Below are 101,415 nucleotides of genomic sequence, written 5' to 3'. Positions count from 1 at the left end.
GTGCACATGTCGCGTTCACGTGGCGCGCTCACGCGTCACGTGAGCGGAGCAGCCGGCCGCCCGCCGTGAGGGCGGCGACCGCCCAGAGGGCCAGGACGCCCAGCCCCTGCCAGGGGCCGATGGGCGGTCGCCCGATGCCGACGGTCGTCTGGACGGCCAGGCCGGCCGTCATCGGCGCGAACTGCTGCAGATGGCGCTGCCAGTCGGGGTCGGCCACGACCTGGGCGAGGATCGGGAAGACGAACAGCAGCGCCAGTACGATGCCGATCGCGGTGGCCGAGTTCCGTACGGCGAGCGCCAGGCCCAGGCTCAGCAGGCCGATCAGGGCCAGGTAGAGCACGGAGCCGGCCGCGGCCCGCAGGGTGGGCCCGTCGGTCAACGACAGGGCCTGGTAGCCGTGTTCCCGGGTGAAGCCCCGGCCCGGCTCGACCAGCCGCCCGACCAGCAGCGAGCCGAGCACCGAGACCGTCGCAGCCGCCAGCGTCACGGCCGTCAGGACGGCGGCCTTGGCGGACAGGACCGTCAGCCGTCGCGGGACCGCCGTCAGGGTCGTGCGCATCATGCCGGTGCCGTACTCGTTGCCGACCGTCAGGACGGCCAGGACCGCGATCGCGACCTGCCCGGCCATGACCCCGGTCAGGCTCAGCCGCGCGGGGTCACCGCCGCAGCCCGGAGCGTCGCACCGGGAGGTCATCGCCACCCCGGTGCTGACCGCCACGGTCAGCGCCACCAGGCTCAGCACCAGCCAGGCGTTGGCGGTGTCGGTGCGCAGCTTCGTCCACTCCGCGTGCCCGGCGCGCCTCATGCGTCCCTCCGGCGCAGCAGCACGACGGCCGACCCGAACGAGACGGCCGCGTAGCCGCACAGCACCGCGAACCCTGCCCAGGGCGAGAGCGGGAAGTACCCGGACGACGGCGCGTAGACGGTGACCACCTGGTCGTACCGCACGACGCTCTGCTGGACGGCGAACCCGGCGGCCGGGGTGACCCGCAGCAGCCACTCGGCCGCCCCGTCGGGCAGCACCGACGCGGTCGCGAGCAGGTAGGGCAGGACCATGCCGACGACCACCGCGGTGACGGCGACGGCGCTGCGCCGCAGGATGGTGCCGACGCCGAGGGCGAGGACGGCGGCGGCTGCCAGCAGCAGGCCGGTGCCGACGACGACCCGTGCCTCGGTGCCGGCCGGCACGGTGAGCACCGGGAAGCCGCCGGCCCGGGAACGCGCCGCGCCGAGCGGGACCATCACGGCGGCGGCGACCGTCCCGGCGAGGAAGGCGACTCCGCCCGCCACGAGCGCCTTGGCCGCGAGGACCCGGCCGCGGCGCGGACTTGCGGCGAGGGTGAGGCCGATCAGGCCCCGCCGGTACTCGACGGTGATGTAGCCGGCGGCGACCACCACGACCACGACGAGTCCCGCGAACGCGCCGACGAGGAAGTTCTCGATGGTCCGCACCCCGCTGGTGGCCGGGCCGCCCACGACCGGCGCGATGTCCCCGGCCCCGGTCACGGTGTAACCGGAACCGGAACCAGAGCCGGAACCAGAGCCGGAGCCGGACCGCACGGCCGTTCCCTTGGTGTCCGAGGTGTAGCTGCCCGAGACCCCGGCATCCTCGCCCACCTGCCGGTACCGCCAACCGCCCGGCGTCCAGCCCCCGTCCAGGGCGATCCGGTCGAAGCCGCCGGTGGCCACCGCGGGCACGAAACCGGAACCGGTCCCGGTGGACTGCTCGGCCGACGGCGAGGTCACGAACAGCCCGGCCTGGACGGTGTCCGGGAGCCCCGCGAGCCGGGCGGTGCCGACCTCGCTCCAGGTGCGGCCGTCGGCCGACTGGTAGCCGGTGAGGACGTCGCCCGCGCGCCGCAGTCGGAGCCAGCGCGGCGACGAGGCGGAGACCGCGCCCGCCGCTCCGGCGACGTCGTGCGTGTAGTCGTACTGCATCCGCACTCCGTGGCCGCCCGTGACCATGACCGCCGCGTACGACGAGCCCTGCGCCAGGCCGTCCTTGACGATGATCCCGGCCTTCGCCCAGGGCGCGAGGCCGGATCCGGTGTGGCCGGGGTCGGTGGCGATCACGCCGGTGAGCGAGGTCACGGCGACGGTGAGCGTGCCGTCGCCGGTCAGCGGCCGGTGTACGAAGGAGAAGTCGTCGTTGACCGCCTCGCCGCCCGGGCCGACGGGGAGGGTCGAACCGCCCGCGGACGCACCCGCGTTGCCGGTCGCGGTGGCGAGCAGCCCGACCAGGCAGACGACGAGGGCGGCGCAGACGCTGCTCACCCACCAGCCGCGCACGGTACGGAACTTGGTCCACTCCGCGTGCAGCAGCGGCCCGAACCCGCCGAGGGTGGCCGTGGTCATCGACCGGCCTCCTCGGGCAGGGTCCCGCGGAACTGGACGGCGTCGCGGGTCAGTTCCATGTACGCCTCTTCGAGGGAGGCGCGATAGGCGGCGACCTCCGCAAACGGCACACCGTGCCCGCCGAGCAGCGAGACGACCCGCTCGGCGGGCAGCCCGGTGACGGTGACCGAGCCGGGGCCCGTGGAACTGACGGTGGCGCCGGCGCGGGCGAGCACGGTCATGGCGTCGCCGCGCGCGGAAGTACGCAGGGTGACCTGTCCGCGGGAGACGGACTCCAGCAGCTCACGCACGCTCATGTCGGCGACGACCCGGCCCCGGCCGACGACGATCACGTGGTCGGCGGTGTCCTGGAGTTCGCCCATGAGGTGACTGGAGACCAGGACCGCCCGGCCCTCTCCGGCGAGGGACGCGAGGAAGCCGCGCATCCACCGGAAGCCCTCCGGGTCCAGCCCGTTGAACGGTTCGTCCAGCATCACCGCGGGCGGGTCGCCGAGCAGGGCGGCCGCGATGCCGAGCCGCTGCCGCATGCCGAGCGAGAAGCCGCCCGCCTTCCGGTGGGCCGCGTCCCGCAGGCCGACCTGCCCGAGCACCTCCTCGACCCGTGCGGCGCGCAGGCCCTGGGAGTGCGCCAGCCACAGCAGATGGTGGCGGGCGGTGCGGGCGGGCTGGACGGCCGCGGCGTCCAGCAGCGCCCCGATGTGGGTGAAGGGGGTGCGCAGTCGGTGGTACGGGCGGCCACCGACGAGGGCGCTGCCCCGGTCGGGCCGGTCCAGGCCGAGGATCACCCGCATCGTGGTGGACTTGCCGGCGCCGTTCGGGCCCACGAAGCCGGTGACCCGGCCGGGCCGGACGGTGAACTCCATCCCGTCCAGCGCCTGCACGCTCCCGAAGCGCTTGCGTAAGCCCCTGACCTCGATCGTCGTTTCCATGACCGCCAGGCTAGGAAGTGCGGCGGCCGGATGCGTCACCCCTCGGAGCCAGCTTTGGCATCCCTCGCACGGGGGACGACCAGTCCTGACTCGTAGGCGGCGACGACGGCCTGGGTGCGGTCGCGCAGGCCGAGCTTGGCGAGGATCCGGCTGACGTGGGTCTTGACCGTCTCCTCGCCGACGACGAGTCGGGCAGCGATCTCCGGGTTCGACAGGCCCTCGGCGACGAGCAGCAGCACCTCGGTCTCCCGTGCGGTGAGCGTGCCCAGCCGGGGCGGCGGGGTGTTCGCGGCGGCCCGGTCGGGCAGCCGGGCGAACTCGCCGATCAGCCGGCGGGTGATGGCGGGGGCGAGCAGGGCGTCCCCGGCGGCGACGACCCGGACGGCGTCGAAGAGCCGCTCGGCGGTGACCTCCTTGAGCAGGAAGCCGCTGGCCCCGGCGCGCAGGGCGTCGTAGACGTACTCGTCCAGGTCGAAGGTGGTGAGGATGAGGACCCGCGGTCCGCCCGTCCGCTCCGGTGCCGTGCCGAGGAGCCGGCGGGTGGCCTCGATGCCGTCCAGACCCGGCATGCGGATGTCCATCAGGACGACGTCCGGGCGGGTCTCGCGGCACACGCCGAGCGCCTCGGTACCGTCGGCGGCGGTGCCGACGACGGTGAGGTCGGGCTGGGAGTCCAGCAGTGCGGCGAAGCCGGTCCGGACCACCAGGTGGTCGTCGGCGATCACTACCCGGATCGGCGGGGTGGGCACGCTCATGCGGTCTCTTCCGTCCTGGCCTCGGGGTCGTCGCGCGGCGGCGCGGGGAAGCGGGCGGCCACCAGGAAACCGCCGACGTCCGCAGAGCCGGTACGGACGTCCCCGGCCACCGCGACGGCCCGCTCGCGCATGCCCAACAGGCCATGTCCGTCGGGTGGTTGCTCAGTGGCCGGGCCTGGCCCGTTGTCGCGGACGCGCAGGTGCAGGCGGTCGTCGGCGTAGTGCAGCTCGACGTCCACGGCGGCGCCCGGCGCGTGCTTGCGGGCGTTGGTGAGGGACTCCTGGACGATCCGGTAGACGGCGAGTTCGACCCCGGGGTCGAGGGCGCGGGGAAAGCCGCTGAGGACCAGCCGGACGGAGCCGCCGGCGGCCGAACGGGCCTCGTCGAGGAGGTCGTTGAGGTGGCGCAGGTCCGGCTGGGGGCTGCGCTCGCCGCCGGTCTCGGATCCGGTGTCCGTGCGCAGCACACCGAGCAGCCGGCGCATCTCGGTGAGCGCGGCGCGTGCGGTGTCCCCGATGCCGAGGAGGCGTTCGGCACCCTGGGCGGGCATGCCGGGGGTGGCCACCCGCGCGGTCTCGGCCTGTACGGCGATCATGGACAGGTGGTGGCCGACGACGTCGTGGAGTTCGCGGACGATCCGGGCGCGCTCGCCCCGCGCCGCGTTCTCCCACTCGGTCACGGCCATCACCCGGCGTACGGCGGAGTGCGCGCGCCGGTGCTCGGCGGCCCGCGCCGCGAGCCCGGCACAGGCGGCGGCGGGCGCGAGCGCGGCGAGCAGCACCGTGCGCGCGACCGTGTCCGTGGTGGTGTCCGTGGCCGTGGCCATGTCGGTGACCCTGGCCAGGGCCAGGGCGAGGAAGGGCGCGCCGAGCAGGAGCGCGAGCGGTGTGGAACCGGTGCGGGCCAGCCGGTACTGGACGGCGAGTTGGGCCGCGAGTCCCGCGACCGTGAGGGTGTGGAGGATCGTGAGCGAGCCGAGGCTCGCGGCGGTGACCGTGATTCCGGCCGCCAACGGACGCAGGAACAGGGGCGGTAGTGCCGTAGCCAGGCAGAACAGCCCTATGACCAGGGTGAGTTGTACGCGACTGGTGCCGGAGGTGGCGTCCGCGAACATCCGCGGAACCGAACCGTGGCCGGCGACGAACTCCGCGAGGGACTCGGCGATCGCGAGGCACCCGAGCAACACCGCGCAGACGTACGGCCGTTGGGCGATCCGGCGGCGCAGCCGGCGCCAGGTGTCCCGCCATGCCCCCGCACGCATCACGCCGGTCAGTATGACAGCGGGCCCATCCGATCATCCAAACGTCATCGTGACGAGGGTCACACTCCCGCGGTCGAACTTTGCCGCCCGTCCTGCATCTAGTCCGCGTCGGTTCTCGAACGGCTGCGGAGCAACCCCCCTCCAGGGCCGTCCAATTGATTCTGCGATTCAGCAAGGAACATTCAATGGGTTTCATGGCTTATCTGCGCGGCTTCGTCCCCTGGATCGTCGCCGGGGTCGTGTCGGGCTTCGTCGACTGGCGCTGGGGCGCTGTCGCCGGTGTCCTCTCGGGGCTGGTGCTGCTGCTCCAGGACCGCCGTCGGGGGGTCGACCTCGACGCGCTGATCCTGGAGGCCAGCACCATCCTGTACTTCCTCGTGATCGGCGGCGTCTCCATCAGCAACCCGGACTCGGGGCTGAAGGACCACACGGACGTCCTCTCGTTCGCCTGGCTGGCCGCCACCGCGTGGGGATCCATGGCGATCCGCCACCCCTTCACGCTGGGCATCGCCAAGCGCCAGACGCCGCGCGAGTACTGGGACATGCCCGAGTTCCTCCAGGTCAACAACTACATCACCGGCTCCTGGGGCGCCGGCTTCACCTTCATCGCCGTCGTCCTGGCCGTCGGCAACGCGGTGGACGCCCCGGCCTGGGTGGGCATCACCGCCCATGTCATCGGCCTGGCGGCCCCGATCGTCTTCACCAAGGTCTACCCCGAGCGGGTGCAGCGGCGCCTGCTGGAGTCCCAGGGGCTGTCGTCCGCACCCCGGTGACGCGTCGCCTCGGCTCCGCCCGGCGTCCGGGATCCCGAACGCCGGGCGGCGGGCCGAGCTTCCGCCCGGCCACCGCCCGACCGCCCCGGACCTGATCCAGCACGGGGCCGGCACCGCCCTGCCGGCCCGGACAAGGAAAGCACCATGACCGAAGAGACCACCGTCCCCCTCTACCTCAAGGGCCGCTTCGCCCCGGTCGCCGAGGAGCACAGCGCCTTCAACCTCACCGTGCGCGGCACGCTCCCGCCCGAACTGGACGGCCGCTACCTGCGCAACGGCCCCAACCCGCTGCCCGACGAGGACAACGGCCACTGGTTCACCGGCCCCGGCATGCTCCACGGCCTCCGGCTGCGCGACGGCCACGCCGAGTGGTACCGCAACCGGTGGATCCGCACCCGGGAGCGGGAGGGCCACCCCTTCGTCCGCGAGGACGGCACCTTCGACCTCACCGCGACACCCGGCAACACCCATGTCATCCGGCACGCGGACACGGTGCTGGCGCTGTGCGAGGTCGGCTTCCCCTACTGGGTCACCCCGGCGCTGGAGACCGTCGGGCCGTACGACTTCGGGGGCAGGCTGACCACCGCGATGACCGCACATCCCAAGGAGGATCCGGTCACCGGCGAACTCCACCTGTTCGGTACCGGGTTCGCCCCGCCGTACCTCACCTACCACCGGGTCACCGCGGAGGGGGAGCTGCTCGACAGCCGCCCGATCGAGGTGCCGGGCCCGACGATGATGCACGACTTCGCCATCACCGAGCACCACATCGTCTGGATGGACCTGCCCGTCGTCTTCCGGCCCGAACTCGCCGGCCACGGCGGTATGCCCTACCAGTGGGACGAGAGCTACGGCGCCCGGCTCGGCATCATGTCCCGCACCCCCGGCAGCACCGAGGTGCGCTGGTTCGACGTCGACCCCTGCTACGTCTTCCACGTCGGCAACGCCTACGAGGACGCGCAGGGGCGGATCGTCCTCGACGCGGTGCGCTACGACCACGACAGGTTCGAGCACGCCTGGGGCGACATCGGCGGGCCCACCGGCGTGGCCGTCGTACCGGAGCCTGGCCTCGTCCAGGCGCCCGCGGTGCTGTACCGCTGGACGCTGGACCCGGCCACCGGCCGGGTCGCCGAGCGCCAACTGGACGACCGGGACGCCGAGTTCCCCACCCACAACGAGGCCCTCACCGGACGCGAGAACCGCTACCTGTACACGGTCTCCGGCGACGGCATAGCCAAGCACGACCTCACGCGCGAGACCACCCGGGTCCACCCGACGCCCGGCGCCCGCTACGCGGGTGAGGCGGTGTTCGTCCCGGCCGCGAACGGCCGGAGCGAGGACGAGGGCTGGCTGCTGTCGCTCGTCTCCGACGACGACGGCAAGGCCGGGGAGCTGCTCGTCCTCGACGCCACTGACCTGTCCGAGCAGGCGGTGGTGGAACTCCCCTACGCTGTCCCCGCGGGTTTCCACGGCAGCTGGCTGCCGGAACTCGGCGACGAGGACTAGCCGGAGCCCGCGAGAACAGAGAGGCCGAGAAGATGCGGTTGCTCCGGTCCGGGCGCCCGAAGGACGGACCTGATGCCGGTTCGGCACCCGGTCCCGCAGCCGCATCCGCCGCCGCCCTCTCCCTCGCGGGTGCGGCCTCATGAGCCGGGAGACGGCCGAGGCCGCGCGCATCGAGGACGCGGTGCTCACCCGGGCCGCGCAGGCGGGCGAGGTCGCCGCCCTGGGGCTGCTGCTCGAACGCCACCGCGCGGGTATGCGCGCGGTGGCGCTGAGCCTGCTGGGTCCGGGCCCGGACACCGAGGACGTCCTGCAGGACGCGGCCCTGACCGCACTGCGACGGATCGGCGACGTCCGCGATCCGGGTGCGGTGGGCGCGTGGCTGCGGATGATCGTGCGCAACGCCGCGCGCTCCCTGCTGCGGGACGCGGTCCCCGTCCGGCCGGTGGACGAGGGTCTGCACCTGCCGTCCACTCAGGCGGGTCCGGAGCAGTGGCTGGAACAGAGCGCGCTGCGGGACTGGATCTGGGCGGCGCTGGAGGAACTCTCCCCGACGCTGCGGCTGCCGCTGGTGCTGCGCCACTTCACCACGGGCGTCACCTCGTACGAGGGGATAGCCGGCGTCTGCGGGATCCCCGTCGGCACGGTCCGCAGCCGGCTCAGCCAGGGCCGGGCCAAGCTCGCGGCGGCCCTGGCCGGCACGGCGGACGCGGCGCACGGCGACACCGCGCGGCGCACCCGGGACAGCCGTACCCAGGCCCGGGAGACCCTCGACGCCGCCGAGAGCGGGCACTTCGGCACACTGCTCACGGAACGCTGGTCCCCGGAGATCGCCCTGCTCAGGGGCAGCGACCGGGTCGGGGGCCGGGACCTGCTGGTGCGTGCCATGGACGGCGACATCGCCGCCGGGGTGCGGCAGCGCCTCGCGCATGCCGTCGCCGGACGGTCGCTGGCCGTCTGGGAGATGGACATCGTCAACCCGTCCGACGACCCCGGGCACTGCCCGCCCAGCGTGGCCTGGCTGATGACGCTGGACGAGGCCGGCCGGGTGCACCGGCTGCGCCTGTTCCATCCGCGGCCGCTCCGGGCGATGGAGCTGCTACCGGTCCTGTGACCTGTCAGGCGCCGGGAGGGGCCTCGGCCGACTCGGCCTCGGCGGCGAGGACCCTGGCGCGCAGGTCCGCCGGGAAGACGCCCTCGAAGGTGGCCTGCGGGGCGCGGCCGTGGCCCTCCGCCGGAAGCAGCGCGTCATGGACGACGACGGCTCCCCAGCCGTTGTGCAGTTCCTCCTCGGTGAAGCACGGGTACCACGGCATGATCGGCCCGTGCCACTGCTCCTGACGCAGCGTCGGGTGCACCCGGGTGGCCAGCGCCCACAGCAGGTCCGAGTCGTTCGCCGGGTCCACGTCGTCGTCGAGGACGTGGACGACCGGGGAGAGCCGGCCGACCCGGGTGCCGCTCAGCACCTCGCCGATGCGGTGCACGAACCGTGCGGTGTCCATGCCGGGCAGCAGGTCGCGCCAGTTCGACGGGACCGTGATCACCGTCCAGAAGCAGGCGGCGCGCAGCGGCAGCCAGGCGGTGGTGACGGGCAGCCCGGCCTTGCGCAGCTCCGCGACGACCTCGCCGGAGATTCCGGCGGCGGGCGCGACGTGCGAGTCGTCGACGGGCCGTCCGGCGGGGGCGAGCGGCCAGATCGGGTCGTCCCGGTAGGTGATCGCGTCGATGCCGAACAGCGGCTGAGGCGAGGTCTCGGGCAGCGCCCAGCCGTGGAACTCGGCGAACGGGCCTTCGACGGCGTCGCGGGTCGCGGACAGGCGGCCCTCGATGACGACCTCGGCGGAGGCCGGCACCTCCAGGTCGTTGGTCTCGCACTTCACCACGTCGACCGGCCTGCCGAGCAGCGCTCCGAGATACGCGCCCTCGTCGACCTCGGTCGGGACGGTCATGCCGCCGACGACGGCGGCGCCCGGGTCACCGCCCTGGAAGAGCGCGTACGGCATGGGTTCGCCGATGGCCTCCCACTCGCGCCAGATCATGCCGAGGTGCTGGCCCGGCAGCACCAGTCCGGTCATGTGGCGGTCGTCGATCTGCATGATCCGGGAGATGGCCCAGTTGGTCCACCTGCCGTCCGGCGTCCGGGCGACGACGACGCCCCAGGTGTTGACGTAGGGACCGCCGTCGGCCTGATGGACGAACGGGATCGGGAACCGGTCGAGCCGGGCGTCCTCGCCGGTCAGGACGTGCTGCTTGCAGGGCGCGCCGGCGGACGCCACCCGCCGCGGCGGGAGCAGTTCTCCGGTGCCCGCTCGCGCGAGCCTCTCGACCAGTTCGGCGGCGGTGGTGGTGTGGGGCAGGCCGAGCGAGAGTGAGATCCGGGCCAGCGGATGCCCGGGGATGCTGGACAGGGCGCCGGGGGCGCCGACCATGCGGAAGCCCTCGGCGACGCCCTTGAGGTGCTCGAAGAACGGAGCGGGGCGGTCGTTCTCGGTGGAGCGCCGGGTGACGGCGGACGCCTCCAGGTCGGGATCGATCACCCGGGAGATGCGCTGGAGGTCGCCCAGTTCTTCGAGCGCGGCGAGGTAGGACCGGAAGTCATCGGTGGCGGACATCAGTTGGTTGCGCCTTTCGGTTCGGACCGGCGGGGCATTCCGTCCCAGCGCCGGGCCGACGGCACCTGGATGCCGATCTGGTCCAGCACTCGGACGGCGATGTGCCCGACGAGGTCGTCGATGGTCTGCGGGCGGTTGTAGAAGGCCGGCATCGGCGGCACGATCCGCGCCCCCATGCGGGAGAGCGCGAGCATGTTCTCCAGATGGATCTCGCTGAGCGGGGTCTCCCGCGGCACCAGCACCAGGGGCCGCCGTTCCTTCAGCGTGACGTCGGCGGCGCGCGGGACGAGGCCGTCGGCGTAGCCGGTGCGGATCCCGGCGAGGGTCTTCATGCTGCACGGCGCGATGATCATGGCGTCGGCCGGGAACGATCCGGACGAGATCGCCGCGCCCTGGTCGTTCCAGGCGTACGTCACGTCCGCCAGGTCGGTGACATCGCGCACCGAGTGGTCGGTCTCCAGATGAATGGTCGCCCTGGCCCACCGGGACAGCACGAGATGGGTCTCCACGTCCGGCTGCTCCCGCAGCCTGCGCAGCAGTTCGACACCGATGACGGCGCCGGTCGCCCCCGTCATCGCCAGGATCACTCGTCGCGGCATGGGAAACACCTTCCGTACGCGGTAAGTCCGTACACGGATCAATCTAGGGCACTCACCTTGCAATGGCAAATGCTCCGTGTGCGGAATGACAGTGCACGGAGGTAATCTGGCCCCATGACGAGTGGTGCGCGATACGACGGAACGCTGGAAGACGGCATGGCCCACCAGCTGCGCCGGGCCTCGCAGGCGGTGAACGCCTCGTGGCAGCTGCGCAGCGGCGACCTGACGCCGCCGCAGTTCGCCGTGCTCCAGATCCTGGACGAACGCGGAAGCCTGGACCAGAAGACGCTCGGCGCCCTCGCCGCGGTCGACCGCTCGACCCTCACTCCCCTGCTCGACCGGCTCGTGGCGCGCGGCCTGGTCACCAAGAACACGGATCCGGGCAACCGCCGCCGCCAGCTGATCGCCCTGACTCCCGCCGGGCGGGAACGCACGGCGCTGGGCCGCGAGCAGGCCCAGGAGACCAGCCGCTGGATAGAGGAACTGCTCGGCCCCGACCGGCTGGCGACCCTGACCCTGCTGCTCAGGGAACTCGGGGACGCGGGCCGCGAGCAGTAGACGCCGCTCTCGCAGTCGCCTTAACGCTCAAGTCGTCCGGTGCGCTCAGCGCACCGGCGAGTCGATCCGCCCGAGGACGCGTTCGGCGTCCTGGCCGAGCCGGCGAAGGCGCTCGGGAGAGAGGTTGTCCACGACGAGGTGACGGACGTTGGCCACATGGGCGGGTGCGGCCGACTCCAGCTTCCGCATGCCGTCGGGCAGCAGGATGGCGTTGGTGAACCGCCCGTCGGCCGGGTCCGGTTCCCGCCGGACGTAACCACGCTTCTCCAACCGCTTCACCAGGTGCGACAGGCGGGACAGCGACGAGTTGGTCTCCTCGGCCAGCACACTCATCCGCAGGGTCAGGTCGGGCGCCTCGGCCAGCATCGCCATGGCCATGTACTCGACCATGCTCAGGTCCGCGTCCCGCTGCAGCTGGGCGTCCAGGGCCCAGGGCAGCCGGTTGATCAGGCGGACCACCGACATCCACGAGGCCAGTTCGGCGGGCGTGAGCCACAGGCCGGCGCGCTCGTCGTCCGGTCGGGGCTGGTCGGGGGCGGTCACGTCGGGAGCGTATCAGCTCACTTGAGCCTTCACGTCATACCCGAGGGGCACACCGCGCCCGCGACCGGGTCAGGACACGGCGGGTCCGGTCAGGTACCGCCCTTTCTCGTCGTACGGCCAGACGTTGGGCAGGCACCCGTGCATGCCCTTGATCTGCTGCATCATCACGGGAGCCGGCCGCCCCGCGCCCGGGCAGCCGACATGGCCGTGGCCGAGGAAGTGGCCGACCTCGTGGTTGATGATCAGGGCCCGGTAGTCCTTGACGTGCCGGGCGTAGACGGGGGTCGCAAGGAGCCAGCGCCTGAGGTTCACCATGACCTGGTCGGCCACATTGCAGTTGACCTCGCCGCCGGTGTCCAGCCCGTACTCCCCGCAGACCCTGTCCACCGTCCCGGGCGTCGCGACCCGGACGACGAAGTCGGTCGGACCGCTCGACACCCGTTCGAACGCCGAGCGGCCGTCGGCGGTCCAGCCGCGCCGGTCGGCCAGGATCCGCTCGACCTGCCGGGCGACGTCCGAAGCGGACAGGTCGATGCCCTTCTCGACGTCGACCCGGTAGCGCAGGACCGTCCCGGATCCGACCCTGGTGCTGCCGCCGGCCGCGGTGACGAACGTGCCCGGTCCCGTCGCCGGGATCTCCGGGGTGGGCGAGGCGCCGGGGCGGGGCGAGGCGGAGGTGGTGGCCGGACCGGGCGACGGGGACCGGGAGCCGTGTGCCGGGCCGGTGGCGCCGAGACGCCCGGAGCGCGCCCGTTCGGTCGGCCCGGTCCGGCCTCCGGCGTGGGCCGCACCGGTACCGGACGAGCCCCCGTCGACGGCCGCGAACCCGGCGGCACCCAGGACCGCCAGCGCGGCCACGGCTCCCCAGACCGGCCCCTTCCGTTTCCCCCTGCGGGGCGAGGCATGCGTGCGACCGCTCCGGCGACGGCCACGGGACGAAGTTGCTGTGCGCGTGGTCATGACCGTCAGGCTGTGATCGGAATGTGATCGGACCTGGCGCAAATGATAACGAAGAGATAACGGGCACGGCGTTGCGACCTCATATGATCATCCCGTAACAAACGCACAGCCGTGCGGATGCGATGCGGATACTGAGCGCATGCCACGCGTTCTGCTGATCGAAGACGACCGTGCCGTGCGGGAGGGGGTGTCCCTCGCCCTGCGCCGCCAGGGCCACGAGGTCGCCGCCGTGGCGACCGGGGAGGACGGGCTGGAGCGGGTGCGGTCCTTCCGGCCGGACGTCGTGGTGCTGGACCTCATGCTGCCCGGGATGCCCGGACTCGACGTGTGCCGCCGGATCCGCGCCCTCGACCAGACCCTGCCGATCGTCATGGCGACCGCGCGCGGCGACGACGAGGACATCGTGGTGGGCCTGGAGGCGGGCGCCGACGACTACGTGGTCAAACCCGTGCAGGCGCGGGTCCTTGAGGCCCGCCTCCGCGCGGTGCTGCGCCGGGCGGGCGGCGCGCCCGCCGAGGGCGGCATACCGAAGATCGACACCTACGGGGACCTGTCCGTCGACCGGGCCGGGCTCTCGGTCGCCCGCGGCGGTGTGCCGATCCCGCTCGCCCCCTCCGAACTCCGGCTGCTGCTCACCCTGTCCGCGTCGCCCGGCCAGGTGTTCAGCCGGCAGCAGCTCCTGGAGGCGGTCTGGGAGCACAGCTACCACGGGGACGCACGGCTGGTGGACGCCTGCGTGCGGCGGCTGCGCGCCAAGATGGGCGAACCGCCGCGCGAGCCCCGCCACATCCAGACCGTGCGCGGCTTCGGCTACCGGTTCGCGGCCCGGTGAGGCGCCCCCGTCTCCCGCAGCTGCGCGGCCTGCGGACCCGCCTGGTGCTCGCCTTCACGCTGGTCGCCGCCGTCACCGCGGGCACCACCGGCGCCCTGACCTTCCGCGAGGCCCGTACCGGCGTGCTCCAGCAGAGCCAGGACGCCGTGATCCAGCAGCTGCGCACCCAGGTCGGCCGCCTCGCCCCGGACCTCGCCTTCCCGCCGGACCGGACCGCACTGGCACGGTTCGCGTCGGACGTGGCCCGCTCGGAGCCCTCCGGGACCTGGCGGGTGCTGGCCACCTACGGCAGCCTGAGCGCCACCTCCGCCGCGGGCGACCGCTTCGAGGAGCTGACGCCCGCCGTGCGCGAGGCCGTCGGCTCCAGCATGGCCACGGTCTTCCAGCGGGTGGCCGACGGCGACCGCACCGCACTCGTCGTCGGCATGTCGGTCACCTTCGACCAGGCACCCGCCAAGGGCGTGTACACCTCCGGTGTCCATGTCTTCCTGACGGTGCCCCAGACCACCGAACGCGCCTACGTAGACGCGCTGGTCACCGCCGCCGAACGCGCCGCGGTGCCCGCGCTGACGCTCGCCGTGCTGCTGGCGCTGCTCGCCGCCCGCGGGGTGCTGCGCCCGGTCCGGGCCCTGCGCCACGCCACCCGCAGCATCGCCGAGGGACGCCTGGACACCCGGCTCGCCGTCGACGGGTCCGACGAACTCGCCGATCTCTCCCACACGTTCAACGAGACGGCCGCCGCGCTGGAGAAGTCGGTGGCCGAGCTGCGCGGCATGGAGGCCCGGGCCCGACGGTTCGCCGCGGACGTGTCGCACGAACTGCGCACCCCGCTCGCCGCCATGTCCGCCGTCACCGACGTCCTCGACGAGGACGCCGCCCGCCTGGACCCGGACACCGCCACCGCCGTCCGTCTGATCAGCGAGGAGACCGTGAAGCTGGCCCGGCTGGTGGACGACCTGATGGAGATCTCCCGTTTCGACGCGGGCGCCGCGGTGCTGCACCTGGACGAGATCGACCTCGCCGAGTCCCTGCGGCGCACCCTGGACGCCCGCGCCTGGACCGGCCTGGTGGACTGCGACCTGCCGCCGCCCGGCACCCTGCGCGGCCGCGTCGACCCGCGCCGCCTCGACGTCGTCGTGGCCAACCTGGTCGGCAACGCGCTGCGACACGGCGCCCGGCCCGTCGCCCTGCGCCTGTACGACGGCGGTGAGCACGGCGGACAGCCCGGCGGGGCGCGGCTCGCGGTGATCGAGGTGCTGGACAGCGGACCCGGGATCCCGGACGAGGCGCTGCCGCAGGTCTTCGAGCGGTTCTACAAGTCGGACGCCGCCCGCACCCGCACCGAGGGCAGCGGCCTGGGCCTCGCGATCACCGCGGAGAACGTCCGGGTGCACGGCGGCACGGTCCGCGCCGCGAACCGGCCCGGGGGCGGCGCCGTCTTCACCGTGCGACTCCCCCTGCCGGCCGGCGAACCGGCCCGGGAGGACCGGTGACGAGCCTCGGGCGGCGGGCCCGCCTCGCGTTCCTGGTCCCCGCGGCGGTGTGCGTGCTGGCCTCCTGCGGCATCCCCACGACCGGTGTGGTGCAGGCGGGCGGTCCGGCCGGTGGCGTCGTGCCGACGACGCGGCTGTACTTCGTGCGGGACGGCACCCTGGTCGCCGTCCGGCGCGAGACCGACGCGCCGGGCGACGTCGAGTCGGCGCTGCGGGAACTGCTCCTGGGGCCGACCGGCGCGGAGCGCGGCAAGGGACTGACGACGCGGCTGCCCCTGCCCACGGGCCTGCCGTCGGCGGTCCCCGCCGTCCCGGCGCCGAGCGGGGGTGCCACCGCCGTACCGGAGGCGTCCGACGGGGCGCGCTTCGTGCGGGTGACCGCTCGGGAGGACCGGATCTCCGTCGAACTGTCCGCCTTCGCCGGCGAGTTGAGCGATCCCGGCCTCGCGGCCGCACAGCTCGCCTGCACGGCGGACGCGGCGCAGCGCATAGCCGACCCCGGTGCCGAACCCGAGCCGGTGACGGTCACGCTCCCGGGCGGCCGGCACGTCGAGGGAGCCGCCACCGGGTGCCCCGGCGCCTGACACCCGGCTCATCGCCCGGCCGGCGGCACGATCTCCTTCTTGAGGATCTTCCCGGTGGGCCCCTTGGGCAGGGTGTCCGCGATCCACACCTTCCGCGGGTACTTGTAGGCGGCGACCTGGCCCTTGACGTACGCACGCAGTTCCTCGGCCGTCGTCCGCGCCCCCGGCCGGAGCACGACCGCCGCACCGACCTCCTCGCCGAGGTCGGGGTCGGGAAGGCCGATGACCGCGGCGTCGGCGACGGCCGGGTGCTCGTAGAGCACGTCCTCGACCTCGCGGGGGTACACGTTGTACCCGCCCCGGATGATCACGTCCTTCTTCCGGCCGACGATCCACAGGTACCCGTCCTCGTCCACCCGGCCGAGGTCACCGGTGTACAGCCAGCCGTCCCGGATCGTGGCGGCGGTCTCCTCGGGACGCTGCCAGTACCGCTTCATCACGTTGTGCCCGCGCACCGCGATCTCGCCCGTGTCCCCCTGCGGTACCTCCCTGCCGTTGTCGACCACCCGCACCCGGACGCCCGGGATCGGGGTGCCGACCGAGCCGGGCCTGGGTCCGGCCCGCAGGGTGTTGACCGAGACGACGGGCGAGGTCTCCGACAGTCCGTAGCCTTCGAGCACGACGCAGTCGAACGCGGCCTGGAAGTCGTACAGCACCTGGACGGGCAGTTCGGCGCCGCCGGCGAGGCACACGCGCAGCCGGGAGACGTCGTGGCTCTCCCTGCCGGGCTGCCGTACGAGCCTGCTGTACACCGTGGGCACCCCGGCGAAGACGGTCACCCGGTGTGCGTCGAGGATGCCGAGGGCCTGTGCGGCGTCGAAGCGCGGCAGCAGGGTGAGGCACGCGCCGAAGGCCACGGCGGCGTTGAGGGTGCAGGTCTGCCCGAAGGCGTGGAACAGCGGCAGACCGCCGAAGATCACGTCGTCGGCGGTGAGCTGGAACAGTTCGCCTGCCGCGATCTCGCAGTTGCGGGCCAGGTTGGCGTGGGTCAGTTCGGCGCCCTTCGGCTGACCGGTGGTCCCCGAGGTGTAGAGGATGACCGCGGTGTCGTCGTCATGACGCTCCGTCAGGTCATCGAGGGGCGAGGCCGGTTCCAGCAGTTCGTCGAGGGCGCCGGGCCGGACGACGAGCACCTCCGCGTCCGCCTCCCGCGCACCGGTGTGCGCCTCGTCGGCGAAGTCGTGCCAGGCGAACAGCAGCCTGGCCCCCGAGTCGCCGAGGTAGTAGGCGACCTCACGCGATTTGAGCAGGGGGTTCATCGGGACGACGGTGCCGCCCGCCCGGAGTACGCCGTAGTAGACGACGGCGAACTCGGGAACGTTGGGCAGCATCAGCGCGACCCGGTCGCCGGGCTGCACACCACGGTCCCGGAGCAGTCCGGCCATGCGGGCGGTGCTCCCGTCGAGCGCGCGATAGGAGACCGCGGTGTCCTCGATACGGAGCGCGGGGCGGTCCGGGTACGTCCGGGCGCTGTCGGGCACGTGGTGGGCGAGGTTCATGACGCGTCCTTCTCAAGCACTTCGCAAGGGCTCGAACGAGCAGAGACTAGGACCGGAACGCAGGGAAATCACTGGGCTCGCGATACGACCCCGGGGACCGAATTGGTGCCGTCGGACCATTCTGCGGTTAGCTTTGAGGCATGGCTGCGGAGCATCCAGAGGCCGTGAAACAACTGTCCGTGGTCGCGGAGAACGTAGGGTCACATCTTCCGGAGGTCGGCCGCGACATCGGGGACTATGTTCTTGCCGAGATACCGGAGCTCAGGGGCGACGCGACCATCGAGAAAATCCTCCGGGCGAGTATCTCGGAAAACGCCGGCACCCTGCTGCACGTCTTCGAGAACGACATTCCACTGGAAAAGGTCGAGGGGCCCGCGGCCGCCCTCGAATACGCGCGGAGGCTGGCACAGCGGGGAATTCCCCTGAGTGCGTTGATCAGGGCCTACCGGATCGGGCACTGGCGATTTCTGCAGTGGTGTCTGGACGAACTCAACCGGCAGAACGCCGCCGAGGATCTGGCCGTCGCGACCAACCGGCGCATGCTGCACACGAGCTTCGGCTACATCGACCGGGTCACCGAGCACGTCATCGCGGAGTACCAGCACGAACGCGACAACTGGCTGCTCAGCCAGACCGCGGCGCGCGCCGCCCGGGTGCGCGACGTCCTCGCCGGGAGCGACGTCGACCTCAACCGGATCGAACCGGCTCTCGGTTACCGGCTCCGGCAGCATCACCTCGGGCTGGTGGCGTGGCTGCCTTCGCCGAAGGACGGGGGCGAGGGGCTCTCCCGGCTGCACCGGATCACCGACGAGATCGCCCAGCGGCTCGGCTGCCCCGCGCGGCCGCTGTTCGTCCCCCGGGACGCGATCGTGTCCTGGGCCTGGCTGCCGCTGGGCCCGAACAGCGACGTCCCCTGGCACGAGGTGGCGGGCGTCCTGGAGCGCAGCGATCCCTCCGTCCACATGTGCGCCGGGGGTGTCGGATACGACGTCGAGGGGTTCCGCGCCACCCACCGGCAGGCGCTGCGCGTCCAGGAACTCGCGGCCGTGGCCGATCCGGTCCCCCGGTTCACACAGTTCTCCACCGTGGCTCCCATCGCCCTGATGGCTTCGCACATCGACGACATACGCGCCTGGGTGTGGGACGTCCTCGGCCCGTTGGCCCTCGACGACGAGAACAGCGCGCGCCTACGCGAGACCGCGCAGATATTCCTGGACAACGGCTGCAGCTACACGGCCACCGCGAGCGCCCAGATCCTGCACAAGAACACCGTGCAGTACCGCATCCGCAAGGCCGAGGAGATCATGGGGCACCCGGTCCAGAAGGAGCACACCGATCTGGAGATCGCGCTGCGCGCCGTCCAGTACCTCGGCTCCACGCTGCTGCGCACGAACGCCGAATGAAACACGGAAAACGCGCGAGACATGTCGGCGCTCGGGTCGGAGTCCCGGGTCAGCGGCCTTCCCAGTGCGGCTGACGCCGCTCCGCGAAGGCGTGGGCGCCCTCCTGGGCGTCCTGGGAGGCCAGCACCGGGTCGGCGATGAGGTCCTGGTCGGCGAAGGCGTCCTCGTCGCTGAAGGCCCGCCGCTCGTTGACGACCCGTTTCACGGCCTCCACGGCCAGGGGCGCGTTGAGCACGATGCTGCGGGCCAGCTTCAGGGCCCGCTGGAGTGCCTGACCCGGTTCCGTCAGCTCGTTGACCAGGCCGAAGCGCTCCGCGCGCTCGGCCGGCAGGGTCCCGCCGGTGAGCAGCAGTTCGAGCGCGATGTTGTGCGGGATGCGCTCGGGCAGGCGCACCATGCCGCCCTCGGGCGGCACGATGCCGTAGCGGACCTCGGTCTGGCCGAAGGTGGCGTCCCGCGCGGCCACGATCATGTCGCAGGCGAGCGCCATCTCGGTGCCGCCGCCCAGCGCATAGCCCTCGACGGCGGCGATGAGCGGGGTCCTGATCCGGGCGCGGGTGATCCCCGCGAAGCCCCGTCCGCCGACGATGGGCCTGTCGCCGGCCGCGAAGGCCTTGAGGTCCATGCCCGCGCTGAAGACGCCGCCGGCCCCGGTGAGGATGCCGACCCTGAGGTCGTCGCGGGACTCCAGCTGGTCGAGAGCGGCGGCGAGGGCCCGTGCGGTGGCCCCGTCGATGGCGTTGCGGGCCCGGGGCCGGTCGATGGTGATCACGAAGATTCCGTCGATCTCCTCGGTCCGTACGGTCGGTGCGTTCGTGGCCGTGGTCATGACGTGGTTCCCTTTCTCTCCCTGGCGCCGGTCCCCCGCGCCCTTGCCTCGTGCCGCGGGCCATGGCCTCAGGCGACGGCCTCGGCCTTGTGCAGTTCCTCGATCCCGGTGGCGTCGAAGCCGATGTCACGGAGCACGGAGTCGGTGTGTTCGCCCAGGTCGGGGGCCGGACGCGGACGGACCTTGGGTTCCTGGTCCAGCCGTACGGGGCTGTCGACGGTCAGATGCCGGTCGCTGCCGCCGTCGTCGATCGGTACGAGGATCCCGTTGGCCACGAGCTGCGGGTCGTGGGCGAACTCCTCGATCGTCTGCGCGACTCCGTAGGTGAGGCCCGCGGCGTCGAGCACCTGACGCCACTCGGCCAGCGGACGGGCCGCGAACGTCTTGTCCAGCAGGCCGGCGATCTCACCGGCATGGGCACGGCGGCTCTGCGAGTCGGCGTAGCGCGGGTTCTCGGCGGCCTCGGGGTGACCGATCGCCTGGAGGAAGAGGGGGACCTGCTTGTCCTCGTTGGCGAAGGCCAGCAGCAGCCAGCGGTCGTCCGCGGTGCGGTACGCGTTGGCGAGCGCGTTCGGCGGGTCGGTCCTGTCGACCGGGCGGGGGGCCTTCCCGCCGACCAGGACGGCCTGCAGCCACATGCCGGCCGCCCAGGCGCCCTCGGCGATCAGCGAAGCGGTGACGCGGGCGCCCTCGCCGGTCCTCTCCCGCCGGTACAGCGCGGTCATGATCCCGGCGAACAGGGTGATCGCCGTCGGGTGGTCGCCCGACCCGAACGCGTTCATCGCCGGCGGTGCGTCGTGCTGGCGGGTGACGTCCATGAGGCCGCTGCGGGCCCAGAACGCGGTCACGTCGAACCCGGGCAGGTGCGCGTCCGGACCCTCCTCGCCGAAGCCGGTGACATCGGCGTAGATCAGCCGGGGGTTCAGCGGGATCAGGTCGTCGTAGTCAAGGCCCAGCTTGGCGCGGGTGTGCGGCGGGAAGTTGGTCACCAGCACGTCCGCCCAGGCCACCAGCCGTTCGACCACGGCCCGGGCACCGGGTGCCTTCAGGTTGAGCGCGATGCTGCGCTTGTTGCGGTTGTCCAGCTGCCAGGGGTAGTTGACCCCCTCGACACGGGGGTTCGGTGGCATGCGGCTGAGCGAACGGTACGCGTCGCCCACGCCCGGGGGTTCCACCTTGACCACGTCGGCGCCGAAGTCGCCGAGGATGGTGGCCGCGGCGGGCCCTGCGATGAAGCTCGCGAGATCGACGACGTGCAGTCCCTGCAGGAGGGGCGTGCTGCTCATGACGACTCCTTGTCCTCGCCGGGGCGCCGGGTCAGTGGTGGCTGGGCGCCGCGGGCACGAAGGCGCTGTAGCCGGTGATGTCACGGCCGACGATCAGCGCCTGCACGGTGTCGGTCCCCTCGTAGGTGTCGATCGCCTCGATGTCGCACAGATGCCGGGCCACGTGGTAGTCGAGCAGGATCCCGTTGCCGCCGAGCATGTCGCGGGCGTCGGCGAGGATGGCCCGGGCCCGTTCGGTGTAGTGCATCTTGGCCAGCGCGACCCTGGGCATCGAGTACTCGCCCTCGTCCAGGAGCTGGCTCAGCCGGTGCTGCATGCACAGCATGTCGGTGATGTCCGCGAGCATCCGGGACAGCCGGTACTGGATGAGCTGGAAGGAGGCCAGCGGCATCCCGAACTGCCGGCGCTGCTTGGCGTAGGCGAGGGCCGTCTCGTAGCCCGCGACCGCGGCCCCGATCGACTCCCAGGCGACGCAGAAGCGCGAGGCCAGCAGGACCTTCTCGGTGTCCCGGAAGGTGTTGACGTTCGCCAGCCGGTTCGCGGCCGGCACCCGGACGTCGGTGAGGGAGATCTGCGCGTTCTGGACACAGCGCAGTGCCGTCTTGCCCTTGATGACCTGGGCGTCGAACCCGGGCGTGCCCTTCTCGACCACATAGCCGCCGACATGCCCGTCGTCGCCCCGGGCCCAGATGATCGAGTAGTCGGCGAAGGTCGCGTTGCCGATCCACCTCTTGTGTCCGTTGATGACGTAGGAGTCGCCGTCGCGGTGCGCGGTCGTCTCCAGCTTGACCACGTCCGAGCCGTGCGTGGGCTCGGTGAGGCCGAATGCGCCGAGCTTCTCCATCCGGGCCATCGCCGGCAGGAAGCGCTGCTTCTGCTCCTCGGAGCCCAGCAGCGCGATCGACATCATGGCCAGGGCCGAGTGGACCCCCATCATGGTCGACATGTTCAGATCACCCCGGGCCAGTTCGAGGATCACCAGGCCCGCGGTCACGTTGCTCATCCCCGGGCAGCCGTACCCGGAGATCTGGAAGCCCGCGATGTCCAGCCGCGCCAGCTTGGGCACCAGCTCGAAGGGGAACTCCGCCCGCTCCCAGTACGGGTTGATGACCGGGATGACCTCCTGGTCCATGAACTCGCGGACCTTCTTCTTGAGGGCCCGCTGCTCGTCGGTGAGCAGGTTGTCCAGAAGGAAGTAGTCGGAGAACTCCGGTCCGCCCAGTACGGGCGGCTCCACCCCGGACGAGTTCCCGTTGGGGCTCGCGAGAGCGTGTCCCTGATCGGCTGCCGCGCCGTGTGTCGCCTTCATCTGCCGTTCCTTCCGATCGGGAATCCGATGGGGAATCCAGTGGGGAATCCGATGGGGTCAGTACGAACGACGCTAGGAGGCGGCGGAGTCACAGCCACTGGGCGCGGAACACCACGTTTCCGCTCGATTTGGTGCTCCTGCACCAAATCGGGGTGAGCCGACCGCGCGGCGGATCCGGCGTCGGCACTTGCTGCCGGCCCTCAAGTACCGGAGGCAGCACAGCCGTTGCCCGGCGCGGGAGCCCCGGGCGCCGCGGCGGGCCGCCGGCCGCGTGCCCTGTACCGCGGTACCAAGAACCCGCCCGAATCCTGGGCGCGCAGCCCGATGCGCCGGCGCTCCCCCGGGCCGAGGGTTGTCCCGTGGCCGCCGCGCGGTCGCCACGCACCCTGCGTGGCCAACGATCAGGAGCAGTGATCAGCCATGACATCGCACAGGTCCGTCCACCGCGTGGCGATCGTCGGGACCGGCACCATCGGTGCCAGCTGGGCGACGCACTACCTCGTCCGTGGCTTCGACGTCACGGCGACCGACCCCGCGCCCGGCGCGGAAACGGCCCTGCGGTCGTACGTGGCAGGCGCGTGGGACGCGGCCGCCGCGATCGGGCTCGCGCCCGGCGCCTCGCCCGACCGCCTTGGATTCACCCCGGACATGCGGCAGGCCGTCGCGGACGCCGACTTCGTCCAGGAGAACGCTCCCGAGCGCCCTGAGCTCAAGGTGAAGCTGTTCGCCGACCTCGACGACGCCACACCGCCGGACTCGATCATCGCGTCGAGTTCGTCGGGCATCACGATGAGTGACATCCAGGTCGACTGCCGGCATCCGGAGCGGACCGTCATCGGCCACCCGTTCAACCCGCCGCACGTCGTCCCCCTGGTCGAGGTCGTCGGCGGCACGAGGACCGCCCCGGAGACGGTCCGGGACGCCATGGCGTTCTACGCCGCGATCGGCAAGAAGCCGATCCACCTGAAGAAGGAGCTTCCCGGGCACGTCGCCAACCGCATCCAGGCCGCGCTGTACCGCGAGGTCGTGTACCTGGTCCAGGAGGGCGTGCTCGACGTGGCCGACTCCGACGACGCGGTGTCCTGGGGGCCGGGGCTGCGCTGGGGTGTCATGGGCCCGCACCTGCTGTGGCACCTCGGCGGCGGCGAGGGCGGCATCCAGCACTTCATGGACACCCTCATGCCGCGCATGGTCGAGTCCTGGGGGCAGCTGGGCACCCCCGAGTTCACGCCCGAGCTCAGGGACACGATCGTGAGCGGGGTCCTCAAGGAGGCGGACGGCCACTCGGTCGACGAGCTGTCCGCCGGCCGTGACGCCATGCTCGCGGCCCTGCTGGCCGTGCGCGCGCAGCACGACCCGTCCGGACCGCCGGCCGGGACCCGGACCGGACCGGGCGCGAAGGAGGCAACGTGATGGACGACCGGGACACACTGTTCGTGCTGGAGGCCAGCGGCGGCGGCCGCCTGTTCTCCGTGCTCCCCGACGGCTCCGACAAGACGGTCCTCGTCACCGGGTGCCGGATCCCCGACGGCGTCGCCGTGGACGCCGGTGCCGGGTACGTCTACTGGACGAACATGGGCGTCCCGGCGGAGAACGACGGCTCCGTCGAGCGCGTGGACCTGGACGGCGGCAACCGGACGACGATCGTCCCCGACGGTGCCACGCACACCCCGAAGCAGCTCCACCTCGAAGCCACCGACCGGAAGCTGTACTGGAGTGACCGCGAAGGCATGCGCGTGATGCGCTGCGACCTGGACGGTTCCGACGTCGAGACCCTCGTCCGGACCGGCGAGGGCGAGGACGACCGCCGGGACGAGACCAAGTGGTGCGTGGGTGTGGCCGTCGACCCCGTGGGCGGACACCTCTACTGGTCCCAGAAGGGTCCGAGCGACGCGGGACTCGGCAGGATCCTGCGGGCCGGCACCGTCCTGCCCGCCGGGCAGACACCGGACCGGCGCGACGACGTGGAGGTGCTGTTCGAGGGCCTGCCGGAACCGATCGACCTGGAACTCGACCCCAGGGCACGGGCGTTGTACTGGACGGACCGCGGGGACCCGCCGAGGGGCAACACCGTCAACCGGGCCTCGCTGGACCCGCCGGACGGCCGGTGGACGTCCGAGATCCTCGTGACGCACCTCATGGAGGGCATCGGCATCGCCCTCGACCCGGACGGTGACCGCATGTACGTGACCGACCTGGCCGGGACCGTCTACGCGGCCGGTCTCGACGGATCGGACCGGCGGGAGATCCTCGTCGCGCAGGGCAACCTCACGGGCATCGCCCACGCCGTCCTGCACAAGGGGTGAGAACCGCGCCGGAAGACTTCGGGACATCGACGCCAAGGCCGTGAGGAGCCTCGCGGGCCCGTCCGGTGTCACGCTCTGTGCGGTCCCCGTGCCGTCGTCCGCAGCTGCGGGCCCTTGATGGACAGCCGGCCACCGAACTGGGCGATCTGGGAGGCGGTCGCCCCGGCGAGGGTGATGGTGCGGGTACGGGCGAGCGGGTGCGAGAGCCAGTGGGGTACGGCGTCGGGAGTGACCGTGACGGTGCGGTCCGCCGGGAGCGGGCCGCCGCCGAGGCCCGTGACCCGGCCGGTCAGTCTGCGGACGTAGAGGGTCGCCACCCCGCCGGCCCCCTGCCCCTTGAACGTGGAGGTGGTCGCCGGCCTCGCCCGCAGACGCATCGCCGCACGGCCCCGGCCCGCCGTCAGATCGAGGTTGACGGCGTCCAGCGACCGTACGGTGAACTTCAGGGCCCGGACGGTCCCGGCCCCGGTGCGCACCGAGACCACCCCGCGGAACCTCGCGCCACGCAGTACGAGCCGGTCGGCACGGAGCACGCAGGGGCCCTTCGCGGGACGAACCGGGGGCGCCGAACCGAGTCGCGAGCCGGAAGCGCTGCCTGCCGCCCCCGGTACGTCGAGGTGCAGGAGCACGGCCACGCCGACCACGGCCAGCGCACCCGCGAGGGGCCGGGCCGCGCGGCGGAGCCAGAGACCGGCCGTACGCGGGCGGTGCGGGTGACGGTGTCCGTCATGGCGCCCGGGGCGGCGCTCGCGGGAGTGCGCGGTACTGCCGGTGCGCGGGTCAGGAGCCACTGCGCCCCTCTCCCGCCGCAGCCGTCGCAGCCGCCGTTTCCGCCGTGCCCGCCGCAGCCGCCGCAGCCGCCGCAGCCGCCGTGTCCGTCGTAGCCGACGCGGCCATCTGGTCGGCGGGCGCGGTCGACGGATCGTCGGGCGCGGTCGACGGATCGTCGGCCGGGGGCGGCAGCCAGGCGCAGGCCAGGGAACCGCCGATCAGACCGGAGGCAACGCCGAGGAACAGGCCGCCGAAGTTCGCGACGGGGAAGGAGACAAGGGCGAGCAGGAGGGTGGCGATCCCGGCGAACACACGGAGATGGGGGCGGCAGCAGAGCGCGACGCCCAGGACCAGGAGCAGGGTTCCGATCACCAGCGACCCGGCGCCGGACGTGGTCGACAGGGCGAGCGGAATCCCGCCCAGGTTCAGGTTCGCGTAGGGCCAGTAGAGGATGGGCAGACCGGCGGCGAAGGTGAACAGCCCGGCCCAGAAGGGACGTTCGCCACGCCAGTTACGGAACCTGCGCCAGAACTCCGGTGCCCTGGCGAGCAGTTCACGTCCGCTGCCGAAAGGGTTGGTGATCACGCGTCCTGTCCTGATGAGTGGGGTTGCGGTCCCGCGAGGAGGTGGCGGACCCGGGCGTGCGGCCCCCGTGCACAGTGGCCACCGGGGTCAGAAGCATGAGTGGTTGCCCTGTTCGACCCGCAGTCGCAGGCCCGGAATGTTGAAGGTGCCGGCGGAGACCGCGACCGCGGTCACCCGGACGTCGTTCAGGGTGGTCGACAGCGACTGCTGGGCGACGCCGTCGGGGTCGAAGAAGCGCGAGTTCCGGTCCCCGGACCTGATCGGGCCCTTGGTGACGGCTCCCTGCGCGACGCCGATGTCGAGGCCGCCGAAATTCGCCTCACCGACCGACTCGCTCGTCGCGTCGATGAACAGGTTCGAGGCCTCGGCCGGCCGGCCGGTACCGCCGGTGAGCCGCAGAGTCTGTGTGCCCAGCACCGGGACGTCGACGACGACGGACTGGCACAGCCCGTCGACGGTGGCGTGCCGGAAACCGGAGACCACGACGGGTACGAGCTGGTGTTCCCTCGTCACGTCGACCATGCCGTAGAGGCTGAACCCGCGGGCGGTCAGTTTGTCGGCGGCGACCTGGAACTTCTGCCCGGAGATGAAGAACGAGGCGGCGAGCACGCCCTGCGCCATGGCGATGCCGACGGTCGCGCAGGCGGCGACGCCGGGCACCAGAACGACCGCGAAGCGTCTCCAACGGGTTCTTCCGGCGCGGTGCGACATCCCGTCTCCTTCGGTCGTGAGGTGGACCCGCCCATGCCGACGAAGCAGCAGATGCCCCGTTTGCCCGGTGATGGATCCTAGGCTCCCGGCCGCACGAACCGACCGCACGCCAGGCCCGCCGGACGAGTGACGCAACTTCTGCTGCTCTCTTCGGGCGACGAGGTCCCGGCTACAGCCGACGGAGCACGGAACTCAGCGTCTCGGCCTCCTCCGCGGAGAGCCGGTCCGTGAAGTGGCGGCGCACCGCCGCTTCGAGAGCGGGGTGCACGGCGGCGATGATCCGGCGCCCGGCGTCGGTGAGGGTGACGGTGACGCCGTCGCCGCGTTCGCGGGCGACGAGTCCGCGCTTGCCCATGCGGGTGAGCTGATGGGAGATACGGGTGCGGTCCCAGCCCAGCGAAGCGGCGAGCTCGCTCTGACGCAGGGCGCCGCCCGCCTTGTCGAGGTTGACGAGGATCGTCAGGTCGGGTTCGGACAGGCCCGCCGCCTCGGCGGTGTCCGCGACCACCCGGGTCCGGACGAGTTCATGGGCGCGCTTGAAGGCGGACCAGAGCTCGACGGGCTCTGGCACGACGCCGTCGACCGGCTCGTCCGGCCCGGCAGCCCCGGCCCTGGGCGTTGACATATCAACAGACCTCTTCCTAGTGTTGAGATATCAACGCTAACAGGCGGCGGTGGCCGCCAGGCCCGCGGCACCCGTGTGTGCCGCGCCCACCTCGCACGCCCGCAGAAGGAGTTATGCGAACCCGACCCCTTGGAACCGGCGGCCCGCAGCTCGCCCCGCTCGCGCTGGGCTGCGCCGGCATGTCCGACGACACCACCCCCGCCGACGAGACGGACGCCGTCGCCACGATCCGTACGGCCCTCGACGCCGGCGTCACCCTCCTCGACACCGCCGACTTCTACGGCATGGGCCACAACGAGGACCTCATCCGCCGCGCCCTGCGCCCCGGCGACCGTGAGAAGGCGGTCCTGAGCGTCAAGTTCGGCGGACTGCGCGGCCCCGCCGGAGCCTTCGTCGGCATCGAGGGCCGCCCCGCCCACGTCAAGAACGCGCTCGCCTACTCACTGCGCCGCCTCGGTACCGACCACGTCGACGTCCACCGCCCCGCCCGCCTCGACCCCGGCACCCCGATCGAGGACACGGTCGGCGCCGTCGCCGAGCTGATCCGGGCCGGGTACGTGCGCCACATCGGCCTCTCCGAGGCGGGGCCGGGGACCATCCGCCGTGCCCATGCCGTCCATCCGATCCACGATGTGCAGATCGAGTACTCCCTGTTCAGCCGCGGGCCCGAGACCAACGGCATCCTGGACACCTGCCGCGAGCTGGGCATCGGCGTCACTGCCTACGGGGTCCTCGCGCACGGCCTGCTCACCGGCGCCTACCGGCAGCCCGCCGGCGGCGACCCGCGCGCCCACTGGCTGCCCCGCCTCCACCCCGGCCACCTCGCCGCGAACCTCGCCCTGGTCGACCGGCTGCGGCCGCTCGCGGACGCGCGCGGCATCACCGTCGCGCAACTGGCCGTCGCCTGGGTCCTCGCCCAGGACCGCGGGCACGACGGCGTCGTGGCGGTCGTGGGCGCCCGCCGGCCGCACCGGGTCGAGGAGGCCCTGGCCGCGGCCGGCCTCCGCCTGACCGACGCGGAGCTCCGCACGATCGACGCGGCCGTCCCGGCCGACGCGGTGGCCGGAACCCGCTACGCCGCGCCCCTCATGGCCCTGCTGGACAGCGAGCGCGGCCCGCGGCCGCAAGGAGAGGTCTCCGCATCATGAACGCATCCGCATCACTCCTCGCCGAGCGGGCCCGGTCCGGGAAGCCGATCGGCGTCGGGATCATCGGACTCGGCGCAGCCGGCAGCTGGGCCGCGCGCTCGCACCTGCCGGCTCTGCGCGCCGTCCCGGGATACGAGCTGAGGGCGCTGAGCACGAGTTCGAAGGAATCGGCGAAGCGCTCCGGACAGGTGCACGGGGTGCCCCGCGCCTTCGGGTCGGCCGCCGAGCTGGCCGCCTGCGACGAAGTGGACCTCGTGGTCGTGGCGGTGAAGGTGCCGCACCACCGGGAACTGACGCGGACGGCGCTGGACAGCGGCAAGAGCGTGCTGTGCGAGTGGCCGCTGGGCAACGGGCTCGCGGAGGCGGAGGACATGGCCGGGCAGGCGCGGAGCCGGGCCGTGCCGACGGTGGTCGGCCTCCAGGCGCGCTCGCACCCGGCCGTCGTCCACGCGCGCCGTCTGGTGGCCGACGGCTACGTCGGGGAGGTGCTGTCCACGACGGTCGTGGGCTCCGGCGGGGCCTGGGGCGCGACCGTGGGTCCCCGTGATCACTATGTCCTCGACGCCGCGAACGGCGCGACGATGCTGACCATCCCCTTCGGCCACCTGCTCGACGGACTCGCGTCGGTCCTGGGCGAGCCCGAGGAACTGCGGATCCGGACGGCCTCGCGCCGTACGTGGTCCGTGGACCGGGAGAGCGGACAGCGTGTGCCCATGACGGCCGCGGACCAGGTGGTGGCCTCGGGACGGCTGCCGGGCGGCGCGGTGGCCACCGTCCACTACCGCGGCGGCATGTCCCGGGGCACCGGCTTCCGCTGGGAGATCAACGGCACCGCGGGCGACCTCGTCCTCACCGCTCCCCTCGGCCACCTCCAGCTCGGCCCGGTCGCCCTCGAAGGCGGCCGCTCCACGTCCACCGGCCTCGCTCCGCTGCCGGTGCCCGAATCCCTCGTCCGCGTCCCCGGCCTGGACGCCCGGGCCGATGCGCCGGCCTACGCGGTCGCCCACGCCTACCGGCAGTTCCTGGACGACCTGCGCACCGGCGGCACACCGGTCGTGCCCGACTTCGTGCACGGCGCCGCCCGGCACCGCAGTATCGAATCCGGCCTCACCGCGGCCTGACGGGGCGGCCGCCGCCGAGCCGCAACCCTCAGGACGCGAACGGCACCTGTGCCGACGGCACTTCGCCCTTCCCGGCGGGGTGCCGCCACACGCCCTCCGCGGCCAGCCGGGGCAGCACCCCTTCCCCGAACCAGTACGCCTCCTCCAGATGCGGGTACCCGGAAAGGACGAACTCCTCGATTCCCAGTCCGGCGTACTCCTTGATCCGCTCGGCGACCTCGTCGTGGGAGCCGACCAGGGCGGTCCCGGCGCCACCGCGTACCAGCCCGATGCCCGCCCACAGGTTGGGGTGGATCTCCAGCGCGTCCCGCCGGCCGCCGTGCAGGGCCAGCATCCGCTGCTGCCCCTCGGACTCGCTGCGGGCGAGCCCCGACTGCACCGACCGCACGGTCTCCGGGTCGAACCCGTCCAGCAGCCGGCCTGCCTCGGCCCACGCCTGCTCGGAGGTGTCCCGGGTGATGACATGCAGCCGGATCCCGAACCGCAGGGTGCGCCCCTGCTCCGCCGCGAGCCCCCGGATCCAGGCGATCTTCTCGGCGACCTGGGCCGGCGGCTCCCCCCAGGTCAGGTACACGTCCACGTAGCGGGCCGCGACCTCGCCCGCGACCGGCGAGGATCCCCCGAAGTACACCTCGGGCACCGGCTCCGGAACCCGGGCCAGCCTGGCGTCCTCGACCCGGAGGTGCTCCCCGTCCAGATCGACCGTCCGGCCCGCCCACAGCCCCCGAACGACCTCCAGGAACTCACCGGTACGGCGATACCGCGCGTCCTTGTCGAGAAAGTCCCCGTAGGCCCGCTGTTCGTGGCTCTCGCCGCCGGTCACCACGTTGAGCAGCAGCCGTCCGCCGGTCTGCCGCTGGAAGGTGGAGGCCATCTGCGCGGCGAGCGTCGGCGAGACGAACCCCGGCCGGAAGGCGACCAGGAACTTCAACCGCTCGGTGTGCTGGCTGACCATCGCCGTGGTCAGCCACGCGTCCTCGCACCAGGCACCGGTCGGGGTGAGCGCCCCCACGAAGCCGAGGTCCTCCGCGGCCCTGGCGATCTGGCTCAGATAGGCGACCGTCGGCGGCCGGTCCCGTCCGGAGGCCGTCGCCGGGGTGCCGTGGCCGCCGCCGACGACATGCCGGCTGTCCCCGTTGGTGGGCAGGAACCAGTGGAAGGTGAGGGACACGAGGCGTTCTCCGATCACGAGAGTCCGTGTGGGGGGGGCGAGGCGCGTGGCGGGGCGGCTAGAGCAGGCCGTGGCGGGGCGGCAGGGTGCCGTTGAGGACGTACCGGCCGATGTGCTGGATCTTCCAGCGGGTCGGATCGTGCAGGGTGTGGGTCCGGGCGTCCCGCCAATGCCGGTGCAGATTGAGGGAGTTGAGGGCCGAGCGGGTGCCGGACAACTCGAAGAGCGCCCCGGCGACGGCCACGGCCGTCTCGGCCGCCTGCACCTTCGCGGCGGCCACGGCGATCGACGCCTCGGCGGCCGACGCGTCGGTGAGCCGGGCACCGGCCGCGTCGACCGCACGGGCGGCCTCCCGCAGCAGGGCCTCGGACGCCCGTACCTGGACGTCGAGTTCACCGAACCGCTGGATCAGCAACGGGTCCTCGGCGGCGGACTCCACCCCGCTCTCGAACCAGGGGCGGCTCCTGGTCCGTACGAACTCCACGGCCTCGGCCAGCGCTCCCCGGGCGATCCCCACGTCGATCGCCGCGTGCAGCAACTGGGCCACCGCGCCGTGGAGTTGGGGCCCCTGGAAGGTCAGGTGGTGCGGCAGCACGCGGTCGGCGGGCACGGGGACGCCGTCCAGCCGGACGGTTCCGCTGGCGGTCGTACGCTGCCCCATGCCGTCCCAGTCGTCGACGACGGTGAGGCCGGGTGCGTCCCGGGGGACGTACGCCACGTGCAGGTTGTCGCCCTCGGCGCGGGCCAGGACCGGGATCCAGTCGGCGAAGAGGGCACCGGTGGAGTAGTGCTTGACTCCCGTCAGCAGAAAGGTGCCGTCGCCCTGGCGTTCCAGGCGGGTCCTGATGTCCTGGACGTGTTTCGTCCCCGCCTCGGACTGGGCGTTGCCGAAGCGGCTGCCGGCGAGCAGTTCGGCGAAGAAGAACTTCCGCTGGGCCTCGGTGCCCTGACGGCGGATCACGTTGACGTACACGAAGTGGCTCTGCGGGATCTGGGCGAGGCTGCCGTCGGCCGAGCCGAGGAGCCGGAAGATCTCCGCGAGGGTAAGGGCGCTGACGTCGGCACCGCCGTGCTCGGCGGGCACGGTGACGCCCAGCAGGCCCGAGGCCGACAGCTGGTCCGACTCGGCGTGGGGCAGCCTGCGTTCGGCGTCCCGTTCGGCGGCCCCGGCCCGGAACGCGTCGGCCAGGTCCCTCGCCACGGCTAGGGCCTCGGTGTCGTCGGCGATGACGTGGGCGGTCATCGGATCAGCTCGCCGCGGCGAGGACGGGCGTGCGGCCGAGGAGCGCGGCCGAGAACTGGTCGACGACCGGGACGAGGGCCTCGGCGGCGGCCGGCGCGAGGACCAGGGTGCCGTCCTCCTCCACGGTGATGTCCTTGTCGAGGGTGAACCAGCCCTGGACGACATGGGCGGCACCCATGGAGTTGAGGACCGGGCGCAGCGCGTAGTCGATGGCGAGGACGTGCGCGACGGAGCCGCCGGTGGCCAGCGGCAGCACGGTCTTGCCGGTGAGCGCGTACTGCGGGAGCAGGTCGAGGAGGGCCTTGAGGACGCCGGAGTACGACGCCTTGTAGACCGGGGTGCCGACCACGACCCCGTCGGCACGTGCGAACAGCTCGGTCGCCTCGACTATCGCCGGGTGCCGGAAGTCCGCACCGAGCAGGGCCTCGGCCGGGATGGTGCGGACGTCGAGCGGGACGACCTCGTGGCCCTGCGCGGTCAGCCGCTGGTCCAGGTGGCGCAGCAGGCTGCCGGTGCGGGAGGAGGCGGAGGGGCTGCCGGAGACGGACAGGACGGTGGCCATGGAGCTGCCTCTTTCGTGGCTTCGCAGTGGAGGGAGGGTCAGGCGTGGGCCGGGGCGGGCTCGGGCTCGCTGTCCGGGAGCCGGGCCTCCAGTTCACGGATCAGGGGCAGCACCCGCCGGCCGAAGTACTCGACCTCCTCGTGGTAGTGCAGGAAGCCGAGCAGGAAGAGGTCGACACCGAGCTTCTTGTAGGCGACTACACGTTCGGCGATCTGCTCCGGGGTGCCGATCAGGCCGGTGCGGAAGCCGTCGTTGTACTGGACGAGGTCCTCGAAGGCGGAGTCCTGCCACATGCCCTTGCCGTCGGCGGCGGACTGGCCGGCCTGCTTGACGGCGGCGCCGAAGCCCTCGACGGCCTCGCTGTCGGCCTTGGCGATGATCTCGCGGAGGGTGTCGCGGGCCTCGGCCTCGGTGTCGCGGGCGATGAGAAAGCCGTTGAGGCCGAACTTCGGTGCCGTACGGCCCGCTTCGGCGGCGGACCTGCGGACGTCGTGGAGCTGCTCGACTACGCCGTCGAAGTCCTTGCCGTTGGAGAAGTACCAGTCGGAGACGCGGCCCGCCATGGCGCGGGCGGCGGTGGAGTTGCCGCCCTGGAAGATCTCCGGGTGCGGCCGCTCGGGGGTGTTGAGCGGCTTGGGCTTGAGGGAGAAGTCCCGCAACCGGTAGAAGTCACCGGCGAGTTCGGTGTGGTCCTCGGTCCAGATCTGGCGCAGCGCCCGGATGAACTCCTCGGCGCGGCGGTAGCGCTCATCGTGCTCCAGCCAGGGCTCGCCGAGCGCGGTGAACTCCCCCTTGAACCAGCCGGAGACGACGTTCACGGCGAACCGGCCGTCCGAGAGGTGGTCGGCGGTGGCGCCCAGCTTGGCGAGGACCCCGGGGTGCCAGAGACCGGGGTGGACGGCGGCGATGACCTTCAGGCGCTCGGTGGCCAGCAGCAGGGCGAGGCTGAAGCTGGTCGACTCGTGCTGGTACTCGGCGCCGTAGCTGGCCATGTAGCGGACCTGGCTGAGCGCGTACTCGAAGCCGTTGTTCTCGGCGAGGACGGCGAGTTCGCGGTTGTAGTCGTACCCCCAGTCGGTGCGTTGCTCGATCCTGCTGGTGACGAGTCCTCCGCTGACGTTGGGGACCCAGTAGGCGAATTTCACGGGCGCGGCGGGCATGCGGAACTCCTGTTGCGAGTTTCGGGCACGCCGGAATTCAGGGGTGCCAGGCGCGGTGCACGCGGGGGCACGGTGAATTCGGGCGGGAAAAGGGAGAAGGAGAAGAGGAGGGCGCGGCGGATCTCGGTGGGGTGATCAGGCCGCGGCGCAACAGGAGGCGCTGGAGACGCGCGCGAGGTCGACGTGGCGTCGCCGCGTGAGGTCCAGTCGCATCTTCATGCCGTCGATGGTCGCAGTCGGCGCCGACGGGCGTCAAGGAAAACCCGACCGTTCTCGCATCGCGGACCATTGAGTTTCACGAACGTGTGACAGGGAAACCCTTGAACAGGCCCCGAATGGCGGCGCATTCTGCCGGGGTGCGGACCGAACAGCTGGAATACATCGCGGCCGTGACGCGGCTCGGCTCGCTGCGCCGGGCGGCCGACGAACTGCGTCTGTCGCAGCCCGCGTTGAGCGAGACCGTGCGGAACCTGGAGCGGGAGCTGGGCATCGACCTGCTGGAGCGCAAGCGCACCGGCGCGACGATGAGTGCGGCGGGGCAGGAGCTGCTGCCGCACATCGTCCAGGTGCTGGAGGCGGTGGACCGGCTGCGGGTCGCGGCGGGCGAGCAGCACCGGATCAGCCGGATGGTGCGCGTCGGCACGGTCAACGCGGCGACCGTGCCGCTGCTCATCCCGGTACTGCGGGACTTCCGGGCCACACATCCGGTCACCCAGGTCGAGGTGGTGGGCGCCCAGCAGACGGAGATCCACCGGGCCCTCGCCGAGGGCGGTTTCGACCTGGGGCTGGTGAACCATCTCGACGGCGACGACGTGCCCGCCGGTTTCGAGGCCGTCGAACTGCTGCGCGGGCGGCCGGTGGTGTGCGTCCGGCCGGACAGTCCGCTCGCCGGCCGGGCCGAGGTGTCGGCCGAGGATCTGCTCACCGTGCCGCTGATCGCCATGCGCAGCGGCTATGTGATGCACCGCTATGTGCACCGGCTGCTGGCGGACCGCACCCCCGTCTTCTCGTACTCGACGGACGGTGCCGAGATGGGCAAGCTGATGGTCGCGGAGGGGCTGGGCGCGACGGTGCTGCCGGACTTCAGCGTGGTCGGGGACCCGCTGGAGCGCGGCGGGACGATCGTGTGCCGGCCGCTGGCCGGGGACGCCACCGAGGTGGTGCTGATGCTCCAGCGCCGGCGGGCCGAGTCGGTACCACAGGCCGCGCAGGACCTGTACGAGACGTTCGTGCGCCGGGCGGCCGAACTCTGAGCGGCTGCAGCGCCCCAAAGGGGCGCGGGGCTGTATCAGTATGCGGCTCCGCCGCGTGGGCGCGACCAGCCACGACGGCGCGTCGGACGAATGACGGCGCATCGCGGCAATTCCAGCGGAGCGCCTGGCGGGCCTCAGGTGTCGAGCGCGGTCAAGTGGTTCCGCAGCGCCGTGGTGATCTGCTGCGCCGCGGCGAGCTGGTCCGGGGTGAGGGCTGCCACGAACAGCTCCCGTACGGCACGCAGATGAGGCAGGGACGCGTTCCGGAACGACTCCGCGCCCTCGGCGGTGAGTACCACCTCGGCGCCCCGGCTGTCGGTGACGCACTCCTCGCGCCGGATCAGCCCGCGCCGTTCCATCCGGCCGATCTGGTGCGAGAGTCGGCTGCGCTCCCAGCCGACGCGGGCCGCCAGTTCGGAGGAGCGCAGCCGCCGCCCGTCCGCCTCGCGCAGGGCCAGGAGCACGGCGTAGTCGCCCGGCGACAGGGCACTCTCGCGCTGCAGACGTGCCGCGAGCTCGGCGCGGAGCGCTTCCGTCGTCTCGATGAAGTCCCGCCAGATCCGCAGTTCCTCAGCGGAGGGGAATTCCTTCCGTCGCGCCGTCATCGTGCCGCCACTCCCTCTTGTTGACACGTCAATCATATGCGAGCGATGATTGACACGTCAACTACTTGAAGGAGCCCCGTCATGTCCGCCCCCGTGTCCGATCCCGCACCCGACCCCGTACCCGATCTCGTCTTCGGCCTCGACACCTTCGGCGATGTGCCGCAGGACGACTCGGGAGCCCTGGTGTCCGGCGCGCGGGCCATCCGGCAGGTCGTCGACGAGGCCGTGCTCGCGGAGGAGACGGGTGTCGACGTCATCGCCCTCGGTGAGCACCACCGCCCGGAGTACGCGATCTCGACCCCGGAGACCGTCCTCGCCGGTATCGCCACGCGTACCCACCGCATCCGGCTGGCCTCCGGCGTGACCGTGCTGAGCTCCGACGACCCGGTCCGCGTCTTCCAGCGCTTCGCCACCGTGGACGCGCTCTCGAACGGCCGGGCCGAGGTCATCCTCGGGCGCGGCTCCTTCACCGAGTCGTTCCCGCTCTTCGGGTACGACCTGAGCGACTACGACGTGCTGTTCGAAGAGAAGATCGAGCTGTTCGCCAAGCTGCTGGAGGAGAAGCCCGTCACCTGGAGCGGCACCAAACGGGCACCGCTCGACGCCGCCGACGTCTTCCCCAAGACCGAGTCGGGCCGGCTCAGCACCTGGGTCGGGGTCGGGGGCACCCCCCAGTCGGTCATCCGCACCGCCCGCTACGGCTTCCCGCTCATGATCGCCATCATCGGCGGCAACCCGGAGCGTTTCGCGCCGTACATCGACCTCTACCGGCGCGCCGCCGACCAGTTCGGCACGACCGCGCACCCGGTCGGGATGCACTCGCCGGGCTTCGTCGCCGACACCGACGAGGCGGCCCGCGAGCAGCACTGGCCGCACTACCGGGTCATCCGTGACCGCATCGGTGCGCTGCGGGGCTGGCCGCCGGTCCGCAAGGAGGAGTACGAGGCCGAGATCGAGCACGGCTCCCTCTACATCGGCTCCCCGGAGACGGTCGCACGCAAGATCGCCCGTGCCGTCAAGGCGCTCGGCGTCGGCCGCTTCGACCTCATCTACACCGGTGGGGCGCAGTCTGTCAGCGCCCGCCTGCGCGCCGTCGAACTGTACGGCAGCAAGGTGATCCCGATGGTCCGCGACCTCCTCGCCGGCTGACGCCGTGAACGGATCGGAGAAGGCGGAGAAGGAGGCCACCGGCGTGCGTACGGTCGGGATCCTGGGGGCCGGGAAGGTCGGCACCGTGCTGGCGCGGCTGGCCGTGGCGGCCGGCTTCCGCGTGCTGATCGCCGGATCCGGCGACCCCGCCGCGATCGCCCTCACCGTCGAGGTCCTCACCCCCGGTGCCGTCGCGGTCGGCGCCGCGCAGGCCGCGGCGGAGGCGGACGTGGTCGTCCTGGCCCTGCCCCTCGGCAAGTACCGCGGCATTCCCGCCGAAGCGCTGCGCGGCAAGCTCGTCGTCGACGCGATGAACTACTGGTGGGAGGTGGACGGCGACCGCGAGGACCTCACCGACCCGCTGACCTCCTCCAGCCAGACCGTGCAGGCGTACCTGCCCGGAGCGCGGGTGATCAAGGCGTTCAACCACATGGGGTACCACGACCTGGAGGAGGGGGCGCGGCCCGCGGGCACGCCTGGGCGCAGGGCGATCGCGATCGCCGGCGACGATCCGGACGGCCTCGCCACCGTCGCACACCTCGTCGACGCGCTCGGCTTCGACCCCGTCGTGGCGGGCCCGCTCGCCGAAGGGATACGGCTGGAGCCGGGCACCGAGCCGTTCGGCGCGTACGTCGGCGCCGAGGAACTGCGGGCCATGCTGGACCGTTTCCCGGGATCCGACCGCGGACGCGTCGTGACCGCCGCCCGGGCGGCCGCCACGGCATCGGCCGAACCCGCCGTCTGAACACGTGAGCTCAACACATGCGATCAACACATGCGCTCAACACACGTGCTGAGCTCACATACTGAGCTCACGTGCTGAGCTCACGTGCCGCGAGAACGGCTTGCGCTCACGAGCACATCGTCCCGATCGTGCGGTGCGGGCATGGTTCGTCCGCTTCGCCCCCGGTGTTTCGGTACGGTGAGAGCCGCTCCGCGGGCGGGGCCCCGGTCCGGTTCCCGGAGCGCTGACACGGCATTCCGGCCCGGGCAAGGAGACAGCATGCTCTCGGACTCGATCGTCTTCGGCGCCGGGGGCTTCATCGGCCGCTCCCTCGTGGCGGAACTCCTGCGCGGGGGCCACCGGGTGGCGGCCGCCGTGCGCGGTTCCGGCGACGGGCTGACGGCGTGGCTCGACGGACAGGGGGTCGACCGTACCGCCCTGACGGTGGTCAGGGCCGACATCACCGCCCCCGGTCTCGGGCTTCCCGAGGACGGGCTGCCCGGGATCCGCGATGTCTACAACACCGCCGCGCGCTTCGCGTTCGGCATCACGGCGACGGAGGCACGGGCGGTCAACGTGACGGGCGCCGTACACGTGGTCGAGTGGGCGGCGAGCCTCCCGGAGCTGCGGAGGGTGGTCCACATCAGCGGCTACCGCATGGCCGCCGCCGCGGACGGGCGGCCGCCGGACTACCGGCGGCAGGGTGCGTACGAGGCGTCGAAGCAGGAGGGCGACACCGCGGTGCGGGAGCGCGCCCGCGAGCTCGGGGTACCGCTGAGCATCGCCAATCCCAGTACGGTGATCGGGCCGGGACAGTACCTCGGCCTGGCCGAGGTGGTCTCCGGTCTGTGGCAGGGCCGGCTGCGGGCCCTGCCCGGCGGTCCCGGCATCTTCCTGCCGGTCGTGACGCTGGACCACTTCGTCCGGTTCCTGGCCGCTCTTCCGCAGGACCCCGGAAGCGCGGGCCGCACCTACTGGGTGCTGGACGACTCGACCCCCGAACTGCCGGCGCTGGTCGACCTGCTCGCGGAGCACATGGGGGTGCGCCCTCCTCGCCGCTCGATCCCGGTGGGCCTGCTGCGCAGGCTGCCCCGCGCGATCACCAGGGCGGATCCCGAAACCTTGTCGTTCCTGTCGGCCGACCGCTACGACACGGCCTCCGCCCGTGCCCTGTCCGCGGCGCACGGACTGTCCATGGCGCCGGTGCAGGCGGCGCTGCGCCAGTGGGCCGACGACCTGGTCGCCACCCGCTTCGGCCGCTCCGCCCGGTCCCGCAGGCCCTACGGCTTCCACAGCGTGGCGGGTACCCGTACCTGGGTGACGGGAGAGCGGCGGCGCCCCGGATACGTGCTGCTGCACGGACTCCTGCTGAGTGCCGACGCCTGGGCGGGGACGGCGGACCACCTGGAGGCGCCCGCCCTCGCTCCCGACCTGCCGGGCTTCGGCAGGTCGGGAGCGGGCGAGGGAACTCTCGACGACTGGCTCGGCGACCTGCTGCGCCCGGTGGAGACCCGGCCGGTGCTCGTGGCGCACTCGCTCGCGTGCGGCCCCGCACTGCGCTGCGCCGCGGCCCGGCCCGACCGGTTCGCGGCCCTCGTGCTGGTCGCGCCGGCCTTCCTCCAGCGGCCGTCCGCCGCGTCGCTGCGCTCGCCCCTGGGCGTACCGCTGCTGCGCGCGGCTCCCGCCGCCCGCCTGGCCCGTTCGCTCGGCCTGCCCGAAGGGCCCGGCCTGGACGCCCTCGCGCTGGACCTGCGGCGTGCGGGGACGTCACGCCGGGTGGTCGCCGCCGTGCGCGACGCCCACCGGCAGCGTGCCGAACTGCGCCGTGTCCTGCGGGAGTTGCGGATGCCCGTGGACATCGTCGTCGGGTCCGCGGATCCGCTGGCCGAGCCCGTGGACACGCCGGTCACGGTGATCGAGGCCGCGGGGCACTGCCCCCAGCTCACCCATCCGGCCGCCGTCGCACGCCTTCTGGCGTCCTGCCGGGACCGGGCCGCCGCCCGATAGCCGCGGCCCGCCCGGGCGGGGCGTCCACGGCGGGCTCCCCCGTGCGCTACCTCGTGAAGGCGAGGACCACGTTGTGTCCCCCGAATCCGAACGAGGTGGACAGGGCCGCCCGGACGGGTGCCCGGCGCGGTCCGCCGGACACCAGGTCCAGCTCGATCCCGTCCGACGGCTTCTCCAGGTTGCGGACCGGCGGGACCATACCGTGCACCAGGGTGAGGACGGTGAACACGGCCTCGACCGCGCCGGAGGCGCCCAGGAGATGGCCGGTGGCCGACTTGCAGGCGGTGACCGCCGGATGCGGGCCCACGGCCTCCCGTACGGCCCTGGCCTCGGTGACGTCGCCCACGGGCGTGCCGGTGGCATGCGCGTTCACATGGTCGATGTCGGCCCCGGTGAGACCGGCGTCCCGCAGCGCCGCCCCGATGGCCCGCGTCTGGCCCTCCACGGCGGGGAGCGTCACGTCGTACGCGTCGGACGTGACACCCGCGCCCGACAGGGTCGCGTGCACGTGCGCGCCGCGGCTCCGCGCGAAGTCGGCGCGCTCCAGTACGACCATGCCGGCCCCCTCGGACATGACGAACCCGTCGCGTTCCCGGTCGAACGGCCGGGACGCCAGGTCCGGGGCGTCGTTGCGCAGGGAGAGGGCGCGCATCCGGGCGAACGCGCCGAGTGCCAGCGGGTGCAGGCAGGCGTCCGTTCCGCCCGCGACGACCACGTCGGCTCGGCCGGAGCGGATCAGCAGCGTGCCGACCGCCAGTGCCTCCGCGCCGGACGCGCAGGCGCTGGTCGGGGCGTGCGTGCCCGCCCGGGCTCCCAGCAGCAGTCCGACCGCCGCGGCACTGCCGTTGGGCATCAGCATGGGCACGGTGTACGGGGAGATGGCGCGTGGGCCCCGTTTCTCGAGCCGGTCGTCCTGTTCGAGGAGGGTGAGCCCGCCGCCGATGCCGGTCCCCACGACCACCGCGAGCCGTTCGGCCTCGACCTGCGGCTCGCCGGCGTCGGTCCACGCCTCCCGGGCCGCCACCACCGCGGCCGCCTGACTGCGGTCCAGCCGCCGCCGCTGGATCCGGTCCAGCCGGGCGGCGGGGTCCTCGCACATGCCTCCGGCGATACGGACGGGCAGCTGTTCGGCCCAGGGGGTGTCCAGCCGGGACACGCCGGACCGGCCGGACAGCAGCGCCGCCCAACTGGACGGAACGTCACCGCCGAGCGGGGTGGTCACTCCGAGACCCGTCACCAGCACATCGGTACTCGGGGGTGAGCGCCGGCCGGCCTGGGGCCGGTTCACTTCAGTGGTCGCGGGCAGCATGACGGGTTCCTTCCGCGCGGTGTTCCTGTCTCTTGCCTTGTGTCGCCGGCGGGAGGTCCCCCGGCGTCTCCCGGGACGCCCGGGGAAGTCCGGCCGTCACCAGCGCCATGATGGCGATAAGCAATTCCCCGGCAGTGAGAATATCTTCGGCGTTTTCCATGCCTTTCCCGGCACCTTCGAATATCGACCGCATTCTTGAACGCATCCGCCCGGAGAAATCTACTCGCCCGAAAGGGTCCGGCGCTTCACTCTTTTTCACGAGATCGGGGCAGGTCAAGGGGCCCCACAAAGGACCATTAGGATGATTAACAGCCCGCCACCTGTCTTATTTTATGCAGATAGCCAGGCGGCGCCCACTCTAATGCAGTTGTTGCAGCGATGCTTGGACCCACTGCATAGTGAGGTAGTAATGCCGCAGGGGGAGCGAAGCCAACAGGGCCCGCATTATTCCATCCATCCGAAAGGGGAAGTCAATTCGTGCCTCAATACAGTGAGGGGCAGTTATTCTCAGCCACCCAGGACGTACGTGTCCTGCGCTGGCCGGTCGAGGTGCAGGAACTGGAGCAGTTGCGGCGCCGGGGAACCCTCCGGCTCCTCGTGGTGGAGAACGGCGCGACCCCGCCGGTACCGAGCGACTCGCGGGAGGACTGGATCCGGGCGCCGGTCAGCCGCGCCGACTTCGCCGCCCGGGTCGCGGCACTCCGGGCCAGAGCCGGCACACACCGGATCCCGGTCCTCGACCAGGACGGGCTGCTCCGGTACGGCAGCCGGATGGTACCCGTGTCGGCGACCCAGATGAACCTGCTGCAGCCGCTGGTCGAGCGGTTCGGCACCCTCGTGGCCCGGCACGAGCTGATCGCCCTGCTCCACGCGCGGCGCGGCACGGCCAGCCAGAACGCCCTGGACCTGCACATCATGAGAATCCGCCGCAAGGTGGTCTCCCTCGGGCTGCGCGTCAGGACCGCCAACGGACGCGGATATCTCCTCGAATCGAGCGACTGATCTTCACAACAGCCAACGAAACGAGCCCTGTTGAGCGCCATGCGCTCAACAGGGCTCGCGCGGAGCACCGCAGGCTCACTGGAGCGCCCCCGGAGCGTGGTCGCCGGTCCGCTGCCGTACGGGCTCCGGGCCGGGCGGCGCCATGAGGCCCGTCCGATAGGCGTGGATGACCGCGTGCACGCGGTTGCGCAGGCCGAGTTTTTCCAGCAGCCGTTGCACATGGGATTTCACGGTGTTTTCGCTCAGCACCAGCTCCGCGGAGATCTCCGTATTGCTCAGCCCCTGGGCCAGCAGCCCGAACACCTCCCTCTCCCGCCGGGTCAGCGACCCGATTCCCGCCGCCCCCGCCGCCGGGACGCCAGGGAATTCCGCGGCCTCGGGAAACCGGCCGCCGCAGCCCGCCGCAGGGCCCTCCTCGTCGAAGAAGATCCGGTACCCGGCCGCCACGACGTGAATGGCGGAGAGCAACTGTTCCGGGGTGACTCGGTGGAGTACGACTCCGTGCACTCCGGCCCGCAGGGCGCGCCGCGCACCCGGGCTTCCCTCGTGGGCCATGAGCAGGACGCCGGGCCCGCTGCCGCCGCAGCACTCGGACAGTTCGTCGACCAGTTCCACAGCGTCGGCCGGGCCCGCAAGGGCGCCGGCAAGCAGCAGATGCGGTCGGAGTTCGCGGGCCTTCCCCACCGCGCTCGCACGGTCGGACACCTCGCCGACCACCTCGATACCGCCGTCCTCGTCGAGGACGGACCGGATTCCGGTGCGGGCGATGGACCGGTCGTCCACCAGCAGGACCCGGATCGGTGAGTTCATCGCTGTCCCCTCCCCTCCCGTGCCCTCCAGCCGGACATGCCGGTGGCGGGCCTGTCGTCACACCAGGTCTCCCACGCACCCCGGCACGGCCGGTTCGGGGCCGGCGGAGCGGCCGTCGCGGGGGTGCCGTGGTACCAGCAGGACCGCCAGTGCCCCGCAGGCGATCAGGGCCACGCCGGTCCACACCGCCGGAACCATGCCGTCCGTGAACCGGTCCGCCGTCGTCAGGTCGCCGTGCGCGGAGAACACCGAGGCGAGCACCGCGATGCCGAGCACACCGCCGAGTTCGCGCAGCGCGCTGATCGCCCCGGAGGCCATGCCCCGCTCCCCCGCGTCGACCGCGCTCATCACCATGTTCGCGGTGGGCGAGAAGTAGAAGGTCATTCCCAGGCCGCACAGGATCAGTGCGGGAATCAGCGACGGGTAGGGGACCCCGGGCGAGACACGGGCGGCGATCCACCCCAGTCCGAGGGCCTGGAAGGCCAGGCCGAGCGCGACGATGGTCCGGCCGCCGACGCGGTCGGAGACCAGGCCCACCAACGGGGCCACGAAAATGGGCACCGCGGTCCACGGGAGGATCCGCAGACCCGCCTCCAGGGGCGTGTAGCCGCGCGGCCCCTGGAGGAACTGGGTGAGCAGGAAGACCGACCCGAACATGCCGGCGAACATCAGCAGCCCGGCGACGTTCATCGCACTGAACGTCCGGTGGCGGAACAACTTCAGCGGGAACATGGGATGTTCGGCACGCTGCTCCCAGCGGACGAAGGCGGTCAGGAGGGCCGCACCGCCCGCCAGCGACAGCAGGACGCGCGCGCTGGTCCAGTGGTCCGCGTGACCGTTGATGATGCCGAAGACGATCCCGAAGAGGCCGGTACTGGCCAGCACCGTGCCGACCAGGTCCAGGCGGGGGCTGGGGCCGTGGCTCTCGGCGAGCTTCCACCGGGCGACCGGCAGCACCACCGCGCCGATCGGCACGTTGATCCAGAAGATCCACTGCCAGCTCAGGTGCTCCACCACCGCGCCGCCGAGGAGCGGGCCCATGGCGATCGCGACGCCCTCCACGGCGCTCATCGCGCCCAGCAGGGCACCGCGTCGCCGTACGGGCGCCGCGTCCGTGAGGATCGTCAGGTTCAGCGGCATCAACAGCGCGGCGCCCAGGCCCTGCACGGCGCGCGCGGCGATCAGGGCGCCGATGCCGGGGGCCAGCGCGGCTGCGGCCGACGCGGTGACGAAGACGCCCATTCCGATGCCGAACATCCGCCGCCGGCCGAACCTGTCCCCGAGGGCCGCACCGGTCAGCATCAGCACCGAATAGGTGAGGGTGTAGGCGTTGACGGTCCACTCCAGTTGCTGGATGCTCCCGCCGAGGTCCCCGCGGATCGACGGCAGGGCCGTGATGACGACGAGGTTGTCGAGCGACACCATGGCCACGCCCAGGCCACAGCAGAGGAACGTCCACAGCACGTTCCGTTGCCGAACACTCATGTCCACCTCCGTGGTCGGAATGGCTGCGCGGGCGCGGGCGGCATGGCCCGCCCCGCCTGCGTCATGCGGCCGCGCGTTCTCACCCGGTTCGTCGCCGGTGGCCGCGCGGCCGGGAGTCGGAGCTTCGGTGCCGGGGGTCAGGACGCGTCGCGGTCCACCGCGGCCGGCGGGGTCCGGTCCGCACCGGCACGACGGGCCAGCCGCAGGAGTTCCGGCAGCAGTGCCCCCAGTTCCACCGGCCGGCGCGCCCGGGTACGCCACTGCTCCCCCAGCGGCCTGGTCTTCTGGTGCACATCGAGACGGACCTCGGGCCGCACCCGCTGCCCGGCCAGCAGCCGTACCACCATGTGGGAGCTGATCACGCCGAACGCCATCGCCGTGTAGGCGACCTGCGGAAAGCTGTAGTCGGTCCGGGCGTGGTTGGCGCGGATCTCGGCCAGCATGTCGGTCGGCACGTGCCGCAACGGCACGGCCCGGCGCAGCAGTTCCCACATGTCGTAACGGTCCGTGTGGTGCGGGCCGATGGCCCCCGCGAACGGCTCGCGGATGTGGCGGTAGTCGTAGCAGCGGACGTACTGGGTGCCTGCCATGTCCCAGCCGGTGATCAGGGGCAGCCGGCGCCGCACGGCGTGGCGGTGCAGCAGGAGCTTGGCCCGCCACCCCTCGGGGGTCGTGACGTCCACCCCGTCGATGATCACCTGGCAGGAGGCCGTCAGCTTCTCGACGGTCCCCGGGGTGACCCCTTCGGTGAAGACCTCCACCGAGGCATGGGGGTTGATCGCCCTTACCCGGTCCCCGGCCAGTGAGGCCTTGTTCCGGTCGAGGTCGGCGACGGTCGCCGACTGCCGGTTGAGATTGTTGAGTTCGTACGTCCCCGGGTCGGCGAGGACGAACTTCTGCAGGCCGAGCCGTGTCAGTGGTTCGACGGCGGCACCTCCGATCGACCCGCAGCCGGCCACCAGGACGGTGGCCGTGCGCAGCGCCCACTGGTCGGCCCCGGGCACCACTCCGGCGTTGCGGGCGGTCAGTTCGGCGTAGAACCCGGCTTTCGCCGCGGGTCCTCCGGCCGTCTCGGACTTCGGCTCCCTGTCGCCTTTCGTCACCTGCGAACCCCTCCTCGTGCGGGATCGGGACGCTGTCCCGTACGCCTCCTGCGTGCGGCCAGCGTGGTGATCACGGCCTGCCACGAGGCCAGGTCGCTCGTTCCGTCGAGGTAGGAGCGGACCACGTCGCGGTACCAGGTCATGTCCGCGGGCACCGGGGCGACGAACGGCTTGGCCACGACCGTCTGCCGGTAGATCGGCGCCATGGGATCCGATTCGGCGAGGTACGGCGACGTGCCCTCGACGACGTGCAGGTCGAAGCCGACCAACCGCAGATGGCGCAGGGCGACGTGCTCCTTGGCGTCGCCCAGCACGACGCGCACGTCGTCGCCCAGTTCGAGCAGCGCCTCGCCGATGCCGAGCATGAGGTGCCAGGGGACGCGGGTGTGCTGCTCGTCCCGTGGCATCGTCTGGTCCCGCAGGAACCGTTTGAACTCGAAGGCCTGGTGGGTGCCCAGGCCGGGCCGTGCGTACCGGCCCAGCAGGTCGATGCCGTGCGCCGCCTCCGTCGGGAACGGGGTACGGCACGCGGAGTCCAGCGGCAGGCTCTCGGTGTCGGCCGAGCAGGCCAGCCCCACATAGCCGCGGATCTTTCCGGAGCGGGCGCACAGGGTGACGGTGTGGATGTTCTCCACGGGCGAGTGCGGCAGTGGTTCGTGGAACGCGGCGGTGCGGTGGACCGCGGCGGCGGAGATCCAGTCCAGCCGGAGGTACTGGGCGAGGCGGAACCCCAGCATGCCCTTGAGGTAGCGGGAGGGGAACTGGCTGTCGCGGCCCGTGACGGTGACCAGCGCGCCGTGCGGGTCCTCGACGAGGGAGAGCGGGGCGCCCCTGAACTCCGTGGGCAGCCGCCGGTAGCTGAGCCGGTCGTGGAGCCTGATGATGTCCCGGGCGTAGCGCCGGGCGCGGGGGTCCCCGTTGCCGGCGGGCTCCGGGGTGAAGGTGCCGCGTAAGGCGGGGCCGGCGGCTCGGCCGGCGGCGCTCACCACTCGTCCTTCTCGGCGTAGAGGCTGTCGGTGATGGCGAGTGCCAGGACCTCGGGGGTGCCCTCGTAGATCCGGGTGCCCAGCGCGTCCCGCATCATCTTCTCCACGCCGTACGAGCGCAGATAGCCGCGCGCGCCGAGCAGGGAGAGGGCCGTCTCCGCCACGTCGATCGCGGTCCGGTCCGCGAACAGCTTGGCCGCGGCCGGTTCGTAGACCGGCGGCGGCAGCTCGTTGTCGACCTTGTCCGCCGCACGCAGGTACAGCATGCGGGCGGCGTCGACCTTGGCGGCCATGCCGGCCAGCTTCGCCGCCGTGAACTGCTGGTCCTTGAGGTGACGGCCGCCCTGGACCCGTTCACCGCACCAGGCGATCGCCTGTTCCAGGGCGCTGCGCGCCACCCCCGTGGAGATGCCGGCCACCGCGGCGCGCGCCATGTTGCTCTGCGCCATGTTGATGGCCATGCCCTCGCCCTCCGCGCCGATCATGTACTCGGCGGGCACCCGGACGTCGTGGAACTCCAGCTCGCTGCCCAGGCAGGCGCGGTATCCCATCTTGTCCGCGACGGGCCCGCGGACCACACCGGGAAGGTCGAGGGGGACGATGAAGGAGGTGAGCCCGGTCGCCCCCGGGCTGCCCGCCATGTTGGCGAACACGGAGGCGAACGCGGCGACCTTCGCGTTGGTGATGAACCGCTTGCGGCCCGTCAGCACGTAGCCGTCGCCGTCCCTGCGGGCGGTGGTGACGTTGCGCGCGTGCTCGGCCTGGCCGGGGATGATGAGGTCGCAGCCCGCGTCCTCCTCGGTGACGGCGTTGCAGGCGAGGACCGGTTCGTCGCCGGAGAACAGGGGCAGGAAGCGGGCCTGCAGGCGCGGATCACCGGAGAGCAGGATCGGCGCCTGGCCGAGCAGGGTGGCCCCGAAGATCAGTGCGGTGCCCGGGCAGGCCGCGGCGACCTCCTCCAGCGCGGTGGCGACGCCCAGCATCCCCACCCCCAGGCCGCCGTACTCCTTGGGAATCGCCGCGCGGGTGAGACCGATCCGGTGGCCCTGGCCGACGAGGTCCCAGTCGAAATGCGCCGCAGGTTTCTGGTCGAGTTCCTGGACGCGGGGTTTCACGACGTTCCGGGCGAATTCCTGCGCGGCCTCCCTGAACTGCTCGACGCCGTTCGGCAGGACGTCGAAGTTCAGCGCGGCCTCGGACACGGATTCGGAGAGAGCGGTGTTCACGTGAGGTGTCACTCCTTGTGCGTGGGTGCGGTGTTCGGGACGGGCCGCCCGGCAGCGGTTCACGCGGCGATGCCGGCGGCGGCCGCGATCTCGGGGTACCGGTCGAACGCGGGGCGCAGCATCGGCACCAGTTCCAGCACCTTGGCGACCTTGCCGCGGATCCGGAGCCGGCCGGTGGCGATGGCGACGGGCACCATGAGCTGCCCCATCCACAGCGCGTGGGCGGTGTCGCAGGACATCCGGAGGGTGATCGCCGCCGGACCCGCCTGCTCCTCGCCGATGCGGACGCCCTGCGGTGCCACGAAGATCTCGCAGTCGGGCTTCGTGTGGACGAGCCGGACGGACAGACCCTCCTGCCGGGCCCGCGCCACGAAATCGTCGTCCTCCAGCAATGCGGCGAACAAACCGCTGAAGACCTTCACGGCCATTTCACTGGACGGAAATACTGACATGTTCCCCCTTCGCCCTTCGCGCGCTTCTTCTGCACGAAAGCGCCCACGAAAGAACGTTAAGGGCCGTCACGACCGGCTTCCACCGTGCCAACATAAGGCCGAAGGGAAGCGGACAGAACACGGAAAGGAGACGCGATAACCGGGCGGCGAAAAACAGATAGTGGAAAGGAAATTCGCCCCAGGGCCCTCCGCGGGTTTCCGTACGCACCAGCCGCAACACGCCGCGTTTCCCGACCCGGCGGCCCCCGCCGAAGTCGGTGCTCAGGGAGAGCCGGGCCGTCTTATCCAGCCCAGCGACCGTTCTACGGCCCGCTGCCAGTTGTCGTACTCCGCCTCCCGGTGGCCGGGGTCCATTCCCGGCAGCCATCGGGCGGCCGGATGCCAGTTGCGGCGCAGGACCTCGAGGTCCGGCCAGTAGCCCGCGGCGAGCCCGGCGGCGTACCCGGCCCCCAGGGAGACCGTCTCGGAGACCATGGGCCGTACGACGGGCACGTCGAGCACGTCGGCGACGAACTGCATGAGCAGGTTGTCCGCCGTCATGCCGCCGTCCACCTTCAGCTCCTTCAGCGGCACCGAGGAGTCGGCGTTCATGGCGTCGACGACCTCACGCGTCTGCCAGCCCGTGGCCTCCAGGACGGCCCGGGCCAGGTGCCCGCTGGTGATGTAGGAGGTGAGGCCGACGATGACGCCGCGTGCGTCGCTGCGCCAGCGGGGGGCGAACAGGCCGGAGAAGGCGGGGACGATGTAGCAGCCGCCGTTGTCCTCGACGGTCCGCGCGAGTGTCTCGATCTCCGGCGCGCTGTTGATCAGTCCCAGGCGGTCGCGGAACCACTGGACCAGTGCGCCGGTGACGGCTATCGACCCTTCCAGGGCGTAGACGGGTGCCCGGTCCCCGATCTTGTAGGCGACCGTGGTGAGCAGTCCGTGCCGGGACCGGATGACATCGGTACCGGTGTTGAGCAGCAGAAAGCTGCCAGTTCCGTAGGTGCACTTGGCTTCGCCCGGGGAGAAGCAGGTCTGGCCGAAGAGCGCCGCCTGCTGGTCGCCGAGTGCGGCGGTGATGGGCACGCCGGGAAGCAGCGCGACGGCCTCGCCGTAGGTCTCCGCGTTGGACCGGATCTGGGGCAGCATCGGGCGGGGGACGCCGAAGAACGCCAGGAGTTCCTCGTCCCAGGCGAGCGTGTGGATGTTCATCAGCATGGTGCGGCTGGCGTTGGTGGCGTCGGTGATGTGCAGTCCGCCGTCGGCACCGCCGGTGAGGTTCCAGATCAGCCAGCTCTCCATCGTGCCGAACAGCACCTCCCCGTCCTTCGCGCGCTGTTCCAGGCCCTTGACGTGGTCGAACAGCCAGCGGAGCCGCAGTGCCGAGAAGTAGGTGGAGGGCGGCAGCCCGCACCGGTCGAGGAAGAACTCCTCTCCGGGCCGTTCCCTGAGCTCCTCGACCAGCGGCGCCGTGCGCGTGTCCTGCCAGACGAGCGCCCGGCCCAGCGGGGTGCCCGTACGGCGGTCCCAGAGCACGGTCGTCTCCCGCTGGTTGGCCAGGCCGATGGCGGCGACCTGTGCCGCGTCGACGGCCGTACCGGATCCGGACAGGGCCTCGGACACCACACGTCGCAGGTTCTGCCAGATCTCGACGGCGTCGTGCTCGACCCAGCCGGGCCTGGGGAAGTGCTGCTGGTGCTCGCGCTGCGCGACGGACACCAGCCGGCCGCCCCGGTCGAACAGGATGCATCGTGTGGAATTGGTGCCCTGATCGATGGACATCACATACCGTTCCACCATGATCGGGTCCGCCTTCCGATGGGTCGCGGAGGGGGCGCGGGGCCAGGGGGTTCACCAGCGGGCGGCGCCCAGGTCTCTGGAGATCGCCCGGGCGGCCTCCCGGATCAGCGTGATCAGGGTGGGCCGGGGGTGGCCCTGACTGTCACAGACCCGCTCTACCGGGCCGGACAGCCCGATGGCACCGACGACCAGACCGCCGTGCCCGCGGATCGGCACCGCGAGCCCGGCCTCGCCCATGCTCATTTCCTGTATCTCGGCGGCCCAGCCCACCTCCCGGACCTCCGCGAGCGCCCGGGTGAGCTGCTCCTGGGTGACCAGGGTGTGCCTGGTGTACGCCTCGAGGCCCGAATCCAGGGCGGACTCGAAGGGCGCGGTCCCGTATGCCAGCAGCACCTTGCCCAGCGAGGAGGCGTGCAGCGGCAGCAGCGCGCCCACGTCCAGGGTCTGGAGCGTGTCGTCCGGCCGGAACACGTGGTGGACGACCAGGACCATGCCTTCCAGCGGGGTGCCCAGGCGCACCGCCTCCCCGCTGCGGGCGGCCAGGGCGTCGGCCCAGTTGATGGACCGGGACCGCAGCTCGTTGACGTCGAGATAACTCGTGCCCAGATGCAGCAGGGCGGCTCCGAGCTGGTACTTGCCGGTCGCCGCGTCCTGCTCCACGAAATCCACGTGCTGAAGCGTGCGCAGAATGCCGTGGGCGGTGCCCTTGGCCAGCCCGAGGGAGGCCGCCACCTCTCCGAGCCCGAGTCGGCGGGGCCCACCGGCCAGCAGGCGCAGAATCGCGGCCGCCCGTTCGATGGACTGGACCGGACCGGTCATGAATCGAGCCTATTACCGTCTCGGAAGGTCTGCCGTACGTGCGGCAGGGCGCCGCGGTGCCGGCATCGGAGGCCCCGTTCGGTAATGCCGACCGACGTTCATTGACCGACCGGGCGCGGCTCCTTAGCGTGCTAGCAGGCCCGGCACCGTGCCGAGGCTCGTGATGCGGGGCCCGTGGCCCTCACCCTGGAGACACGAGATGCCGGTACAGCTCAACACGCGGGTGCGGGGGGCAAGCGAATACGTCTTCCCGATGCCGCCCGTCGCCGGTGCCGTACCGGACGTACGTCGACGGGCGGCCGCGGTCCTGGCCGCCTGGAAGGTGTCCCCGGACGTCGTCGAGGACGCGCTGCTGGTGGTGTCCGAACTGCTCACCAACGCGATCGTGCATGCCCTGCCCCCGGCGGTGCTGCGGCTTTCGTGGATGCGGGACGCCGGACTCGGCACCCTGCGCATCGAGGTCACCGACGCGGGTCCCGCGCGTACGGCGGGACAGCCGCCCGCGGGGATCGACCCGGACGAGCACGGCCGGGGCGAGGGGATCGTCCACGCGCTGGCGACCCGGTACGGCATCCACATGCGTCCCGGCGCTGTCACCCGGTGGGCGGATCTCGTCGCGGTGTGAGCGGACGGGAGCCCGTGTGGCTTCCCCTTCCCGTCAGCGACCGGGTCCCGAGGAGAACGCGGCGTCCGTCCGCTGGGCCGACCAGCGCCTGCCACCGTCCGCGCCGACGGCGGCGGAGCAGCTGCGCGACACCACGGAGACGGTCCCGCGGCCGTCATGTCCTTCCGGCCCAGGTCCCGATTCCGGTCCCGATGTCGACTCCGATTCCGGTCCACGTCCCGATGCAGATTCCGGGACGGCCGGTCCCCGCGCCTCCGATGCGGACGGCTCCGGTTCGCCCACGGCCTGCATCTGGAGCAGGAGCAGCGCCGCGTCGTCGTGCAGCCGGCCGCCCACGTGTGCCAGCAGTTCGTCATGGACCGCGGAGAGGATGTGCTCCGGCTCGTCGGACAGATGACGGGCCACCCTTTCGGCCAGCGGGTAGAACTCGCGGGCGCGGTCACGGGCCTCGATGACCCCGTCGGTGTAGAGCAGCAGCTGATCACCGTCGGAGAAGGGCAGGATCTCCAGGCAGGGGGGCTCGCCGACCAGGGCGCGCAGGCCGAGGGGCGGAGCCGGACGGGTGGCCTCGACCGCGACGACGCCTCCTGACGCGGGTATGAGCAGGGGCGAGGCGTGTCCGCAGTTGACCATCTCGAGCTGCCCTGCACGGGGGTGTCCGACGACCACCGCGGTGACGAAGTCGTCGGACCCGAGGTTACGGGCGAGGCTCCGCTCGATCCTGCCGACGACGGCGAGGAGATCGGGCTCGTCATAGGCGGCCTCGCGGAAGACACCGAGGACGAGCGCGGCGATCTCCACGGCCGGCAGCCCCTTGCCGCGTACGTCGCCGACGATCAGCCGCACCCCGTGCGGGGTGGGTACCAGTGCGTAGAGGTCACCGCCGATGCGGGCCTCCGCCGCCGCGGCGCTGTAGCGGACCGCGACCCGGAACGGGCCGACGGTCTCCGGGATGGGCTTGAGAACCGCGTGCTGGGCGGCCTCCGCCACCGAGCGGACGGCGGCGAGCACCCGTTCCCGGCGACCGCGCAGGGCGCTGGCCAGGGCGCTCGCCAGGGTGACGGCGAGCAGTGCCGAGAGCACGGCCGCCAGTTCACGCCCCGGACCCGCCTCGCCGACCCCCAGGGTCGCGCCCAGCACCGCGGCGAGGAGTCCCACGAACAGGACGCCCCGGGGACCGTTGGTGCTCGCGGCCAGCGCCGGCCCGGCCGCCAGCAACGGCAGCCAGAACATCCCGGAGCCGGCGAAGACGTCGGCGAGCGCGATGCCGGAGACGATCAGAACCGGCACCACGGGCATTCCCGCGGCCAGCTGTGAGGCGGCACGCCTGGGGACCGGCGCGCCGAAACCGGTCACCGGTTTCCGGAGCGGCCGCAACGGCCAGTGGTTGCCATCATGGTCTCGCGCCTGCCTCATGTCTCTTCCGCAATCCTCACCCGTACGAGCCTTAAGCCCGACTTATCCGTTTCATCCAGGAAAGGGGTTCGGCCAACAAGCCACAAGGAGCGGGATTTCAGATAGTGAGCGACAGGCCCCTGGTCACGCGGTCCGCGACCGGGATCAGCCGGGCCCTGACCTCCGGGAGCCGGGAGAGCCGTTCCGCGGGGAGGGAGACGCCGAGCGAGCCGAGGACGTCGCCGCGGTAGATGGGCACGGCGACACACACCGTACCGAGTGAGTACTCCTCGAGATCCGTGACGGCCGGTGCCATGGGGGAGGCGTCGAGGTTCCGGAGCAGCTCCGGGAGACTGGTGATGGTCCGCGGCGTCAGGTCGGCGAGATCGTGCCGGGAGAGGTAGTCGCGGCGGGACTCCTCGTCCAGCTCGCGCAGTACGGACTTGCCCAGCGCGGTGGCGTGCCCCGCGTCCTCGAATCCCACCCAGAGGTCGACCCGGGGCGCGCGAGGCCCGTCGACGATCTCGGCGACGCTGATCTCGCCCTCCTCGTAGAACGTGAGGTAGGTGGCGGTGACCAGCTCGTCACGGAGCGCGGCGAGCGTCGGCCGGACCCGGCTGAGCAGCGCCTGGGTGTGACCCGTGGTGTGCAGCGTCTGCAGCTTCTCACCGAGGACGAAGCCGCCGTCGGCCAGCTTCCGCAGGTACCCGTCGTGGACCATCGTCCGCAGCAGGTGATAGGCGGTGGCCAGGGGCAGCCCCGTCTCACGTGCCAGCTGCTTCGCGGGCGCGCCGTTCTCGTGCGCGCTCACCGCTTCCAGCAGCCGGAAGGCACGCTGCACGGACATGATGAGCGTGGGGCTCTCATGAACGCTCATGCCACCAGCGTGCGCCCGCCGCCCGGTACGGGCAAGACGCGGGGTTCTCACGGCCGCACCGGCTCAGGCGTCCTCGCGGCCGCTCTCGTCGCTCCGCCGTCCCGGTGTGTCGGTGTGTCGGTGACCAGGCGGACGAGGTGTTCCGCGAGGTCGGCGTCGAGGGGGGAGCCGGTCATGAGCCGCCGGTAGAGGATGGTGCCGGCCCAGATGTCCTGGACCAGGTCGGTGTCGAGGTCGTCGGGCAGATCGCCCCGCCCGACGGCGCGGCGCAGCGCGACGGCGATGTTCTCCCGCTTGCGGAACAGGAAGGCTTCGCGGAACCGGCTCATGAGTTCGGGGTGGGGAAGCAGACCGGCGGCGAGCGCGGGCAGCGAGGCGGCGATGTCCTCGTTCGCGTAGTTGTCGATGGTCATGTCGACGGCGTAGCGGAGCTCGGCGTGGGTGTCGCCCAGGTCGGGGATGTCGTCGGCGCGAAAGACCTCGGCGAGCGCGTCGGCCACGAGCGCCTCCTTGTTGGGCCACCAGCGGTAGATGGTGGACTTGCCGACGCCCGCGGCCGCCGCGACGGCTTCGATGGTCAGCGCCGGCCAGTGCGACGTGAGCCCGGCCGCACGGGTCGTCCGAGCCCCTTCCGGTGCGTGTGGCGACCACACAGACCTGGCTGAGCTACGCCGACGCGCCGGGCAGGTGGAGCGGCTGCAACCGAGCCCCCGGCCGGGGCATCTTCCCGGGCAACTGCTCACCACCCGCAGGCCGGGTCCCTGCGCGGATATCCGTGGCGGACGGCTTCGCCGATGCCCTGGTGCTCGAGTCGGATTCCTGTCATTGCGTACCGCCTGTGAGGAGTTGGCCGGCGTCCAGTACCTCGATCAGCGGTGCGTACAGTTTCATCACCTCGAGCGCCCGAAGGTGCGTGGTGTCGTCCACGCCCGCGCAGGCGTCGGCCACGACGGTGACGTGGACTCCGGTGTCCGCGGCGGCCAGTGCGGTCGAGAGCACGCAGCAGTCCGTGCTGACGCCGGCCAGCACCAGCCTGCCGCCGGGGCCGACCTGCTCGGCCAACTCGGGCGTCCACTTTCCGAACGTGGTGGCGTCGAGCAGCCGCGCCGGCTCCTGCCGGCCTCGGGTGAATGCGTCGGTCAGCTCCCACAGGCGCGCGGACGGCGGCTGGAGGGCGAAGGACCACTGGTCGTAGTAGGGGTGCCACGCGCCGGTCGGCTCGGCCGGGGCTGTGAACCGGGTGAACACCACCCGGTCCCCGAAGGCCGGCAGAAGCCGGAGCACTCCGGCAGCGGCATCCGCGTAACGGGGAACGGCCCACGGGCTGTCCGGCTCGGCGAAGACCCGCTGCATGTCGATGACCGCGAGCAGACTGTCGGAGACGCCCACTGAACCGGTCATGCCTCGACCACCTCCACGTCGCCTTCCGGGGCCGGCTCGGAGTACGGCTGTCGTTCCTGGGCGCGGATGCGGTTGCCGGAGAGGATCAGCGTGGCGGCGAACGCGAGCACGAGCGCCGCGAGCACGCCGAGGTTGGCGTAGGCCCAGGCGCCGGTCCTGCCGCCGAGCCCGAAGGGCTTGAGCAGGTAGCCCTGCCAGCCGAGCCAGCCCGCGGCGGTGTTGGTCACCAAGCCCCAACCGAGCACGGTCCCGGCGAGGGTGACCACGAGCGGGGCCACCCGGACATCGCCGTAACGGCCCCGGGGACGGAACAGGTCGTGCTCGTCGTATCCGCGGCGGCGCAGCGCGAGGTCGGCGAGGATCACGCCGCACCACGCGGCGATCGGCACGCCGAGCGTCGTGAGGAAGCCCTCGAACTGTCCGATGAAACTGCTGCTGAAGAACACGATGTAGATCGCGCCCCCCGTCATCAGCACGCCGTCGATCCCCGCGGCCGCATAACGCGGGACCCGCACGCCCACCGCCAGCAGCGACAGCCCGGAGGAGTAGATGTCCAGCACGGCGCCGCCGACCATGCCCAGGACGGCCACCACCGCGAACGGCACCAGGAACCAGGTCGGCAGGATCGTGGTCAACGCGCCGACCGGGTCGATCGCGATGGCCGAGCTCAGCGAGCTCGACGAGCCCGCGAGGAGCAGCCCGAACAGCAGCAGGACTATCGGCGCCAGAGACGCCCCGAACGTGGTCCAGCCCATGATGGAGCGGTTGGAGGCGCTGCGCGGCAGGTAGCGGGAGTAGTCCGCGGCGGCGTTGACCCAGCCGAGCCCGAACCCGGTCATCATGAACACCGCGGCCCCGATGAACTCCTGGACCGAACCCGAGTGGACGGCACTGACCGTGTGCCAGTGGATATGACCGACCACCAGCGCCATGTAGACGACCGTCAGCACTCCGGTCACCACCGTGATCACCGTCTGCAGGCGCATGATCATGTCGAAGCCCAGCACTCCGCCGGCCACGGTGAGCGCCCCGACCACCATCAGCGCCGCGACCTTGACGCCGGTCCCGCCGCCCCAGCCGAGCCGCCCGAAGACCGTCGCCGTGGCCGTCGTGGCCACGGCGATGAGCACCGTCTCCCAGCCGACGTTGAGGGTCCACGAGATCAACGAGGGAACCCGGTTGCCACGCACCCCGTAGGCCGCCCGGCTGAGCACCATCGTCGGCGCGGAACCCTTCTTGCCGCCGACCGCGACGAACCCGCACAGCACGAACGAGGACACGATCCCCACCACGCCGGCGATCAAGGCCTGCCAGAAGGAGATCCCGAACCCGAGGGCGAAGGATCCGTAGCTCAGCCCGAGAAGTCCCGCATTCGCCCCGAACCAGGGCCAGAACAGCGAGCGCGGCGAACCCTTGCGCTCGCTCTCGCCGATTACGTCGAGGCCGTGCGACTCCACCGCGAACGGCCGACTGTCAAGTCTTTCAGCCGGGGTATCCACCATGTTGACCTATCTGCTCAGGCGTGGTGAGGGAGGAAGGGAAGGGGCACCCCCCTGCTCGGACATGTCCGAAGATCCACCGGATTCAATTAGTCCGAGTGCGGATAACTAAGCACGAGCACCCCTGCCGCACAAGACCTCGCACGGCGAAAGCTCACCGCCCGACCCAGCATGGCACCGACGATGTGTCCAGGATGTTAAAAAAATCCGAGCGACAAGGCTGCTGCGCCAGGCGCCAGGCACACCCAAGTTGACCGAAAAGATCGATCAAGACTCTTGACTCGATCAGTTAGTTAGTGCTCGGATTAATTAGGTGAATGGCGCTCCGCTGCTCCGCCGTAACGGTGCCGCGCCCGCCCGCACAGCTGGGTCCGCGCCTCCACATGTTCAGGTCGTTCGCCACCGACACGCGCCCCTCCCCGCCTCCTGGAGCGAGACATGCTCGACCTCAGTTCCGTCGATCTGCTCGATGCGTTCACCCGCGAGCTGAAGCTGTGCAAGCTCAAGCCCGACGAACACGTCGTGATCCTGTCCGAGCCGACCAGCCGCGGCGACTACGTGGCGGCCGCCTTCGGCGCGGCCAAGGCGAGCGGTGCGCACGTCATCGCCGCCACCGTGCCCGGCGGCAATCCGTCCCCCGCGGACAGCACGCGCACCGGCGCGGGGCCCGGTCTGGCCGCCGTGCTCAACGACACCGCGGCCCAGGAACTGCTCAAGTCGGCCGACCTGGTCGTGGACCTCACCCGGGAGGGATTCATCCACGCCCCGTTGCAGCAGGAGATCCTGCGGACCGGCACCCGCATCCTGTTCGTCTGCGACGCCCCGGACGTCCTCATCCGCAACCTGCCCAAGGAGCAGGACAAGGCGGAGGTCCTCAGGGGCGTCGCGTTGCTGGAGCGCGCGTCCGTGATGCGGGTGACCTCCGCGGCCGGCACCGACCTGACCGTCGAACTGCCTGGCTCCAAGCCGGAGTTCCAGGTGGGCTTCGCCGACGACCCGGGCCGCTGGGACCACTGGCCGAGCACCATGGTGTTGTGCTGGCCGCGGATGTCCGACGGCCGGATCGTGCTGGCAGAGGGCGACATCCTGCTGCCGTTCAAGGAGTACGTGCGTCAGCCGGTCACCCTGGAGATCGCCGGCGGGCACATCGAGAAGGTCTCCGGGGGCGCCGAGGCCCGGCTGCTTGACACCTTCTTCGACGACGCGCACGACGAATGGGCGCGCAGCCTGTCGCACATGGGCTGGGGCCTGATGCGGACGGCCGACTGGTTCGCCACCGCGCTGTACGGCAAGGACGAGCTGATGGGCATGGACGCGCGGGCCTTCGCCGGGAACTTCCTGTGGTCCACCGGCCCGCACCCCGTGCTCGGCCGCGAGTCCTACGCGCACCTCGACATCGCCATGCGCGGCTGCACCGTCCGCGTCGACAGCCAGGACGTCGTCACCGCCGGCCGCCTCGTCGACTTCTGACACCGCCTGCCGCGCCCGCGCCCGTACCCGCAACCGGAGAGCACATGCCATCCACCCAATCGTTCGAAGTGGTCGTCGTCGGAGGCGGGCTCGGCGGCATGACCGCCGCACTCTCGCTGCGGCAGCGGGGCCTGCGGGTCACCGTGCTGGAACAGGCTCCGCAGTTCGGCGAGATCGGCGCGGGCATCCAGACGGCCCCCAACGCGAGCCGGATCCTGCTCGGCCTTGGACTGCGCAGGCGCCTCGAGGCCATCCACACCGAGCCCCAGGACCAGGTGCGGCGCAGGTGGCAGGACGGCAGCATCATCGGCCTGACCCGTCTAGGCGACTACTGCACGCAGCACTACAACGCCCCCTACTGGCACTACCACCGCGCCGACCTGCACGGCGTCCTCGTGGACGCCTGCGTCGACCCGGCCGGCCCCGGACCGGTCGTCGAGCTGCGCACCGCGAGCCGGGTCTCCGGGCTCGACCGCGGCGACCCACGCCGTCCGGCCGTGGTGACCGACGACGGACGACGCTTCGAGGCCGACGTCGTACTCGGCGCCGACGGCATCCGCTCCCGGGTCCGCGAACTCATGGACCTGCCCGACACCCTGCTGTTCTCCGGCGAGATGGCCTTCCGGGCGCTGATCCCCGGCGACCTCATCGCCGCCGACCCGGCGACCCGGTTCCTGGTGGACCGCTTCCAGAGCACCATCTGGTACGGGCCCGACCGGCACCTGGTGCACTACATGATCCGCGGCGGCGAGTACCTGAACGTCGTCGGCTGCGTCCCGTGCACCGACGAGGCCGCCGAGAAGTGGACCGTCCCCGCCACCGCGCGGGACCTGGTCGACGCCTACCAGGGCTGGGACGACCGGGTCGCGGCGATGCTGTCGAAGGCCAAGGACGAGGTGCTGGCCTTCGCCCTCCACCACCGTCGCCGCGACCCGGTCTGGACGGACGGCCGGGTGGCACTCCTCGGTGATGCCTGCCACGCCATGCTGCCCTACCAGGCCCAAGGCGCCTCCCAGGCCATGGAGGACGCCGCGGTACTGGCCGAGGAGCTGGGCCGCGTCAGCGCGGACGGTGCCGAAGGCGCCCTGCGCCGCTACGTCGACCGGCGGGCCAAGCACGCCGGCATGGTCCAGGACGCCTCCCTGCAGAACAAGACCTTCTACCACCTTCCCGACGGGCCCGAGCAGCAGGCGCGCGACGACCTGCTCAGGCGCGGCTTCGACGGCGAGTCCGATGTCTCCTACGACTGGCTGTGGAGCGGCACGCCGCTCAACGACGCAGAGCTGGGCGCCTACTCCTACAACTTCGCCCGCTGACCGCACCGCACCCGTCGTCCCGCCCGGCGGGACGGCGCCCCGGCCGGCCCGTACGACTGGAGAGACATGAAGCCAGCAGCCTTCCGCTACCACCGGGCGCGCGACGTCGACGGCGCCACGGCGCTGCTCGCCGAACTGGGCGAGGACGCCAAGGTCGTCGCCGGCGGCCAGAGCCTGGTCGCGATGATGAACTTCCGGTTGGCCCGTCCCGGACACCTGGTGGACATCGCCGGTCTGCGCGAACTCGACCACCTCGGCGCCGACGCCGACGGCCGGTTGCACATCGGGGCGCTCACCACTCACCACACGGTGGAGATCGCCCCGCCGCAGCGGCTCGGCGCGGGATTCGATGTCATCCGCGACTCCATGGCGTGGATCGGCCACCTGCCGATCCGCACCCGCGGCACGGTCGGCGGCAGTGTCGCGCACGGCGACGCGACCGCCGAGTGGTGCCTGCTCGCCGTGCTGCTGGACGCCGAGTTCGTGACCCACAGCCCGCGCGGCCGACACAGCATCTCCGCCCAGGAGTTCTTCTTCGGCTACTACACCACCGCCCTGGAGCCGGACGAGATCATCGTCGAAGTGGTCTTCCCGCGCCCGGCACCGCACGCGGCACTCACCGAGTTCGCCGAGCGCCGAGGGGACTTCGCGATCGTGTCCGCGGCCGTGGACCTCGACGCCGACGGCCCGGCGGTCCGCGGCGGACGGGTGGCGCTCGGCGGGGTGGCCGCGCTGCCGGTACGGGTCCCCGAGGCGGAGGCGGTACTGGCCGACGGCGGTTCCTTCCGTGACTGCGCCGAAGCCGCGGCCGCAGCGGTGGACCCGCCGGGAGACACGAACGCCGGCACCGAGTACCGAAGGCACCTCGTGCGCACCCTGGTCGAACGCGCCTGCGAGGAGGCGGTGTCCCGATGAAACCCGTCCGGAACGACCGGCTGGTCGGCAGGTCGGTGGCCCGCCGCGAGGATCCCCGCCTGCTGACCGGGCGCGGCCGCTTCGTCGACGACATCGAACTGCCCGGCATGCTCCACGCGCAGTTCGTCCGCAGCACGGTCGCGCACGGCCGGATCACCGCCGTCGACCTGTCCGAGGTGCGCGAAGTCCCCGGCGTCCTCGCCGCGTTCACCGCGGACGACCTGGTGCTCGGCGACATCGTGGCACAGCTCGGCCGTCCGCTCGACGAGTTCGTGCCCACCGCCATGCCGGTCCTCGCCGGCGACCGCGTCCGCTTCGTCGGCGAGCCGGTCGCCGTGGTCGTCGCCCGGGACCCGTACACCGCCGAGGACGGGGTGGAAGCGGCGAAGGTGACGTACGAGACGCTCCCGCCGGTCACCGACGAGGAGCAGGCCCTCGCCGCCGACGCCGTACTGGTGCACGAACAGGCCGCGCGCAACACCCTGGTCGACGTCGCCCTGTTCGCCACCGAGGGCATCGACGAGATCTTCGACGAGGCCGCGTGCGTGGTCCACGTGGAGGCGAGGACCGGGCGGCAGAACGCGCTGCCGTTGGAGACGCGCGGTGCCGTGGCGCACTGGGACGACCGGGAGGACCAACTCGTCCTGCAGACCTGCACCCAGGTCCCGCACCAGGTGCGGACCGTGGCCGCGCGCTGCCTGCGGCTCGACGAACGCGCGGTGCGGGTCATCGTCCCGGACATGGGCGGCGGCTTCGGCCTCAAGTGCGTGGTCGGCCGCGAGGAGATCGCCACCGCGGCGGCCGCGCTGCGACTGCGCCGGCCGGTCAAGTGGATCGAGGACCGCAAGGACGCGCTGTCCGCGTCCTTCCTCGCCCGCGAACAGCACTACACCGCCCGCGCCGCGTTCGACGCCGACGGCAGGATCCTCGGACTCGACGCGGACATCGTGTGCGACATGGGCGCCTACTCCTGCTACCCGTTCACGGCGGGCATCGAGCCGCTGATGGCCGCCGCCGAGCTGCCCGGCGTCTACAAGGTGCCGGCCTACCGGGTGCGCGGCCGGGCGATCACCACCAACAAGGCGCCCACCGCCCCGTACCGGGGCGTGAGCCGCCCCCAGCACGTGATGGTCGCCGAGCGGCTCATGGAGCGCGCCGCCCGCGAACTGGATCTGGACCCGGTCGAGATCCGGCGCCGCAACGTCATCACCGAGTTCCCCTACACCGGCGTCAACAACATGACCTACGACCCGGGCTCGTACCTGGAATCCCTCGACCTGTGCGAGCGGACCCTCAAGGAGGCCGGCTGGTACGAGCGGCAGGCCGCCGCCCGCGCCGCGGGACGGCACATCGGGATCGGCTACAGCTGCTTCAGCGAACGCACCGGCTACGGCTCGGCCGCCTTCGCCCAGCGCAGGATGGAGGTCGTCCCCGGCTTCGACCTGGCCGAGGTCCGCATGGACACCAGCGGCGCGGTCACCGTCACCACCGGCACGATGAGCCACGGCCAGAGCCACGAGACGACCATGGCGCAGATCGTGGCCGACGCGCTCGGCGTCGACCTCGCCAGAGTCAAGCTCCACCAGGGCGACACCGATCGCATCACCTACGGCTGGGGCACCTTCGCCAGCCGCTCCATCGCGGTCGGCGGCAGCGCCGTACGCCTGGCCGCGGCCAAGCTCGGCGACAAGCTGCGCGCGATCGCCGCCGCCGAATGGGGCGTCGACCCGGACCAGACCGAACTGGACCTGGGGCGGGTCCGCCGTCGCGACGCCCCGGACACCGCGCTCACCCACCGGCACCTCGCCGAGACCGCCTACCTCAAGTCGCATCTGCTGCCCAAGGACATCGACCCGGGGCTGACCGCCAGTGCCGTCTTCGACGTCTCCAACGACGGCACCTTCTCCAACGCCACCCACGGAGCCGTCGTCGAACTGCACGAGGGCACCGGCCAGGTGGAGATCCTCGGCTACGTCTGCGTCGAGGACTGCGGAGTGGCGATCAACCCCCAGGTCGTCGAGGGCCAGTGCCGCGGGGGCATCGCCCAGGGCATCGCGGGCGCGCTCTTCGAGCAGGTCACCTACGACGCGCAGGGCGAGCCGTCGGCCACGAGCTTCATGGACTACAAGGTCCCCACCGCCCACGAGATCCCCGACATCACCATCCGCCACCTGGAAACCCCCTGCGCCTTCACCGAGACCGGTGCCAAGGGCGCCGGTGAGGGCGGCACGATCGGGGCCCCCGCCGCGGTACTCAACGCCGTCAACGACGCGCTGCGCGCCACCGGCGTCGAACTGGACAACACCCCGATCACACCGGAGACGGTCCACCGTGCCCTGACCCCGTCAGCACCGGAGCAGACACCATGAACGACACCAGCGGACCGGACGAGGTCCAGCTCATCACCCTCGATGTCAACGGCACCTCGCACGAGGTGATCGCCCCGGCGCGCCGCACCCTGGTGGACGTGCTCCGCCACGACCTGCGGCTCACCGGTACCCACGTCGGCTGCGAGCACGGGATCTGCGGAGCCTGCACCGTGCTCGTCGACGGGTTGCCGGCCCGGGCCTGCCTGATGTTCGCCGCGCAGGCGGAGGGGGCGCGGATCACCACCGTCGAGTCCCTCGCCGATCCCGGCACCGGCGAACTCAGCGATCTGCAACGGGCGTTCACCGAGCACCACGGACTGCAGTGCGGCTTCTGCACCCCCGGCTTCCTGATGCTCGCCGAAGGCTTTCTCGCGGAGCGGCCGGAGGCGACCCGCGAGGAGATCCGCGAGGTCGTCGCCGCGAACCTCTGCCGGTGCACCGGCTACCAGACCATCGTCGAAGCGGTCGAGGCCTGCGCGAGCGCACGGCGCGCAGGGCGGAACGCAGGCGTGAAGGAGACACCGTGCAACTGACCAACACCGTCCCTGTCAAAGCCGCACCCGACGTGGTGTTCGCCCTGCTCAGTGACGTACAGCGGGTCGCGTCCTGTATGCCCGGCGCGGCGCTGGAAGGCCGCTCCGGCGACGCCTGGTGCGGCACCGTCAAGGTCAAGGTGGGCCCGATCACCGCCGCCTACACCGGCACGGTCCGTTTCCTGGAAGCCGACGCCGACAAGCGCGTCCTGCGTGTGCACGCTCGTGGTGCCGACACGCACGGCAGGGGCGACGCCGAGGCGGAGGTCCTCCTGGAAGTCGTACCGGACCGGGACGGCGCGCAGCTGAACCTCGCCACGGATCTGGTTCTCCGAGGCACGATCGCCCAGTTCGGCAAGGGTGCCATCGCCGCCGTCTCCGACCGGATCCTCCAGCAGTTCGCCCAGAACCTCGGGGACCTGCTGCTCTCCCCGGGCGGCCCGCAGGAACCCGCGGGCACGAGCACCGCCGCCGCATCCACGGCGTCCGTTCCCGCGGGCGCCCCGCCCGCCGCGGCATCGGCCGAGCTGAACGGCCTGTCGCTGATCGCCGGACCGCTGCTCAGGAAGTACGGCCCGGTGATCGCCGCCTTCGCGCTCGGGTTCGTCCCGGGCTGGCTGCTGGGCAGGCGTCGATGAGCGGACTGTACGGAGACACCGCGGACCTCACCTACCAGCGGGCCGGCTTCGGCGCCCCGGTCCGCCGCGGCACCCGGCCCGCGATCGTCGTGGTGGACCTGACCCGGGGCTTCACCGAGGACTCGTATCCCTCGGGCACCGACCTGACCGGCGTCGTGGCCGCGACCACCCGCCTGATCGAGGCGGGCCGCCCCGCCGAGGTGCCGGTGATCTTCACCGCCATCGCCTACGCCGAGGCCGAGGCGTCGGGCGATTCGGTCACGTGGCTGCAGAAGGCCCCCGGCCTGCGCGTGCTGCGCGAGGGCAGCGACGCCGTGGCCATCGATCCCCGGCTGCCCCGGCGGCCCGGACGCGATCCGCTGATGGTGAAGAAAGGCGCCTCCGCGTTCTTCGGCACCCATCTCGCCGCCGCGCTGACCGGACTCGGCTGCGACACCGTCCTGGTGTGCGGCGCCACCACCAGCGGCTGCGTGCGGGCCACCGCCGTCGATGCCGTCCAGTCGGGCTTCCCGGTCCTCGTGCCCCGCGAATGCGTGGGCGACCGGGCCGCCGGACCGGCCGACGCCGCCCTCTTCGACATCCAGGCCAAGTACGGCGACGTCATCGGCCTCGCGGACGCCGTCGGTTACCTCGGCTCCCTTTCCGCCCCGACCGCTTCGCCCGGCTCTCGAAGGGCACGCCCATGAGGAAGGATCACGTGCCCCCACGTTCGGTGCTGCAGGAGGCACTCGCCGATCTTGCCGACGTGCCCGCGACCAGCCGCTGGATCAGCTCCGAGGACGTACGACTGCACGTGCTCGACTACGGGGGCGGCCTCGTCCCGCTGGTCGTTCTGCCCGGCATCACCAGTCCCGCGATCACCATGGACTTCGTCGCCCGCGAACTCACCGACCTGGTCAGGCCGATCGTGCTGGACGTCCGCGGCCGGGGACTGTCCGACGACGGCGAAGGCTACGGACTGGAGGACTACGCCCGGGACGCCGAAGCCCTGATCACCGGGCTGGGGCTCGACCGACCGCTGTTGCTCGGCCACTCCATGGGCGCGCGGATCGCGGCGGTGGTCGCGGCCCGCGCCGCGGTACCGCTACGCGGGGCCGTCCTGGCCGACCCGCCGCTGAGCGGCCCCGGCCGGGCGCCGTACCCGACCGGCCTGGACGCGTTCCTGCGGCAGTTGTCCGAGGCCAGGCGCGGCACGGACGCCGACGAGGTGGCCGACTCCTGGCCGTCCTGGCCGCGACGGGAGCAGGAGCTGCGGGCCCGTTGGCTCTCCAGCTGCGCACAGCAGGCCGTCGTGGCCACCCACCACGGCTTCGAGCACGAGGACTTCTTCGACTGGTGGCCCTCGGTGCCGGCGCCCGCCGCCCTGCTGTACGGGGCCGACAGCCCGGTGGTCACCGCGACAGGGGCCGAGGAAGTCGCCGCGAGCAACCCGCGGGCATCGCTGCAGCCGATCCCCGGCGCCGGGCACATGGTGTTCTGGGATGCTCCGGCAGCCGCTCTCACAGCCCTGCGCGAGGCCGTGCGGGCGATCCTTTCTCCGTCCCATCCGCACTGGTCGCAGCGTGCTTAGGTGTGACCATGCCCGATGAGACCGCAGTTTCCGAAACCGCCCCCCAGGCCCCCGTCGCGCTCACCGCCGCCCCCGGCTACCAGGTGCGCCGCCTGTACCAGGCCTACCTCGCCGTCTGGTTGCGCGAGGTCGACCCGGTGCTCACCGGACCGCAGTTCGCCGTGCTCCAGACCGTCCAGGCGTATCCGGGCCGTGACCAGAGCTCGCTGGCCTCGGCGGTGGCACTGGACACCTCGACCATGGCGGACGTGGCCCGGCGCCTGGAAAGGCGGCAGCTGATCACCCGTCGCACCGCGGCCGACGACGGCCGCCGCAAGCTGCTCTATCTCACCGAGGAAGGCGAAAAGGTCCTCGGCGAGGCCGAGCACCGCACCCGGGCGCTGGACGAGCTCCTGCTGGAGCCGTTCGGCAGTGCCGGCCGCGAAACCGTTCTGCAAATGATCACGTCCCTCGCCGACCACTGGGTGGGACTGGCCTCGGGCTCATAGCCCTCCCGGTCGCCGGGCCGCCGTACGCGAGCGCGCTCCGGGCGAGGGGGAGAGCACCGACCCGCACCTCAACCGGAGGAATCCATGACGGATCATCACATCGGACTGATCGTGCCCAGCTCCAACCTGACGATCGAGACCGAGCTGCCGCGGATGCTGGGCGCCCGCGAGGCCGCCCTGCCCGGCGACCGCTTCGTGTTCCACAGCAGCAGGATGCGGATGAGGCACGTCACCCCCGAGGAACTGCGCGGGATGAACGCGCAGACCGAGCGGGCGGCGCGGGAGCTGGCCGACGCCCGGCCCGATGTGGTCGCCACGGCCTGCCTGGTCGCCATCATGGCCCAGGGGGCGGGGCACCACTGCGTCGCCGAGGCCGAGATCAGCTCGGTGCTGCGCGCCGAAGGAGCCGAGGCCCCCGTGGTCTCCAGCGCGGGCGCGCTGCTCAGCGGCATCCAGGCCCTCGGGGCCAAGCGGGTCGCGATCATCACGCCGTACCTGAAGGAGCTCACCGCCCGGGTCGCCGAGTACATCGAGCACACCGGCATCGAGGTGGTGGACGCGCTCAGTCTCGAGATACCCGACAACCTGGCGGTCGCCCGGCTGGACCCCGCCGGTCTGCGCGAACACTGGCGGCGCCTCGATCTGCGCCGCGCCGACGCTCTGGTGCTGTCGGCGTGCGTGCAGATGCCGTCCCTCGCGTCGATCCAGCCGGTGGAGGACGAGGCGGGGCTGCCCGTGCTCTCGGCGGCTACCTCGACCACGTTCCGCATCCTCACGGAACTCGGCCTGCCGCCGGTCGTGCCGGGCGCCGGAAGCCTGCTCGGCGGCCGTGTGACCAGCCAGGTCGCCGGCTGAGCCGGGGAAGCGGGCCGGCCACGGCCGGCCGATGACGAAAGGAGGGCAGCCATGCGCGACGTACTGGACCACCTGGTGGCCTGGTGGGCCGAGGGCAAGGCGTGCGCGCTGGCCACCGTCGTGGCCACCCACCGCTCCGCGCCCCGCCGTCCGGGCGCTGCCATGCTGGTGGGACCCGGCGGCGAGGCGGTCGGCAGCGTCTCGGGCGGCTGCGTCGAGGCCGCCGTCCACGACCTCGGCACCACAGTGCTCACCGGGGTCCGACCGGCGCTCCAGCGCTACGGAGTCTTTGACGACGCCTTCGCGGTCGGACTCACGTGCGGCGGCACGATCGACGTGTTCGTGGCGAAAGTGGACCGGGAGACCTTCCCCCAGCTGGGAGAGGTGGCAGCGGCGATCCGGGCCGGAGCGCCGGTCGCGGTGGCCACCGTGATCGCCGGGCCGCCGCAACTCCTGGGCCGTCGGCTGGTGCTGTGGCCGGACCGGGTGGCGGGCGGCACCGGGTCGGACCGGCTGGACGCCGCCCTGCGCCGGGACGCCCGGGGGCTGCTGGACGCCGGGCGCGACGGCGTGCTGCGCTTCGCAGCGGACGGAGGGTGCCCGGGCGACGGCCTGGACGTGTTCGTCGAGTCCTTCGCCCCGCCGCCCCGGATGATCGTGTTCGGCGCCACCGACTTCGCTGCGGCGATGGCCCGCATGGGTACCTTCCTCGGCTACCGGGTCACCGTCTGCGACGCACGCCCGGTGTTCGCCACCGCGCCGAGGTTCCCCGGCGCGCACGAGGTCGTGGTGGACTGGCCGCACCGCTACCTGAAAGCCGAGGCCGAGGCCGGACGGATCGACGGCCGCACCGCCCTCTGCGTGCTGACCCACGACCACAAGTTCGACGTCCCGCTCCTGGCGGCGGCCCTGCGCCTGCCCGACATCGGCTACGTCGGTGCGATGGGCTCACGGCGTACCCACGAGGAGCGGCGGGCCCGGTTGGTGGAGGCCGGGCTGACCGACGTCGAACTCAAGGTCCTGTCCAGCCCGATCGGCCTGGACCTGGACGCCCGGACACCGGAGGAGACCGCCGTGTCCATCGCCGCCGAGATCCTTGCCCTGAGCCGGGGCGGCAGCGGAGTCCGCCTGGCCGACCGGACGGGTCCGATCCACCTCGGCGCCGGCGACGCATTCCCCTCCGACCCGGCGATGTCCCGGAACTGATCCACCCTCTGGCCACCCCCTGTCCCTGCACAGCCCGCCACCGAAAGGAGCACGCCCATGAGCGATGCAGCTCGGCAAGGACGACGAGGCGCCGCCGTCGAGGCGAACGGCGTCAACCCCGTTCCCGCCGCCGAACGGCGTGGCAAGCCGCGCGGCCTGTTCGCCGTGTGGTTCGCCTGGAACATATCGATTCTCGGCGTCAGCTACGGAATCTTCGTCTTCGACCTCGGCCTGAACGTCTGGCAGACGATCGTCGCGGGAACCATCGGGTATCTCGCCTCGGCCACCCTCGTCGGCATCCTCGCGGTCGGCGGGCCCCGCACGGGACTGCCCACGCTCACCCAGACGCGCTTCGCCTTCGGCATCAAGGGCAACCGAATCCCTGCATTCTTCGCCTACCTCTCCAACATGGGCTGGAAGGTGACGATCGTGACCCTGGCCTCGAGTACCGGCGCTCAGCTGTTCGCGAAGCTGTGGCCATCGGTGTTCGCGAGATCCGACGGTTCGAGCACCACCCCCGCGCTGGTCCTGTGGTTCGTGCTCGTGCTCGCGGTGACGATGGCCGTCGCCGTGCTCGGACACGAGCTGATCATGAAGCTCGAGGTGTGGATCTCGTGGGTGACCGGCATCATGACCCTCGCGTTCCTCGGGTTCGTGCTGCCCAAGGTCGAGTGGTCGCACCTCGGCGAGGCGCGGGCGGGCGGGGCGGTGGAGTTCGTCGGCGGCATCATCATGGCGATGACGCTCGTCGGCCTGGGCTTCCTGAACTACGGCGGCGACTTCGCGCGCTACCTTCCGCGCGAGACCAGGGCGAACGGCGTGATCGGATGGACGGTCGCCGGGCTGAGCACACCGGTTGTCATCATGCTCGCCGTCGGGGCGCTGCTGGTCGGCGGAGATCCGGCACTCGGCAGCGCCGCGGCCTCCGATCCCATCGGGGCTCTGACCGCGCTGCTGCCGATGTGGTTCTTCGTTCCGTTCTCCGTCGTGATCGTCATCTCGCTGGTCTCGGCGGCCATCACCGGCATGTACAGCTCGGGCCTCGCGCTGATGGCGGTCGGCGTTCCGCTGCGCCGCTCCATGACGACGGCCGTCAACGCGACGATCATCGCGGCCGGCGCGTTCTACCTGGAGTTCGTCTCCACTTCGTTCCTCGCGACCTTCGAGTCGTTCCTGTCGCTCATCGCAGTGATGATGGGAACGATGGGCGCGATCCAACTCGTCGACTTCGTCCGACAGCGCCGTATGGGCTGGAACACCGACATGGCCACCCCGCGTGGCTACGGCGGGCGCAACGGGCGATGGACGGCGATCATGAGCCTGATCGTCGGGACCGTCCTGGGCCTGGGCCTGGTCACCAGTTCCGACCCGAACTTCGCGAAGATCACCGGATTCCTGCTCACGCCGAGTGCGCGTGCCGGCGTGTTCGGCTCAAGCGGGCTCGGGATCGTCATCGCCATGGTGATCGGCGCCGCGCTGTACGCATTCCTCACCTTCGGGCTTCACCTGGACCCGAAGCCCGATTACTCGCTGGCGACCGGCATCGACACCGACGCCGACGCCGCCCGCGGCGGGAGCACAGCGCCTCGCCGCCATCTGAGGAGCTGACTTCCGTGTCCGCATACGAGACCGCGCTGGAGCGGTTCCGAACCCCGGATCCGTGGCATTCGCCCGCCGCCTACTGGTTCTGGCATCGCCTGCCCGACAAGGACGCGATCCGCGCCCAGGTGCGGCAGATGCACGACGCCGGGATCCTCAGCTTCCAGGTGCAGGCGCGTCTGTCGTACCCGATCGCGGGCTACCTGGACGAGGACTACCTGGCCGCCTGCCGGTGCGCCGTCGAGGCAGCCGCGGAGCACGGCATGATCGTCGGCATCTACGACGACTACAACTGGCAGACCGGTCATGCCGCGGGTCGCGCGGTGAGCGGGCACGACGAGTTGCGCGAGCGGCACCTGTTCTGGATGCGGATCGCCGCGGGGAAGAGCGAGGGGACGCTCGGGAGGATCCGGTCGGCGACCGAGAACCTGGGCCCGGCCGCGATGGCGTGGCACTACGAGGGCGGGGTGGTCGCCTGGGCCGACTGGCGCACCGAGTACGTGCTCGTCACAGCACCGCCGCGGGGCACGGTCTGCGAACAGCCGGAGCTCGTCGACCGGACGGAGGGCACTGCCGACGGGTGTCGCGTCCACCTGACCGGGCCCGTGCCGGACGGAGCCGAGGCGATCGTGTTCGTCTCGGCCCGGTGCGCCACCTCCCGGCTGGTCAACCCGGTTGATCCGGTCGCCGTCGACCGCTTCATCGAGGCCGGCTATCAGCCGTTCGCCGACGCTCTGGGCGAGTTCTTCGGCAGCACCGTCGCCTACATGTTCTTCGACCAGCCGCATGCCGTGTTCTACGACTGGGAGGCGCGCACCGGCAATCTGCGCTCGGCGATGCCGTTCCACGCCAGCCTGGCCGCCTCGGTCCGGGAGCGTTGGGGCGGGCGGACAGCCGACGTGCTCGCCGCGGTGCTCGACGGGGACGGTCCGGAGCAGTTGAGCCTTCGCGCCCAGTTCTACGAACACTTCAGCAGCTACGCAATCGAGACCTTCCTGGGCCGACTGCGTGCCTGGAGCCACGCCCACGGTCTGCGCCAGTCCGGCCACGAGGTGCTCGGGCACGTCGGCGGGTGGCGGCTCGACACCTCGTTCACCAACTGGGACCTGCGCCTGAACTTCGGGCTCGACCACTTCGGCGTGGACGGATACCGGGACCTGACAGCGGTGGACGCGCAGGACGCGCTCACCCAACTCAGCCCGGTGTTCGGCGACTCGGTCGCCCGCCACCACGGCCGCAGCGGCACGATGGTCGAACAGTACTTCCTCACCCCGCCCCAGGGTGGGGCGCCGTGGTCCGGCCACTGGGGGTTGAGCCTGCAGGAGCTGCGCACCACCGCGATCAGCCACCATATGCAAGGCATGCGGCAGATGATCTTCCACGGATTCTACCAGACCCACGGCCACGGCGCAGACCACGAATCGCTGACCAATCCCCGCTTCGACTTCCCTCCGGGGATCAACTTCGAGCCCTGGTTCGCCGATCACTATCCGCGGTTCGCGCTCGAAAGCGCACGTCTGAGCGAGTTCCTGGAGCCGGTGACGCCCCAGGCCGAGGTAGCGGTCCTCTATCCGCTGCGCACGGTGTGGACGGCGGGGCAACTCGGTATGCAGGCCTCGGCGACGGGCGAGTGGACCCGTGCGCTCACCGAAGCCGGAGTCGGCTTCCACCTCGTCGACGAGCGCGACCTCGTGGCCGCCACCGTGGAAGAGGGAGCGGTGTGCTTCGGCGAGCGCCGGTACCGGGCGCTCGTCCTGCCCGCCGTGACCACGCTGCGCTCCGCCGAGGTACTGCGCCAGGTCCGCCGTATCGCCGAAGCGGGGACACGGGTGCTCGCCAGCGGCGCGACACCCTCCGTCTACCAACACGGACCGCAGACCGCCGCGGCGGACTGGGCGGAACTCGCCCCGGCCGTGGAGGTGCTCGCCGCGGTCCCCGGTACGAAGGTTCTTCGCGGGCTCGCCCCGTACGACGGGAGCGTGCCGACACTGCGCACACCGGACGGGGCGGCGGTGCGCTGGCGTGGTGGCCCGGAGTCACCCGACACATTCAAATTCGCATGCTTCGCCGAAACCGGGGCCGCAGCCGGGGCAACGGTGGAACTCGTCCTGCCTGAAGGGACCTGGCAACTCGAAGAGTGGATGGCCGCCGACGGAACCGTGCGCAGCCTCGGGTCCGCCGCGAGCACGGTCGTGCTGCGTCTGGAGCCGAATTCGCTGCGCCTGCTGTGCGTGCGACACGGCGCAGAACCCTCGTGCGGCGCAACGGAAACCACCGAAGGGTCCGAACACGAGGACGGCGCCGCTTGGTCGAGGCCACAGGTACTCGAATCCGACTGGCTCCTCCAGATCCCGGACGACGCCCACGAGCAGGCGGGCACATCCCGCGGGATCGCGGTCACCTGCGGCTGGGAACGTCAGGGACTGGCAACCTTCGCGGGCGCCGCCGATTACGTGCGGCAGATCGTGCTCGATGCGCCGACCATGGTGGAACTGACGCTCCCGGCCGTCGCCGGAGGGGTGTCCGTGTCCGCGAACGGAACGAGAGTCGCGGAACGCGCCTGGTCGCCCTACCGCTTCACGATCCCCGCCGGCCACCTGCGATCGGGCGCGAACGAACTGCGTATCCGCCTCACCCCGTCGGCGGCCAACCGCTACTACGCCGGCACCGGGCTGCGCGTCGCACCCGAGCCATGCGGACTGCTCGCTCCGCCCCTGTTGCGCCGCCAGGTCACGCCACCGCTTCCCGACGCCGACCACTGACCAGCACCGAGGCAGAAGGCCGCCCACCATGCTCAAGGGACTCGACCCGCTCCTCACCCCGGAGCTGCTCTACGCGCTCGCGCGGATGGGCCACGGGGACACGATCGCGCTCGTCGACCGGAACTTCCCCGCTCACTCCGTGAACGACCGCGTGATCCGCCTCGACGGTGCCGACGTCGTCGCAGCGGGCCGGGCCGTACTCGGGCTCCTGCCGCTCGACACGTTCGTCGCCGAGCCCGTCGCGCGGATGCAGGTTGTCGGAGACACCGACAGTCAGCCGGCGGTGCAGACACAGTTCCTCGCCGCCGCTGACGAGCAGGCGGGTCGGTCCGTCGCCGTCGAAGCACTCGAACGCCAAGCGTTCTACGCCCGCGCCCGCGCCGCATTCGCCGTCGTCATCACCGGCGAAGACAGGCCGTACGGCTGCTTCATACTCTCCAAGGGCGTACTTCCCGAGTTCACGCCCGAATGACGGTGAAACGGCCACCCGCCCGACGTCGCGACGCCCGATCCGCGGCCCGTGTCGGCCTTCCACGTTGCGTAGTCAGCACATATGGGTTCGTCGCGCATGGCTCGGGTGGTCTTGGCGATGTGGCCGACTCCCGGGATCTTCAGGGCGCCGGTGGCGAGGTTGCGGAAGGTGGCCAAGGCGCGGGGTGCGGTGCCGGTGTGCACGCGGGAGGCGTCGTCGGCGAAGGTGACACCTCGGATGTTGTGTGAGGAGTTTCCGCTTCCCCAGTGATCGCGGATCGCGTTCACCAGGCCGGCGGGGCTCGTCTGGTGGGCGTCGAAGCTGGTCACGGCGAGACGGTCGTACGAGTCTCCCGCTGGCCGCCCTCCAGTACGCGTTCCGCCGGCACAGCCTCAGGGCCCCGCCGATCCCTGTCCCCTTTCGCCTGCGGCCGCCCGCCGCTCGGCGCTGCGTTCCGGCCGCGACTCGAAGCGTATGGGGCCGACACCAGCCGGGCCCCACCTCGCTCTCGCCTCCCTGGCGCTACCCCGCAAGTTCATCCTCCAGCCACGTACGCCCTCGCGTGCGGGCGCTCAGTCTGACGTCGCCCAGGGGGACGGCGAGGCGTTCCGCCTCCGCGCGCACCGCCGCCTCGGCGTCCGCGCCGACGTCCTCCAGGAAGCGGCATACGATCTCACCGCTGCTGTCCTGGGCCCAGCCGCCGACGATGCGGCCGTCCCACCACAGCGAGGGACCGATGTTCCCGGCCCGGTCGAAGAGGCGCGGTCCGTGGTCGCCCAGGAACCAGTCGCGTCCGTGCCAGCCCATGGGGGTGGAGTCGAGCGCAGGCAGGAGCGCGGCCCACGGCTCCGGCGGCTCGGTCTCCTCCAGGTCGTCGGGCAGGAGCAGACCCGTCGTACCGCCGCCCAGATCGACCTCGACCGGCTTGAGTGCCGTCAGCACGCGCTTGACCTGTGTCTTGGTCCACCCCGCCCACCAGCACAGGTCGTCCGCCGTGGCCGGACCGTAGGCTCGCAGCCAGCGCCGGGCCAGTTCTTCCTCCGCTTCGTGGGTGTCCAGCTCGGCGAGGCCGCCGGGTGACCAGTCGGTCAGCGGTGCCCAGCGGTACTGGTGCGAGGTCCAGGAGCCGCGCGGCCGGCCCCGCACCACGCGGCCCTCGGCGGCGAGCAGGAGCAGCAGTCTGCTTGCGACCTTCTGCGTGCCCTCGTACTTCTTGCCCGCCGCGAGGACGACCGTCGTACTGAGGCGAGGGTCGTCGCCGGCGAGTTCGGCCGCCGTCGCCTCGCCGCGCGCGGCGAGCGCGCGTACGGCGATGTCCTCCGTCTCGGCGAGCCATGCACGTACCCCCGCATCGTCGTCCGCGACCTTGGACTCCGCCAGGAACCCCAGGAGCTTGCGGCGTTCGCGTGCGGCCACCGCCTGCGAGCAGGCGGCCTGCATCACCGGGGCCACGTCGAGGGTGGTCACGAAGACGGTACGGCGCATGCCGAGCAGCCGGATGAGGGAGCGGTCCTCGTAGAGGGTGCGTTCCACGTCCCGCACCGAACCGCCGTTCATCCGCGCCCACGTGGCGAGGTACACGGAGGACGGGTCGGTGCTGTGCAGCGCGACGAGGTCGCCTGCCACCTCGACCGGGTCCTTCGCGCGGGCGGCGACCGCCAGCCGGTGCCGTACGCCGAGCCGGGCCCGTCGTTCCGCCACGTCGATACGCCGCATGTCCGTCACTCCTTTGTGTCGTGGTCGGTCCCGCTTGTCCACGGGAGAAAAAGCGTACGGGCGAACTGGTCCGGACGGATCAACTTGGGCGGCCGGCGCGGAATGTGGGGCTGTTTCAGTTCGCCACCGACGTGCACAGGAAGCCGTCCGACAGCAGCCAGCGGCCCTCGTAGCGGCGGGGGACAGCGGCGGTTGCCGTCGTCGGTGCGGTCAGCACGCGTGCCGTGAACGTGCCGCAGGCACGCAACTCCACCTCCGCGTCGAGGAAGTCGAGCAGGCAGCCCGCCATCGGGAACCAGGCTTTGTAGAGCGACTCCTTGGCGCTGAACAGCAGCCTGTCCCAGTGGACGGGCGCTCCTGACAGCTGGTCCAGAGCCGCGAGGTGGATCAGTTCGGCGGGGGCCGCTATCACGTCCAGCACGGCGGGGCCGACCGGTGCGTTCGGCTCGGCGTCGACACCCAGCCAGCGGTTGGGCGCGGCATGCGCGACGGCCGCGCCCCGGTAGCCCTCGCAGTGGGTCATGCTGCCGCGGATGCCGGCGGGCCAGCGCGGGGCGCCCTGTGCGCCGGGCAGCAGCGGGGCGGGCGGGACGCCGAGCGTGCCCAGTGCGCGCCGGGCGCAGGACCGTACGGTGGTGAACTCGGCGCGGCGGCGCGCCACCGCCCCGCTGATCACGGCCGCTTCCTCCGGGAAGAGCCACTGGCCCGGTGGATCGTCGAACGCCTCGGCACACGCCACCCCCGTGGGCAGGATCCGCTCCAGCAAGAGTGCCGCCCTCCCGAGATGGCGGTGGCCCTGGACGGCAGGACGATAGCGCTCGGCGCGCGGCTTCGGGTGCGCCGGATTGAGCAGTGCGCGGGGCGGGCGGCGCCTACCGTCGGCGCGGACACACGGCCCGGTCCCCCGGGCGGTCGGCTGGCCCGAGACGAAGGACGGTGGCGGACGTGCGCGTTATGTTGACCAGTTGGGGATGGCCCACGCACCTCTACCACCTCGTTCCGCTCGGCTGGGCCTTCGCCGCGGCCGGGCACGAGGTCCGGCTGGTCAGCCAGCCCGCGCTCGCGGACCGGATCGGTGCCACGGGTCTGACGGGTGTGGTGGTCGGCGAGGACGCCGACCTGCTGTCGCCGGAGGTCAGGGCGCGCGCGGGGATGCCGGTGAGTCAGCTGCCGCCGCAGGGGGCGCCGCCCGACTACGCCCGGATGTGGCGCTCCACCACGGTGCGGATGGAGGTGCTGGCGGAGGTGATGGCCGACGGGATGACGTCGTTCGCCCGCGCCTGGCGCCCGGACCTGGTGGTGTGGGACTGGATGACCTTCGCCGGGCCCATCGCGGCCCACCGGCTCGGCCTGCCCAGCGCACGGCTCGTGTACGGGCCGGACATGTTTCCCCGAATGCAGGAGGCGGCGGAGGCCACGTCACCGGGCGTCGCCGAGAAGTGGCTCACGTCCCTCTACGGCCGTCACGGCATCGAGGTGACGGGGGTGGACAGTGCCTGGGGCGGCGACTGGTGCCTGGACACCTGCCCGCCCAGCGTCCAGCTTCCCTCGGTCAAGGGGCTGCCACTGCGGTACGTGCCTTACAACGGCCCCTTGGTGGCGCCGGCCTGGGTCGCCGAGCCGACGGAGCGGCGGCGTATCTGCGTGACGATGGGCACGAGCGCCCGGCGGCTGCGTGGTGAGGACTCCGTCTCGCTCCCGAACCTGCTGGAGGGTCTTGCGGAGCTCGACGCGGAGGTCGTGGTGGCCGGAACCGGGGAGCAGCGGCGAGGACTCGAACCGCTGCCGGGGAACGCCGTGTTCGCCGAGTACGTGCCGCTGCACGCGCTGCTGCCCGGATCTGACGTGCTGGTGCATCAGGGCGGCGCGGGCAGTGCCATGTCGGCGGCGTTCTGCGGGGTGCCGCAGGTGGTGGCGGCCGCCATCGCCGATCAGCCGTTCATGGCCGAGCGGTTCGCGTCGGTGGGCGCGGCGGTGCACGTGCCCGCGACGTCCGGTTGCGAGGAGGCGGTGGTGGCCGGGGTGCGGACTGTCCTGGGCGACCCTTCCTACGCGGCTGTGGCCGGGCGGTTGCGCGAGGAGATGCTGGGGCAGCCGGCGCCTTCCGAGGTGGCGGCGACCCTGACCGGCATGGTGCGGGACCACGCCGTGCGGTGACCTTCACGTGTCTCCGTAAGGACCACGGACTCCCCCGACAGGTCCGCCGGACCTGTCGGGGGAGTTTCGTCATGCGGCGGACGGAGTACGGGCGGCCGGCGCGGGGGTCACGCCCAGTTCGGTGGCGCCCTCCAGCAGGGCGAGCGCGATGGTGTCGACGTGCCGGTTCTCGGGGGCGGCGAGAGGGGTGTCGCGGACCCAGTCGTTGAAGGCGCCCATCGCGGGTCCGCAGGGGATCTGGTAGTCGCGGCGCCCTCGGGGGTCGCCGGTGAGGGCCAGCCGGGTGGCGCGCGTCAGGTAGGCGCGCATGACGAGAGCCATGCGGTGCTTGTCGTCGCGGTCCGCCCTGGCGCGCTGTTCGGGTGCCAGGTCCTCTCGGAGACGCTCCCACACGGCGGCGAGCGGCTCTTGGAAGATGGTGTCCTCGAACCGGCTGCGGGTGGTGGCGTCGAGTGCCTCCAAGGAGGTGTGCCGGCGGTATGCCTGGTAGAGGGCGTCAGCACGGGCGGCGAAGAGCGTGCCGCCGGTGGCGACGCGGGTGCGGCCGCCGAGTTCGAAGAGGGTTTCCGCGGGCGCCTGCGCCGTGTCGTCGACACCGAGACCCGCGAGCAGTTCCTTGACCGCCGTGGACGTACGCGCTTGTGGCGAGGCCTGGTTGACGGAGCCGGTCAGGACGAAGTCGGCACCGCGCAGAAACGCGGCGGCGACGCTGCCGGGGTCACCCAGCCCGCCGCAGGCGCCGACCCGCGGCGACTCGGTGTACCCGTGGCGGAGGCGGGCCCTGTCCCGGAGCGCGATCACCGCGGGGAGCAGTGCCGTGCCCGCGAGGTCGGCGGTGAGCCAGCCAGGTCCGGCCTCGGCGCACACGTCACTGGCGACGGGCAGACGCTCCGCGGCCCACGCCTCCTCCTCGGTCAGCTCGCCCCTGGCGGCCAACCGCCGGATCAGCGCGGGCGGCGCCGGGCTCAGGAACGCGTCGGCCTGTGCCGTCCGGGCGACCTTGACGAGCAGTCGGCGTCCCGGGACGGGTACGCCGTCGGGTCCGCGGCGGGCTCCGGTGAACCGCCATCGCACCAGGGGCTCGCTCACCCCCGCGCCGGCGGACGCCTCGCCGTGGCGCACACCGCGGGCGAGACCGAGCCGTACGACGTCGTCCAGGTGCCGCGCGGTCGCCGCCGTCGTGGGCAGGGCCAGACCGTACGGGCCCACGACGCCGGTCAGCCGCTCCAGGTCCTCGGTGATGTCCTGGATGCCCCGCCCGACGGTGCTGAGAAAGCCCAGGAGTCCGCGCGCGGCCAGGCGGGCGAGCATGGCGGGGCCGGACACGCCGTCCGCGAGGGAGCCGGCTGCGTAGGCGTAGGCCGTGCCGTAGTCGCGGCGGAAGGCGTCACTGCCCAGGTGTTCCGGGCGACCCGTGACGAACCGGGCGCGGTGCTCGGGCCGGACCGTGGGCGGGGGTGGTGGCGTGGTGGGCGGAACGACCGTGGTCGGGAGGGCGTGGACGCCGGCGGCGGAGCGGGCGGCGAGATGCGGTCCGGCCTTGCGCCACATGGTGGTGAGCACCTCTCCGGGGCCGAGCTCCTCGATCCGGTCGACGCCGCTGTCCGCGAGCAGACACAGGGTTTCCCACCAGCGGACGGGGCTGACGAGGTGACGGGGCAGCAACTCGCCGACGTCGTCGGGTCCGTAGGGTTCGGCGGTCACGTTGGCGATGACCGGCACCTCGGGGGCGGCCATCGGGATGCCGCGCAGGGTGTGGGCGAACTCCTGGGCCGCCCGCTCCATGTGGCGCGAGTGGGCGGCGACGGCGACGTTCAGGGGAACGCAGCGTACGCGTCCGTCCGCGGCGAGGAGCGGGGTGATCCTGCGCAGCGCGTCTCTCGGGCCCGAGAGCACCAGTTGGTCCGGGAGGTTGTGGTTGGCGAGGGTGACGCTCTCCTCGCCCGACTCCGCCAGCAACTCCCGCAGCCGCTCCGCGCGCATCCCCAGCACCGCGGTCATGCCCCCGCCGGTCGCGTTCGCCATCAGCTCCCCGCGCCGTTTCGCCAGCCGTACCCCGGTGGTGAAGCCGAAGCATCCGGCGACATGCAGTGCCGTGAGCTCGCCGAGGCTGTGACCGGCGAGGAACGCCGGCCGCGGAGCGTCTGCGGCGCGTGCCCGCGCGGCGAGCGCACCGGTCACGAACAGCGCGGGCTGCGCGTAGCGTGTGTCGCGCAGCCGCAGATCCCTGCCGGCGCACAGGTCGCGCACGGAGTATCCGAGGATGTCGTCCGCCTCCCGCACCAGTTCGGGGAAGGCGTCGAGGTCGCCCTCCCCCATTCCCGGTGCCTGCGATCCCTGGCCGGGGAAGAGCAGCGCCAGCGTCATTCGTCTCTCCTTCGCCGACCGGTCGGTCAGGTTTCCCAGGGAAATCGACGGTGCTCCGCGTAGGCCGTCAGACCTCTGCGGACGTCGGGGAGGGCCATCAGGCGCGTCAGTTCGCCCACGGCGGCCGCGCGGGTCCGCTCGCCCAGCGGCCACAGCTCGCCCGCGTACCGCTTCATGGAGCCGAGGGTGGACGTGCTCAGCCGGGCCGTGCGAAAGGCCAGGCGCCGCACCGAGTCGTGCAAACCGTCGGTGAGGTCGTCGACGAGCCCGCACCGGGCGGCGTCTGCGGCCGGGAGGGGCCAGGTGGTGAGCGCCATGGCGTACGCCTTCTGGAAGCCCACCCTGCGGATCAGGAACGGCAGGACGCAGCAGGGCAGCAGCCCCCACAGCGCCTCGGGCAGCGCGAAGGTGCTGCGCGGGGTGGCGAAGGTGAGGTCGGCAGCGGCGATCAGGCCGACGCCGCCGCCCGCCACCTTCCCGTCCACCGCGGCCGCGACGATCAGCGGAGCCCGGGTGAAGCGGGTCAGCAGGTCGTAGAAGGCGCCCCCGGCCTCGGTGTCCGCGGTCGGGGCGCCGGCGGCGGCGTCCAGGTTCATTCCGGTGCTGAAGACCCCGGGCGCGGAGGTGAGCAGCAGGACTCGGCAGCGCGGGTCCGCCTCGGCGGTGTCGAGCGCGGTGTGCAGCCGCTGGAGCAGTCGGTCGTCGATCGTGTGGTCGTGGTCCGGCGCGTCGAGGGAGCAGAGGTGGACCGTGCCGGACGGGTCCGCCGCTCCGGTGTCGGAGCCCTGCCCCGCGTGGTCGGGGCGTCGCCCGGTCACGTCCATCGGTACTCCCGGTGGTAGTCGCGGACGCGGTCGAGGACCAGCAGCCCGTGGCCGGCGAAGTGGCTCGCGTAGAGGGAGGTTTCGCGGTGCGGTGCGAGATCGGTGTCCCGGCTGCCGAAGGAGGCGGCGTCGCGGTCCGCGCTGAGGGTGTCGTACTCCTGCGGTGTCAGGGCGCGCCGGTCGTCGACAGCGGCGGCGAGCGAGCCGTCGACGCCGACGTGGCGGTGGGCTTCCGGTGCGAGAACTCCGCTGAAGAACTCCGAGGCGCAGCCCGATCCGTAGGAGAAGAGCCCGATGCGGCGGGCGCTCTGTGAGGGCTCCGCGTCGAGCAGGGAGCACAGGGCGAGGTAGAGGGAGGCGGAGAACAGGTTGCCGACCTGGGAGGCGTAGCGCACGGAGGAGGCGACCCTGGTGGCGTAGTCGGCCTCGATGGCGGGTGCGGGCAGGTGTTCCCGCTTGCGCAGGAGCGAACGGTGGGCGCCCTTCACCATTCCGGCGAAGGGGGTGTGCAGGACGAGGTGGTCGAAGGTGGCGCGCAGGTCGGCGCCGGGGACGCGGGCCTGGTAGGCGGCCCAGCTCTGGTCCAGGCAGTCGAGGTAGGCGAGCAGGGACAGGTCGGCGTCGACCACGTCCTCGTGCAGGCTCGGGCGGGCGGTGTCCATCACCTCGTAGGTGTGGAAACCGCTGGCACCCGGGTCCAGGGTGAGGACGCGGGGGTCCGGGCCGACGAGCAGGGCGACGGCACCGGTGCCCTCCGAGGGTTCCCAGTAGGTGCCCCGGCCCGCGGCGCTGGGGGCGTCGGTGGCGATGACGAGGGCGCGGCCGTCCGGCGCGGGGCTGTCGCGCAGGATGCCGAGTGCGCTGCGCAGCGCGGCGGTTCCGCCGTAGCAGGCGTGTTTCACCTCGAAGGATCGGCAGTGACGCGACAGGCCGAGGTGGTGGTGCACGTAGGTGCTGAGCGGTTTGCCGAAGTCCAGGCCGGATTCGGTGGCCACGACGACGAGTTCGATGGTCGCGGCCTGCTCGGGGCCGAGCCGGTCGATCAGCGGGCGGGCGGCGTTGACGGCGTTGCTGACGGCGTCCTCGCAGGGCAGGGCGACCGACTTCTGTTCCATTCCGAGGTTGCCGAACCTGGACAGGTCGAGGCCCCGGTGCAGGAACAGGTCGCGGACGCCCACCCGCGCCCTGCCGAGGTAGGCGTTGACCGCTTCGATGCCGAGTGCCATGTCCGGCCCGTCAGCTCTCCTTGGAGGGGGGCTGCGGGAGCAGCAGGGTGTCGTGGATGCTGTCCTGCACGAAGACGCGGTCCCACGTGCCGCCGCCCTTGGACGCGTGGACGCGCTGTTTGTCGTAGACGAGGCGCTGGGTCTCGGCGCTGCGGTCGAGTTCCGCGAGCCGCTGGTAGTCGGACAGGTCGCGCAGGTGAATGAGGGAGTAGATCCGGTCCTGGTGGCCGAAGGTCTCCTCGTAGAGGAGGACGGTCGCCGTGCCGGCCAGTTCGCGGTTCACGTGTTCCTGCCAGTCGAAGGCGAAGAGCCGTCCTTCCTCCCTGAACTCGTACTTGACGTGTGCCGTGCGCAGGATGATCGCGCCCGCGTTGGCGGAGTTGAGCTGGATGTCGAACGGCTGGGCGGTCTGGTGGCGAGCCGAGGGGACGAAATTGTCGGCCTCGCCGGGCTCGTCGGCTTCGTCGTGCGCGTGGGAGAGGCCGTGTTGCGGAACGAGGATGCGCTCGCGCATGCTGCCGTCGGCGAAGATCCGTTCCCAGTTGCCGTGGCCCTTCTCCGGCAGCCGGTCCACGACGGAGATGCCCTGGAACTCCTCGTCGTGGTCGACCATGTGCAGGAGCTTCTGGTACTCGTTGGGCGAGCGCATGTGGATGAGCCAGTGCAACCGGTCGCGGACGCCGAATACCTCCTCGTAGCAGAAGGTGGTGGCGACGTCGGCCTGATTGCTGTTGAGGTAGCGCAGGAGGTCGACGCTGAAGCCCCGGCCTTCGGTGGCGTAGCCGTAGTTGAGCTGCCCGGTGCGGTAAATGATCATGCCGGCGTTGCCGGAGTGGAGCAGCCGTTCCGGTTCCAGGGTGGTCTGGTCCTGGGCGCGGTGCGGAGGGGTGGTGGGCGCCGCGGGCTGCTCTGCGGTGGTGGTCATGGGGTGATCCTTTCGGTGTGGGCGAGGTGGGGCACGGGGGCGGTCGCGCCGAATCTGCGGATGTCGGCGCGCAGGGCGGCGAGGAGTTCCCCGGGGGTTCCCTTGAGGTAGAAGTGGTCGCCGCGGAAGACGCGCAGGGAGAAGCCGTGCGCGGTACTCTCCCGCCAGCCGGCCAGCTCCTCCGGGGCCGCCTCCGGGTCCGCGGCGCCGACGAACGCCGAGACGGGGCAGGGCAGCGCCGCTCCCGGCAACGGGCGGTAGGTCTCGTTGAGTTCGAAGTCCGCACGGAGGGTCGGCAGGAAGAGCCGCAGCAGTCCCGGCTCGCGCAGGATGTTCTGCGGGGTGCCGCCCAGCCGCGCCACCGCGGCCACAAACTCGTCCTCCGCCAGGAGGTGCAGCGGCGAGCGACGGGCCGGCAGGTGGGGCGCGCGCCGGCCCGAGACGAAGAGTCCCAGGGGGGTGCCCAGGCCGGCGGCGTGCAGGGCCCGCGCCGTCTCGTAGGCGAGGACCGAGCCCATGCTGTGGCCGAAGAGGGCGAAGGGCCGGTCGAGGTGATCCGGCAGCACCTCGCACATGCGGTCGATGATGTCCTCGACGCGGGTGAGAGGGCGTTCCTTGATCCTGGTCTCGCGGCCGGGCAGTACGACGGGGCACAGTTCGATGTCCGGCAGCAGAGCCGCGCGCCAGGGCGCGAAGAAGCTTCTGCCGCCGCCCGCGTGCGCGAAGCAGAACATCCGCACGGGGGCGCCGGTCTCCTCGGGGGGCCGCTGCACCCAGGCGTCCGGCACGTGGGTCACCGGCTCTCGGAGGTGACCGTGCCGACCCGGTCGGCGACCGCGGTGACCAGGTTGTCGACGGAGGCGGTGTCCCCGAGTTCGCTTCCGTTGAGGGACAGTCCGAAGCGCTGGTTGACCTCCGCGATGACGCGGACGAAGAGCAGGGAGGTCGCTCCGAGGTCGAACAGGTCCCGGTCGGCCGGGAGCGGTCCCGCGCCCAGGGCGGCCTCGACGATGTCCGTCACGGTCCTGCGGGTGTCGGCGGCGGCCGTGTCCTCGGCCGACCGGGAAGGCGGTGCGCCGACAGCGGCGCGGTCGGCCTTGCCCTGGGGGGTGAGCGGCAGGCGGTCGACGAACCGGTACCGGGCGGGCCGCAGATGAGCCGGCAGCTGCGCGGCGGCGTGGTCGCGCAGCCACAGGTCGGCTCCGGCTTCGTTCCCGGCCTGCTCGCGGGCGCCGTCGGCGAGCCGCACGGCGGCGACCAGTCGGCTGTCTCCGTCCGCGAGTTGCTCCGTGCCCACCAGCGCCTCGGCGACGTCGGGGTGCAGGGCGAGCGCGGTCTCGATCTCGTACGGCTCGATGCGGTAGCCACGTACCTTGATCTGGGCGTCGATACGGCCCAGGTAGGTGAGGGAGCCGTCGTCAGCCCGTACGGCGAGGTCGCCCGAGCGGTAGGCCCGCGTGTCGCCCTCTCCGGTGAACCGTTCGGTGTCGAGCTCCGGCCGGTTGAGGTATCCGCGGGCCACGCCCGTGCCGAGGACGTACATCTCGCCCATGGTGCCGTCCGGGACCTCGGCGCCCAAGGCGTCGCGCAGGCTGATCCGCATTCCGGGCAGCGGGGAGCCGATCGGACTCGCGTCGGGCCGTCGCAGGTCCGCGGCAGACAGTTCGTGCCGGGTGACGTGCACGGTGGTCTCAGTGATCCCGTACATGTTGACCAGCGCGGGGCCGCTCTGCCCGTGCCGCTTCAGCCAGGTGGAGAGCAGGCCGACGTCCAGCCGCTCGCCGCCGAGGCAGATCAGCCGCAGGCGGGAATCGGAGGGCAGGGCGCCCGCCTCGTCGGTCAGGAGCTGGCGGAACGCCGAGGGGGTCTGGGAGAGGACCGTGACCTGTTCCTCGGCGAGCAGCCGCAGCAGCTCCCGTGGTGCGCGCACCGCGGCTCGGGGTACGACGACGAGGCGGCCGCCGTGGAGCAGTGCGCCCCAGATCTCCCAGACGGAGAAGTCGAAGCAGGCGCTGTGGAACAGCGTCCAGGTGTCCCGCTCGTCGAAGCCGAACTCCGCGGCGGCGTCGAAGAGCGCGGTCACGTTGCGGTGCTCGACCAGGACCCCTTTGGGGGCGCCGGTGGAGCCCGAGGTGTAGATGACGTAGGCGAGGTCGTGGGGAGCCGACGCCGTCCCCGTCCGGTGCGCGTCGGTTTCGCGGGGGCGCGGCAGCTGATCTCCGACACGGACGGTATGCACACCGCTGCCGGCGAGCCGCTGTGCTCCCTGCGCGTCGGCGACGACGGTCTTGGCCCCGCTGTCGGCGAGGAGGAAGGCGACCCGCTCGTCCGGGTAGGCGGGGTCGATCGGCAGGTAACCGCCACCGGCCTTGAGGATTCCGAGCATTCCGACGATCAGGGCGGTGTCCGGTACGCAGGCCAGGCCCACCAGGGTGCCGGGCCCGACGTCCGCGGCGCGCAGCGCCTCCGCCACGTCTCGCGCGCCCGCGTCGAGCTCCCCGTAGGTGAGCCGCCCCTCCGGGGCGGTGACGGCGATCCTGTCCGGGGTCAGACGCGCATGGTTCTCCACTATCTCGTGCAGACATTTGTCAGCGAACACGTCACTCTCCCGGTTCGGAACGCGAGGGGCGCCTTGGCGAGACGACCCTAGGAAGGGGCGGGCGGCCAAACCACTCACGATTGAGCGCTCCACGAGGCGATCGGGGTCTGTTCGTCCTCGACGCGGCGCAGTGCGTCGCGAAGATGGTCGGCGGTGGCCGTCATCAACCGGTCGGCCACGACGTCCACATGGCGGTGGCGCCAGTCCTCCAGGTCGGTGCCGCGCACCCAGGCGTTGAAGGCGCCCATCGCGGGGCCACAGTGGATCTGGTAGTTGGCGCGGCCGTCGGGGTCGCCGCGCAGGGCCAGTGCGGTGGAGTGGCGGAAGTACCAGCGCAGGACGAGCGCCATTCTGCGCCGGGGGTCGCGCAGGGCGGCGTCCAGGTCGGCGGGTCGGTGCCGGGCGAGGTGGTCGCGGGTCTCGGCCCACACCTCCTCGAAACTCCGTCCGCCGAAACAGTCCTCCTCCACGGCCCTGCGGGTCGCCGCGTCGATCTCCTCCAGCGTCCCATACCGACGGTAGGCCTGGTAGATACGTCCCGCGCGGGCAGCGAACAGGGTTCCCTTGCGCACGACTTGGACCCGGGCCCCCGCTTCGAAGAGGTCGCCCGCCGGGGCCTGGGCGGTGTCCTGGATCCCGACGGTCGCCAGGAGGTCCTTCACCTCGTCGGAGGTGCCTGCCTCCGGCGTGCACTGGTTGATGGAACCGCTGACCACGAAGTCGGCACCGAGGACGAACACCGCCGCGAGCGCCTCGGGACTGCCGAGGCCACCGGCGGCGCCGACGCGGGGCACCGGGGAGCCGGGGTGTTCCCCGGCGACCGTGTCGCGCAGGCGCCGGATCGTGGGGAGCAAGGTGAGGGCCACACCCCCGTCGGTGTGTCCACCGGAATCCGACTCCACGCAGATGTCCTCACTGACGGGGAGGCGGGCCGCCACCGATGCCTCCTGCGGGGTCAGCCTGCCGTCGGCGACGAGTGCGTCGAGCAGCGCGCCCGGCGGCGGACGCAGGAAGGCCTCGGCCACCTCGGGGCGGGAGACCTTGGCGAGCACCCGGTTGACGGCGACGGGCGCGCCGGACCTGTCGCGGTGCGAGCCGGCGAACCGGTAGTGCACGAGGGGTGCGGTGAGCCGCGTGTAGGCGGCGGCCTCCACATGCCGCACGCCCCGGCGTACGTAGAGGTCGACGACGGCCCGCTCCAGTGCGGGATCCCCGGGGGTGGCCAGCAGGTTCACGCCGTATGTGCCCTCGGGTCCAAGGGAGCGGGTGATGCGCTCGATCGCCTCTTCTATGCGCTCGGGCCGTAGACCGCCCGCCCCGAAGAAGCCCATGAGACCGGCTCTGCCCATGCGGACGACGAGGTCGGCGGAGGCGATGGCGTGGTACATCGAACCCGTCAGGTAGGCGTACCGGACGCCGTACGCCTCGCGGAATGCGGCGCTGCCGAGCCGTTGCGGACCCGGGCCCGCCGGGGGCTCGGAGGGGGTGGCCGCCGCGGTGGCGGGGCGGCGGGCAAGGAGGCTCGGTCTCGGGGTGCCCGGGTCGGTCGGGCGCGGCGTCCGGTCGCAGGACGCCGCCCGCAGCGCGGAGCGCCAGAGTCCCGTGAGGGTGGTGCCCGGTCCGACCTCGACGATGTCCCTGACGCCGCTGTCGATCAGATGGCGCATGCCGCGCTCCCAGCGCACGGGGGAACGCATCTGCTGGGCGAGGAGCGGCACGACCTCGCCGTCGGCGGGATAGGGGCGGCCTGTCACGTTCGAGAGGACGGGGATGCGTGGTGGGCGGAAGGCGATCTGGTCGAGTTCGGCGGCGAACTCCCGCGCGGCCGTGTCCATGTGCCGTGAGTGGAACGCCGCGGCGACCCGCAGCGGTACGCACCGGAAGCCGTGCCCTCTGAGGATTCCGGCCGCCCGTGACAGTTCGGCGGCGAGTCCGGCCAGCACCACTTGGTCGGCGGCATTGAGGTTGGCCGTGTCGAGCTCCGTGCACCCCTCGGCCGCCAGGAGCGCGCCCGCGGTGTCCGCGCGGGGGCCCAGTACGGCCAGCATGGCGCCGCCGGATGCCCGCGCCATGATCTCCCCGCGCCGTCGTACGAGCCGCAGCCCCGTGTCGAAGTCGAAGCAGCCCGCCGCGAAGAGCGCCGCGTACTCGCCGAGGCTGTGGCCCGCGAGGAACTCGGGCCGCTGCCCGCCCGCGGCACGGCGCAGGTGAGCGAGGGCTTCGACGACGAAGAGGGCGGGCTGGGCGAAGCGCGTGTCCCCCAGGCGCTCCTGGGGGCTCTCGCGGCACAGCTCGGCGATCGAGTAGCCCAGGATGTCGTCGGCACGGTCCCTCAGATCCGGGCGCTCGTCGAACAGTTCAGCTCCCATGCCACGGTGCTGGGAGCCCTGACCAGGAAAGAGCCAGGCGGCCATCGGGATCCTCTCGACGGGCGCGCCCCTGGGCGTGGCACCGGGCGAGAAGGCGTCCGAGGATGCGCGGCACCATCTGTGCGGCCAGGTCGGACGCGCAGGTGGCGCGGAGCGGATCGCGCGCGGCCGAGCGCTGGGCGCGGTGGGGCGACTGCGGTTAAGGTTGGGTTTACACGTATAAGGGGTGGCCGTCGGCAGGGGAGGACGCATGGTCAGGGGCGGACGGGAACCACAGGCCAGCCCCTCTCTCAGACCCCCAGGTCCACGCTGAGGTACTGCATGAGGTTGCTCTCGTCCACCACGAGATAGGCCCCGGACTCGCGCCGTATGAGCCCGGCCTCGCTGAACCGTTTGAGGAATAAGCCGACGCGGGAGCGGGTCGTCCCGACCATTCCCGACAGCTCCTCCTGAGTGATCCGTTCCTCGATGCAAATCCCTCGCGGCTGTCTCGTGCCGAACTTCTTGGCGAGTGTCAGGAGGGTCGCGGCGAGCCGGCGCTCGCTGTCCATGGTCACGAGATTGGTGATGACCTGCTGTTGCTCGGCCAGCCGCACGGTGAGCAGTTTCAACAAAGCCTCCAGCAGATCATCGTGCGCCAGCGCGGCCCGGAAGCGCGCCACCGGAATGCGCCGGAGTACGAGCGGTGTCATGGCGGCGGCCGTCTCCTCCCGGGTATTTGTCAACAGGGCCAGTTCCCCGAAGACATCACCGGCTGAGTAGATGGAAAGAAGGCATTTCTTCCCGCCCAGCGAGTTGGTGACTGTCTTCACCCGACCGCTCTCCACGAGATACAGGTCGGCGCCCGTGTCCCCGCAGTTGTAGACGTGAGCGTTTCGGCGCACCACGCACTGGGAAGTGGGCCAGGCTTCTTCTTTTACGATCCTTTGCAGGATCTTTGAGAGGCGATCGGAGTTCGACGAAGAGCCGTCCATATGCACACCCCTCGGAAGATTCAGTTGGAGACGAACCGGTGGCCGCGCGTCGTCCGGTCGACCAGTCGGTTATGCGAGTATTTGTCCTCTCCCGAGACGAGGACGCTGCCGTGGCGCTCCAGACTCACGCGCCCGCCGTACTCCTCTATCTCCTCGGTACCGGGATAGACCCGCACCGAAGTGGGTACGTATCGCGCCGCGAAACCCATGCGCGCCTCGGGGACGTTGCCGGCGTGCGGAAGTGAAGCGTGCATCAGCGTGGACCAGAACATCACCGCCTCGCCGGGCCGCATGACCATGGAGACGGCCTGGGACTCGTCCGGCGTCCAGTCGGGGTCCTTCTGCAGCTGCCGGTAGTCGTAACCGAAGAATCCACGACGAACCCCGTCCTTCTCCTTGCGGTTGATCGAGGAGGGGTCGTAGTGCATGCGCTTGGTCTCGTCGTAGAACATCGACTGGTGGGTACCGGGAATGAACTGGAGACACCCCGTTTCCTCGTTCGCTTCCGTGAAGGCAGTCCATACGGTGATGGTCCCGCCGAACTCCTCGGCACCCTCGGGCCAGACGATCTGCGGGGTGCCGGAGGCGTTGGCGAAGGTGTCCGCCTGATGCCAGTCGGTGCCCTCGTCGCCCGGGTACTTGGGGAAGAACTCCGTCCGCCAACACAGCACGTCGGGGCCGAGGACGCTGGTCACCCGGTCCGTGATCCGCCGCTGCGTGATGTGATCGGCCAGGTGAGCGGAGTCGAGGTGTCTGTCGTAGTTGGCGATGTTCGTGTTGCCCGACTCCGCGGCCTCCGAGCGGTACACGGCGTGCTCACGGTCCATCAGGCGCAAACGCTCGCCGCGCCACGCCTTGCGCATCTCGTCGACCTCGTACACCTTGAATGGGCCGTAATACCCACGGGCATGGAAGCCGGACAGCTCATCGGGGTTGAGTGCAAAGTCGCGGATGCCGGATGCGAGTTCCACGTCAATTCTCCTGGATGGTCATTCCAGCGGAAACGGTCACGCCGAGTACCCCGTGGGGACGCGCGGCATGGAAGGGCGCCTTAGCCGTTAAACCCGCTCATCGCAAGACGCCGCACTGTTGACATCCCGGCCCCCTTTCCCTAAGGCGTCACCCTACGCACAGCAGGCTAGTGGCTGAGATGCGACGGCAACTGCTCAGATTTGAGCAGAGATTGGAAATATTCCAGTGAAAACAGATGCCGCGCGGACTGCAGTGATCACGCCCAGAGAGCTGCCCCTACGCTGTCCGTTGGCAAACCCCTCGCTCTACGCGGTATCTGGAACTCCGCTTCTGCGCGGAGAGCAATGCCTCGCTCTGCGCGACGCATACCGCGGCCCGCGTCCAGGAACTGCTCACTCCGAGGCAGACACCATCCCCTTCGCCCGTCACTCTGCGTCCATGACGAGCCAACTCACTCCCTTCCCTGACGACTGGACCACCGCACTCTGCGTGGTCGCCCACCCCGACGACATCGAGTTCGGGGGCTCCGGCGCGATCGCCACCTGGACGGCCGGGGGCAAGTCGGTGGGGTATCTCCTGCTGACGCGAGGCGAGGCGGGCATCGACGGGCTGGCGCCCGAGGAGTGCGCGAAGGTCCGTGAGGCCGAACAGCGCGCCGGCGCCGAGGCGGTCGGTGTCACCGCGGTCGAGTTCCTGGACCATCCCGACGGCACCGTCACCTACGGCCCCCGGCTGCGCCGTGACATCGCCGCCGCGATCCGGCGGGCCAGGCCACAGCTGGTCGTGGGGTACAACCACCGGGACACCACGTCCACGGCCAAATGGAACACCGCCGACCACCGCGCCGCCGGACGCGCCCTCCTCGATGCCGTCGGCGACGCCGGAAACCGCTGGATCTTCCCCGACGTGGACGAGGAACCCTGGGCGGGGGTGCGCCACGTGGCCATGATGGCGTCGCCCGAACCGACCCACGCGGTCGACGTGAGCGACGGCGTGGAAGCCGCGGTCGCCTCGATGGAGGCACACCGGACGTACCTCTCCGGGCTGGGCTTCACCGGAGACGTACGCGCCCCTGTGACCGGCCAGTACGCCCAGACGGGAGAGAGGTTCGGAGGCGTGCCCGCCGTCGCCTTCGAGCTGGTCAACCGCTGACGGACGCGGCGCACCAGGGCGGCTGAACTGCCGTCCGGCTCAGCAACGGCGCAGTACGAGCGCGGTGTTGAAGCCGCCGAAACCGAAGCTCGTGGTCATCGCGTGCTCAAGCCGGGCGGTCTCCGCCGTCCGCCCGGCGTACCGGAGAGCCCCGTCCACCGGCCGCCGCAGCGCCGGATTGGGATGCACGAACCCCGCCCGCAGCTGAACGACCGTGGCCACCGCCTCCAGCACCCCCGCCGCGCTCAGACAGTGGCCCACCAGGGCCTTCGTCGCGTTCAGCCAGGGGCGCCCCGCCGACTCGCCCAACACCTGCCGCAGGGCCGCGAGTTCCGCGTCGTCGCCGGCGGCGGTCCCGGTGGCGTGCGCGTTCACGTAGTCCAGGGCGCCCGCCTCCAGCTGAGCCCTGCCCAGAGCCGCGTTCATCGTGCGGGCCTCCCCCGCGACACTCGGATCGCTGAGGCTGTTGGCGTCCAGCCGCTGCGCGTACCCGGTCAGCCGCGCGAGCCCGGCGGCGCCCCGCGCCCGTGCCGAGTCGGCGCTCTCCAGGACGAGACATGCCGCCCCCTCCCCGGGTACGAACCCCCGGCGATCGACGTCGAAGGGGCGGCACACCCAGCCGTCCGCGCCACCCACCGCCGGTGCGGCCAGGGCGCCCAGGGTGGCGAGCCCCTGCCACTCCAGCGGGCCGAGCCTGCCGAGCGCGCCCACGGCCAGGGCCACGTCGGCCGCGCCGCACTCGATGAGGCGGGCGGCCTGGACGACGGCCGCCCCGCCGCTCGCCGACGACGCCCCCACGACACACCCCTCCCCCGTCACGCCGAGCACCTGACTGAGGGTGGCGACATGGTCGGTGTCCTGGACGTGCAGGGCGTAGCGGGCCGCGAGGTGGGCCGGCCGCCGGTCGTGCACGGAGTGCTGCTCGTAGACGTAGCGGGACGAGAGGTTGGTTCCCCCGACGACGAGCGCGATCCTGTCGCCGGGCACCGGGGCGGTGTGGAGGCCCGCGTCCAGCCAGGCTTCGAGGGCCGTCAGCAATGCGCTGCGCACCGGCTGCGGTGACCGCCTCGCGGCCCGGGACCCCGAGCGGCGCAGGGCCGCCGGCACCCCGGGCAGCGCCGCGAGTTCGGTGTCGAGGTCGAAGTCGTCGAGCGGGGCCAGTGTGCGCGGGCCAGGGTCGAGGGCGTCGCCGTCTACGGTGCGGATGCCGCAGGTCCCCGCGCGCAGCGCCGCGGTGAACGCCGGCACGTCACGGGCCGTGGAGCAGCGCACCCCGAGCCCGGTGACCAGCACGGGCCGCGTCATCAGCCGTATTTCCGCAACAGTTCGACCAGAGAGGCGATGTCCCGCACGGCGTGGAACTCGGTCACCGGCACGGTGATGTCGAGCCGTTCCATGGCCAGGGTGGTGATCTCGGTGCGGTCGATGCTGTTGGCACCCAGGTCGCTGAGTGAACCGTCGAGCGTCACCGCTGCGGGGTCGAGCTCGGGCAGCACCTCCAGCGTGCTGCTGCGGACGGCTTCGAAAGCCGTGGTCTCGTCCAAGGGATGCCTTCTCTCTTCTCGGTTCGGCCGGTTGGGACCGGGTGTCCGGGTCAGCGGTCGGCGGAGTGCCAGGTGTACGTGCGGTGGAAGCCGTCGATGCCGGTGTGCAGCAGCAGCTCGCGCTCCTTGGTGAAGCTGTCGAGCAGCGGCACGTAGCGGTCCACGTCGATGCGTCGTTCACGTTCGGGAACAAGGCAGGAGCGCGTCTCGGCCAGCAGCTCGGTGTACTCGTCGAACGTCAGCTCGCTGCGGGCGGCGAGGGACCGGCCGATCTCCAGCGCGGCCATCTCCCGCTGGGCGCGTGCGTCGACGACGCCGCTGTAGAACTCCGAGGCGCATCCGGAGCCGTACGAGAACAGGCCCACTCTGGCCCCGGGGCGGGGCCGGGCCGTCTCCAGCAATCCGGCCAGCGCGAGGTAGAGGGAGCCCGAGCACAGGTTGCCGACTTCGCGCGGGTAGGCCAGCGCCGGGGCGACCCGGCGGGCGAAGTCCTCCTCGACGGCCTCGGGCGAGCGTACTCCGGCACTCTCCCGGAGCATCTTGCGGTGCGCCGCCCGGACGAGCCCGGCGAACGGGGTGTGCATCGCGAGGTGGTCGAAGGTGGTGGTGAAGTCGGCGCCTTCCACCCGCTCCGCGTAGGCGCCGAAGCTGCCGCTCAGACAGTCCAGGTAGGCGAAGAGCGAGCGGTCGGCGTCGGCCACGTCGAAGGTGGGGCCGGGACGGGCGGAGTCGAACGTCTCGTAGCTGTAGGTGCCGGACGCCCCGGGGTCCAGGGCTAGTACACGAGGATCGTCCCCTACGACGAGGGCGGCGGCCCCCGTTCCCATGGCGGGTTCGGTGTACTGCGCTCCCTCGTCGACCAGGGAGACGTCCGTGCCGATCACCAGAGCCTTGGCGCCGGGCGACAGTCCGGAGGCGATGTGTGCGGCGGCGAGCTGGAGCGCCGCCGTGGCACCGTAGCAGGCCTGTTTGACCTCCAGGACGCGGCAGTGGCGGCTGAGCCCCAGGTACTCATGGACGTAGGACGCGACCGATTTGCTGTAGTCGATCCCCGACTCGGTGGAGGTGACGAGCAGTTCGATCGCCTCGCGCCCGGCCGGTGTCATGCGGTCGAGCAGCGGACGGGCCGCGTTGACGGCGTGGGTGACCGGGTCCTCGCAGGGCAGGGCGACGGACTTGTTGTTCATCATCAGGTTGTCGAGGCGCGCAAGGTCGAGACCGCGGCCGGCGAAGAGGGCGGGCACCGGGATGCGCGCCACGCCGCAGTGGACGTTGAGCGCCTCGATGCCGAAGCGGGGCACGGGCACCCCTTCGCCCGCCGGTACCGGGGCGGGGGTGTCGTGCGGGTCGTGGGCCGTCACCGGCCGCTCCTCTCGCGCAGCAGCTGGTGCAACAGGTCGGTCAGGGCGTCGATGTCGGGCAGGTCGGCGAAGCTCGCCAAGGGCTCCTGGATGGCCAGGCGGTCCAGGAGGCCGACGATGATCTCGACCCGGTCGACCGAGTCGGCCCCCAGGTCCCGCAGGTGGGCGCTGCCCCTGACACGGTCCTTGTCGAGACCGGGCAGGATGTCGAGGACCGTTTCCGTCACCACTTCCTCGATTCGGGCGCGTGCCGTCACGGTTGTCTCCTCTCGGAGTGTCATCGGCCCGGCCTCCCGCCGGCGACCTTCAGCTCGGCCACCGCCAGGGCGGTGTCCCGTCCGACGTCGTGCAGGACCGCCTCGACGCGTTCCTCGGCCGGATCGGCGGCGTTGCGCCACAAGCTCAGCGTGAGACGGATCGTGGTGTCCGCGTCGGCGTTGCCGAGGTAACAGATCCGCTGGTCGAGGACCACCCGGTCGCGAAACTCCCGCTCGCCGCGCCCCAGATGGGCCCAGAGCCGCAGCAGCGCCCAGTCGAGCATGGCGAAGTACGACGCGAAGTACAGGAGCCCCACCCCGTTGAGATCCCGGCTGGCCTCCACCGGATAGTCGACCGTGAACCCCGTGACGACCGCGTCGTGCCCCCCGGGCGGCCCGTCGAGGAAGGTGCCGTTGTCCCGTGCGTGCGCGTAGGCCAGACGCGGTGAGAACTCCCGCGGGACGACGGCGAGATGGCGGTGGCTGAACCCTACGGGCGCGGCGCGCACCAGCCCCTTGTTGCTGCCGTCACGGCTCCGTGCGATCCAGCGGTTGAAGTTCTCTACGCGCAGGTCGCCGGGGTCCGGCTCGGTGTGGAAGGCGACCGGATCGAGGGGGCGCGGCGGCGAGCCGTCGTCGCGCCGGAGACGGTGCAGCGTGAGGACCGACTCGCTGCCCTCTCCGAAAACTCCGGACACCACGTGGATCCGGTCGCCGAATCCCAGGGAGAGCGGGTGCAGGACCCGGCTCCCGCGGATGCGGAAATAGGAGAAGGAGAGGTAGACGGGCGACCCGTCCTCGCCGCGGGCGTCGTACACGTCGGTGCCGGTCGCGGCGGTGACCGCGTCCCACGTCCAGTCGCCGAGGCGTGCGGCGAACAGCGAGGTGGGGCCGCACATCCCCGGGGTGACCCGTTCGGTGCGCACGACCGTGGTGGCGTCGATGTGGTCCACTCCGGCGGGGGTCCACGTGGCTTTCGGGCGCGCGGGGGCGCGTGTGTGTTCCGCGCTCGTCATGTCTCCTCCCGTCCCCTCTCGGTCAGGAAGCCGGCCAGCAGGTCGTTGAGTTCGGTGGCGTGGGTGAGGGAGGGGAAGTGCCCGGCTCCGGGCAGTTCCGCGTAGCGGGCGCCAGGGATGGCGCCGTGCAGGAGGTGGGCGGTCTTGAGCGGGATGACGGTGTCCAAGGCGCCCTGCACAATGAGCGTCGACACCGCGATGTCCCCGAGCCTGCCGAGCAGATCGGGGCGGAGACCGAACACCTCCAGGTACCTCAGCCCCGTACGCGGATCCATGCTCTCGCAGCGCAGGAGCGTCTGCTCCAGGTCCGTCCGCTGTGCAGCGAGGCGGGCGCCGTCGGGGCCCTGGACCACCGCGTCGAAGTCGTGCCTGCCGACGATGTCCAGCCGGTCGAGGCCGCCCGCGCGGTTGCCGATCCGGTAGGAGCTGCCGATGAGGGTCAGGGAGGCGCAGCGGCCCGGGTGGTCCAGGGCGTAGGTGAGGGCGCCGAGGCCACCGAAGGACGCTCCGGCCACGTGCACCGGCCCGTCCTCGCCGAGGAGTTCGAGCGCGGTGCGGGCCGTCGCGGCCAGGGACGACAGACTCAGATCCGTGATGCCGGTGGTGGCACCGACGCCGGGATGGTGGATACAGATCAGCCGGTAGCGGTCGGTGAGCCCGGCGAACTGTCCCGCGTAGAGGCCGGCGCCGATGTTGAACGGCGGCATGAGCAGCAGCGCCGGCCCCTCCCCCGCCGTGTACGCCTCCACACGTCCGCCGTCGGGGAGAGAGATGAGGTGCCGCTCGACGCTGGGGCAACTCGCGCGCAGGGCCTCGTAATTGCCGTCAGGCTCGGCGGATCCGGCCTCCTGCGGGGCTGTCCGGTCGGTGTCGCTCGGCGCCGGTGCGCCGAGCAGTGCGGCGATCCGCGCGCCGGCCCGCTCCGCTTCCTCCGGCTCCGTTCCGAGGGGCACGGCGAAGCGCACCCGGCGCCTGAGTTCGTCGGTGTCTCCGAGGTGCGGCGCGCCGCGTACACCGGTTTCGCGGTGCAGGAGTCCGACGCAGGCGAGCGCCGGTTCCTCGTGACCGGCGAACCGGTCGAGGGCGGTGGGGTCGAGAAGCACGCAGTGGCCGCCGGGCCGGTCGCCGACGGGCAGCCCGGCTTCGTGCAGCGTCCGCCACAGCGCGCGTACGGCGGTCATACGGCGCTGGACGAGTTCCGCGACGCCGGCTGTGTCGAGCAGCGCGGCGCAGGCGTGCCGACGGGAGCGCAGCGCCAGGTCGTGGCCGGTGTCGGCGACGCGGGCGCGGGCGTCCGCGGCCAGGGCCGGATCGTTGATGAGCAGCAGGGCGCCGGCGGTGACGCCGAAGTCCTTGGGCAGGCTGAGCGTCGCCAGGTCGCCGAGGGAGAGCAGGTCCCGCACGACGCTCCACAGCGCGCGGCCGCTCTGTCCCGGCTCGTGGGCGATGACCGCGGCGGCGTTCTCGACCACGCGGGTCGCGTCCAGGAGAAGCGGCACTCCGCGCCCCTGCGCCAGCTGCCGCACCGCGCGGAGCCCGGCGAGCGACACCGGCAGACCGCCCGAGGCGTTCGCGGCGAGTTCGACGGCCACGAACGAGATCTCCCGGGCGGGGTCGGCCAGCGCCTCGGCCAGTGGCTTCGTGGCCGGGTCCGCGCCGGACCAGGAGGATTCGTCCTGGGTGCGGCCCACCGCCCGCGGGGTGAAGCCCGCGAGGACGAGGGCCGAGGTGAGGGTGGGGAAGAGTCCGTTGTGCGGCACCTCAGCGCGGCCGCCGGACCAGACGGAGCACAGCAGTCGCTCCGCGGCGCGCCCCGAGCCGACGAGGACTGCGTGCGCGAAGGGCAGCCAGTCCGCAGCGGGCAGGCCGTGGGCGGCCGACCCGTCGGCACCTGCCGTCGCTTCGGCGAGCGTGGCCATCCTCCGCTCCACGGCCGGGCCGTCCAGCTCCGCCCAGGAGTCGGTGAGGAAGTCCGTTCCGATGGTGTCGTGCGGCAGGGTGAGAACCTTCCGGCCCAGGGCTACGAGGTCCTCCGTCCCGGGGCCCGGTTCCTGGGGCGCGGTACGCGCGGCGCCGTCGAAAGGGGCGGCGCCGTCGGCGGTGAACAGGTCGGGGTCCGCGATCATCAAGATCAGGTCGGAGGCCGGTGTGCGGTCCGCTCCGGTGGGCTGGCAAAGATAGAGCGGCAGGTTCGTCGGCCTGAACTTGTTCTTGAACTGGAAGTTGCCCTCCCCGAAGATGCCCACGGACCGCAGTTCCGCGAGCTCCCTCTCCAGCTCCGACCCTGTCCCCGCGCTCGCGGAGTCCTTCTCCGCGATGCCGAAACTCGCGCCCAGGCTGAGAGTGGTGCAGCCCTCCTCGACCAGGGTCTCGATGATGCGCACCATCGTGTGTTCCAGGCCCCCCAACGGCGCGTCGCGCGGATAGAACTCCAGGTCCAGGAGGTAGCCGGGCTCGGAGGGTATCCGGGTGAGGATGATCGCGTTGATCAGCTCTCCGTCGAGCCTGGTGAGGAACAACCGGTGTCTGTCCGCCAGCCGGCCGTCGCGGAGCTCCTCCCGGACGACCTCGATGTACGGATTGACCATCTTCTTGTTCTCGGTCCAGCGGTCGAGAAGCTCCGCGATCTCCGCGTCGCACGCCGGGTCGTCGCCCGAGCGGTAGCCGACGGTGGAGACCTCCCCGGAGCGCTCGAAGCGTTTGACCATGTAGCGCAGCCGGGACATCCGGCCGCCGTCCAGGGTGAACGAGGGAAGGTCGTCGAGGCGCTGGAGAGCGCCGAACCGTGTCGCGGTGAACGGCTCGCCCGCGACCCGCTCCAGCGGTTGCAGGGACAGGAAGTTGGGGCGCAGTGCGTGCCGGCGCGCGTACGCGACCAGTTCGGCGGCCAGGTCCGGGAAGTCGTCACCGGTTCCGACGTAACTCCAGGCGAAGAGCACGCCGCCCCGGACCGAGACGTGGAAGTAGCCTTCGCGTGCGCGTCCGAGCAAGGCGTACGGGGCGATGTCGCGCCCCGCGAGACCGTTCTCCTTGCCGTGACGGCGGTCCAGTTCCGCGAGGACCGCGGCGGCGGGGGTGCGGGCGAGGTCCCGCTTCAGCAGGAGCAGGGTGTCGTCCGCCTCCTGAGGGAGCCGGTGATCTTGCACGTCGCGGGCGGCTGCCGTCGCTGCCGTCTCGCGGGGGCCGTTGTTCGCCTTGTCCGCTGTGCGCGCCCTGGCGAGTGCGGCGGGTGCGTCGCCGCCGAAGCGGCGTTCCACTTCCGCGGCGAGGGCGGTCAGGTCCTCCTCGTCGAAGAGCAGGGTCTTGGGGAGCGTCCCGAACGCTCCTTCAAGGGCGCTGATGACCCGGAGCATCTCGAAGGAGGTGAGACCGTTGTCGGCGAAGGTGCGATCGGGGTCGAGCGGTCTTCCGGTCTGCTCCTCGATCGTGGCGCGCAGTTGGTCGTGCGAGGTCGGGCCGGAGGGAGGCGGTGGGGTGGTGGCCGCCTCAGGGCGGGGGTCGTCCGCTTCGGTCCTCGCTCCGGATTGCGCGGTGATGTGCGCGCACAGTGCCTCGACGGAATCGTGCTCGTAGAGTTCGGCGGCCTTGAGGTCCAGGGCCAGCGAGTCGTTGAGCCTGCGGACGAGTTCCATCCGGAAGATCGAGTCGAGGCCCAGGTCGGCGAAGGGCCCGGTGGTGTCGAGCAGGTCCGCCGGCACCGCCAGGATGGCGGCCAGTTCGCACCGCACGATCTGTTCCACGTCCACGTCCACGTTCACGACCACGTTCACGTCCACGACCGGTTCCGCCTCGCGGATCTCGCGCCGCTCCTGGTCGGCCTGAGGGTCCGGCACCTCGGCAGGAACGTCGTCGGGCTCCGGGGCGTCATCGATCCGCGGGCTCGGTGCGAGGCGTATCCGGGGGCGCTTCCTGCCATGTTGCCACTGGGGGGCGGCAGCTTCTTCTTGCACCGTTTTCTCCTGGGTCAGGGCGGTCGCCGTGTGCGCGGGGTCGGCGGAGGGCTTGGCCTCGGCGAACCAGTGCGCCGTGGTGGCGTAGGGGAAGCCCGGCACTCCCGCCAGCCGCCGGACCGGGCCCGCAGGCAGGGCCGTCGGGCCTGTCGTCAACCGCGTGGGCCGGCCCGCGACCCACGCGGCGGGGTCCTCGTCCGGCACGGCCGGGGACCCGTCCCGCGGGGAGCCAGGGCGCGCGGGTTGTGCACCGTCCGTCCGTTCGTGGCTCTGGGGTGCGGTGCCGCGGTGGGCTCCCGGGAAGTCCTCTCCCGCCGCCAGGGCACGCAGCGCGGCGACGGCGTGGGAGGGGGTGCCGGCCACCAGTGCCCAGCGGTGCGGGAAGGGGTCACGGCCTGTCCGCAGGGTGTGGGCCAGGCGAGGCAGTGTGCCCGCAGAGGCCGTCTCCAGATAAGCCGCGAGGCGGGCCGCGTAGCCCCTCAGGGCCGCGTCGTCGGGCGCGGAGAGCAGGAGCAGGTGCGGGCCGTCCGTGGGCGGGGCGGGCAGTGGTTCGTCGGCGGACTCCAGGACGACATGGGCATTGGTCCCGCCGAAGCCGAAGGAGCTGACGCCGGCCCGCAAGGGGAGGGTGCCCTCCGGGCCGTCCGCCGGATACCAGGGTTCGAGGCGTGTGTTGAGACGGAACGGGCTCCCTTCGAGCCGTACGTAGTCGTTCGTGTCGTCGAGGTGGAGCGTGGCGGTGAGTTGCCGCTCACGCATACTCAGCACCACTTTGAGCAGCCCCGCGATGCCTGCCGCGGCCTCCAGGTGGCCGATGTTGGACTTGACGGCACCGAGCACGGTCGTGGCACCGGACGGTGCGCCTTCCGCCTGCTCGGAGGCCAGTTGGGCGAAGGCCTTCTTGAGCCCTTCGATCTCGACGGGGTCGCCGAGCCGGGTCCCCGTGCCGTGGGTCTCGATGTAGCCGACGGTGGACACGGGCACGCCGGCGTCGCGGTGCGCCGCCGTGATCACCCGGGCCTGGGCGAGCGGACTGGGAGCGGTGAGCGAGGTGGCATGGCCGCCGTGGGCGACGGCGCTGCCACGGATGACGGCGTACACGTGGTCGCCGTCGGCGCGGGCGCGGGCGAGCGGTTTGAGCAGGACGACGCCGACGCCCTCACCACGTCCGTAACCGTCCGCCTCCCGTGCGAAGGGCTTGCAGCGCCCGTCGGGGCTGAGCATCCCCGACTGGTCGAAGGCCACGAAGAGGTTGGGGCTGAGGAGCACGTTCACCCCGCCGGCCACGGCGGCCTCGCACTCGCCGGAGCGCAGCGCCCTGACGGCTCGGTGGACGGCGACCAGCGCGCTCGAACAAGCGGTGTCGACGGCCTCGCTCGGTCCGCGCAGATCGAAGACGTGCGACACCCGGTTGGCGAGGACGCAGGAGGCGACACCGCTGGCCGTGTGTGCCTCGACGGGGATGTCATGGCTGCTGAGCAGGTCGTCGTAGTCGCTGGCGGCGACCCCGGCGAAGACCCCCGTGGCGGTTCCCCCGAAGGCGCTCGGCGCGTGACCCGCGTCCTCGAAGACGCGTCGCACCGTCTGGAGGAACAGTCGCTGCTGAGGGTCCATCAGCGCTGCTTCGCGGGGCGAGATGCCGAAGAGCGCTGCGTCGAAGGCGCGTACGTCCTCGATGAAGCCGCCGCGTACGTCGCGCGTACGGGGATCCGCCAGCAGATCGGCGCGGTCCGGTGGGACAGGGCCGGTGAGATCGTCACCGGCGGCCAGACGCGCCCAGAACGTGTCCAGGTCGGGAGCGCCGGGAAGCACACCCGCGATGCCGATGACCGCGATGGCGTCGGGGTCCGGTTCGGGGGACGGCGCGGGTGGTCGGGCCGGCTCTGGGTGGAGCGGGGGATCGGCTGGGAGGGTGGGTACGGCTGCGGTGGTCGCGGTGGTCGGGGCGGCAGGTGCAGCCAACGCGGTCGCGGCACCCGATGCGGTCGGAGCGATCGGGGCAGCCTGGACGGGCGGCGTGAGCGGTAGCGTCACGGCCACCGCCGGGCCGTGGTTCTCGGCCAGGTATCGGGCGAAGGCGTCCAGGTCGGTGCACTCGAACAGGACGGTCGGCAGCAGGTCGAGGGAGTACCGCTCATTCACCTCGCTGATCAGTTCGGTCAGGGAGATCGAGTCGAAACCGGTGTCCATGAGGTCGGCTTCGAGGTCCACTTCCCGCTCCTCCACCAGCAGGAACCGGGCGGCCATCGTGCGCAGCGCGGACCGGGTGGCGTCCCGGAGGATGTCCGGGTCCCGCTCGGCGGCGCCAACCACCGTCACCGGTTCCGCAACGTCGGGCGGGGCCGCGGTGGTTGCCGGGGAGGCGGTGACGACCACGCAGCTCTCGTCCGTCGCCAGCGCCGCGCCGAGCGCCCGCAGCCCCTTGCCGGTGGCGAGCGGGACGCTCTCCCAGCGCTGGGCGAAGAGTGCGCGGGTGGCATCCGTCACCTGCATGCCCCCTTCCTCCCATAGGGGCCAACACACGGAGAGGGAACGCCCGTTGCGCTCTCCCGCCCGCTCGCGCTCCGCCCGTCGGTCGGCGAACTCGTCCAGGTAGGCGTTCGCGTACGCGTAGTCGGCCTGGCCGAGGTTGCCGGTGCGGGCCGCGACGGAGGAGAAACAGACCAGGAAGTCGAGCGGATCACCGGCGGTGGCCTCGTCGATGTGCACGATTCCCTTGATCTTCGGGGCGAGCACCGCGGCGACGTCCTCGGCCGTCTTGCGCACGGCCCGCATGTCGCGCCTGGTCCCGGCCGCGTGGATGACGCCACGCAGCGGCCCGTGGCTCCGCCGCACGTCGGCAACCAGCCGTCGTACGTCGTCGGCGTCGGCCACGTCCACCTTGTACGGCACGATCCGTGAGCCGGGGAACGCGCCCTCGGCCGCTCCGCCGTCCACGCCTGCCGCGTCAGCAGAACGCCCTGCCAGGACCACCGTCACCGGGGCCTGATCGGTCATGTGCCGGGCGAGCCGCCGCCCCAGGGCACCGGTGCCGCCGAGCAGCAGGTAGACGCCGCCTTCCCGCAGCGGCAGGGCGGGGCCGGTGCTGCCGGGTGCCGCGGGAGCCAGCGCCTCGAGGTCGCCCAGCGGTTCCAGGTCCCGGATGTGGCGTGTCCCCTGGGTCATCAGCACTTCCGCGCACCGGTCCTGCGGCGTCGCCGTCGGATCGGCGGCCAGCACTTCCGCGATCAACGCGGCCGCGACGTCCTCGGGACGGACGGGCGAGTCGAAGGTCACGGCCGCCGCCGCGAAGGCGCTGTGTTCGAGGGCGAGGGTGCGCAACAGGGCCGACAGCGCCCGCTGCGCGGGGCGGCGGCCCGCGGGTGCGTCCGCATGGCCCGTGACGAGACGCAGGGGCGCTCCCGTACGGACGGCGCACAGCGTACGGACCGTCCAGAGGAGGGGGTGGAAACCGCTCCTGGCCTCGGTGCCGGCGTCGTCGTACGCGTCGGGCGCGACGTGGACCACCGCGTCGGGCACCAGGTCCTCGGCGCGCAGGTCCTCGACGAGCCGTGCCAGATCCTCTGGGCGTGCGGTGTCCAGGGCGTAGGAGTCGGGCGACGTGCGGGCGTAATGAGGCGCCGGGGTGACCCGGACGCAGCGGGTGCCCAGCCTCCTGAGGCCGTCGGCGAGGCTGTCGGCCCGCGGCCCCTCGGCCAGCAGGAGGGCGGCACCGGGCGCGTTCCCCTGCCGAGCGGGCAGCGGCTCCGGCCGCCAGCGCGGCGCAAGGAGCGTGACCCTGGTCCGCGCGTCCTCCGCCGTCACGGTCGCCGTCGCC

The 101,415-nt window shown here is 71.8% G+C and carries 88 protein-coding genes and 1 pseudogene; 34 read left to right on the top strand and 55 right to left on the bottom strand.

All coding sequences use genetic code 11. From position 1 onward, the window contains the following. Window positions 1–28 precede the first annotated feature (28 nt). The 5 genes from ACFWPS_RS26440 to ACFWPS_RS26420 are packed head-to-tail and all read right to left on the bottom strand — an operon-like array spanning window position 29 to window position 5,301. A complete protein-coding gene (locus ACFWPS_RS26440; protein WP_383708682.1) occupies window positions 29–805 on the bottom strand; it encodes an ABC transporter permease in 777 nt (258 codons plus the stop codon). Beyond that, window positions 802–2,355, bottom strand: a complete 1,554-nt coding sequence (locus tag ACFWPS_RS26435) for an ABC transporter permease subunit (protein WP_383708680.1) — start codon at window positions 2,353–2,355, stop codon at window positions 802–804. The genes ACFWPS_RS26440 and ACFWPS_RS26435 overlap by 4 nt, the downstream gene beginning before the upstream one ends. After that, complete coding sequence (locus ACFWPS_RS26430; protein ID WP_383708678.1) at window positions 2,352–3,284, bottom strand: ATP-binding cassette domain-containing protein; 933 nt, start codon at window positions 3,282–3,284, stop codon at window positions 2,352–2,354. Before ACFWPS_RS26430 ends, ACFWPS_RS26435 begins: the two co-directional genes overlap by 4 nt. Before the next feature lie 35 nt (window positions 3,285–3,319). Then, window positions 3,320–4,039, bottom strand: a complete 720-nt coding sequence (locus ACFWPS_RS26425; protein ID WP_383708676.1) for a response regulator — start codon at window positions 4,037–4,039, stop codon at window positions 3,320–3,322. Next, entirely contained in the window at window positions 4,036–5,301 is a 1,266-nt protein-coding gene (locus ACFWPS_RS26420) for a sensor histidine kinase (RefSeq protein ID WP_383708688.1), read from the bottom strand. The genes ACFWPS_RS26425 and ACFWPS_RS26420 overlap by 4 nt, the downstream gene beginning before the upstream one ends. A 185-nt stretch (window positions 5,302–5,486) precedes the next feature. Here ACFWPS_RS26420 and ACFWPS_RS26415 point away from each other — a divergent pair, with 185 nt between their 5' ends. The 3 genes from ACFWPS_RS26415 (at window position 5,487) to ACFWPS_RS26405 (ending at window position 8,691) form a co-directional block, all read left to right on the top strand. Continuing rightward, window positions 5,487–6,074, top strand: a complete 588-nt coding sequence (locus tag ACFWPS_RS26415; RefSeq protein ID WP_383708674.1) for a hypothetical protein — start codon at window positions 5,487–5,489, stop codon at window positions 6,072–6,074. A gap of 144 nt (window positions 6,075–6,218) precedes the next feature. Continuing rightward, entirely contained in the window at window positions 6,219–7,580 is a 1,362-nt protein-coding gene (locus ACFWPS_RS26410; RefSeq protein ID WP_383708672.1) for a carotenoid oxygenase family protein, read from the top strand. Between the two features lie 139 nt (window positions 7,581–7,719). Then, window positions 7,720–8,691, top strand: coding sequence for an RNA polymerase sigma factor (locus ACFWPS_RS26405; RefSeq protein WP_383708670.1), 972 nt, complete (start codon window positions 7,720–7,722; stop codon window positions 8,689–8,691). Between the two features lie 4 nt (window positions 8,692–8,695). Here ACFWPS_RS26405 and ACFWPS_RS26400 read toward each other — a convergent pair whose 3' ends face one another. Together ACFWPS_RS26400 and ACFWPS_RS26395 are read right to left on the bottom strand one after the other, a co-directional pair. Further along, a complete protein-coding gene (locus tag ACFWPS_RS26400) occupies window positions 8,696–10,189 on the bottom strand; it encodes a UbiD family decarboxylase (RefSeq protein WP_383708668.1) in 1,494 nt (497 codons plus the stop codon). Continuing rightward, a complete protein-coding gene (locus ACFWPS_RS26395) occupies window positions 10,189–10,788 on the bottom strand; it encodes a non-oxidative hydroxyarylic acid decarboxylases subunit B (RefSeq protein ID WP_383708666.1) in 600 nt (199 codons plus the stop codon). Before ACFWPS_RS26395 ends, ACFWPS_RS26400 begins: the two co-directional genes overlap by 1 nt. Before the next feature lie 114 nt (window positions 10,789–10,902). Here ACFWPS_RS26395 and ACFWPS_RS26390 point away from each other — a divergent pair, with 114 nt between their 5' ends. Further along, entirely contained in the window at window positions 10,903–11,346 is a 444-nt protein-coding gene (locus ACFWPS_RS26390) for a MarR family winged helix-turn-helix transcriptional regulator (protein WP_383708664.1), read from the top strand. 45 nt (window positions 11,347–11,391) lie between these two features. Here ACFWPS_RS26390 and ACFWPS_RS26385 read toward each other — a convergent pair whose 3' ends face one another. Together ACFWPS_RS26385 and ACFWPS_RS26380 are read right to left on the bottom strand one after the other, a co-directional pair. Continuing rightward, window positions 11,392–11,889, bottom strand: coding sequence for a MarR family winged helix-turn-helix transcriptional regulator (locus ACFWPS_RS26385; RefSeq protein WP_383708662.1), 498 nt, complete (start codon window positions 11,887–11,889; stop codon window positions 11,392–11,394). A 69-nt stretch (window positions 11,890–11,958) separates the two neighbouring features. Further along, the gene (locus ACFWPS_RS26380; RefSeq protein WP_383708661.1) at window positions 11,959–12,849 is read right to left on the bottom strand and encodes a DUF3152 domain-containing protein; all 891 of its coding nucleotides are present in this window, start codon (window positions 12,847–12,849) and stop codon (window positions 11,959–11,961) included. 139 nt (window positions 12,850–12,988) lie between these two features. Here ACFWPS_RS26380 and ACFWPS_RS26375 point away from each other — a divergent pair, with 139 nt between their 5' ends. From ACFWPS_RS26375 to ACFWPS_RS26365, 3 genes are read left to right on the top strand one after another with little or no spacing between them, the layout of a single operon-like run. Next, complete coding sequence (locus ACFWPS_RS26375; RefSeq protein WP_383708659.1) at window positions 12,989–13,681, top strand: response regulator; 693 nt, start codon at window positions 12,989–12,991, stop codon at window positions 13,679–13,681. Continuing rightward, complete coding sequence (locus ACFWPS_RS26370) at window positions 13,678–15,174, top strand: ATP-binding protein (RefSeq protein ID WP_383708657.1); 1,497 nt, start codon at window positions 13,678–13,680, stop codon at window positions 15,172–15,174. The genes ACFWPS_RS26375 and ACFWPS_RS26370 overlap by 4 nt, the downstream gene beginning before the upstream one ends. Further along, window positions 15,171–15,758: a hypothetical protein gene (locus ACFWPS_RS26365; RefSeq protein WP_383708656.1), complete on the top strand. Its 588-nt coding sequence runs from the start codon at window positions 15,171–15,173 to the stop codon at window positions 15,756–15,758. Before ACFWPS_RS26370 ends, ACFWPS_RS26365 begins: the two co-directional genes overlap by 4 nt. A gap of 8 nt (window positions 15,759–15,766) precedes the next feature. On the opposite strand, the gene ACFWPS_RS26360 is transcribed toward ACFWPS_RS26365, so the two are convergent. Next, on the bottom strand, window positions 15,767–17,257 hold the full coding sequence (locus ACFWPS_RS26360) for a long-chain fatty acid--CoA ligase (RefSeq protein WP_383708654.1): 1,491 nt from the start codon (window positions 17,255–17,257) through the stop codon (window positions 15,767–15,769). A 140-nt stretch (window positions 17,258–17,397) separates the two neighbouring features. Between ACFWPS_RS26360 and ACFWPS_RS26355 the strand changes: the two genes are divergently transcribed. Then, entirely contained in the window at window positions 17,398–18,660 is a 1,263-nt protein-coding gene (locus ACFWPS_RS26355) for a PucR family transcriptional regulator (RefSeq protein WP_383708652.1), read from the top strand. A gap of 49 nt (window positions 18,661–18,709) precedes the next feature. Here the strand turns inward: ACFWPS_RS26355 and ACFWPS_RS26350 are convergent, their stop codons facing one another. From ACFWPS_RS26350 to ACFWPS_RS26340, 3 genes are all read right to left on the bottom strand, one after another. Further along, entirely contained in the window at window positions 18,710–19,489 is a 780-nt protein-coding gene (locus tag ACFWPS_RS26350; protein WP_383708650.1) for a crotonase/enoyl-CoA hydratase family protein, read from the bottom strand. A 68-nt stretch (window positions 19,490–19,557) separates the two neighbouring features. Further along, the gene (locus ACFWPS_RS26345; protein ID WP_383708648.1) at window positions 19,558–20,775 is read right to left on the bottom strand and encodes a CaiB/BaiF CoA transferase family protein; all 1,218 of its coding nucleotides are present in this window, start codon (window positions 20,773–20,775) and stop codon (window positions 19,558–19,560) included. Window positions 20,776–20,806: 31 nt separating this feature from the next. Continuing rightward, complete coding sequence (locus tag ACFWPS_RS26340) at window positions 20,807–22,084, bottom strand: acyl-CoA dehydrogenase family protein (protein WP_383708646.1); 1,278 nt, start codon at window positions 22,082–22,084, stop codon at window positions 20,807–20,809. 420 nt (window positions 22,085–22,504) lie between these two features. Here ACFWPS_RS26340 and ACFWPS_RS26335 point away from each other — a divergent pair, with 420 nt between their 5' ends. Beyond that, the gene (locus ACFWPS_RS26335; RefSeq protein ID WP_383708645.1) at window positions 22,505–23,497 is read left to right on the top strand and encodes a 3-hydroxyacyl-CoA dehydrogenase NAD-binding domain-containing protein; all 993 of its coding nucleotides are present in this window, start codon (window positions 22,505–22,507) and stop codon (window positions 23,495–23,497) included. After that, the gene (locus tag ACFWPS_RS26330) at window positions 23,497–24,390 is read left to right on the top strand and encodes a 3-hydroxyacyl-CoA dehydrogenase (protein ID WP_383708643.1); all 894 of its coding nucleotides are present in this window, start codon (window positions 23,497–23,499) and stop codon (window positions 24,388–24,390) included. The genes ACFWPS_RS26335 and ACFWPS_RS26330 overlap by 1 nt, the downstream gene beginning before the upstream one ends. A 68-nt stretch (window positions 24,391–24,458) precedes the next feature. On the opposite strand, the gene ACFWPS_RS26325 is transcribed toward ACFWPS_RS26330, so the two are convergent. The 4 genes from ACFWPS_RS26325 to ACFWPS_RS26310 form a co-directional block, all read right to left on the bottom strand. Further along, entirely contained in the window at window positions 24,459–25,181 is a 723-nt protein-coding gene (locus ACFWPS_RS26325) for a hypothetical protein (RefSeq protein WP_383708641.1), read from the bottom strand. Further along, window positions 25,171–25,746, bottom strand: a complete 576-nt coding sequence (locus tag ACFWPS_RS26320; RefSeq protein WP_383708639.1) for a DUF6114 domain-containing protein — start codon at window positions 25,744–25,746, stop codon at window positions 25,171–25,173. The genes ACFWPS_RS26325 and ACFWPS_RS26320 overlap by 11 nt, the downstream gene beginning before the upstream one ends. 87 nt (window positions 25,747–25,833) lie before the next feature. Next, the gene (locus ACFWPS_RS26315; protein ID WP_383708637.1) at window positions 25,834–26,457 is read right to left on the bottom strand and encodes a DUF6230 family protein; all 624 of its coding nucleotides are present in this window, start codon (window positions 26,455–26,457) and stop codon (window positions 25,834–25,836) included. A 169-nt stretch (window positions 26,458–26,626) separates the two neighbouring features. Next, the gene (locus ACFWPS_RS26310; protein WP_383708635.1) at window positions 26,627–27,082 is read right to left on the bottom strand and encodes a MarR family winged helix-turn-helix transcriptional regulator; all 456 of its coding nucleotides are present in this window, start codon (window positions 27,080–27,082) and stop codon (window positions 26,627–26,629) included. A 113-nt stretch (window positions 27,083–27,195) separates the two neighbouring features. Between ACFWPS_RS26310 and ACFWPS_RS26305 the strand changes: the two genes are divergently transcribed. Then, window positions 27,196–28,230, top strand: a complete 1,035-nt coding sequence (locus ACFWPS_RS26305) for an aldo/keto reductase (RefSeq protein ID WP_383708633.1) — start codon at window positions 27,196–27,198, stop codon at window positions 28,228–28,230. Beyond that, on the top strand, window positions 28,227–29,351 hold the full coding sequence (locus ACFWPS_RS26300; protein WP_383708631.1) for a Gfo/Idh/MocA family protein: 1,125 nt from the start codon (window positions 28,227–28,229) through the stop codon (window positions 29,349–29,351). Before ACFWPS_RS26305 ends, ACFWPS_RS26300 begins: the two co-directional genes overlap by 4 nt. Window positions 29,352–29,379: 28 nt before the next feature. On the opposite strand, the gene ACFWPS_RS26295 is transcribed toward ACFWPS_RS26300, so the two are convergent. The 5 genes from ACFWPS_RS26295 to ACFWPS_RS26275 form a co-directional block, all read right to left on the bottom strand. Then, complete coding sequence (locus tag ACFWPS_RS26295) at window positions 29,380–30,522, bottom strand: LLM class flavin-dependent oxidoreductase (protein ID WP_383708686.1); 1,143 nt, start codon at window positions 30,520–30,522, stop codon at window positions 29,380–29,382. Window positions 30,523–30,580: 58 nt separating this feature from the next. Next, entirely contained in the window at window positions 30,581–31,765 is a 1,185-nt protein-coding gene (locus tag ACFWPS_RS26290; RefSeq protein WP_383708629.1) for an SfnB family sulfur acquisition oxidoreductase, read from the bottom strand. Window positions 31,766–31,769: 4 nt separating this feature from the next. Continuing rightward, window positions 31,770–32,327: an NADPH-dependent FMN reductase gene (ssuE, locus tag ACFWPS_RS26285; RefSeq protein WP_383708627.1), complete on the bottom strand. Its 558-nt coding sequence runs from the start codon at window positions 32,325–32,327 to the stop codon at window positions 31,770–31,772. A 38-nt stretch (window positions 32,328–32,365) separates the two neighbouring features. Further along, window positions 32,366–33,487 carry a dimethylsulfone monooxygenase SfnG gene (sfnG, locus tag ACFWPS_RS26280; RefSeq protein WP_383708626.1) on the bottom strand — a complete coding sequence of 374 codons (1,122 nt, stop codon included), beginning with the start codon at window positions 33,485–33,487 and terminating at the stop codon, window positions 32,366–32,368. Between the two features lie 135 nt (window positions 33,488–33,622). Beyond that, window positions 33,623–33,700, bottom strand: coding sequence for a putative leader peptide (locus ACFWPS_RS26275; protein ID WP_350786652.1), 78 nt, complete (start codon window positions 33,698–33,700; stop codon window positions 33,623–33,625). A gap of 143 nt (window positions 33,701–33,843) precedes the next feature. Here ACFWPS_RS26275 and ACFWPS_RS26270 point away from each other — a divergent pair, with 143 nt between their 5' ends. Further along, on the top strand, window positions 33,844–34,740 hold the full coding sequence (locus ACFWPS_RS26270) for a LysR family transcriptional regulator (protein WP_383708624.1): 897 nt from the start codon (window positions 33,844–33,846) through the stop codon (window positions 34,738–34,740). A 134-nt stretch (window positions 34,741–34,874) separates the two neighbouring features. Here ACFWPS_RS26270 and ACFWPS_RS26265 read toward each other — a convergent pair whose 3' ends face one another. Next, window positions 34,875–35,345 carry a MarR family winged helix-turn-helix transcriptional regulator gene (locus ACFWPS_RS26265; protein WP_383708623.1) on the bottom strand — a complete coding sequence of 157 codons (471 nt, stop codon included), beginning with the start codon at window positions 35,343–35,345 and terminating at the stop codon, window positions 34,875–34,877. An 81-nt stretch (window positions 35,346–35,426) separates the two neighbouring features. Here ACFWPS_RS26265 and ACFWPS_RS26260 point away from each other — a divergent pair, with 81 nt between their 5' ends. From ACFWPS_RS26260 to ACFWPS_RS26250, 3 genes are all read left to right on the top strand, one after another. Next, window positions 35,427–36,494 carry an LLM class flavin-dependent oxidoreductase gene (locus ACFWPS_RS26260; RefSeq protein ID WP_383708621.1) on the top strand — a complete coding sequence of 356 codons (1,068 nt, stop codon included), beginning with the start codon at window positions 35,427–35,429 and terminating at the stop codon, window positions 36,492–36,494. 4 nt (window positions 36,495–36,498) lie between these two features. Beyond that, the gene (locus ACFWPS_RS26255) at window positions 36,499–37,239 is read left to right on the top strand and encodes an NADPH-dependent F420 reductase (RefSeq protein WP_383708620.1); all 741 of its coding nucleotides are present in this window, start codon (window positions 36,499–36,501) and stop codon (window positions 37,237–37,239) included. Window positions 37,240–37,497: 258 nt separating this feature from the next. Then, the gene (locus ACFWPS_RS26250; protein WP_383708619.1) at window positions 37,498–39,225 is read left to right on the top strand and encodes an alpha/beta fold hydrolase; all 1,728 of its coding nucleotides are present in this window, start codon (window positions 37,498–37,500) and stop codon (window positions 39,223–39,225) included. Window positions 39,226–39,271: 46 nt separating this feature from the next. Here ACFWPS_RS26250 and ACFWPS_RS26245 read toward each other — a convergent pair whose 3' ends face one another. After that, window positions 39,272–40,462 (bottom strand): beta-ketoacyl-[acyl-carrier-protein] synthase family protein, encoded by a 1,191-nt coding sequence (locus tag ACFWPS_RS26245; protein WP_383708618.1) that lies wholly within the window; start codon window positions 40,460–40,462, stop codon window positions 39,272–39,274. A 52-nt stretch (window positions 40,463–40,514) separates the two neighbouring features. Further along, window positions 40,515–40,694 carry a hypothetical protein gene (locus tag ACFWPS_RS26240; RefSeq protein WP_383708617.1) on the bottom strand — a complete coding sequence of 60 codons (180 nt, stop codon included), beginning with the start codon at window positions 40,692–40,694 and terminating at the stop codon, window positions 40,515–40,517. Window positions 40,695–41,011: 317 nt separating this feature from the next. Here ACFWPS_RS26240 and ACFWPS_RS26235 point away from each other — a divergent pair, with 317 nt between their 5' ends. After that, a complete protein-coding gene (locus ACFWPS_RS26235) occupies window positions 41,012–41,536 on the top strand; it encodes a helix-turn-helix domain-containing protein (protein ID WP_383708616.1) in 525 nt (174 codons plus the stop codon). 75 nt (window positions 41,537–41,611) lie between these two features. Here ACFWPS_RS26235 and ACFWPS_RS26230 read toward each other — a convergent pair whose 3' ends face one another. The 8 genes from ACFWPS_RS26230 to ACFWPS_RS26195 all read right to left on the bottom strand — a co-directional run bounded on the left by ACFWPS_RS26230 (window position 41,612) and on the right by ACFWPS_RS26195 (window position 50,199). After that, complete coding sequence (locus ACFWPS_RS26230; RefSeq protein WP_383708615.1) at window positions 41,612–42,346, bottom strand: LuxR C-terminal-related transcriptional regulator; 735 nt, start codon at window positions 42,344–42,346, stop codon at window positions 41,612–41,614. A 57-nt stretch (window positions 42,347–42,403) separates the two neighbouring features. After that, on the bottom strand, window positions 42,404–43,831 hold the full coding sequence (locus ACFWPS_RS26225; RefSeq protein ID WP_383708614.1) for an MFS transporter: 1,428 nt from the start codon (window positions 43,829–43,831) through the stop codon (window positions 42,404–42,406). Between the two features lie 137 nt (window positions 43,832–43,968). Then, window positions 43,969–44,934 carry a HesA/MoeB/ThiF family protein gene (locus ACFWPS_RS26220; protein WP_383708613.1) on the bottom strand — a complete coding sequence of 322 codons (966 nt, stop codon included), beginning with the start codon at window positions 44,932–44,934 and terminating at the stop codon, window positions 43,969–43,971. After that, window positions 44,931–45,920, bottom strand: coding sequence for a hypothetical protein (locus ACFWPS_RS26215; RefSeq protein ID WP_383708612.1), 990 nt, complete (start codon window positions 45,918–45,920; stop codon window positions 44,931–44,933). The genes ACFWPS_RS26220 and ACFWPS_RS26215 overlap by 4 nt, the downstream gene beginning before the upstream one ends. Next, complete coding sequence (locus ACFWPS_RS26210; RefSeq protein WP_383708611.1) at window positions 45,917–47,146, bottom strand: acyl-CoA dehydrogenase family protein; 1,230 nt, start codon at window positions 47,144–47,146, stop codon at window positions 45,917–45,919. Before ACFWPS_RS26210 ends, ACFWPS_RS26215 begins: the two co-directional genes overlap by 4 nt. 59 nt (window positions 47,147–47,205) lie before the next feature. Further along, window positions 47,206–47,598 (bottom strand): SCP2 sterol-binding domain-containing protein, encoded by a 393-nt coding sequence (locus ACFWPS_RS26205; protein ID WP_383708610.1) that lies wholly within the window; start codon window positions 47,596–47,598, stop codon window positions 47,206–47,208. A 261-nt stretch (window positions 47,599–47,859) separates the two neighbouring features. Next, window positions 47,860–49,380 carry a glycerol kinase GlpK gene (gene glpK / locus ACFWPS_RS26200; RefSeq protein ID WP_383708609.1) on the bottom strand — a complete coding sequence of 507 codons (1,521 nt, stop codon included), beginning with the start codon at window positions 49,378–49,380 and terminating at the stop codon, window positions 47,860–47,862. Window positions 49,381–49,431: 51 nt separating this feature from the next. Continuing rightward, window positions 49,432–50,199, bottom strand: coding sequence for an IclR family transcriptional regulator (locus ACFWPS_RS26195; RefSeq protein WP_383708608.1), 768 nt, complete (start codon window positions 50,197–50,199; stop codon window positions 49,432–49,434). Between the two features lie 199 nt (window positions 50,200–50,398). On the opposite strand from ACFWPS_RS26195, the gene ACFWPS_RS26190 reads away from it, so the two are divergent. Then, the gene (locus ACFWPS_RS26190; protein WP_383708607.1) at window positions 50,399–50,824 is read left to right on the top strand and encodes an ATP-binding protein; all 426 of its coding nucleotides are present in this window, start codon (window positions 50,399–50,401) and stop codon (window positions 50,822–50,824) included. 249 nt (window positions 50,825–51,073) lie between these two features. Here the strand turns inward: ACFWPS_RS26190 and ACFWPS_RS26185 are convergent. The 5 genes and pseudogenes from ACFWPS_RS26185 to ACFWPS_RS26165 form a co-directional block, all read right to left on the bottom strand. Then, window positions 51,074–52,240, bottom strand: a pseudogene (locus tag ACFWPS_RS26185) (PP2C family protein-serine/threonine phosphatase); the annotation flags it as partial. A 97-nt stretch (window positions 52,241–52,337) separates the two neighbouring features. Further along, window positions 52,338–53,096 (bottom strand): IclR family transcriptional regulator, encoded by a 759-nt coding sequence (locus ACFWPS_RS26180; RefSeq protein ID WP_383708606.1) that lies wholly within the window; start codon window positions 53,094–53,096, stop codon window positions 52,338–52,340. 47 nt (window positions 53,097–53,143) lie between these two features. Next, window positions 53,144–53,749, bottom strand: a complete 606-nt coding sequence (locus tag ACFWPS_RS26175; protein ID WP_383708605.1) for a TetR-like C-terminal domain-containing protein — start codon at window positions 53,747–53,749, stop codon at window positions 53,144–53,146. A 169-nt stretch (window positions 53,750–53,918) separates the two neighbouring features. Next, complete coding sequence (locus ACFWPS_RS26170; RefSeq protein ID WP_383708604.1) at window positions 53,919–54,497, bottom strand: cysteine hydrolase family protein; 579 nt, start codon at window positions 54,495–54,497, stop codon at window positions 53,919–53,921. After that, the gene (locus tag ACFWPS_RS26165) at window positions 54,494–55,999 is read right to left on the bottom strand and encodes a purine-cytosine permease family protein (RefSeq protein ID WP_383708603.1); all 1,506 of its coding nucleotides are present in this window, start codon (window positions 55,997–55,999) and stop codon (window positions 54,494–54,496) included. The genes ACFWPS_RS26170 and ACFWPS_RS26165 overlap by 4 nt, the downstream gene beginning before the upstream one ends. 435 nt (window positions 56,000–56,434) lie before the next feature. On the opposite strand from ACFWPS_RS26165, the gene ACFWPS_RS26160 reads away from it, so the two are divergent. The 14 genes from ACFWPS_RS26160 to ACFWPS_RS26095 all read left to right on the top strand — a co-directional run bounded on the left by ACFWPS_RS26160 (window position 56,435) and on the right by ACFWPS_RS26095 (window position 72,189). Next, entirely contained in the window at window positions 56,435–57,466 is a 1,032-nt protein-coding gene (locus tag ACFWPS_RS26160) for a hypothetical protein (protein ID WP_383708602.1), read from the top strand. Between the two features lie 44 nt (window positions 57,467–57,510). Continuing rightward, window positions 57,511–58,782: an FAD-dependent oxidoreductase gene (locus ACFWPS_RS26155; protein WP_383708601.1), complete on the top strand. Its 1,272-nt coding sequence runs from the start codon at window positions 57,511–57,513 to the stop codon at window positions 58,780–58,782. Window positions 58,783–58,848: 66 nt separating this feature from the next. Next, complete coding sequence (locus ACFWPS_RS26150; RefSeq protein WP_383708600.1) at window positions 58,849–59,697, top strand: FAD binding domain-containing protein; 849 nt, start codon at window positions 58,849–58,851, stop codon at window positions 59,695–59,697. After that, the gene (locus ACFWPS_RS26145; protein ID WP_383708599.1) at window positions 59,694–62,066 is read left to right on the top strand and encodes a xanthine dehydrogenase family protein molybdopterin-binding subunit; all 2,373 of its coding nucleotides are present in this window, start codon (window positions 59,694–59,696) and stop codon (window positions 62,064–62,066) included. Before ACFWPS_RS26150 ends, ACFWPS_RS26145 begins: the two co-directional genes overlap by 4 nt. Further along, a complete protein-coding gene (locus tag ACFWPS_RS26140) occupies window positions 62,063–62,599 on the top strand; it encodes a (2Fe-2S)-binding protein (RefSeq protein WP_383708598.1) in 537 nt (178 codons plus the stop codon). Before ACFWPS_RS26145 ends, ACFWPS_RS26140 begins: the two co-directional genes overlap by 4 nt. Further along, window positions 62,590–63,237, top strand: coding sequence for an SRPBCC family protein (locus ACFWPS_RS26135; RefSeq protein ID WP_383708597.1), 648 nt, complete (start codon window positions 62,590–62,592; stop codon window positions 63,235–63,237). The genes ACFWPS_RS26140 and ACFWPS_RS26135 overlap by 10 nt, the downstream gene beginning before the upstream one ends. Further along, window positions 63,234–63,923: an isochorismatase family protein gene (locus ACFWPS_RS26130; protein WP_383708596.1), complete on the top strand. Its 690-nt coding sequence runs from the start codon at window positions 63,234–63,236 to the stop codon at window positions 63,921–63,923. The genes ACFWPS_RS26135 and ACFWPS_RS26130 overlap by 4 nt, the downstream gene beginning before the upstream one ends. Window positions 63,924–63,934: 11 nt before the next feature. Beyond that, the gene (locus tag ACFWPS_RS26125) at window positions 63,935–64,807 is read left to right on the top strand and encodes an alpha/beta fold hydrolase (protein ID WP_383708595.1); all 873 of its coding nucleotides are present in this window, start codon (window positions 63,935–63,937) and stop codon (window positions 64,805–64,807) included. Window positions 64,808–64,815: 8 nt separating this feature from the next. Beyond that, window positions 64,816–65,295, top strand: a complete 480-nt coding sequence (locus tag ACFWPS_RS26120; protein ID WP_383708594.1) for a MarR family winged helix-turn-helix transcriptional regulator — start codon at window positions 64,816–64,818, stop codon at window positions 65,293–65,295. An 84-nt stretch (window positions 65,296–65,379) separates the two neighbouring features. Beyond that, the gene (locus ACFWPS_RS26115) at window positions 65,380–66,150 is read left to right on the top strand and encodes an Asp/Glu racemase (protein WP_383708593.1); all 771 of its coding nucleotides are present in this window, start codon (window positions 65,380–65,382) and stop codon (window positions 66,148–66,150) included. A 51-nt stretch (window positions 66,151–66,201) separates the two neighbouring features. Further along, on the top strand, window positions 66,202–67,356 hold the full coding sequence (locus ACFWPS_RS26110; RefSeq protein ID WP_383708592.1) for an XdhC family protein: 1,155 nt from the start codon (window positions 66,202–66,204) through the stop codon (window positions 67,354–67,356). Window positions 67,357–67,413: 57 nt separating this feature from the next. Beyond that, window positions 67,414–68,964, top strand: a complete 1,551-nt coding sequence (locus ACFWPS_RS26105; protein ID WP_383708591.1) for a purine-cytosine permease family protein — start codon at window positions 67,414–67,416, stop codon at window positions 68,962–68,964. Window positions 68,965–68,969: 5 nt separating this feature from the next. Continuing rightward, window positions 68,970–71,717: a hypothetical protein gene (locus ACFWPS_RS26100; protein WP_383708590.1), complete on the top strand. Its 2,748-nt coding sequence runs from the start codon at window positions 68,970–68,972 to the stop codon at window positions 71,715–71,717. Between the two features lie 28 nt (window positions 71,718–71,745). Beyond that, window positions 71,746–72,189 (top strand): RbsD/FucU family protein, encoded by a 444-nt coding sequence (locus tag ACFWPS_RS26095; protein ID WP_383708589.1) that lies wholly within the window; start codon window positions 71,746–71,748, stop codon window positions 72,187–72,189. Window positions 72,190–72,711: 522 nt separating this feature from the next. On the opposite strand, the gene ACFWPS_RS26090 is transcribed toward ACFWPS_RS26095, so the two are convergent. Continuing rightward, window positions 72,712–73,905, bottom strand: a complete 1,194-nt coding sequence (locus ACFWPS_RS26090; protein ID WP_383708588.1) for a winged helix DNA-binding domain-containing protein — start codon at window positions 73,903–73,905, stop codon at window positions 72,712–72,714. A 115-nt stretch (window positions 73,906–74,020) separates the two neighbouring features. Then, entirely contained in the window at window positions 74,021–74,671 is a 651-nt protein-coding gene (locus tag ACFWPS_RS26085) for a 4'-phosphopantetheinyl transferase (RefSeq protein ID WP_383708587.1), read from the bottom strand. Between the two features lie 188 nt (window positions 74,672–74,859). On the opposite strand from ACFWPS_RS26085, the gene ACFWPS_RS26080 reads away from it, so the two are divergent. Further along, on the top strand, window positions 74,860–76,062 hold the full coding sequence (locus tag ACFWPS_RS26080) for a glycosyltransferase (protein WP_383708684.1): 1,203 nt from the start codon (window positions 74,860–74,862) through the stop codon (window positions 76,060–76,062). Window positions 76,063–76,131: 69 nt separating this feature from the next. Here ACFWPS_RS26080 and fabD (ACFWPS_RS26075) read toward each other — a convergent pair whose 3' ends face one another. From fabD (ACFWPS_RS26075) to ACFWPS_RS26035, 9 genes are all read right to left on the bottom strand, one after another. After that, window positions 76,132–78,429 (bottom strand): ACP S-malonyltransferase, encoded by a 2,298-nt coding sequence (gene fabD, locus ACFWPS_RS26075; RefSeq protein ID WP_383708586.1) that lies wholly within the window; start codon window positions 78,427–78,429, stop codon window positions 76,132–76,134. Between the two features lie 26 nt (window positions 78,430–78,455). Further along, window positions 78,456–79,253: an enoyl-CoA hydratase-related protein gene (locus ACFWPS_RS26070; RefSeq protein ID WP_383708585.1), complete on the bottom strand. Its 798-nt coding sequence runs from the start codon at window positions 79,251–79,253 to the stop codon at window positions 78,456–78,458. Continuing rightward, window positions 79,244–80,479: a hydroxymethylglutaryl-CoA synthase family protein gene (locus tag ACFWPS_RS26065; protein ID WP_383708584.1), complete on the bottom strand. Its 1,236-nt coding sequence runs from the start codon at window positions 80,477–80,479 to the stop codon at window positions 79,244–79,246. Before ACFWPS_RS26065 ends, ACFWPS_RS26070 begins: the two co-directional genes overlap by 10 nt. 10 nt (window positions 80,480–80,489) lie before the next feature. Further along, window positions 80,490–81,404, bottom strand: a complete 915-nt coding sequence (locus ACFWPS_RS26060; RefSeq protein WP_306984812.1) for a DUF6039 family protein — start codon at window positions 81,402–81,404, stop codon at window positions 80,490–80,492. Beyond that, window positions 81,401–82,201 (bottom strand): thioesterase II family protein, encoded by an 801-nt coding sequence (locus ACFWPS_RS26055; protein WP_383708583.1) that lies wholly within the window; start codon window positions 82,199–82,201, stop codon window positions 81,401–81,403. Before ACFWPS_RS26055 ends, ACFWPS_RS26060 begins: the two co-directional genes overlap by 4 nt. Next, window positions 82,198–84,003, bottom strand: a complete 1,806-nt coding sequence (locus ACFWPS_RS26050) for an amino acid adenylation domain-containing protein (RefSeq protein WP_383708582.1) — start codon at window positions 84,001–84,003, stop codon at window positions 82,198–82,200. The genes ACFWPS_RS26055 and ACFWPS_RS26050 overlap by 4 nt, the downstream gene beginning before the upstream one ends. 74 nt (window positions 84,004–84,077) lie before the next feature. Then, window positions 84,078–86,417, bottom strand: a complete 2,340-nt coding sequence (fabD, locus tag ACFWPS_RS26045) for an ACP S-malonyltransferase (protein WP_383708581.1) — start codon at window positions 86,415–86,417, stop codon at window positions 84,078–84,080. A gap of 245 nt (window positions 86,418–86,662) precedes the next feature. Further along, on the bottom strand, window positions 86,663–87,346 hold the full coding sequence (locus tag ACFWPS_RS26040) for a cyclic nucleotide-binding domain-containing protein (protein ID WP_383708580.1): 684 nt from the start codon (window positions 87,344–87,346) through the stop codon (window positions 86,663–86,665). 20 nt (window positions 87,347–87,366) lie between these two features. Then, on the bottom strand, window positions 87,367–88,317 hold the full coding sequence (locus tag ACFWPS_RS26035; RefSeq protein ID WP_383708579.1) for a chlorinating enzyme: 951 nt from the start codon (window positions 88,315–88,317) through the stop codon (window positions 87,367–87,369). Between the two features lie 439 nt (window positions 88,318–88,756). Here ACFWPS_RS26035 and ACFWPS_RS26030 point away from each other — a divergent pair, with 439 nt between their 5' ends. Then, complete coding sequence (locus tag ACFWPS_RS26030) at window positions 88,757–89,470, top strand: PIG-L deacetylase family protein (RefSeq protein ID WP_383708578.1); 714 nt, start codon at window positions 88,757–88,759, stop codon at window positions 89,468–89,470. A 39-nt stretch (window positions 89,471–89,509) separates the two neighbouring features. On the opposite strand, the gene ACFWPS_RS26025 is transcribed toward ACFWPS_RS26030, so the two are convergent. Genes ACFWPS_RS26025 through ACFWPS_RS26000 form a run of 6 tightly spaced genes read right to left on the bottom strand, consistent with a single transcriptional unit; the run spans window position 89,510 to window position 101,402 of the window. After that, window positions 89,510–90,775: a beta-ketoacyl synthase N-terminal-like domain-containing protein gene (locus tag ACFWPS_RS26025; protein WP_383708577.1), complete on the bottom strand. Its 1,266-nt coding sequence runs from the start codon at window positions 90,773–90,775 to the stop codon at window positions 89,510–89,512. Continuing rightward, on the bottom strand, window positions 90,775–91,014 hold the full coding sequence (locus tag ACFWPS_RS26020; protein ID WP_356260658.1) for a phosphopantetheine-binding protein: 240 nt from the start codon (window positions 91,012–91,014) through the stop codon (window positions 90,775–90,777). The genes ACFWPS_RS26025 and ACFWPS_RS26020 overlap by 1 nt, the downstream gene beginning before the upstream one ends. 50 nt (window positions 91,015–91,064) lie before the next feature. Beyond that, on the bottom strand, window positions 91,065–92,375 hold the full coding sequence (locus tag ACFWPS_RS26015) for a hydroxymethylglutaryl-CoA synthase family protein (RefSeq protein WP_383708576.1): 1,311 nt from the start codon (window positions 92,373–92,375) through the stop codon (window positions 91,065–91,067). Beyond that, the gene (locus ACFWPS_RS26010; RefSeq protein ID WP_383708575.1) at window positions 92,372–92,632 is read right to left on the bottom strand and encodes a phosphopantetheine-binding protein; all 261 of its coding nucleotides are present in this window, start codon (window positions 92,630–92,632) and stop codon (window positions 92,372–92,374) included. The genes ACFWPS_RS26015 and ACFWPS_RS26010 overlap by 4 nt, the downstream gene beginning before the upstream one ends. Window positions 92,633–92,652: 20 nt before the next feature. Then, a complete protein-coding gene (locus ACFWPS_RS26005) occupies window positions 92,653–93,648 on the bottom strand; it encodes an LnmK family bifunctional acyltransferase/decarboxylase (RefSeq protein WP_383708574.1) in 996 nt (331 codons plus the stop codon). Further along, the gene (locus ACFWPS_RS26000) at window positions 93,645–101,402 is read right to left on the bottom strand and encodes an alpha/beta fold hydrolase (protein WP_383708573.1); all 7,758 of its coding nucleotides are present in this window, start codon (window positions 101,400–101,402) and stop codon (window positions 93,645–93,647) included. Before ACFWPS_RS26000 ends, ACFWPS_RS26005 begins: the two co-directional genes overlap by 4 nt. Window positions 101,403–101,415: the final 13 nt, after the last annotated feature.

Origin of the sequence: Streptomyces sp. NPDC058457, assembly GCF_042720695.1 — a bacterium.
Lineage (GTDB): Bacteria > Actinomycetota > Actinomycetes > Streptomycetales > Streptomycetaceae > Streptomyces.
This window is presented reverse-complemented; position numbering and strand designations above follow the sequence as displayed.

Coding starts and splice junctions, on each gene's coding strand:
- ACFWPS_RS26440 (WP_383708682.1), bottom strand. CDS start 805: ATGAGGCGCGCCGGGCACGCGGAGTGGACGAAGCTGCGCACCGACACC.
- ACFWPS_RS26435 (WP_383708680.1), bottom strand. CDS start 2,355: ATGACCACGGCCACCCTCGGCGGGTTCGGGCCGCTGCTGCACGCGGAG.
- ACFWPS_RS26430 (WP_383708678.1), bottom strand. CDS start 3,284: ATGGAAACGACGATCGAGGTCAGGGGCTTACGCAAGCGCTTCGGGAGC.
- ACFWPS_RS26425 (WP_383708676.1), bottom strand. CDS start 4,039: ATGAGCGTGCCCACCCCGCCGATCCGGGTAGTGATCGCCGACGACCAC.
- ACFWPS_RS26420 (WP_383708688.1), bottom strand. CDS start 5,301: ATGCGTGCGGGGGCATGGCGGGACACCTGGCGCCGGCTGCGCCGCCGG.
- ACFWPS_RS26415 (WP_383708674.1), top strand. CDS start 5,487: ATGGGTTTCATGGCTTATCTGCGCGGCTTCGTCCCCTGGATCGTCGCC.
- ACFWPS_RS26410 (WP_383708672.1), top strand. CDS start 6,219: ATGACCGAAGAGACCACCGTCCCCCTCTACCTCAAGGGCCGCTTCGCC.
- ACFWPS_RS26405 (WP_383708670.1), top strand. CDS start 7,720: ATGAGCCGGGAGACGGCCGAGGCCGCGCGCATCGAGGACGCGGTGCTC.
- ACFWPS_RS26400 (WP_383708668.1), bottom strand. CDS start 10,189: ATGTCCGCCACCGATGACTTCCGGTCCTACCTCGCCGCGCTCGAAGAA.
- ACFWPS_RS26395 (WP_383708666.1), bottom strand. CDS start 10,788: ATGCCGCGACGAGTGATCCTGGCGATGACGGGGGCGACCGGCGCCGTC.
- ACFWPS_RS26390 (WP_383708664.1), top strand. CDS start 10,903: ATGACGAGTGGTGCGCGATACGACGGAACGCTGGAAGACGGCATGGCC.
- ACFWPS_RS26380 (WP_383708661.1), bottom strand. CDS start 12,849: ATGACCACGCGCACAGCAACTTCGTCCCGTGGCCGTCGCCGGAGCGGT.
- ACFWPS_RS26375 (WP_383708659.1), top strand. CDS start 12,989: ATGCCACGCGTTCTGCTGATCGAAGACGACCGTGCCGTGCGGGAGGGG.
- ACFWPS_RS26360 (WP_383708654.1), bottom strand. CDS start 17,257: ATGAACCTCGCCCACCACGTGCCCGACAGCGCCCGGACGTACCCGGAC.
- ACFWPS_RS26355 (WP_383708652.1), top strand. CDS start 17,398: ATGGCTGCGGAGCATCCAGAGGCCGTGAAACAACTGTCCGTGGTCGCG.
- ACFWPS_RS26350 (WP_383708650.1), bottom strand. CDS start 19,489: ATGACCACGGCCACGAACGCACCGACCGTACGGACCGAGGAGATCGAC.
- ACFWPS_RS26345 (WP_383708648.1), bottom strand. CDS start 20,775: ATGAGCAGCACGCCCCTCCTGCAGGGACTGCACGTCGTCGATCTCGCG.
- ACFWPS_RS26340 (WP_383708646.1), bottom strand. CDS start 22,084: ATGAAGGCGACACACGGCGCGGCAGCCGATCAGGGACACGCTCTCGCG.
- ACFWPS_RS26335 (WP_383708645.1), top strand. CDS start 22,505: ATGACATCGCACAGGTCCGTCCACCGCGTGGCGATCGTCGGGACCGGC.
- ACFWPS_RS26330 (WP_383708643.1), top strand. CDS start 23,497: ATGGACGACCGGGACACACTGTTCGTGCTGGAGGCCAGCGGCGGCGGC.
- ACFWPS_RS26315 (WP_383708637.1), bottom strand. CDS start 26,457: ATGTCGCACCGCGCCGGAAGAACCCGTTGGAGACGCTTCGCGGTCGTT.
- ACFWPS_RS26310 (WP_383708635.1), bottom strand. CDS start 27,082: ATGTCAACGCCCAGGGCCGGGGCTGCCGGGCCGGACGAGCCGGTCGAC.
- ACFWPS_RS26305 (WP_383708633.1), top strand. CDS start 27,196: ATGCGAACCCGACCCCTTGGAACCGGCGGCCCGCAGCTCGCCCCGCTC.
- ACFWPS_RS26300 (WP_383708631.1), top strand. CDS start 28,227: ATGAACGCATCCGCATCACTCCTCGCCGAGCGGGCCCGGTCCGGGAAG.
- ACFWPS_RS26290 (WP_383708629.1), bottom strand. CDS start 31,765: ATGACCGCCCACGTCATCGCCGACGACACCGAGGCCCTAGCCGTGGCG.
- ssuE (WP_383708627.1), bottom strand. CDS start 32,327: ATGGCCACCGTCCTGTCCGTCTCCGGCAGCCCCTCCGCCTCCTCCCGC.
- sfnG (WP_383708626.1), bottom strand. CDS start 33,487: ATGCCCGCCGCGCCCGTGAAATTCGCCTACTGGGTCCCCAACGTCAGC.
- ACFWPS_RS26275 (WP_350786652.1), bottom strand. CDS start 33,700: ATGCGACTGGACCTCACGCGGCGACGCCACGTCGACCTCGCGCGCGTC.
- ACFWPS_RS26265 (WP_383708623.1), bottom strand. CDS start 35,345: ATGACGGCGCGACGGAAGGAATTCCCCTCCGCTGAGGAACTGCGGATC.
- ACFWPS_RS26260 (WP_383708621.1), top strand. CDS start 35,427: ATGTCCGCCCCCGTGTCCGATCCCGCACCCGACCCCGTACCCGATCTC.
- ACFWPS_RS26250 (WP_383708619.1), top strand. CDS start 37,498: ATGCTCTCGGACTCGATCGTCTTCGGCGCCGGGGGCTTCATCGGCCGC.
- ACFWPS_RS26240 (WP_383708617.1), bottom strand. CDS start 40,694: ATGGAAAACGCCGAAGATATTCTCACTGCCGGGGAATTGCTTATCGCC.
- ACFWPS_RS26230 (WP_383708615.1), bottom strand. CDS start 42,346: ATGAACTCACCGATCCGGGTCCTGCTGGTGGACGACCGGTCCATCGCC.
- ACFWPS_RS26225 (WP_383708614.1), bottom strand. CDS start 43,831: ATGAGTGTTCGGCAACGGAACGTGCTGTGGACGTTCCTCTGCTGTGGC.
- ACFWPS_RS26205 (WP_383708610.1), bottom strand. CDS start 47,598: ATGTCAGTATTTCCGTCCAGTGAAATGGCCGTGAAGGTCTTCAGCGGT.
- glpK (WP_383708609.1), bottom strand. CDS start 49,380: ATGGTGGAACGGTATGTGATGTCCATCGATCAGGGCACCAATTCCACA.
- ACFWPS_RS26195 (WP_383708608.1), bottom strand. CDS start 50,199: ATGACCGGTCCGGTCCAGTCCATCGAACGGGCGGCCGCGATTCTGCGC.
- ACFWPS_RS26190 (WP_383708607.1), top strand. CDS start 50,399: ATGCCGGTACAGCTCAACACGCGGGTGCGGGGGGCAAGCGAATACGTC.
- ACFWPS_RS26180 (WP_383708606.1), bottom strand. CDS start 53,096: ATGAGCGTTCATGAGAGCCCCACGCTCATCATGTCCGTGCAGCGTGCC.
- ACFWPS_RS26170 (WP_383708604.1), bottom strand. CDS start 54,497: ATGACCGGTTCAGTGGGCGTCTCCGACAGTCTGCTCGCGGTCATCGAC.
- ACFWPS_RS26165 (WP_383708603.1), bottom strand. CDS start 55,999: ATGGTGGATACCCCGGCTGAAAGACTTGACAGTCGGCCGTTCGCGGTG.
- ACFWPS_RS26160 (WP_383708602.1), top strand. CDS start 56,435: ATGCTCGACCTCAGTTCCGTCGATCTGCTCGATGCGTTCACCCGCGAG.
- ACFWPS_RS26155 (WP_383708601.1), top strand. CDS start 57,511: ATGCCATCCACCCAATCGTTCGAAGTGGTCGTCGTCGGAGGCGGGCTC.
- ACFWPS_RS26150 (WP_383708600.1), top strand. CDS start 58,849: ATGAAGCCAGCAGCCTTCCGCTACCACCGGGCGCGCGACGTCGACGGC.
- ACFWPS_RS26145 (WP_383708599.1), top strand. CDS start 59,694: ATGAAACCCGTCCGGAACGACCGGCTGGTCGGCAGGTCGGTGGCCCGC.
- ACFWPS_RS26140 (WP_383708598.1), top strand. CDS start 62,063: ATGAACGACACCAGCGGACCGGACGAGGTCCAGCTCATCACCCTCGAT.
- ACFWPS_RS26130 (WP_383708596.1), top strand. CDS start 63,234: ATGAGCGGACTGTACGGAGACACCGCGGACCTCACCTACCAGCGGGCC.
- ACFWPS_RS26120 (WP_383708594.1), top strand. CDS start 64,816: ATGCCCGATGAGACCGCAGTTTCCGAAACCGCCCCCCAGGCCCCCGTC.
- ACFWPS_RS26115 (WP_383708593.1), top strand. CDS start 65,380: ATGACGGATCATCACATCGGACTGATCGTGCCCAGCTCCAACCTGACG.
- ACFWPS_RS26110 (WP_383708592.1), top strand. CDS start 66,202: ATGCGCGACGTACTGGACCACCTGGTGGCCTGGTGGGCCGAGGGCAAG.
- ACFWPS_RS26105 (WP_383708591.1), top strand. CDS start 67,414: ATGAGCGATGCAGCTCGGCAAGGACGACGAGGCGCCGCCGTCGAGGCG.
- ACFWPS_RS26095 (WP_383708589.1), top strand. CDS start 71,746: ATGCTCAAGGGACTCGACCCGCTCCTCACCCCGGAGCTGCTCTACGCG.
- ACFWPS_RS26090 (WP_383708588.1), bottom strand. CDS start 73,905: ATGCGGCGTATCGACGTGGCGGAACGACGGGCCCGGCTCGGCGTACGG.
- ACFWPS_RS26080 (WP_383708684.1), top strand. CDS start 74,860: ATGTTGACCAGTTGGGGATGGCCCACGCACCTCTACCACCTCGTTCCG.
- fabD (WP_383708586.1), bottom strand. CDS start 78,429: ATGACGCTGGCGCTGCTCTTCCCCGGCCAGGGATCGCAGGCACCGGGA.
- ACFWPS_RS26070 (WP_383708585.1), bottom strand. CDS start 79,253: ATGGACGTGACCGGGCGACGCCCCGACCACGCGGGGCAGGGCTCCGAC.
- ACFWPS_RS26065 (WP_383708584.1), bottom strand. CDS start 80,479: ATGGCACTCGGCATCGAAGCGGTCAACGCCTACCTCGGCAGGGCGCGG.
- ACFWPS_RS26060 (WP_306984812.1), bottom strand. CDS start 81,404: ATGACCACCACCGCAGAGCAGCCCGCGGCGCCCACCACCCCTCCGCAC.
- fabD (WP_383708581.1), bottom strand. CDS start 86,417: ATGGCCGCCTGGCTCTTTCCTGGTCAGGGCTCCCAGCACCGTGGCATG.
- ACFWPS_RS26040 (WP_383708580.1), bottom strand. CDS start 87,346: ATGGACGGCTCTTCGTCGAACTCCGATCGCCTCTCAAAGATCCTGCAA.
- ACFWPS_RS26030 (WP_383708578.1), top strand. CDS start 88,757: ATGACGAGCCAACTCACTCCCTTCCCTGACGACTGGACCACCGCACTC.
- ACFWPS_RS26025 (WP_383708577.1), bottom strand. CDS start 90,775: ATGACGCGGCCCGTGCTGGTCACCGGGCTCGGGGTGCGCTGCTCCACG.
- ACFWPS_RS26005 (WP_383708574.1), bottom strand. CDS start 93,648: ATGACGAGCGCGGAACACACACGCGCCCCCGCGCGCCCGAAAGCCACG.